Source organism: Burkholderiales bacterium, from assembly GCA_036262035.1.
In the GTDB taxonomy this organism is placed as follows: domain Bacteria; phylum Pseudomonadota; class Gammaproteobacteria; order Burkholderiales; family SG8-41; genus JAQGMV01.
The window spans coordinates 57,261-172,603 of record DATAJS010000005.1; the positions used below are offsets into that span (position 1 = coordinate 57,261).

Here is a 115,343-nt window from a genome sequence, read left to right on the forward strand (position 1 = left end):
AGAAGAAAAAGACGCGCAAGCACCGCACGGCGAAGCGCACCGCCCGCTGATGTCAGCCGCAGCGCACCGCGCGAATCCCTACACCGCGAGCGGCCTCGCCGGCAGCTCGCGTGGCTGCGCGCCTGCGGCCGATCGGGAGCCCGGCGGCCCCGGGCCCGAGGTCATGGCGGCGAGCTCGCTCGAAGGCGAGACGGTCATGAACCTCGCCGGCGACACGCTCGGCGAGATCGAAGAGCTCATGCTCGACGTGAAGACCGGCCGCATCGCCTACGCGATACTCGCGGTCGGCGGCTTCCTCGGCATCGGCGAGAAGTACTTCGCCGTACCGTGGCGCGCTCTCACGCTCGATCCCGAGCGCAAGTGCTTCGTGCTCGACGTCGACAAGGATCGGCTGGAGAACGCGCCCGGCTTCGACCGCGATCACTGGCCCGCGATGGCCGACGAAAGCTGGGCGACGGCGGTGCACGAGTACTACCGGACTCAGCCATACTGGAAGTAACCCGCCAACAAAAAACGGCGCCCTGGGGCGCCGTTTTTATTGGTGACGAAGCATCAAGCCTGCGCGCGCATCGTCTGCGATCTGCCGAGCGTGCGGCGGACCTCGACGCTCGGGACGCGCATCAGCGTGCGGTACTTGGTGATCGTCCTGCGCGCGACGCGCAGACCCTGCTCGGAGAGCAGCGTCGCGAGCTTGGCGTCGGACAGCGGACGCGCGGGGTCTTCGGTCGTGATCAGCTCCTTCAGCAGCGCGCGCACCGCGGTCGCCGAGCAGGCGCCGCCCGCCTCGGTCGCAAGCTGACGCGAGAAGAAGTGCTTGAACTCGTACACGCCGCGCGGGGTGGCCATGTACTTGTTGTTCGTCACGCGGCACACCGTCGACTCGTGCAGATTGAGCTGCGCGGCGATGTGCTTGAGCGCGAGCGGCTTCATCGCCACCTCCCCGTACTCGAGGAAGGCGCGCTGTTTCTGCACGATCGCTTCGGCGACGCGCTGGATGGTGACGAGGCGCTGCTCCATGCTGCGCAGCAGCCAGCGCGCTTCCTGGAGCTGCTTCGACAGGAACGAGTGGCCCGCGCCCGACACCGCGTCGGCGTACGAGCGGTTGATGCGCAGCCGCGGCACGACCGCGGGATTGAGGTTGCACACCCACTTGCCGCGGACCTTGGTGACGATCACGTCCGGGATGACGAAGCGCGCGTCGCCGCGTCCGAAGCGATGGCCCGGCTTCGGATCGAGGGAGCGGATCAGCGCGATCGCCTGGTGCATCGTCTTCTCGTCGCAATTCAACTGCTGCTGGAGCTTGCCCAGCTCGTGGGCGGCGAGCACCGGCAGATGGTTCTGCACGATCCTGCATGCGCATTCCCACGCCGGGCCGCGCTCGTCGCGCGCGTTGAGCTGCAGCGTCAGGCATTCCTGGAGATCGCGCGCCCCGACGCCGGCGGGCTCGAGAGTCTGTACGAGCTTGAGCGAGGCGCGAAGCTCGTCGGGCTCGACGCCGCCGTCCGCGGTGAGCAGCGCCGCCAGCTCTTCCAGGGAGACTTTCAGATAACCATCGTCGTCGAGCGCATCGACGATGAGGTGCGCCAGCGCGCGGTCGCGCTCGCCCATCGGGGAGAGCATCAACTGGTTGCGAAGATGGGCCTGGAGCGAAGGCTCGGGCTCGCTCCAGTCGGTGCGGTCGTTTTCCATGTCGCCCGAGCCGCCGGAGCCGAACGACGGGCTCTCGTAGCTGTAGCGCTCTTCGCCCTCGTTGTCGGGTGCGGCGGACTCAGGCGCGGCCGTCGTCGGGGTGGCCGGCTCCGAGAGCGTCGATGACGAAGCCGATGTGGCGGCATGCTGCGGCTTCTCGGCCTGTTCCTCGAGGAACGGGTTGTTCACCAGCGCTTCACCCATCTCCTGAGCGAATTCGAGCGCTGACAACTGCAGGAGGCGAAGCGCCTGCTGGAGCTGCGGGGTTAACGCGAGGTGCTGTCTGAGCCTGAGATCGAGGGCCGGGGCCATTTGTGTTGCCTCCTACTTGTTGTCTCCACCCCAAACAGGGTGCATTCGTTCACTGCGCACCCCTGTTGCAAGGCCTATGCCAGTTTCGTTAGCCCCTGAATAGGCACGAGAAATGCTGCGGTCTACCCGCTTTTTCGCGGAATTTGGTGCCTCAGGCGGTAATTCTTCCCTGCCTCGAAGGTCGGCCCGCCTTAAAGGAAGGGGGGTCTCGGAGGGAAACCTTGGTTTCCCTCTGAGGCGTTCACCGGGCGCGACCTGGCGCAGCCAGGTCTCGGAGGGAAACCTTGGTTTCCCTCCGAGGCGGACCTGCGCGCAGCGAAGTAGCGCCGCCTGCGGACGCTACTTCGCAGGTGTTGAGTGAGCCTCGGCCGATTGGTTCTTACCGCCGCCCGCGCCGGCGGTGCCCGGCTTTTCGACCGCTTTGTGCGACACGTTGGTCGCCTCGGTCCTGCCCGCGGCCGCGGATGCGCCCGCCCCGCCCTTGGTCTTCTTGTAGTACTCGACCACGCGGTTCTGCGCTTTCTCCAGCGCCGCTTTTTCCTGCTCTACCTTCGCTGCATCCACCTGTTTCTTCTGCGCCGCGGCTTCCTGCTGCTCGGGCGTGGGTGGGGGAAGCTTGGCGAGCGCGACGCCGGCGAGCGCCGACATCGCAAGGGCGGTAATGTGCGTGATGCGCATGGGTTCTTTCCTTTCGTGAGAAATCCGGGTTTGGGTTAGGGACGCTCCTTGAACGCGCCGACGGGATCGTCGGCGAGGCTGTCGCTTTCGTGCGGCCCGGCGCTGCCGCGCTCGATATCGGCCGTGCCTTCGCCGGTGCGCGGCACGCCGCCGCGGCGGGATGGCCGGTTCTCCGTGTCCTGGCCCTGGGAAGAGCCGATGCCGGTCGGGGTGTCCTGATCGCGGGGCTTCGAGCCTTCGGGCTTGCCCGAAAGATTGGTGGTGCTCTGCTGGCTGTTCTGCTGCTGTTTCGCGTCGGACATGTCTGTCTCCGCAATGGGTTATGCGCGCGCCGGTGCAACCGGCATGCCTCAGGCCTCAGGTGTCGGCAGCGGTCTCCGACGCCTTGCCGCTCACGAACTCGCCGACCGCGCGCAGCGAATCGATGTGATCGCAGAAGATCTTGAGCGTCATCAGGATCGGCACCGCCATGAGCGCGCCGACGACGCCCCACAGCCATCCCCACAGCATCATCGACACGAAGACCATGACCGGATTGAGCGTGAGGCTCTTGCCGGTGAGGTACGGCGTGATGAACTGCCCCTCGATCGTCTCCAGCGAGAAATAGAGCAGCGGCACGAGCAGGATGTCGTGCAGGTCGGAGAAGGTCACGAACGCGACGATGGTGAGCACGATGCCGCTCACCGCGGCACCGACGTACGGCACGAAGTTGAACAACGCCACCATCACCCCCCACAACAGCGGGTTCGGCATGCCGAGCAGATGCATCAGGATCGCGGTCGCGCAGCCCAGGCCGATATTGATGCAGGTGATCGTGAAGAGGTACTGCGCCATCGCGGTCTGTATGGTGCGTGCGACGTTCACCGCTTTCTTCTTGTCGGTGAGCGTCGGCAACACGCGCACCAGCTTTCTCATGAAGAGATCGCCCGACGCGAGCAGGAACAACAGCAGCACGAGCGTCGCGCCGGCGGAGATCAGCATCGTCTGGGTGCCGGTCATGATGCGGCTCATGAGATTGGGCTCGCTGGACACCGACACCACCTGGGACTGACGCGGCGCCGGCGCCGCGCCGACGGTGGTGAGCGCCTCGACCTTCTGCGCGGCGCGGCTCACCTCCTCCATCGACTTCCGGACGTTCCAGAGCTTGCGCTCGATCTGCTCGGTGATCCGGGGCATCTTGGCGATCCAGTCGCTCGCCGGCTCGAAGAGCTGGTACAGCGCGGTGCCCAGCACCCCGGCGAGCGATAGCACGACGATCGCCGCGCCGACGGGCTCGGGTATGGCGATGCGCTTCAGCGCGCGAACCGCGGGATAGAGGATGAGCGAGAGCAGGATCGCCAGCACGATCGGCAGCAGGAACGATCGCGCGAAGTAAAACGTATAGAACAGCGCGAGAATGAACAGTCCCTTGACCGCGACCGCGGGCGTGCCGGACAGCGTCGCGTCGACGTGCGCCTCGGCGGGCGGCTCGGGCTGGAGCAGGTGCTCCATGTGAGTGGGATCGTTCATCCTGAAACGCCGTCTGCAAGGCCCATGCCCCGGATGGGAACAGTGCTTGCCTTGCGAGCCGGTGTCAATGATGACCGACGCCTGCGTGCACTAATACGTCGATCGGAGAATCCGTCATGAGAATCCTCTTTGCCGTCGTCCTTACCGCGCTGCTCGCCGCGTGCGAAACCGTCCAGACGACTCAGCCGGGCACCGTCGGCGTCGACCGCAGCCAGCGCTTCATGGTGTCGAGCCAGGAAGTCGACCAGGCCGCCGCGCAGGAATACCAGAAGGTGCTCGCGGACGCGCGCACGAAAGGCGTCCTCGACCGTGACGCGCGCAACGTCCAGCGGGTGCGCAATGTCGCTTCGCGCCTGATCCCGCATACCGCCGCTTTCCGCTCGGATGCTCCGAAGTGGGCGTGGGAGACCCACGTCATCACCGACCCGCAGCTCAACGCGTGGGCGATGCCCGGCGGCAAGATGGTCGTCTATACCGGGCTCATCGATAAGCTCCAGCTCACCGACGACGAGCTCGCGGCGATCATGGGCCACGAGATCTCGCACTCGCTGCGCGAGCACGCGCGCGAGCGCATCTCGCAGGAGCAGGCGAGCGGGCTCCTCGTGGGGATCGGCAGCGCGCTGCTCGGCCTCGGCGAAGTCGGCCAGGGCCTCGCCAACGCCGTGGCGCAGGTCACGTTCACGCTGCCCCACTCGCGCGAGCAGGAGACCGAAGCCGACCGGCTGGGCGTCGAGCTCGCTGCGCGCGCGGGCTACGATCCGCACGCCGCGGTGAGCGTGTGGCAGAAGATGCTGCAGGCGGGCAACAGCGGCGGGCCGCAGTTCCTGTCGACGCACCCCTCGCCCGCGACGCGCCTGCAGGATCTCAAGGTCTACGCCGATCGCGTGATGCCGCTCTACCAGCAGGCCCGGCGCTAGGCGCGCGGTTCGGATACGGAGACGGGGACTCGTGGCGGCGAGCACGGTGACCGTTGCGGCCCCGCCGCACACGCACTCGCTCACCAGGCTGAAGAGCGCGGCCGCCGGGTGCCGCGCATGCCCCTTGTGGCGCACCGGCACGCAGACGGTGTTCGGCGAAGGCGGCTCTCACGCGCCGCTGCTGGTCGTCGGCGAGCAGCCCGGCGATCGCGAGGACATCGAAGGCCATCCGTTCGTCGGTCCCGCCGGCAGGCTCCTCGACCGCGCGCTGGAGGCGACCGGCGTGCCGCGCGAGGACGTGTACATCACCAACGCGGTCAAGCACTTCAAGTGGGAGCCGCGCGGCAAGCGGCGGCTGCACAAGACGCCGGCCCAGCGCGAGATCGAAGCGTGCCTGCCGTGGCTCGAGGCCGAGGTCGCGGCGGTCGAGCCGAAAGTCGTGCTCTGCATGGGCGCGACCGCGGCGCGCGCGGTCATGGGGGGCAAGGTGCGGGTGACCGAGACGCGCGGTCACCCGCTCAAGTCACCGCTCGGCAAGGACGTGGTGATCACCATCCACCCCGCGTACATCCTGAGGCTGCGCACCGGCGCCGAGGAAGCCTTCGCGCTGTTCGTGAACGACGTGCAGCAGGCGGCGAAGCTCGCGGGCTATTAACCCGCGCCCTCTTCAGTCCTTCAGCCCGTGCATGAGGCCGACGAGGTCGTCGGCGTGCTCTTCCTCGGTCGCGAGGATCGATTCCATCAGCCGGCGCGTCGTCGGGTCCTTGTCGCCGATGTACTGCGCGATCTCGCGATAGCTCTCGATCGCGATGCGCTCCGCCACGAGGTTTTCGCGAATCATGTCCTTCAATCCGCTGCCCTCGACGTACTGCGCGTGCGAGCGCTGCGCGAGGCCGTCGGGCGAGAAGTCGGGCGCACCGCCGAGCTGCACGATGCGCTGCGCGATCTGGTCGGCGTGCCCCTGCTCCTGCTGGGCGTGCTCGAGGAATTCGGCGGCGACCGCTTCGGCGTGTATGCCGTCGGCCATGAAGTAATGACGCTTGTAGCGCAGGTAGCAGATGATCTCGGTCGCGAGCGCTTCGTTGAGAAGCCTGATCACCTGCTCGCGGTCGGCGTTGTAGCTCGGCGTCACCGCGCCCGATTCGATGTCCTGGCGCGCGCGTTGACGGATCGTCGCCACGTCGGTGAGCTTGGCGCCCTGGCTCTGCCCCTGCGACGGCGAGCTGCCCTTCAGTGTGTCGGAAGTCTGCTGCATGATGCCTCTTCCCCGGATAGTCGATGGATGCGCGCACCGCGGCGAGCGCGCCGCAGTGCGTCGCCTGGGTGGACGTTACTTGGTGCGTTCCGCGGCGCCCTGGATCTTTTCGCCGCCGCGCTCGATGTCCTTGCCTGCGCCTTGCATCGTATTGCAGGCGGTCGCGAAGAACGCCAACAGGCAAGCCGCTATGAGTGCGCGAAACATGATGATCTCCTTTGAGTTCGGTTAGGGGAGCGGGTCCCACACCGGATTAGCAATGGGTATTCCCACCGCGCGTGCTTGCGGTATGCCCTTTGCAACGGGCTCCGCAACACCGTCCTCACAGGGGAATCACATGACGGTCACCTTGCTCGTCGTTCTCGTCGCGATCGTGCTCGCGCTGGCGCTCGTCGGCGTGCTGCCGGTGTATTCGTCCAGCCGCAGGTGGGGTATTCGCCCGGAGACATCGTCGCGATCGTCGTCGCGACCGCGGCGCTCGCCGCGCTGCTCTGAGCGCCCGCTAGCGGGCGCTTCGCTTCCGCGCCGGTAAACGCCTCGGAGGGAAACCAAGGTTTCCCTCCGAGACCTCCTTTCCTTCAGCTCGCTTCGCTCGCTCCACCACCTAGGCGGGACGGAATGCGATCAATTCGGCTTCGGTGAGGGTTTCTTTCTCGAGCAGCAGCTTGGCGGCCGCTTCGAGACGATCGCGGTTGGCGGTCAGCACGCCGACGGCGCGATCGAAAGCCTGCTCGACGATCTTGCGCACCGCGCAGTCGACCTCGCGTGCGGTCTCTTCGCTGTATTCGCGGTCCTGCCACGGCGCCTGCGGCACCCCGCCGAGGAAGCTCGCGCGGCTCTCCTCGAGCGAGACCGGCCCGAGCTCGGGCGACATACCGTAGCGCGTCACCATGCTGCGCGCGATATCGGTCACTTTCGCGAGGTCGTCGGCCGCACCGGTGGACGTGTGCTCGAACACCAGATGCTCCGCCGCGCGCCCGCCGAGCAGCACCGCCATCTTCGCTTCGAGCTCTACGCGGGTCATGAGGAAGCGTTCCTCGGTCGGCCGCTGAATCGTGTAGCCGAGCGCGCCCACGCCGCGCGGGATGATCGACACCTTGTGCACCGGGTCGCCGTGCAGGCTCATCGCGAGCAGCGCGTGACCCATCTCGTGATAGGCCACGATCTCACGCTCCTTCGGGTTGAGCAGCCGGTTCTTCTTTTCCAGCCCGGCGATCATGCGCTCGATCGCGGCGGTGAAATCGTCGAGCGCCACCGCTTCCGCCGATCGGCGCGTGGCGAGCACCGCCGCTTCGTTGACGAGGTTCGCGAGGTCGGCCCCCGAGAAACCCGGCGTGAGCGCGGCGACCTGCTCGAGATCAGCGTCGTTGGCGAGCTTCACGCGGCGGGCATGCACGCGCAGGATCTGGACGCGGCCCGCCTTGTCGGGCCGGTCGACGAGGACCTGCCGGTCGAAACGCCCCGCGCGCAACAGCGCGGGATCGAGGATTTCCGGGCGGTTGGTCGCGGCGAGCAGCACGAGCCCGGTCGCCGGATCGAAGCCGTCCATCTCGACCAGGAGCTGGTTGAGCGTCTGCTCCTTCTCGTCGTGTCCGCCGGCGGCATACGCACCGCGCGCGCGGCCGAGCGCGTCGAGCTCGTCGATGAAGATGATGGCCGGCGCCTTGGCCCGCGCCTGCTCGAAGAGGTCGCGCACGCGCGCGGCGCCCAGGCCCACGAACATCTCGACGAACTCCGAGCCGTTGATCGACAGAAAAGGCACGCCCGCTTCACCGGCGACCGCGCGCGCGAGCAGCGTCTTGCCGGTGCCCGGCGGCCCGACGAGCAGCACCCCCTTGGGCGCGCGTCCGCCGAGCCGGCTGTAGCGCTTCGGATCCTTGAGGAAGCCGACCACCTCCTCGAGCTCCGCCTTGGCTTCGTCGATGCCGGCGACGTCGGCGAAGCTCACCTTGGTGTCGGTCTCGACGTACACCTTCGCCTTGCTTTTTCCCAGCGACATGAAGCCGCCGCCGAGCCCCTGCCGCTCGGCCATCTTGCGGATGAAGAACATCCACAGTCCGAAGAAGATCAGCGCCGGCACGACCCACGACAGGAGATCGCGAAAGAACGTGTTCTCGACCACGCCGCGGAACTTCACGTCGTACTTCGAGAACTGCTCGGCGAGCCTGGGGTCGACGCGCGTGGTCACGATGCGCTTCTCGCCGTCGCGCAGCGGCTCTTTCAGCGTGCCCTGTATGAGCTGGTCCCGCACCGTGATCTCGGTGACCTGCCCTTTGTCGAGGAGCTGCAGGAACTCGCTGTACGCGACCGGCTCGACGTCGCGCGAGGTCACCCAGATGTCGCGCACCCAGATGACCGCGAGGAGCGCGAGCAGCAGGTACCAGAGGTTGATCTGGTGTTTACGTTCCACGGTCGAAGAATGAAGAAGTGACGGATGAAGCGGTGACGGGTGATGCGGTGACGGGTGGAATCCTAAGTCGTCACCGTTCCATCCGTCACCGCCGTATCCGTCACCGTTCTCTATCCGTCACTTTTTTGCGTCAGGAGGTGTGCTGCACCGGCACCTTCCGCGGCTCCCTGCGCACGCGCGGAATCCGCACTTCGAGCACGCCGTTGCGCAATATCGCGCGAGCGTTGTCCGCGTCGACGCCTTCGGGCAGCGGAATGCGCCGCGTGAACGAGCCGTAGTGCAGCTCGCTGCGCCGATGGCCGGGCTCGCTCGCGCGCTCGTCCTGGCGCTCGCCGCGAACGGTGAGATAACCCTCCTCGAGCTCGACCTGGAGATTCGATTCCTCGACGCCGGGCACGTCGACGCACACGCGCACCTGGTCGCCGTGCTCGCAGATTTCGACGTTGGGGTTCCACATGAAGCCGGGGACGATGTGCGGCAGCTTCGCGAGCGGCGTGCCCCGCCAGAGCTGGCCCCATACGCGATCGGCCTGCTGCGCGGCGCTGCGCATGATGGCGAACGGATACTCGGTGGGATGCGTGAACGCGTGACGCGCGGCGTCGCGCCATTCGGACGCGTAGCGGCGTGCGGTCTCGCCGAGATAGCTGTCGGCGCCGAAGCGCGCCTCGCCCCGATTGATGCGCACTTCGCGCGACTGGAGCACGCGCTTGAAAGCCTGCAGCATCTCGTGGACAACGCTGGGCGCGGGCGACGCGGCATCGCCCTGCGCGCAGTCCGCGTGCACGCCGACCGCGGTGCGCGCGGGCCCGATGGGCTCCGCGGTCACCGCGCCGCTCCACGCAGCGTCGGCGGTGCGCCACTCGACGCGGCGCAGCTCCGGGTGACGCGTGATGTGGATCTCGACCTCGCGCGGCGATGCGGGCGCGCCGGCGATCACGCGAAACGCATCGTCGGCGATGCGCACCACGCCGGTGACGCCGGGCAGCTTCTGCAGCACTTCGCCCGGCTGCGACAGCGCTTCGTACACGCTCAAAGCGGGTTGATCGACTTCGAACCTTTGCTGAACGGTGGGCATTTCAGCTCTTTCTTCAATGGGTTGAAGGTGCAGCGCTCGGAGCAAACCGCGTGCCCTTGGGGCATCCTGCGCCGCGCGCGCCGACGTTACAATCGGCGGCTTCGGACTTGCACGCCACGTCTTCGGCGATCACGACGGATTATTACATGCACATACTCGTTTGCGGCGGCGCGGGCTACATCGGCTCGCACATGGTGAAGCTCCTGCTCGCGCGCGGCCATCGCGTCACCGTCTTCGACAATCTGTCCACCGGACACCGCGACGCGGTGCTGGGCGGCGATTTCGAATTCGGCGATCTCGGCGACGCGGCCGCGATCGATCGCGTGCTCGGCGCCGCGTCGTTCGACGCGGTCATGCATTTCGCGGCGTTCATACGCGTCGACGAGTCGGTCGCGGAACCGGGCAAGTACTTCCGCAACAATTTCTCCAATGCGGTCAATCTGCTCGACGCCATGGCGAAGCACGGCGTGCGGCGCTTCATCTTCTCGTCGACCGCCGCGGTTTACGGCGAGCCGCGCTACGTGCCGATCGACGAGGCCCACCCGCGCGAGCCGATCAACCCGTACGGATTGTCCAAGCGCATGGTCGAGGACGCGTTGCCGTACTACGACGGCGCGTACGGCGTGAAATCGGTGCCGCTGCGTTACTTCAACGCCGCGGGCGCCGATCCCGAAGGCGAGCTCGGCCCGTTCAACGACCGCGTGACCAACCTCATCCCGGTCGTGGTGCGCGTCGCGGCCGGTCTGCAATCCGAGCTCAAGGTCTTCGGGACGGACTACCCGACGCCCGACGGCACCGCGGTGCGCGACTACATCCACGTGACCGACCTGTGCGAGGCGCACCTCGCCGCGCTCGAATATCTGATGGACGGCGGAGACACGCGCGCGTTCAATCTCGGCGTCGGCCGCGGTTTCACGGTGCAGCAGGTGATCGACGCGGCGCGGCGCGTGACGGGTCGCGATCTGGCAGTGGTCACCGAAGGCCGCAGGCCCGGCGACGCCTCGGAAGTCATCGCCAACCCCGCGCTCGCCAATCAGGTGTTCGGCTGGAAGGCGCGCTTCGTCGACATCGACGAGATCGTCGCGCACAACTGGGCGTGGCAGTTGAAGAAGATGGCCGCGCCACCAAACAAAAGCCCCGCCTGAGCGGGGCTCGGTCGCGAGCGGCGGGCGGTTACCAGAGCCTGCGGTACCACGGCGAGCTTTCGCGCTCGCCGCCCAGGAGCAGTCCGGCGACCAGACCGATGACCGCGCCGATGCTCGCGGCGTAGATGACCGCCTGGAACGGACGCTCCTGGATGTAACCTTCGGCGCCCTCGAGCATTTCGTTCGAGCGCTGCTGCACGCTGCTGTAGGCTGCCTGAAGCCGGCCGCGCGAAGCCTCCATAGCGTTCTGTATGGAGCCTCCGGGGTTGCCGATCGCCGTGCCGCCGGTCGTCATGGTGTCTTGGGTTTCGCCTTGCATACGTGCCTCCTTGCGTAGTTGAAAGCTTTGCGAGCTGTTGGGAGCGGGTTTCGCGAAGGGACATAGCATCGCGCGTGCCCGGCTGCGCGCCTTGGCGGGTGCGGCGTTCGACAGGTTACACTAGGCGCCCCCCGCTCTCGCACCGCATCCGATTTCGCAATATGCCGTCTCTTTACACGCCCCATCACAGGGAACCCGCCGAGCGCAGCGGACCCGCGCTGTGGTTCGCGTTCGCGAAAACCGATCTCGTGGTGTGCGAGGATGCCGGCACGGCGTGCCTGCCGTGCTGCGCCGGGCTCGCCGAGCACGGCTTCGAGGGCCAGCGGCCGCAGTATCTCGGCCGGTACGACGGCCGGGACTGCTACGCGGTCGAGATCGACGACGCCGCGCAATTGCCGGAAGGCTGGCGGCGCGTGGGCCTGCGCGAGGCTTTCGCGCTCTTCGAGCCCGAGCTCGCGGCGCTCTCGGGCCGCGCCTACCAGATCCTCGACTGGGACCGCAACCATCAGTATTGCGGCCGCTGCGGCACGCCGACGGTCAAGCGCGAAGACGAGCGCGCGCGCACCTGCCCGACCTGCCGCCGCACGTCGTACCCGCCGATATCGCCGGCGATCATGGTGCTCATCACCGATGGCGCCAGCCGCGTGCTGCTCGCGCGCAAGGCGGGCTGGCCGGCCGGACGCTATTCCGCGCTCGCGGGCTTCGTCGAGCCCGGCGAGATGCTCGAGGACACGATCGCGCGCGAGACGCGCGAGGAGGTCGGCGTCGAGATCACGAACATCCGTTATTTCGGCAGCCAGCCCTGGCCGTTTCCGCACTCGCTGATGATCGCTTTCACCGCCGAGTACGCGGGCGGCGAGGTGAAGCCGGACGGCGTGGAGATCGAGGAAGCCCGCTGGTTCGACGTCGCCGAGCTCCCGACGCTGCCCGCGTCGATCAGCATCTCGCGGCGCCTGATCGACACGATCACCACCGGCATGCGCGCTGCATTCGTCACGAATTCCCGATAAAGCACCATCGTCATGGCAAATTCGCTGCTTGCATTGCACACGCTCGGCCAGCGCGTCTGGCTCGACAATCTTTCCCGCACCCTGCTCGAGGACGGCACGCTCGAGCGCCTGATCAACGAGGACAGCCTGGCGGGCGTCACGTCCAACCCGACCATCTTCTTCAAGGCGATCAGCGAGAGCCCGCATTACCGCGACGAGCTCGCCGCGTTGAAGCGCGACGCCGGCATGACGCCCGAGCGCCGCTACGAGGCCCTGGCGATCCGCGACATCCAGCGCGCGTGCGACCTCTTCCTCCCGCTGTACGTGCGCACCGACGGCGAGGACGGCTACGTGAGCCTGGAAGTCTCACCCGCGCTCGCGCACGACGCCGAAGGGACGATCGCGGCGGGCTTGCGGCTGAAAGGCGAGGTCAACCGGCCGAATCTGCTCATCAAGGTTCCGGCGACGAAAGCCGGCCTGAAAGCGATCGAGCAGCTCATCGGACAGGGCTGCTCGGTCAACGTGACGCTGATGTTCTCGCTCGACCACGTGCGCGACGTGTCGCAGGCCTACATGCGCGGCATCGAGCAGTGGCTGGGACGCAGCGGCGCCGATCCGCGCCCGATCAAGTCGGTGGCGAGCCTGTTCCTGTCGCGCGTCGACACGCTCGTCGACAAGAAGCTCGACGAGATCGGCGGCGATGCGCTGCAGCTCAAAGGCCATGCCGGCGTTGCGCTCGCCAAGCTCGCGTACGAGGAATATCGACAGGTGTTCGGCGGTCCGCTGTTCGCGCCCCTCGCCGCCAAGGCTGCGCGGCGGCAATACATGCTGTGGGCGAGCACGGGCACCAAGAACCCGGCGTACAGCGACGTCATGTACGTCGAGCCGCTCATCGGGCCCGAGACGATCAATACGCTGCCCGACGCGACGCTCAACGCGTTCCGCGATCACGGCCGGGCGGCGGCGACGCTGACCGAAGGACTGGATCACGCGCGACACGTCTTCGCGGAGCTCGCGCGTCACGGCATCCTGATGGGTGAAGTCGGCGAGGCGCTGCAGACGCAGGGCGTCAAGCTCTTTCAGGATTCGTTCGACGAGCTGCTGAAGCTCGTGCGCTAGCTACACGGCAGCCAATAACGTATCGGCTCGTCGAGCACGTCGCCTTTGTGCACCGCGCGCCCGTCGAGCACGTGCTCGAACTTGCCCGCGTCGTCGATGCGCAGGCGTATGGCATCGCCGCGACGGCCGAGCACGGTGCCGCGCACGATGTCGAGCGTCGCGACGCCGACGCGCAGCTCGCGGCACACGCGCGTGCCCGGCACGCCGATGACCGCCGCGCGCTCGGCGAGCGCGCGCGCACGTGCGATCATCCCTTTGGTCGGCGCACCCGTCGGCGCATCGTTGTCCCACGGCCCCGAATAGCGATCGCCGCCCGGCCACTCGTACACGCCGTCGCCGTGGCGGCGGTCGCCGAGGTAATCGCCGCTGTAACGCTCGCCCGCGGAAGGCGACCGGCTGCCCCAGACGTAGGTTCCCTTGCCCTCCTTGCGATCGGCGACGAAGTCGCCTTCGTAGCGGTCGCCGGTCGCCGGCCACGTCTTGACGCCGCGACCGTGCTTCCGGCCGGCGACGAACTCGCCGACATACGTCGCGATGCCGCGGGCCTCGCCTTTGCCCTGCGCAAGACCGCCGATACAGCCGCCGCTGTAGCTGCCCCGGAGCTCGGGATCGAGCACCTTGCACGCGGGACTCTGCGCCAACGCGGAGCTCATCGCCACGATGAACGACACGCCGGCCACTACAAGCTTCACCACGGCCACCACATCGAGATCGACGAGCCGTCGAAGAACACGCGCGGATCGCCTTTGCGCTGGTCGCGCGACGACTGCCAGAAGACGCGGCCGAGGCCGTAGCCGATGAGGCTGCTGGCGACGGTGTCGGACACCCAGTGCTCGCGGCTGCCGATGCGCGCGAGGTTCGTCAGCGCGGGCAAAGCGTACAGCCACGGCATGTCGTATTCGAGCGCAAAAGGCGTGGTGACGCTCCACGCGACCACGCTGTGCCGCGACGGGAAGGACTGGAACGTGTCGTCGCGCGTGCCCCATTCGAACGTCGTATGGTTCAGCCCGGTGTTCGGCCGCGCGCGTCCGAAGACGTATTTCAGACCCGTGGCGAGACCGAAGCCGGCCGCGCCGGCCTCGAACGCCGCATATCCGGTGCGCGAGCGGCGCGGATCGCTGCCGTCGATGGCGGCCAGACCCGCCGCGCCCATCGCCACGAAGGGGATGGCGTTGCCGAAGTCGATGAATCGATCGAAGCCGGTGTTGCCCGTGTGCTTTTCCGAGAAACGCCGGCCGCGGTTGTCGAGGATGCTGCTCGTGAGCACCAGCCCCGCGCCGATCGCGGTCGCGCGCAGCCAGTCGACCTGTGTCGCGGTCTTCGCCGCCGCGAGGTAATCGTTGGCGACGCGGCTCACCGAGAACGTCTCGGGCACGACTGCACCGATGAACTGGGTGCTGGCCTCCGGACTGAGATCGTCGAGCCCGCGCAGCGGATCGCGTACGCGCGCGGCGGGATTCATCCAGTCGATCTTCACGTACGGCATCAGCGTCTCGGCGCCGATCTCGCCGTCGAAGTAGCGCCGCAACACCTCGAGGTTGAAGAACTCGTAGCGCGCCTGAACCGTCGCGCCGCTGGAGATCGTGACCTCGACGCCGCGGGCGGAGAGCGGCGCTTTGAGCAGCGCGGTGCGCGCCGCGCGCCCGACCGCGCGTCCGATCGGCTTCAGGTCAGAATGCGAGGCCGCGATCACGACACGCTCGGACGTGTCGTAATCGACCCTGATGTTGCGATAACCCTGCGCGTACAAGTCCTCGACGAGACGATGCTGGTCGAGCGAGCCGGGCCGCTCCCACTGCTGCGCGGGCGGCTTCGGCGTCACCCGCGTATACGGCTCGACGACGTTGGGCTTGGGCGGCGGCGGGTTCTCGACCTTGCGGTCGACGACGTTGCGTTTCTCGTTGGGCTGGTCCGCAGGCGCATACCACAGCGTCCGGTCGCTGCGCGCGCTCGTCAGGTTGTAGAGCTGCACCGGACGGATGAGCATCGCTCCGCCGTCGCGCGTGAGCGGCCGCCACATCGTGTAGATGTTCGACCGGCTCGTACGCGTGAAGAGCGCGTCGAACGGGATGCTCAGGAAGACGCCCTTGTCGAAGCTGCCTTCGCCGAACTCGGCGGTCGACACGTTGGTGCGCGTGGCGAACGCCCCGAGCGTCACCCCGTTTCTGAAGACCTTCGAGACCTGCACGGTCGCGCCATAGTCCTTGGCGAGGTAGCGCCCGACCGAGACCTGCGCGAGCACATCGTTCCAGCCGGTGTCCCAGTAGATCGTGCCGTGCCCGGTCAACACGTCGTAGTCGCGGAAACCGAAGTGCTGGTCGAAGTCGCGCTGACGTACCGCGTTCGCATCGACGCCGAAGGCGAAGCGGCTGGCGAACGGCCGATACAGCCACTCCCCGCCGACGCCGCCGAACATCTCCTCGAGATAGCCGCCGTACGCGCTGTAGTAATGGCCTTCGGCCGCGCGCCCGACGTGCGCGGCGTAGAGGTTCGTCATCGTGACGTTCGACGTCGTCAGGTACTCGCGCTGGAACGTGCGCACGCGCGGCAGGCTGCTCGGTCCCGTGAACTTGAACTTGTCGTAGTTGTCCGCGAGGCGCAGCCGCACGCTGCTCGAAACCCACGTATCGGGCCGCAGGTTGAGGCGCAGGTCCTCCACCAGGCCGAGTTGCCACAGGATGAACGCGTCGGGTCCGCCGAGCACCTGCCCATACGAGAGGCGCAGGCCGTGCTCGAACAGATCGCGCGGGCGCCCGTCGTGCACCACCTCGCCGACGCCGGAGGCCGGCTGCGGCGTCTGCGCCACGACCGCCTCGCGCTGCTGCGACGGCGGCAGCGGATGCACGCGCTCGGCGACCCATGCCTCGCGGTCGACGACGTGCTCGGCCATGTCCGCGCCGGCGTTGCGGTACGAGAACCGGAACAGATCGACCGACGGCGGCGCGTCGCGGTGGAGCACCGCGGTGCCGCGGTCCAGCCGATAGCGCCAGTACGCCGCGCCCGCGTCGTCGAAGGTCACGTGCACTTCGTTACCGTTGCGCTCGATGCTGCGCACGCGCCAGTCGGTCTGGCTCGCGAGGTCCTGCGCGGTCTTCGACCAGTCCGGCGCCTGTGCGGGGCGGGCTTCGCGCACCGGCACCGGTTTCGGATCGCTCGCCTTGGGTTGGCCGAGCCGCGGGAGATCGGTATACAGGGTCACCCCGAACATCAGCTTGTCGCCGCGCTCGTAAGCGACCGTGAAGTCGAGCCCTTTCGCGGCTTTGTAGACGACGCCCACGTTGATGGGGGTGCGCTGGCGCTGGTTGTTCGCCTGCGGCTCGTGCTGGTAATCGTTGCCGTCGTATTCGACCTTCACCGTGAGCGGATCCCACGGGGTGTGGTACTGCACGCCGCCGAACAGCGCCGCCGGCCCGTGGAAATACGTCGAGAAGGAGAGCTCGCCGCCCTGCCCGGTGAAGCCGCCGCGCGTGTCGAAGCGGCTGCCGAAGATGCGCAGCGGATTGCGTACGTCGCCGCGGCCGCCGAGATAGCCCCAGCCCAGCCCGAGGCTCCAGTCGAAGTCGCCGGTGCGCTTGTTGCCGACGACGTATTCGCCGGCGAAGAAGCCGGTACCGCCGATGTCGCGCAGTCCGACCGCAACTTCGGGCAGGTAAGCCGATTCCTTCCACGCACGCAGCTTGATGTCGAAGCTCTTGTCCTTGTAGTTCTGGTCGCCGGACAGCTCGGGCGCGCCGTAGGGACGATTGTTGACGTTGGTATAGCGAAAGCCGCCTTCCAGCCAGTCGAACGGCTGGAACATGACGTTGCTGCGGCCGTACGGCGCCGTGTAGCTGTAATGGAACGACAGGTGCCCCGCGGTGCGCATGCGCGCCGTCGGTGTCTGCAGCAGCCCGACGTTGCCCCAGTCGCTCGAGCTCACGGTCAGGTCGCGCGATCTCGGCTCGCGCGCTTCGTTGCGCAGCATCACCGGCGCGGGCTCGGGCACCGGCGTGCGCGGCGCATCGCCGGGCGCCGGCGGCGCGTACGCCGCGAGCAGCGCCTCCGACAGGCCGAGCGACATGCCGCCGCCGAGCACCATGCCCTCGCCGGCGCCGGCGGTCGCGCCCTGATCCGTCGGAACGTCTTTCAGCGCCGCCCGATTTTCGATGGTGTCGGCGGGTGCGGGCGCAGTGCCGGGATCAGGCGCCGGCCCCTGGGTCGCGAGAAACCGGATCAGCTTTTCGGAGAAGCCTTCGTCCCAGCCGGCGCCGCGCGCGGGCGCCCAGATCCACGCCCCCGCCGCGGGTTCGTCCTGGCGCTCGCGGTTCCACAACGCGATGCCGACGCGCTGGACGCGGCCGTCGGGCTGCGCGATCCACGCCCAGTCGACGCCCGCGCTCGAGCACGCGTCGATGTACGCCCGCGCTTCGCGTCCCGCCTGATGCACCACTGCGCAGCGCGTCCCGTCGGATGCGACGACCGTCACGGTGCGCGGCCGCCTGGGCATGACGAGGCTGTGGCCGGGGGCGAGCAGCGGGTCGCGCGACGGGTTCACCTGGAGCCAGCGCCCGTCGGCGCTCGCCACGGGGACACGACCGGTCACAGGCAGCCCGGAGACCCAGTCTTTCAGACGCCTGAGCGCGCCCGCATCGCCGCTCACGCCGCGTTGCCCCGCCGCGAGCGCCGTGACGATCTCGAGCTTCAGCAGCGTCTGCCCCGGCACTTCTTCGGGCACGCGCCAGCTCACACCGAGCGGGTAGTCGTCAGGCGAGCGCTTCTGCTGGAGCAACCAGTCGCTGAGCCGGGGCTGGCGCAAAGGCCGCGCGGGCGGCTTGGCGGCGGCCGGCGTGTCCGTGCGCGGCGCGGGCGATTCCGCGGGCGGGTTCTCCGCCGCTCTCAGCGCGCCGGGGACCGCGAGAGCCACCGACGCAGCCGCAGCCGCAATGCGCGCGCCGGCGCGACGCGTGGGTTTCCGCCGCCTGGGTTTCAATCTTCGGAGAGGGAGCTTCGTTGTGGGACGGGCTTGATCGACGCCCGCCTCCGCCCGGAGTTTACATGCAGTCCGGACCCAACGGCGCCTAGCGTGTAGCGGCCTGCTGCAGCGCAGCCGACCAGCGCTGCCAGCTGAAGCACAGGTCGGTCGCGAGGCACTGCTCGGCGTAGACGACGGTGCCGCCCGCGCTGGAGAGATCGACCGCGTAACGAGCGGGCGGCAACACGTTCGAACCCGATCCGGCGCTCTGCGTCACCCGCTCCTCGAACCACGTGAGGCTCTCCGGCGCGACGGCGCGCAGCGCGGTGCTGGAGGGCGCGGCGATCCGCCGCAGCGCGAGCTCTTCCGTGAGGCCCGAGATGTATCCGGGCATGACGTCTCGCGTGCGCACCACGCGCGACGCCTCGGCGGCGCCTGCGGCCGCGGTCCACGACGGCGCGGACACTTCCGCGCCGCGCCACTCGGTGGTGAGGCCGAGCGCCCCGACGATCCTGCCGTTCTGGACGCGGATCACCTCGCCGAGCCCGCTGTAGTAGACGTCGATGCGCCCCGCAGGCGCCTGCTCGACGCTGCCGCGCCACAGCATCGCGACCTGCTTGCCGCGCGTGACGCGGATGTACTCGAGCCTGGGGTCGAGCGCGGCCGAGTCGGTCGAGGCGGATTTCGGCAGGACCTCGCGCATCGATTGAACCACCGCGCTGAAGCCGCCGGTGCACGCGGGCAAGGCGAGCAGTGCGGCGACGGCGAAGGTCAGGCGTGCGGTGCGCATGGCAGGGTCGGATTCCGGCATGAAAAAGGGCCTCGGCTTGCGCCGAGGCCCTTTCTAAACCTCTGTTTCGAGACGACTAGTTCGTGCCGGTCGCGGTCGCAGTCGCGGTCGCGCCACCGCCGTTGTCGTCGCCGCCGCTGGCGATCGCAGCGATCACGCCGATGCCGATCGCGATGCCGGCCGCGCCCGCTACGCCGATACCCGCTTCCGGAGCGCCGCCCGCCGGGGTTGCCGGGGGTTCAGCCGGGTCGACCACGGCCGCATTCGCCGCTGCCAGGGATAAGCCAACCAGTGCTGCCACCAAAGCCGCTTTTAATTTCATGTGTTGCTCCTTGAGGACGGGGTATTCGTACGCCGAGTTCATGTTACCACAGGTTGTATCGGCAAGATCAAGTGGATTCGTAGCCGTTCCACACCGAAAAGCAGTCGGTGTGCCCATTCCGCCGTCATCCCGGGGTGCGCTGCTGAGCGCGACGCTCGGTCACGCCGAGCGCCTCGCCGGGGGGCTCGACGGCGAACGCGCTCAGGCGTGAGTCTTCGGTCGCGGCCTGCGCATCGACGGTGAGCGTCTCGTCCTCGAACGAGACGCGCATGCGCAGCAGGTGCACGCCGCGGCTGCGCAGGCTGCGCAGGCGCTCGGCGGGAATCGAGCCGCTGGACACCAGCACGTCGCGCACGCCGTGGCGCTCGACGAGGCGCGGCGCATCGCCCGGGGCGTAAATGCGGCAGCCGCGGATAATCTTGCCCACTTTCATCGGGTCGTCGTCGAGGAAGCCGACGACGCGGTAGCGGTGCTCGGCGTTGTTCGCGAGCTCGCGCAGCAGCCACTCCCCGCCGTCGCCGGCGCCGTAGATGAGCGCCGGCGTCGCCTCGGGATGGGCTGCGCGCTGCCGGTCGGAGATCAGCGTTCCCAGCATGCGGAACGAGAGGCGGCTCGCGCAGATGAGCGCCAGCAGGATCAGCGCGTCGAGGACGAAGACTCCGTTCGCGCCGCGCACGCCGCCGGTCATCAGGTTGACGACGAACGCGCTCAGCACCGCCGCGGCCACGGTCGAGCGCCCCATCACGATCACGTCGGCGACGCTGAAGTAGCGCCACATGCCGCGATAGACGCCGCCTGCGAGCAGCGCGATCTGCTGTATCACCAGCACCGCGGGCAGCGTGAGCACGAAGATGTTGAAGTGCTCCAGCGAAAGGTCGCCGCCGAAGCGGAAGAGAAAGCTCGCGAAATACGCGAGCGAGATGAGCATGAGGTCGAGGAGCACCTCGAAGATGCGCTTCTTGTACGAGAATTCGACCAGCACGTTGACGAAGCGATTGCTGACGTCCGGACTGTCGGGCTGGTGGATGCGCACCTTCCCGAGATGCAGCCCGAAGAAGAGGATGGTCAGCGCGAACGTGAGCACGAGCAGCAGCGCCACGTGCACGTTGATCACGCGCACGTAAAGGCCGAGCGCCCCCGACGCCGCCGCGATCAGCCACAACATGAGCACCGCGTTGCGCTCGGACATCCCCAGCGCCACCAGCCGGTGCGACGTATGGTCCCTGCCCCCCTGCGACACCGGCCGCCCGTAGAACTTGCGCGTGACGGTGACGAAGCCCATGTCGAAGATCGGGATCAGGAAGATGAGCACCGGCGTGAGCAGGACCGCCGCGAGATTGAAGGTCCGGCTGTAATCGTTGAGCAGCGCGGTCGCGCCCACCGTGAGGCCGAGGAACATCGAGCCGCAATCGCCCATGAAGATCGACGCGGGATGGAAGTTGTAGACGAGGAAGCCCAGCAGCGCGCCGGCGAGCAGGCACACCAGCATCGCCTCCGCAGGCTGGCCGTTCGCGACGAAGCCGATGATCATCGCGACACAGGCGATCAGCGACACGCCGCCGGCCAGGCCGTCCATGTTGTCGAGCAGGTTGATCGCGTTGGTGATCGCGACCAGCCAGAAGATCGTGACGATGTCGTTGAGCGTCTCGTAGCTCGACCACGGCAGCTTCACGCCGAAATGCACGATGCCCGCGGCCGCGATGAGCTGCAGGCTCAGCTTCGTGTAAGGCTTGATCTGGACGAGATCGTCGATGAAGCCGGCGACGAAGATGAAGGTGCCGAAGGCGAGGATCGCATACGCCTTCGGGGCGGGCGGCGCGAACAGCGCGAAAGCGACGGCGAACGCGAGATAGATGCCGACGCCGCCCAGCATGGCGGTCGGCTTCTGGTGCCAGCGGTCCTTGCGGGGCTTGGCGACGACGCCGTAGTGGCGCGCCGCCGCGCGCACGCACGCGGTGAAGAACAGGCTCAGGAGAAACGCAGAAAGCGCCGCAAGCGCGAGTTGCATGTGCCTTCCAGGAGTTTTACGTGACGCCGCGGCGCCCGCGCGCGGTGCGCGCGGCGCCGGCCGGCATCAGACGGCGACCCGCCGGGGTCCCCGCCGCTCGTGCGTGCCCTGCTGGAACTCGATCACGCTCGCCAGGATGTCGTCGAGCGTCTTCTTCGGTGAGTACTGGATGAGACGCTGGATCTTTCCGATGTCGGGCACGCGGCGCTGCATGTCCTCGAAACCGTCCTCGTACGCCTCGGTGTACGGGATCAGCACGATCTTCGATTTCGAGCCGGTGAGCGCCTTGACGCGCTGCGCGAGCTCCATCATCGAGATCTCGCCGCTGTTGCCGATGTTGTACACCTCACCCACCGCGTCGTGGTGATCGGCCAGGCCGATCAGCGCGCCGACCGCGTCGTGCACGTGGGTGAAGCAGCGGGTCTGCTGGCCGTCGCCGAAGACCGTGATGTCCTCTCCGGCGAGCGCCTGCTTGACGAAATTCGGGATGACCATGCCGTAGCGGCCCGTCTGTCGCGGGCCGACGGTGTTGAACAGGCGCGCCACCACGGTGGGCACCTTTTTTTCCTTCCAGTAGGCGATGGCGAGGAACTCGTCGATCGCCTTGGAGCAGGCATAGCTCCAGCGGCCTTTGCTGGTGGGACCCATGATCAGATCGTCGTCCTCGCGGAACGGGACCTTGTCGCGCTTGCCGTACACTTCCGAGGTCGATGTGATCAGCACGCGCTTGCGCTTTTTCGCCGCCAGCTTCAGCACGACGTCGGTGCAGCGGATGTTGGTCTCGATCGTCGCGACCGGGCTCTCGACGATCAGCCGCACCCCGACGGCCGCGGCGAGGTGGTAGATCACGTCGCACAGGTCGACCAGCTCGGCCATGAGGCGGGTGTCGCCGACCGACTCGATGTAATACGTGAAGTTCGGATGACTTTTCAGGTGCTGGATATTCTCGATGGCGCCCGTCGAGAGGTCGTCCACCACGTAGACCTCGTCGCCGCGCTCGAGCAGCCTCTCGGCCATGTGCGAGCCGATGAAGCCCGCCCCTCCTGTGATCAGCACCTTCATCTGGTTTCCTTTCAATGCGGAACGACTATTGTCCCATACTGCGAACACGGCGTCAGGCCGTCTTATGCCGTCAGCAGGCCTACCAAGTCGGGGCTCGACGCAAAAGGTCTGCCACCACGCGCCCGGCGGTCCTGCCGTCCCATAGCTGCGGCGTTCGCCCCTGAGGCCAGCGCCGCTCGTGTATGAGCCGTATCGCGTGCGGCACCTCGCCCGGCCGCATCAGCCGATTCGTTCCTTCGGTGACGGTGATGGGGCGCTCGGTGTTCTCCCTCAGGGTGAGGCACGGGATGCCGAGATACGTCGTCTCCTCCTGGAGCCCGCCCGAATCGGTGATCGCCACCGCGCTCGTCGACAACAGGCTCATGAACTCGATGTAGCCCGCGGGCTCGAGCAGGGTGATGCCCGGCTGCTTCAGCGTCTCCCACAATCCGAATTCGACCAGGCACTTGTGCGTGCGCGGATGCACCGGGAAGACCAGCGGCAGGCTGCGTGCGCTCTCGCGCAGCATATCGGCCAACACCCGCAGCTGCGCGGGATCGTCGACGTTGCTCGGACGGTGCAGCGTGACCACGCCGTATCCGCCCGCCGCGAGTCCGAGCTGCCGCGCGTACTGGCGCGCCTCGAAACGCGCCCGGCTCATCTCGAGCGCATCCATCATGATATTGCCCACGCGGCAGATGCGCTCCGCCGGGACGCCTTCCCGCGCGAGATTTTCGTCGCCATCCGGCGACGGTGTCCACAGCACGTCGGCAATCGAGTCGGTGACGATGCGATTGATCTCTTCGGGCATGCTGCGGTCGCCGCTGCGCAGCCCGGCCTCCAGGTGAGCGACCCGAATGTGCAGCTTGGCCGCCGCGATGGCGCACGCCAGGGTGGAGTTGACGTCGCCGACCACGATCGTGCAGTCGGGACGCTCGCGCATGCAGAGCTTTTCGTACTCGATCATGACCCGCCCCGTCTGCTCGGCGTGCGTGCCGCCGCCGACGCCCAGGTGTGCGTGGGGGTCGGGTAGGCCGAGATCGGAGAAAAATGCATCCGACATGTTGCGGTCGTAGTGCTGGCCGGTATGGACGAGACGCGGACGCAGCGCATCGGGCAGCGCGGCGAGCGCGTTGTAGAGCGGCGCGACCTTCATGAAGTTGGGGCGCGCGGCGGCGATGAGATCTATGGTGTAAGGCATCAGGTCTGGACCGGGTTCAGGTTCTCCAGCACATCGAGCATGCGCCTGGCGAGGACGTCGCGATCGTACTCGGTGCAGACGAAGCGTCGGCCCGCCTGCGCCATCGCCTCGCGCTGCTCGCGTTGCGCCGCGAGCTCGCGGATCGCCTGCACGAGCGCGTCGGTGTCCGCAGGCGGGATCGCACGGCCTGCGCCCGCGCGCTCGAGGATCTCGCGGCTTTCGCCGCGCACGCCCAGGATGATCGCGCGGCCGACCGCCATCGCCTCGAACATCTTGGACGGAATCACCTGCTCGAAGAGCGGCAGGTTGCGCAGCAGCACGAGCGCGACGTCGGCGAGCTTGAGGTACTCGGGGACCTCCTGCTTCGGGACCGAGCCGGTGAATATGACGTTCGTAAGCCCGCGGCGCGCGGCCTCGCGCACGAGGTCGTCCTTTTCGGCGCCCGTGCCGACCACCACGAACCGGATGTCGTCGCGATCGAGCAGGCGCTCGGCCGCCTCGAGTATCGACGACAGGCCGTGCGCCATGCCCACGGTGCCGATGTACGCGGCGACGAACTTGCCTTCGACGCCGAGACGCGACGCGAGCGTCTCCGGCCTCGCGCCGGGCTTGTAGAGCTCGAGATCCGCGCCGTTCGGCACCACGGCGACGCGCGACGCGGGTATGCCGTTGGACGTGAGCACGCGCTTGAACGAGTGCGTGAGGCTCACGATCATCGCGGCGCGCCGGTATAGGAAGTATTCGAGCTTGCGCAGCATGCGGATGACGAGCGACTCGCGCATCGCGCCGACCGCCACGATCGAATCGGGCCAGAGGTCGCGCAGCTCGAACACGAAAGGCCTGCGCTTCACGCGCGAGATGAGGTAGCCGGCGACCGCCTGCAGCAGGTGCGGCGAGGTCGCCACCACTACGTCCGGACGCGGCAGGAAGATCGCTCGCGCGACCGCGGCGAGCGCGAAGCTCGCCTGATCGAGCGTGCGCCGCACGAAGCCCGCGTTGGGCGCCATGTACGTCCACACGCGCTTCACCTCGATACCCGCCATGGTCTCGCTCTGAAAGCGGTTGGACCAGCCTTCGAAGAGCTTGCCTTCCGGGAAGTTAGGGACCGCGCAAACGACCGTCACGCGATGTCCCGCGGCCACCCAGCGCCGAGTGTGCTCGAAGCACCGCGCGGCGCCGGCGCCCATCTCCGGCGGAAAGTTGTCGCACACGAAGAGAATGTTCATCGCGGTGCTGCGGCACGCAGGCTGACGCGCGTCGTCACGGGCAGCGCGCCTGACGCGGCCCACGCGATCACCGGTCGCTCGACGACGCAGCCGAACTCGGGCGCGTAGGTGCCACGCTCGATGGCGACCGAATCGCATGCCGAAACGTCTAGCCTAAGCAGCGTGCCGTCGCTGCAGCCGAGCTCGAAGCTCCTGTCGCCACAATCACGCACGCTCACGTCGGGGTGCAGGGTTATGCGTCCGCAGACGCGGTGGGGGCCGCGCCCCTCGACGCGATCGATCCACACGAGCTCGTTCTCCCTCATCGTTATTTCTCTGCGATGCACCGGACGCCCGGCAAGCCGCGAGTACCCGTCGTGCGAGCACGCGATGGAGATTGCGTCCGCGCCCGCGCTCACCTCGTGGTCGAATGGCCGCGCACGGCGCGCGACCCGGAACCCGTGCCACACCTCGGAAGAGCTCTCTGCGTCGATCTCGACGGTGTTGTGCGCGCGCGTCGAGCGCTCCCAATCGCGCACGCTTCCCGTGCCGTAACGCGAAGTTCCCGAATTGCAGATGATGCGCCGGCCCTGCCAGGACAGCTCGAAGGAGAGCGTGTCGGCGTGGGCGTGGGCGGTCAGGTATTGGGGGCCGACGGGAGCCGCGTCGAAGATCAACGCGGCGGGTCCGAGTCTAGCGCTGACGTAGCCGCTCTCCCGCAGGTATTTTAACCCAGCGGTGAAGCCGCACCGCGCCGCGAAGCCGAGTCGCCGCGCGTAGGCCGCGATGTCCGCGGGCGCGGGCGCGATGCCGAACGCCGCGTCGTTGAAGAAAGCGATCCCCCCGTCCGGGTGGCACATCGCGTCGAGCCAGTCGAGCATCGCCGGCACCGCCGCCATCCACGATGCGAGCCCGGCCGAGAGCGCGCCCGACGGCGTCGCTGCGTAAGCGCGCGCGACGTTGACGAGGTCGAGCACGTCTTCGAGGACGATCGAGTGGTACATGGGACTGAGCTCGAAATGTCCGCCGTCGGCGAGAATCTGCTCGGGCATCTCGCGCGCGAGTATGCGCAGACCGGTCGCCAGCCACCCTTCGGCTTCCGGGCCGTCGAAGTACAGGCCGACGTAGACCAGCGCCTTCGCGTTCTCAAAAAGGTGATTGCCGAGCAGGTGCCATTCGAGGCGACGCGCGAGATGGCGCGCCTGCACCGCGAGGCTCTCGTGCGCGCGCGGTGCGAGCGCGTTGCCGTCGAGCGTCCATTTGATCCAGTTCACGATGCGCAGCGACAGCGGATAAGGCTCCCACCCGGTGCCGTGCGCGGGCGGGTTCTCGCCCAGCCAGTTGTCGATGACCGCGTGCCCGAGCGATGGGTCGCCCGCGACTTCGGCGGCGTGCAGCACGTCGAAGTAGTGCAGGTTGTAGAGCCACAGCTTGGGCCAGTCGGCGCGGTCCCAGTCGCCGGGCCCGACCTCGCGCTCTTCATTAAGGAAACGCATGCGCCGGGGTCCCGGCAGCGCGCAGCCGCGCCCGGGGTGCGCGGCCCACGTCCCGCTCGCCGGACGGCGCGGTGGCGCGGCGCGCAGGTCCGGCGACGGCCGGCGCAGTCGGAACGCGATGCGGCCCGCGACCTGACCCGGCCGCAGGTGACGCAAGGTGTGGAAATAACGCGAGACGCTCAAGCGCCCGTTCGCAGACGCGCGGCCGCCTCGAGCGTGACGCGGCTCACTTCGAGCAGCTCGTCGAACGCGATCGGCGATGCGCCGCCGGTCGCGACGGCCCGCACGAAAGCGCCGGCGCAAGCGGCATTCCCCTTGTCCTGGCTCCACAGGCGCATCGAGCGCAAACCCGGCCAGCCGTAGCCGGTCAGGCGCCGGAAATTGTCGAGCTGCAGGATGCGCCCGGCGCAGAACACTTCGACGCGCTCCTTGGGAAACGACTTGTGCCCGTCGGTGAGGTAATGCACCGTGCCCGACGAGCCATCAGCGAACGTGAGCGTGAGAATCGCCGCATCGTCCGGATCGCTCGCCGCGGGCGTGGCGGTGACCGTGCCGATCGGGGCACCTGCCAAGAAGCGCATGAGGTCGATGAAGTGGCAGGCCTCGCCGACGATGCGGCCGCCGCCGACGCGCGGATCGCGCGTCCAGTGGTCGGCGGGAATGGCGCCCGCGTTTACCGTGATCACGAACGACTTCGGCGAGGCGACCGTCGCGAGCAGCGCCTTCATCCGCTGCACGTGCGGCGCGAAGCGGCGGTTGAAGCCGACCATCACGAGCGGCGTGCGGCCGCGAGCGAGCGCGTCGGCGTGAGCCGCCGCGATCGCGTCGAGGCCTTCGGGCGTGATCGCCAGCGGCTTCTCGACGAAGACGTGCTTGCCCGCGCGCAGCGCCTCGCACGCGAAGCGCGCGTGAGTGTCGTGGCGCGTGCAGACCACGAGCGTGTCGATGTCGTCATCGGCGATCAGCGCGGCGGTGTCGGTGGTCGCCTGCTCGAAGCCGAACTTGCGCCCGGCGTGCACCGCGCTCACGCCGCCGCTCGAAGCGATCGTCTTCAACCGCGCGCCGGCGTCGCGCAGCGCCGGGATCAGCACCGCCGTTCCGTAACCGCCCGCGCCGATCACGCCCATGACTGGCGCGCCGGTGCGCGCCTCGGCGGCGGCCGCGGGCAACGGCGTCGTGCGCACCATGAGCGCAGGCGCGCGCGCGGCGTCGGCAGCGGCGTACTCGAGGACGATGCCGAGGCTCGGCTCGCCGCTCGACAGCAGCGCGTACGCTTTTTCGGCATCGTCGAACGCGATGCGGTGCGTGACGAGTGGCGCGAAGTCGACGCGGCCGTCGCCGAGCATGTCGAGCACTGCCTCGAAGTTGCGCTGCTCGGTCCAGCGCACGTAACCGACGGGATAGTCGTGGCCCTGCTCTTCGTACGCGCGGTCGTAGCGGCCGGGGCCGTAGGAGCACGACACCTGGAATGTGAGCTCTTTTTCGTAGAAGTCGGCGCGGGAGAGCTCGAGGCCGGTGACGCCGACGAGGACGATGCGGCCGCGCTTGCGGCACATCAGCGCCGCCTGATGCATGGGCTCGCTGCTCTTCGTCGACGCGGTGACAATCACCGCGTCGGCACCGATGCCGCGCGAGTACGCCTGCGCCGCGGCGACCGGATCGGCGCCGCGGCCGACGTCGACGACTTCGGCGCCGAAAGTGCGGGCGAGTTCGAGCCTGCCTGCGTCGGGATCGATACCGAGCACTCGGCAGCCCTGTGCGCGCAGAAGCTGTACCGCAATGAGGCCGATGAGACCGAGACCGGTCACGACCACGGTCTCGCCGAGCGTCGGCTGGGCAAGCCGTATTCCCTGCAACGCGATCGCCGCAAGCACGGTGAAAGCGGCGTCCTCGTCGCTCACACCGTCCGCCACTTTCGCGCAGAGATTGACGGGCACCGTCACGACCTCTGCATGCTTGCCGTTCGAAACGATGCGATCGCCGACCTTAAAACGCGTGACGCCCGCGCCGACCTCGAGCACCGTGCCGACGTTGCAGTAACCCATCGCGATCGGCTGGTCGAGCTTGTTGCGCACCGCCCTGAGCGTCGGGGCGAGACCGTCGGTCCTGATCTTGTCGAGGACCATGCGCAGCTTGTCGGGCTGCTGCCGCGCCTTCTCGATCAGCCCCGCCTTGCCGAAATCGACGAGCATGCGCTCGGTGCCCGCCGAAACGAGGCTTCTGCGAGTCGCGACCAACACGTGACCCGGCGGCACGGCGGGACGCGGCACGTCGACGATTACCGTTTCACCGGAGCTGAGGTTTTGCAGGACCTGTTTCATCGCGGCGCGGCTCCCGCGATGAGCGCGTCCTTGTCGGCACGCGCTGGATAGTTGATGAGCACCGCTCTATAGACGCCTTTGAACACGAAAAGGCTGCCTGCCGCGGCGCCGACGATTCCGCACGCCGCTATGAGCTCTTCCAGATGCTTGAGCGAACCTGCGCCTCCCAGCGCCGTCAGCGGCACCGTGACGCCGTCCATGATCGCGCGCACCAGCGTGAGGTCGTAGCCTTTCATGACGCCGTCGTTGTCGATCGAGTTCACGACGATCTCACCCACGCCCAGCGACTGCAGCTCACGCGCGAACTCGGCGGGTTCACGCCCCGTCGCGCGCGTGCCGTTGTGCGTCCAGATCTCCGGTTCGCCGCTGCCGCCTTTTCTCTTCGCGTCGAGCACGGCCACGACGCTCTGGCTGCCGACCACCCCCGCCATGTCGCTGACGAGCGCAGGCCGCTCGACCGCCGCCGAGCTGATCGCCACTTTTTCGACCCCCAGGCTCACGATCTTCTCGACCTGGGCTACGGTCTTCACACCCCCGCCATAGCAGAGCGGCATGCGGCACTCGGCGGCAAGCTTGCCGATGAGGCCGTAATCCGGCTCCCGGCCCTGCGCCGACGCGTCGATGTCGAGCACCATCAGCTCGTCGACTTCCTTCTCGTTGAAGATGCGCACGGCATTGATGGGGTCGCCGACGTACTTGGGACTGCCGAACTTAACGGTCTTGACCAGACCGTTGTTCTTGACCAGCAGGCACGGGATGATCCGTGGCAGCAGCATCGCTCAGACCTCCGCGAAATTCTTCAGCAGCTGCGTGCCCCAGCCGTGGCTTTTCTCGGGATGGAACTGCACGCCGAAGATGCGGCCCGAGCCCACGCTCGACGCGAAAGCGCACGCATAGTCCGTCGTCGCCAGCACGTGCTCGCGCTCGGCGGCGGCGAAATAGTACGAGTGCAGGAAATAGAACCGGGCAGCCGATTCGAGCCCGCGAAACAGCCCCTCGCCCCGCAGCGGCTGTACGTCGTTCCAGCCCATGTGCGGCAGCGGCATGAGCCCGCGTGCCCCGTTGCAGTCGAAGCGCTTCACCTGCCCCGCGATCCAGCCCAGACCGGGAAGCACGCCTTCTTCGCTGCGCTCGGCCATCATCTGCATGCCGACGCACACGCCGAGCACGGGCTTGCCGCCGCGCAGGACCGCGTGGTCGAGCGCCGCTCTCATGCCCGAATCGTTGAGCCGGGTCATTGCGCGGTCGAAAGCCCCGACGCCGGGCAAGATGACGCGCTCGGCGCGCTCGATGTCGGCAGGGCCGGTGGCGAGCGTCGCGGGGATGTTCAGTCGTTTGTAGATCGTCGCGAAAGCGTCGACGTTGCCCAAGCCGTAGTCGACGATCGCGATCATCGCTTGCCGCCGCGTTCGAGGCCCAACCACTTCATCACGCGCGCGCCCATCAGGTAGACGTACTGCTGCGACTTGAAATCCTTGTACGAGCGGTTTGGCCCGTCCATGCAGCCCTGCAACTCGTCGACCGAGATGCCGAGCTTGGTTGCGACGTACTCGAAGTCCTGACCGACGGTCTCGGGATCGTACGCCGGCCGCGACAGGCGCTCCAGCGCCTCTTTCCGCGTCATCTGCTTGGTCAGGATGAGACTCGAATACTGCACTTTGCGCGTATCGTAGCCGAACTTCTTCGGCAGCCAGTAGCTCTCGTAGAACTTGGTGAAGCGCGACTCGAAATGCTTCTGCGGATAGGGCTGCCAGCCGAAACGCTCGGCCAGCAGCCGCATGGCGTCCGCCTTGACGTACGGGACGTAATTGAGCGGCGTCTCGACGCGGATGCGCTTCACGTACGGCAGATAAACCTTGTGCCAGAGGATGGTCGTCGTGGGGAAGTTGACGAGCGGGCGCGTACCGAACTTCGCGTGAATGTCGCGTAGCTGGATCGAGTCCGACTGGTAGTACATCCATTCGATCGGATTGCGAATGCATTCAGTCGAGAGATTGGCTCCGGTGAGGATATAGCGCACGCCGTAGCGGTCGGCGAAGTTGTACATCGTCGCGAAGAACGCGTGATCCTGCGGCGTGTCGATGTGCGGCACGCCGGCCTTGAAGTAAGCGAGCTGGAGGTCGCGCATCTCCTCCCAGTCGATGACCTCGGTGTAGAGATCGAGGCCGAGCTTGTCGACGAGCTTCTCGATGTTGTTCACCGCTTCCTGCGAGTTCCAACCGGCATCCACGTGAAAGACGAGCGGGCGCAGGCCGAGCTTCTCCTTGGCGACGTACGTGAGGTAGGAGCTGTCGATGCCTCCGCTCATGCCGATGATGCAGTCGAAGTCCTTGCCCTCGCCTTCCTTCTTGATGCGCTCGACCAGGCCCGCGAGCTCGCGCTCGCCGCGCTCGTCGGTGTGCCAGTTCGGAAGAATGTTGCGGTAGAAGTTGTTGCAGTGGTCACACACGCCGCGCTCGTCGAAGGTGATTCGACTGTCGGTGGTGTCCATGACGCAGTTCGTGCAGATTTGATGGTTCAGCTCGGTCATATGCATGGCGATTGGCCCGTGAGCGTTCCGCGTGCGGGCTCCTGAGGAGGGAACATAAAGGGGAAATGCGTGGTGGCGGCAAGGCGCCGCCTGCGCGTATTCCTCAGGTAGCGAGTGTCCTCATTAGTTCGGGCATGGTGCGGTGTCCGCTCTCCGCGAGGGCATATCGGATGTCGGCGTCTTGCGGCGGTTTGTCCGCGTCGCCCCCGAGGCTTGTCGCGAGCTCTCGGCGGTAGCCCACCGCGACTTCGTCGGAGAGCCGGCATGCGCGCACTGCGGTTTCGAAACTCAGCCTTGGATCGAGCGCGGCGCCGGCCGCCGCGGCGAGAAACGTCGCGAGCATGCGTGCGAGCGGCCGCTCGGCATCGGACGCCGGCATCGGCTCGGCGCTCGCCCGCTCGCCGTCGCGAATCACGGCAGGCTCGGCGCTGAAATCGAGCTGAAGCACGCGACCGCTGCGAGCGCGGACTTCGACGAGGCGCCGACGCTCGCCGGTGTTGCGCTCCAGGAAGATCGTGCACGGGACGTCATCGGCGCGCAGGTCGAGTCCAACCGCCGCGCCGCCCCTGGCGACCGTGACGCCTCGCAGTCGATCGGGCGCACGGCCCAGCAACGCACCGACCAGGGGCACCACGTGCGGCAGCCAGTCGGCGAACACCGGCACCCGTGCGTCGTAACTTTTCACCTCACCGTAGCGATGTTCCGCCAGCGGATCGGCCCACCGGAGCGTCAGCGCCTCGACCGGGCTGCTGGCCGCCACCCGCTCCGCGAAACGCTGCACGTAGGGCGCGAACAAAAACACGTGCGACGCGGCGAGCGTCACGCGGTGCGCACGCGCCAGATCCAGCAGCCGTTGGGCCGCCGCTGCCGTGGTCGCCACCGGCTTCTCGACGAGCGTCGGGCTGCCCGCGCGCAGCGCCCACTCCGCCGTCGCTTCGTGATCGTGCGCTGCATTCGCCACGATCACGGCGCCGGCAGGCGCATTCGGCAGCGCGGCGGAGATCTCGAGCGGTGCACCGGCGCGCCGCGTACGTGCCCACGCGAGCATGCCCTGCGCATTGCCCGGCGAGCACACGCGCAGGGGGACCCGCGGCGCCAGGATGCCGCAGAGCACGTCGATGAGCACCCTCGCCCAGCGCCCGCCGCCTACGACCAGCACATCGGCAGTCTCGACGGCGCCGCGGGCGCCGGCCGCCGCATTAGCGCTGGCGCTCGAAGTCTGCCGCACTGACGATGTCGATGACAGGGCCGGTATAACCATGCTGTGACAAATAGCTGCGGATCTCCTGCGGGATGTGCCACGCCAGGTTGAGCAGCGGCTGCGACTTGTCCGCAAGTGCGAAGAGCTCGTCGTCGGAGCGGATCGGGACGCGGGTGCCGGGCAGGTAATGCCCGATCTTCATGGAGCCGGGCTTTTCGTAGACGGCGTCGATCGACTCCTCTCCGAGCCCCAGCAGCTTGATCAGGATCGCGGCACGGCCCGGAAACGCCTTGGCCCGCAGCTTGCCATACTGCCGAACATGCTCGGCGACCGACGCCCTGCGGCTCGCGCGCCAGCGTTCGAGATTGGCGCTGAGCCGCTCGAATTGCTCGCGAAAGCGGCCTTCGCGTGCATCGACGGCGGCGCGCGCAGCGGCCTCTTCCGCGCTCGGCGGCTGACTGCTCAGGAACACGCGGATGTTGCCGCCATAGCGCGACGGGAATTCCACGTGTGACAGCTCGAGCTCGAGCGCACGCGCGATATGAACGAACGACGTGTAGCTGTAGGTGCGCGGATGTTCGTGATAGAAGGTATCGAACTGATTGCCGTCGAGGACTGCGCCGAGGTAGTGGTTCTCGATCACCACCGCCGTGCGCGCGGACACCAGGTGCCGCAGGGTGCGCAGCACTGCCTGCAGGTCCTCGATATGCGCGAACACGTTGGTGAACGTGATTATATCGGGCTTGCCGTGCTCTTCGGCGATGCGCGTCGCGAGCTCTTCCGACAGGAACGCGTTGAAGGTGACGTGACCTTTCTCCTCGGCATCGCGACATGCGCCGGTGGGCTCGATGCCCAGCGTGGTCGCACCCTTCTTGCGGAAGAAGTCGAGCAGGCTGCCGTCGTTGCAGCCGATGTCCAGCACGCGCTTGCCGCTCAGCGGTCCGAAACGCGCTTCGCAGGAATCGACGAGGCCGGCCATGCCGTTGAGCACGTCCGCAGTGAAGCGCGAGCGGTAATGGTACGACCGCGGGAAAAGCTCCTGCTTCGGCACCTGGTAGCGCTGATGCGCCGTTCGGCATGTGTCGCAGTACAGGATTTCGATCGGGTATTCCCGGCAGGTGCGCGCGTCGCCGACCGCCACCAGATCATCGCACATCGGGTGTCGGCCGAGGTCGAGCACGGTCGCGAGGTGTTGTTCGCCGCAAACCTCGCAGCCGCTTACTTGGTTCAGTTGATCGTTCATCGCTCCAGGCTTCTGTTCACACACGAGCCCGGTTCGCTCGGTGCGGAATTTGTTGCGGAGAGTTCGGTGAGAGTCGGGACGGCGCGCCACGCGATGCTGCGGCGCGGGCGCGCAGGCGGATTATACATGCGCACAGTGGGGCGAGTGCCGCCCCGGCAGCGATACTACGAGTTTCGCTTCAACGACTTAGCTGTCAACCGGCCTCGTAGTCGGCGATCTGTCGAGCGATGAGCCCGGGCAGTGCGCTGTCGGATATCGTGTAGCCCGCATCGGTCCACTCGACCGTGTCCCCGAACGTGAGCCGCGGCGTCCATCCGAGCTTGTGGCGCGCGCGGTCGATCGAGAGCGACAGCGCCCGGGCTTCGTGAACACCGGGCGCGGGCGTCGACGTCCAGCGTCGTCCCCTGCCGAGGCCGGCCATCGTCTCGACGAGCTCGCGAACCGTGCGGTCACCTGACGTTCCTGGGCCGAAGTTGCATGCGTCGATCGAGCGATCGCCGGAATCGAGACGAGCGGCGAGTGCGAGATAGCCTGCCAGCGGCTCGAGGACGTGCTGCCACGGTCGCGTCGAATCCGGATTGCGCAGCTCGACGGCATCGCCGCGGGACCACGCGCGATAGCAATCGGGCACGATGCGATCCTCGCTGTAATCGCCCGCACCGAGCACGTTACCGGCGCGCGCCGTCGCGACCGCGACGCTGCTCGACGCGCCGAACGACGCCCGCCACGACGCGACGCCGATCTCGCACGCCGCTTTCGATGCGCTGTAAGGATCGTGCCCTCCCAGCTCGTCCGTCTCGCGATACGCGAATTCCCACTCGCGGTTCCGGTACACCTTGTCGGTTGTGACGACGACCACGGTCACGGGCCGTTCGAGCGCGCGTGCCGCCTCGAGCACGTTGAGGGTGCCGACGACGTTCGTCTGCCACGTCGTGATCGGCTCGCGGTAACTGCGTCGCACCAAGGCCTGGGCCGCGAGGTGGAACACGATCTGCGGATCGGCGCGCCGCACGGCTGCCTTGAGCCCGTCCCCGTCGCGAATGTCGCAGATGACGTGGTCCAGGCGCTCGTCCAACCGCAAGCGCGGGAATAGCGAGCCCGGTTCGGGCGGAAGCGCGATGCCGAAGACATCCGCGCCGTTTCCGACCAGCCATTCGCACAGCCAAGCACCTTTGAAACCGGTATGACCGGTCACCAGGATGCGCCGCCCCCGAACGTCCCGGCTCATTGCTCGACGCTCACCAGATTTTCCACGCTGCGCGCCCTTCGTCCCACAGGCGGTTGAGCAGCATGAACTCCTGGTACGTGTCCATCGGCTGCCAGAAACCGTCGTGCGCGTAACAGCCTAGCTGCCCTTCGCGCGAGAGTGCCGTGAGCGGTCCCTGCTCGAAGACCAGCGCGGGATCGTCGTCGAGGTAGTCGAAAAGCCTGCGGTCGGCGACGAAAAATCCGCCGTTGATCCTGCCCGCCGAGGTCTGCGGCTTCTCGAAAAAGGTCGTCACGACGCCGTCCTTGATCTGCAGCTCGCCCCACCGGCCGGGAGGACGCACCGCCGTCAGCGTGAGCACGCGGCCGCTCGCGCGATGATGCGCAATCGATGCGGTGATGTCGACATTGCCTACGCCGTCGCCGTAGGTGAGGAGGAACTCGCGGTCGTCGCCGAGGTATTTCTCGATACGCTTGATACGCCCGCCGGTCATCGTCTCCTGGCCCGTATCCGCCAGCGTCACCGTCCAGCCGCGCTCCTCGATCTGCGTATAGAAGTTGACCCCACCCGGTTCGCCGATGCGCATCGTCACGTCGGACACCATCCATTGCAGGTTGCGAAACCAGTCCTTGATCACGTCGCCTTTATATCCGAGACAAAGAATGAACTCGGTGTGGCCGTGAGCGGCATACGTGCGCATGATGTGCCACAGGATGGGCCGTCCGCCGATGGGAATCATCGGCTTGGGGCGGTACTCGGTCTCCTCGCGCAGCCGCGTGCCCTTGCCGCCGCAAAGAATCACCACTTTCATTTCGATGCAATCTCCGGTCAGTTATCGATAGGGGCAGCGCCCGCGGCGCGCTATTGAGGCAGCGGCTGCCGCCTGCGGCCGAGGATGCGCGCCGCGCGGCTCAACGCGAATTTCAATCCGCGGCGCAGGTCGCCGCCGAGCACGCGCCCGACGCAGGTCGTCAGGCCGCCCCAAACGATCGCGAGCGGCCGCGGCAGCGTTATCGTCGGCGCGAGCCAGAGCCTGAACAGCCAGCGGTCGCGGAAACGTCGCGCGAAGTTGTCGAAGGTGACCCTCAGGTCACCCCGGCGCGAGAGTCGCAGGTCGAGCAGGTAGAACGGATAGTATGACAGCAGCTTGTCCCTCTCGATCGTGCGAATGGTCTCCGGGCGCAGCCCCCATTGCACGTGCGAGTCGAGGATGTTCCACAACTCTCCCACGAACACCTCGCTGTAATCGTAGGAGAACGAGTTTTGGCGCTTGCTCGCCATCAGATACTTGTCCAGATACAGATTCTCGCGACCCGCGAGCGCAGCGCGAAGCATCAAGTGAAACGCCGCAAGATTGCTTGTGGAAAACAGGTGACTGTCGACCTCCCCCAACAGCGCTTTGTTGATGACGCACGCCGAGGTCAGCGTGAAGCAACGGCTGGTTGCGATGAGGAAGGCGTTCGGATCCGAGAAGATGCGCTCGCGTCCCACCCCGCCGGGATTCTCCGCCCTGAAGTCCTCATCGAATCCGAATGGTCGCATGATCACGACACCGTATTCGCGCGCGCAGAGCCGCTCGACGACCAGCCGCAGCGCGCCGTCGACGAACAGATCGTCGTCTCCGAGCAGCAGCACGTACTTGCCTCGCGCCAGATCGAACGCCTGTGCGAAATTCAGCGCCCATCCAAGGTTGCGCTCGTTGCGCACATAGCGGACGGGAAGCCCTCGCGCGGCCGCGTCGCGCACGACCTCGGGAGTCTCGTCGGGGCTGCAGTTGTCGGACACGATCACCTCGACCAGCCCCGGCGCCACGCCGCTCAGTTCGGACTCGATCTGCGCCAGGTTGGCGGCAAGAAAGCCCGCGCGGTTCCACGTCGGGATCGCGAGGGTCAGGAGGGGGCTCGTCACCTGGATTTCCTGCAGACGACGGTCAGCGCGCCCGACCAGAACGCTGGATAGCGGGTGCGCAACGGCTCGATCAGCTTGAACTTGTCCCCATATCCGGTCCAGCGCACCGGTTCCCAACCGCAATCGAGCAGCAGCGCGCGCAGGGATTGTTTCGTGAAGGTGTGCAGGTGCCAGCCGTCCCAGCCCGCAGTGCGCCAGTTCTCGACCGGCTCGCCGCCGCCGGTTATCGGCTGGCGACCCATCGCAAGCTTCACGACGTGCTTGATGTAGCCGTAATTCGGCACGCTGATCACGAACACCGAGTCGCGCGAGCCGATGCGGCTGAGTTCGTCGAGCACGACATACGGATCGAGCACGTGCTCGATGGTGTCCAGCGACAGCAGAACGTCGATCGATCCGCTCGGAATCTGAGGCAGGGTATCGCGCGCGGGCGCGGTAAGTGACACCTTGGCGGACACGCCGAGGTCCCGCGCAGCCGTCTCGATGCGTTCCAACGCGCGTTCGCTGATATCGACGCCCGTCAGCGACTGGAAACGCGCTTCGCGCGCCAGGTGAAGAAGCAGCGAACCGGCCCCGCAGCCGTACTCGAGAACGCTTCCCGACAGCCCGTCGAGCAGCGGATAGATGGTCCTGTCCCTGCCCTGCAGACCCTCGCGCGGATTCCAGAATCTCTCGGCATCCTGCTCGTAAAACTCTTTCAACTCATGCATCGTTGGTTTCGCGCACGGCCGCAGAATGCGTTCGGCGGCGCGCTTCGTAGTCGGGTGCGTCGGGATGAATCGTCCCATCGGCGCGAGCAGGCCCTGCGGGTCTTTCTCGCCTGAGGTCTCGCCCCGCACCGGTGTTTGAACGGAAAGCCCCGATAGTACTAAATCGCAGCGACGCCGGCCAACAGCGCGCCGCCGAGACCGCTTTCGGCTGCCGCGAACCCTAGCGCCGTGCAGGCACAGCCTGCGGCGATGCCCCACCAGCTCACGCGCACGGGCCAGTGGGCGCGCGCGATGACGTAGGCTCCGGCGGTGCGCAGAACCATCTGCACGCCGAATCCCGCGTAAACCCCGATCGGGCCCAGTGCGTAGATGAGCACCAACATGAGCACGAAACCAACGGCGCTCGTGACGAGATGCATCCGCATCACGCTCGGACCGCGATCGTACGCAAGCAGATAGTTCTGACAGTGCCAGTACGGAACGAGGATCACGTACGATACGATCAGTAGAAACAACTCCGGCGCGATCGAGCCGTATTCCGTGAGGTTTCCGCCCACGATCCGCGCGACGAGCGGATAGAGCGCGATCAGCAGCCCTCCTGCCACGCCCAACGCGAAGCCCTGCGCATCGTAGAAGCGGCGGTTGCGTACCTCGACCTCGTCTATCGGCAGGTCGTGGACGATCCGGTAGAAGCGCGGCCCCCACACCTGGTTGGTCGCCGACGCGACGAGCTGCATCAGCGTCGACAGCATGAAGACGAGCGTGAATTTCGCCACCTCGGGGGAATCGAAAAAAAACTTCACGATGTAGTTCGTGCCGTAGCCGCTCAGCCACCCGAGAAACGTGACCGCAATGAACGGACTCACGCGCGACACGATCGGCCGCCACTCCGCCGTAGACGTGGTGAAGGCGTACATGCCGAGCCCTTTCAGCCACGCGGCGGCGAGCCCGAGCATAAGGCCAGCGGTGGATCCCGCAAAGAACGCGAGAACGGTCGATTGAACGGCGAACGCGGCAATGCTGCCGGCCAGGCCCGTCAGCGGTACGAGGAAGTTGAACCACAACGCCGCGGCGTGGCGTTCGTCCAACCTGACGATCTGCGCCTGAAGAGACGCGTACGCGAGCAGCGTCCCGGACAGCACGACGTAGAAGACGGCAAGCGGCGACGCATCCTGTCGCCCCACGAACAGCGCGAAGATTGCCGCGGCCCCGACCGCGGAACATAGCGCGCTTGCAACGAATACGGTGTTCGCGGCCGCGAAGAGGCGCTTCTGCTCGTCGGGCATGCGGTGGCGTTTGAGCAGGCCGATCACCGCCTCCACGATGCCGACGGCGGCGAGCGAAGACACGCCGGTCTGCAGCGCGTAGAGCAGCCCCCACTGCGCGTATTCTTCGACGGGCAAGGTGCGGGCGAGCCAGAGAAAATAGACGAAGCCGGCAAACTTGAGCGCCGCCGCCGATGCTGCATAAAGTCCGGCGTAGAACGCGAGCGGGTTGAGCACGAGGCGCTTAAGCAGCTTCAAGGCTGCACCGTGCGGAATCCTATTGCAGGCACCGATGCGACGCCGAGACGCGTCACGACGGCGGTCTCGGGACGCCATCGGTGCCGGGCGGGAGGCGCCTTCGCGGGGAACCGGCCATCATTCCGAGCAGAAAAGCCAGCATGAAAGTGCCGTGCGTCTCCTTGAACGTCTCGTGCAGCATGCCGTAGATGAGCACGGCGATGAGCCCCCAGAAGAACCCGCGATGAACGCGCCGCAGGTAACGCAGCAGCACGGCGAGCAGCCCGAGATACGCCAGCAGACCCGGGACGCCGGTTCTCAGGAGGACGTCGGCGTACTGATTGTGAGCCGAACCGCTGAAGCTGCCGACGATGCTCCACACTCCGAGATAGCCCGTTCCCGTTAGCGGGTTGTCGGCGACAAAGTCGAGAATGTGCCGCCACAGGAAGATGCGGGTACCCCCTGACGAATGCTCGTTCGACAGGTCCTGGTCGACCACGTCCGAGTTCAGGGCGTACTCGAACAGGCGCGTATCGAAGAAGTCGAACACGACGGGCACCAGCCACCACACGAGCCCCAGCGCAAGCACGGTCGCGGCGAGGATCGCGACGGCGACGAGCACGGCGCGCAGCCGCGGCTTGCGCAGCCAATCGCCGAAGCCGACCAACCAGAACAGGCCCATGCTGCCGAGCAGCGCAATCACCGAGCTTCGTGAGAACGTCAGGAATAGACCGACGAGCAGCACGATGGCGATCCCCTGCTTCGCAACACGACGTGCGATGCCGGACACCGGCTGCAGGTAGACGATCCACAACGCGAAGAGATACAGGAACCCGACACGCTGGCTGCCCACCACGTTCTTCGCCTCGAAGCCCAAGCTCGATCCTCCGGCGACGAAGAAAATGACGACGCTCGACAGCGACAGCAGGATCGACATGATCACTACGGCAGCGGCGAACGAGCGAACCATGACCTCGTCGATGTCGACGAACGCGTAAGCGAACATCGTCATGAACAATATGAAGCTGGCGAGGCGCCTGCCTCCGTCCTGATAGAACTCGTACTGATAGACGGCGGCGATCACGAAGATCGCCGTGTACATCATTATCAGGTAGAGAAAGCCGGACGGCGGACGGCGGACGCTGCCATGCACCATGGCGACCGCGAGGGGCAGCAGCACGAAAGAATAGTTCGCCCCGATGCCCGAGTCGCCGATCACGATCGGATACAGCGAGATCACGAAGAACGCGCAGAGCCGCAGCGCCCTCACGGACAGGAGGGAAGCGCGCGGGTAGATCGCCGCGGGTGCGTAGGCTGTCACCCGGCCCCTCCGCTCATCCGGTCAGACATGCCTCGTCATTCGGCCGGCCCGCGCGCGGCAGCGGCGCGCCGAGCAGCGAAGCGAAGACCCCCGCAACGCGCCGCGGCATGTCCTCCGCCGGCAAGGGACCCGCGTTCTCCCTGATCCACGCCATGGCGGCCTCCCGCTGCGGACGGGCATCGACGTCGTGCACCAGCGCGTCGAGCTTGCGGACGTCGCGCAACTCGCGCGCCCGCGGATAGCTCGTCATCACCGGGCCAAAGCTCTGATCGCGCAGGCTGCCGTACTTCGCCAGCGCGACCGGCATGCCCAGCAGCGCCGGTATCACCGCCACGGTCGAAGGCTCGACGATGCATGCACAGCAGCGCTCGAGCCGAGGCACGAATTCATCGTTGCCGCAGATGTCGACGCCGGCCTCCGCGAGCGTCCCCAGCACGTTGCTCCTCCGATGATCCGGATGGGGCTTGAACACGAGCTTTCGGCCCTGCGCCGCCAACGCGTCGCGGGTGTCGAGCATGTGCCGCACGAATTCCTCGGCCGAGGTGAAAACGCAGCCAGTGAACATGAGACCGGTGTCCGCGTACATGACGTCCGCGGCCTGAGCGTGCGTACGCGCGATGCCAGCGCCGACGCGCTCGGCGGTCAGCCCGAACCGCGCAAGGTCCGGATTGCCCACGGGTATGACATCCTCGGCCACGAAGCCGTATTTACCCAGCGCATAGTCCACGTCCGCGCCGACATACACACAGCAGCGGTCGGTGCGCGCGTCGTCGGCCGAGACCGTAGTCCAACGCCCGAGCGCACCGCGGAAGACATCGCTGCCGAACCGCAGCCAGTCTGTGGCAGCCGCTCCCGTATCGCGCAGCGCGCCCGCGTAAGCGGGCCACACGTGCGTGAGCGCCTTCGACAGCTTGCTCACGGCGTATTTGGCCTGGGCGAGCGCATTGACGCGGTACGGCGTGCCGCCGTCGACCGCCTGCACCTGTACCAGCCCATGAAAAACATGGACCGTCGGTATGCCGCGCAAGCGGCAATAGCGGTTGAACGCGCGGTGCGCGAACGTATCCGTCGACATGAACAGCACGGCATCCGGTCGCTCGACGTCGAGGATCTGCGCATAGCCGGCGCGATCGTAATACGCGATGTCGCGAATACGCAGGCCGCCGAGAGTCTCTTCCGTCGGCCTTCCGGGATCATTGCCCCAGGACCCGAGATGCAGCAACGCCAGATCGAGTCCGGTTTCAGAGAATGCGGGCACGAGGCGTTCGAACAGATGGGCGCCCCCCGTCCAGTTGTCGAACCCGAGCACTTTCAGGGGCGCTTCTCCGCGCCACAGACGCGCCCGCCTCATCGCGTCGGCACCGCTCACGCGAGCAGCGACCAAGACATCGGCGTGCCCTTGCTCACGTCCTTGTTGACGCGGCGGCCGAGCAGATCCTCGTAGAACTTGGGCGGAAGGCCCAGGCCGGGACGGACGCAGCGCAGGTTCTCGCGCGTGAGCACTTCGCCCGCACTCAGATCGGCGGCGATGTAGATCGAGCGCCGGTGCGCCAGCGATTTTTCCTCGGCGCCGGCGGCGCCGTAAGCGACTCGTCCCAACGACTGCCATGCACGCTCCGTCTCCACGACGAGCGCCCGCAATTCGTGCGGCTCGAGGGAAAAAGCGCTGTCGACACCGCCGTCCGCCCGGCTCAGGGTGAAGTGCTTCTCCACGACGGAGGCGCCGTGCGCCACGGCGGCCACGGCGGCTCCGACGCCCATCGTGTGATCGCTCAGGCCGACCTCGCAGTCGAACATCGCGCGCAGATGCGGGACGGTGAGCACGTTGCTTTCGCACGGGTTCGCCGGATATGTACTCGTGCACTTGAGCAGGATCAGATCGCGGCAACCCGCTCCTCGCGCGGCGCGCACGGCTTCGTCGATCTCGGCAAGCGTCGCCATCCCCGTGGAGATGATCATGGGCTTGCCTGTGGCTGCCACCCTGCGTATGAGCGGCAGGTGCACGTTCTCGAAAGAGGCGATCTTGTACGCGGGAACGCGCAACGTCTCGAGGAAGTCGACCGCCGTCTCGTCGAACGGCGTGCTGAACGCGATCATGCCGTGCTTGGCCGCGCGGCCGAGGATCGGCTCGTGCCACTCCCAGGGCGTATAAGCCGCCTGATACAGAGCGTGCAGGTTGTTGCCGTGCCACAGGCTTTGCTTGTCGTCGATGAAGAACTCGCCGCCGGACACGTCCAGCGTGATCGTATCCGCGGTATACGTCTGCAGCTTGAGCGCGTGCGCGCCCGCCGCGGCCGCGGCATCGACGAGCTCGAGCGCGCGATCGAGCGACTGATTGTGGTTGCCCGACATCTCCGCGATGATGAACGGTGGCTCGTCGCAGCCGATCTTGCGTTCGGCGATGCGCAATTCGCGATCGTTAGGCTGTTGCATGTGAATGTTTTTCCAGTAGACGAGGCAGCTCTTCGAGACACGGGATCGTGCGCACGGCATCGAATCCCGCCGACGCCGCCACCGCGCGGTGGTTGCCGGAAAGCACTCTCACCGTCAACACGCCGAGCGGATTCAGTTTCACGAAGTCCTTCGCGGGATTGTCACCCACATACACCATGTCCGACCACGCGCACCGCTCCAGCTGCCGAATACGGTCGAAACAATAAGTCGACGGTTTCGCGTTCTTCAGGCCGTATCGATGGGTGATGAACACCCGCTTGCAGCGCCCTGCGATACCGAGAGCCTCGACCTTTTTCTGCTGCGCGATCTTGTGTCCGTCGGTCACCACATACAGCGGCGATACGAGCGTTCGCAGCAGGGCCGCCGCGGCCGGGAACAGCCGGATGTCCGGCTTGTGATGCCGGTACACTTTCACGCACTCGGCGACGAGGCCCCGCGTACGCACGCCGTGGCGCTCCAGCAATTGGTCGAAGATACGCCCGCGGCCCTCGCGCTCCAACACCTCCGACATGATCGAGACGCTGGCGGTCTCGTCCCAGCCGAAACGCTCGCGAGCCCACGCCGCGACGGCTCCGAAACCGCTGGTCACGTAAGTCAATTCGGGGTAGAGCGTATCGTCGAGATCAAAAATCACGACCATAGGAATAACTGTCCTGCGCGACCCGGATCTGGCGCACCTCGCCGTCTATGCGACGGAAGCGACAGCCGCCGACATCGCCCCCGCGGGCTTCTAGCACCGACCAATATAGCGTATCGAGTCCCGCGGCAATGGCGGTGGTCGAAGCGCCGCCGAAGCGCGGATTGCACTCGATCACGTGCACCGCGCCGGCGGCATCCACGAACGCCTGCATGACCACGGGTCCGCGCAGGCGCAGCGTATCCAGAATGGCCGCAGCACGCGCTTCGACCGCGGCGTCGCGGAATGTCGTCGTCACCTGGGACTCGCCACCCACCACCAGGTCGCGGCGGCGCAGCACCAGCCCCTTGACGCGGTGCGAGCGATCGAGCCAAGCGTCTATGCTGATCTCGCGGCCGGTGACGAAGGGCTGGAATATCGGCGCCTCGAGGGTACGTGCGTGAGCGAGGGCGGCCGCCCGGTCAAGATCCAGGCCGAGCGCGCGAGAACCCGCGCCGTAACGTTCCTTGACGACGTAGCGCACGGCATCGATCTCGTCGATGTCGAGAGCCGCCGGGATGAAAGGCAGGCCGAGGGTCCGCCCATGCTGCGCGAAAGCGAGCTTGTCGAGACATAGCCGCAGCGAGGCCGCGGGCGAAACGACGATCGAGATACCGGCGGCTTCGAAAGCCGTGCTGTTCTCGGCCCAGAACGAAAGCTCGCCGTCGCGGGTCGGCAGGATCACCGAGATGTCGCGGGCGCGGCATCCGTCCAGCACCTCGGCGATGTGCTGCGGGTTCGTCGGCGGCATACACCAGAACTCGTCCGCGACATAGGCGCAAAGCGCTTGGGGATTGGCGTCGCCGGCGATGACTTTGGCGTCGGTACCGATGCGTCTCGCCGCCTCGCGCACCGCGTAAAGCAGTGGCGTCTTGCGCGAGGCGCTGGTCACTAGTACCGCCAGCGGGACCGGCGCGCTGCGGCGTTCGCTCGCGGCCACCCGCTCGTGCTCGATGATCTCGGGGATGGCCGTATCGAGGTCGTATTCCGGCCGCCAGCCGATACCAGCCTGCAGAAGGGACACATCCGCCTGGGAAGCTTCGAAAGCAAGATCGGATTCGTGAAGCTCGGTGCGCATGCCGGGAAAGTGACGCCCCAGCGTATCGAGCACGTCCTGCACCCGCCGCGATCGGCCGGTGCCGAGGTTCACGATGCCCGTGACATCCGCCGCTTCGGCGAGACGCACGAGGCCTTCCGCCGCATCCGCCGCGTAGACGTAGTCGAACATGCCTTCGGGACGATAGACCGTGATCGTCTCATCCTTCAGCAGGCTCCGCACCCAGCGCGAGATCACGTCGCGCGAGTTGCGACCGTAGCCGCGGAAGATGCGCGCGCACACGCTGCTGAAGCGGTCGGCGCAGAAACCGTTCAGGAACCGCAGTTCCATCTCGTGTGCGAACTTCGCCATGCCGGTGAGATTGCGCGGCGACACCGGATCGGTCTCGACGAGGGGTCGCGGCGTCTCGCGCGGCGCGTCGAACTGGTACAGCGACGGGTCGTAGATGAGATAGCTCGAGGCGAAGACGACCCGGCGCAGGCTGGCGATGTCCCGGGCAATGGACATCAGTTGATGGCTCAGCTGAACGTTGTGCCTGAAGTTCTCCGCCCAGAAACCGTACGTTTCGACGGACCTTTCGAACGTCGCGGCAAGGTGGATGAACGCATCAGGCGCGAAATCCTCCAGCTCCCCGGGCGTCATGTGGTTCAGATCGCCCTGACGGTAGACGATCTCGGATCCGAACGCGGCCGGCCGCGGCTTGAGATCGCCGACGAGGACCGCCGCACCGCGCGCGACCAGGCGGGGAACGATTTCGAGCCCGATCACGCCGGCCCCGCCGCTGACGAACACGCGATTAAGCTTCATGGCTCGCGAGGCAACCGTGCAGAAGGGAATCGATGGGCATCCCGTCGATGATCACGTGTTCTCGCATCGCGCCTTCGGGCCTGAAGCCGCACGATTCGAGAATCTCGATGTGGTGAGTGCGAATGGCAAACGTCTCCGTAAAAAGCCGGTTGAGCGCGAGAGCGCGGAAAGCGACCTGCTTCATCAGCTCGAGGAACGCGGCGAAGTCGCGCGCGTAGCCTTCGCGATCGCCGGCGCGCCGCGGATCGAGGAGAAACGAGAGCTCCGCGCGGCGGTGCTCCCAGGCTATATGCACGAGGCCTCCATATCCGATGAGCGTGTCACGCTCGGAATAGGCGAAGAGCACGTTGGAGGGCTGCCGCCTCGCCATGTCCGGCCAGATCTGCGCTTCGTAGTACCGCTGCTGCTGTTGCGGCGTGATCTCGTCGCGCTGCCTCAGCACGTCACGCTGAGCGTTGCGCCATTGGCGGATCGCTTCAACGTGCTCGGCCTGGACCGGGCACACCGAATAATCCGCGCGCTCGTAACACTGGCGTGCGAGACAGACGTACTCTCTCATCAACGATCGGATCGTGGCCGCCGCGCGACGACGAGGAGATCACGTCCGACGCCGACCGCGGAAAGCGCCCTGTAGATCTTTCGGCGCAGCGCCTTCGGCAGGTTGAGCTCGAAGTTGCAGCGCATGCGATGCGCTTCCTTGCCGCGCTCCGCGGCGTCGACGTAATTGACGCCGAACAGCAGGAAAGCCTCCATCGGGAAGTCGGCGGTGATCTCGAGCGGTTCGAGCCCGACCGCGTCGCACGTGGTGCCCACCGACTCCGGGGAGAAGTAATTGATGTGATCCGGCGCCGCGACCCACCAGTACTGCCGTTGCGTGACGCGCTGCGCGGCCTCCTGGATTTCGGAGAAGTCGTTGGGGACCCTGAACACGACAACGCCACCCGGCTGCACGAGCGATCGCGCAAGCGTCAGGAATCGGACGGGATCCGGGACATGCTCGAGCACGTTGAGGAGCGTCACCGCTCGGTAGCGGCCGGCGTTCTCGGGTTTACCGGCCCAACCCTCGAGCGTGGATTGCTCGGCCTTGAGCCCGCGCTCGCGCGCGACCTGGACAGCGTCGGACGAAGGTTCGATGCCTTCGGCGGACGCGCCGTTGGCGGACAGGTACTGCACCAGGTGGCCGACTCCGCAGCCGATGTCCAGCACGGGCGCACCGGGGTCGGTGGTCTCGACGATCGCATCCAGGCAGTCGCTGTACAGCGTAGTTCTCAGCCAGTGCAGCTCGTCTTCAGCCTCCTTGCCGCCGCGCAGCATGCGGCCCAGCTCCTGGGCGCGGCCGCCCTTGCGGATGAGATCGTAATACTCACTTTCATAGAATGCGCTCAGCCTCGCGTCATCGGGGATGGGATCGAGTTGAAGGAAACCGAGGGCGTGGCGGCGAACCGAGGACATGGTGGAAACCTCAATTTAGCCGGCTGAAGCCGGCGTGGCAGACCGGGCCCTTCAGCAGGCTCATGACATCGCGGCCGTTCTCGCATTCGGCGATCAGCGCGAACACGCCGTCGAGGGCGTCGAAATATCCGTCGACCACATCCTTGGTATGCCGGGTGCAGACGTACACGCTGTTGCTGGCGAGGTAGCCCTTCGCGAGCATCTCCTGTGTGATCAGCGTCTTGTAGGCGAGCGCATGGGGGCTCTTCACGGTGAAGCCGGCGAGCGCCGGCAGGCCCCACTGCTCGATCTCGATGCAGTGGCGGTCCGCGAGCGCCTGCCAGCGGCGCTTGATGTCGTTACCGACCGCCGTGATGACCTCCCACGACTTGACCCGCTCCATGACTTCGAGCGTTTTCAACGCGGCCGTCGGCCCGATGCGCTCGGTCCAGAAGGTGCTGCTGATGAACGTGCTCTGCGCGGCCTCCATGACTTCGCGTCGCCCGATGGTCGCAGTGATCGCGTAGCCGTTGCCGAGCGCCTTGCCGAACATCGCAAGGTCGGGCTCGACCCCATAGACCTTGTGCAGGCCGCCAAACGATTGCCTGAAACCCGAGGTGCATTCGTCGAATACGAGCACGATCCCGCGACTCGTCGCCAGGGCGCGCACTTTTTCGAGAAATCCGTCGACAGGGCCATTGTTGCGCGAGACCTCCATGACGATGACGCCGACGTCGTGATCCCGGACGAGCCCTTCGACCGCGGCGTAGTCGTTGTACCTGAAAGGCAGCACGCTGCCGCGTAGCGTCGCGGGAACGCCGTTCGGTTCCAACCCCGGCAGCAGGTGTCCGGCGAGCGTCTGCTCGTCGCCGAGATTCGCCGCGAGGTACCAGTCGTGCCAGCCGTGGTAGCCGCAAAACGCCACTTTCTCGCGGCCCGCCGCCGCGCGCGCGATCCGGATCGCGATCGCGTTCGCCTCGCCGCCCGACCTCGCGAAGCGCGCCATCTGGGCCCAGGGATGCAGCTCGACGAGCCGCTCGGCGAGGTACACTTCTTCCGGGCAGTTGAAAGTCGACATGTTGCCGCTGTCGATCGTCGCGCGGACGGCATCATCGATCTCGGCGTCGCCGTAGCCGAGCGTATTGGTGCCGATTCCCATGATGCACATGTCGGTGTAGGCCCGGCCGTCGAGGTCCCACACCGTGCAGCCCGAGGCCTTGCTGAAGTACGCGGGCCACTGGTCGGGTAGGAACATCTCCGCACGCTTGGAAAGCAGCATGCTGCCCCCGGGGATGAGCCGCTTTGCCCGCTTCCACAACTTCTGGCCCGTGCCCAGCTGCAGGCCTTCGTTACGCGCGAAATTCTGATTGGCCATAAACAATTCCGGTTGTTTGTTGCGCAAAGCGAGCACTTCGAGCCAGCCGAAGTCGCGGCGCGGCTGGAAATGCTCGAACACGTTCTTGACGACCTCGAAATCCTCGGGTTCGTCGACCGTCCAGCGCTCGCGCGACTCGTCCGACGCGTGCTGTACCGCCGCGACGGTGAATCTGCCCGACTCGCGGATGAACGGCGTCACGTGCTCGCGCTCGTAGTCGGCCTTCGCCTCGCGCCAGGCCGTGTGCAGGGCGGTATACGAAAAGACTTCGGTGTCGAGACCGTCGGGGTACGTCGGCGGCAACGAGTTGCTCGCATAGTCCGCACCGGCGTCGCGAAACTTCGTTATCACCGCATCGACGAGTTCGGGATCAATGAGGGGACAATCGCCGGTTATGCGGACCACCACGTCGGCTTCGGCGCTGCCCGCCGCGAAATTGTACCGGTCGAGCACATCCTTCTCGCTACCCCGGTAGACGTTGTAGCCGAGGCCGCGCACATAGTCGGCGAGCGCATCGTTGCGCACGTCCTCGGACGTCGCGAGCACGATCTGATCGATGAGCTTCGATCCGGCCAGACGCTCAAGCAGCAGCCCGATCAGCGGCGTTCCGGCGATCGTGCGCATCACTTTGGACGGAAAGCGCATCGAGCCCATCCGAGCCTGGACGATCGCCACGGTTTTCAATGAACCCTCCAGCGCGACGGATTGATGAGATCGGGATCGTCGCTCGCGATGTCGGGCGGCGGCGCGGGGGCAGTTCCCGACGCGGCGGCGAGCAGATCTTCGAGCTGTGCCGGATTGTCGACGCCGACGACGATACGCGCGACTTCCGGGTGCGCGGCGGCAAATGCAAGACACGCTGCGGGAGCGCTCGCTCCGCCATCCCGCAACCATTCGTCCAGTTTGCGCCATACCGACGACCAGCGGTTGAAATAGCCCGGCCGTGCGGCCGCGCTCATCAACAGCAGCCCCTGCAGGAACACCGAGCGCACGTGCACTTCGACGCCCATCGCGTGCAGCTTGGCGAGCCAGCCGGAAGACGCGAGACGCCGGTCGAGCAGATTCAACGGCGCCTGCACGATATCAAGAGCAAAGCGCGGCCACAAGGCGTCGAGCTCATGCGGGTCGTAGATAGACACGCCGAGCTTGTCGACGATCCCGCGCTGCTTGAGAGCGTCCAGCGCGGTATACAACTCGACGCCGCGCTCGCCCATGAGCTGGGCTGGCCGATGCAACAGCAGCCCCCCCAACCGCCTCAGACGCAGGCGCCGCAGCGACGACTCGACCGACTCGTCGACCCATCGCGCAACATCGGGGCAACTCTCGGGAATCGCCGGCAGCTTCGAGATCACGCGCCATGCCGCGACGCCAATGCTGCCGAGGCGCTGCTCGCTTTCGCCGTAGCCGACCGCCGTGTCTATCGTGTCGAGCCCGGCTTGGCGCGCGCGCGCCAGGATCCTTTGCGAATCCTCGTAAGCCACTTGTCCGCTGCGGTTTGCGACGCCGTAGGTCAGCCCGAACTGCGCCGTGCCGAGCGCGAGACGGCTGCTCATCGACCCAGCGCGCGCCGCAGCGCGGCGACGACCTCGTCCTGCTGATTCTCGGCCAGCGTTGGGTACAGCGGCAAGGTGATCGCAGCCGCCGCGTAGGCTTCCGCGTTCGGCAGCATGCCCGCCGAGAAGCCGAGCTCGCGATAGTACGGATTCAGGTGCACGGGCATATAGTGAACGTTGACACCGACTCCGGCGGCGCGCAGGTCGTCATAGACCTGTCGCCGCGTCCTGCCCGAAGCTTCGACCTCCAAGCGCACCACGTACAGATGGAAGGCAGAGGTGTCGCCCTCGCCCACGTACGGAAGCTGCAGGGGCAGCCCCTGGAGCATCGCATCGTAGCGGCACGCGAGCGCGTTGCGGCGGGCGACGTAGTCGTCGAGGCGCGCCATCTGGCTCGAGCCGAGCGCCGCGTGCAGGTCTGTCATGCGGTAGTTGTAACCGAGCACCTGCTGCTCGTAGTACCAGCCGGGCGCGTCGCCCTCCCCGGTTCCGGAAACGTCCGCCGCGTGCCGCAGAGCGCGAACATCACGAGTGATGCCGTGACTGCGGAAAAGCCGCATGCGCTCGGCAATCTCGTCGTCGTTCGTCAGCGCCATGCCGCCTTCGGCGGTAGTGATGATCTTGACCGGGTGGAAGCTCAGCACGGCGACGTCGGACCAGCGACAGCTGCCTACGGGCTCGCCACGGTGCGCAGCGCCGATGGCGTGAGCTGCGTCCTCGAGGACGCGGAAGCCGAACTCGCGCGAAAGCTCGCGAATCGCCTCCTGCTGCGTTGGCGCACCCGCGAAATGCACCGGCACGACTACCTTTGGCAGCGTCCCGTCGCGCCGCGCGCGCACGAGCTTTTCCTGCAGGTGCGGCACGCTGATGTTCCACGTGCGCGGGTCGATATCCACGAAATCGACATCGGCGCCGCAGTAACGCGCACAGTTGGCGGACGCGACAAAGGTGTTGGGCACCGTCCACAGGCGGTCGCCCGGGCCTACACCGAGCGCGAGACATGCGATGTGCAGCGCGGACGTCGCGCTGTTGACGGCTACGGCATGGCGCGCCTGCACGCGCGCCGCGACCAGCGATTCGAAATGAGGCACCGCCGGACCCTGGGTGAGGAATGGCGAGCGGAGCACGGCCAGCACCGCGTCGACATCCGCAGCGGTGATGTCCTGGCGGCCGTACGGAATCACGCGTATCCAGCCGAGCGGTTGCAGGCAACGATTTCCGGTACCGTCAGAAAGCGCGAGTTACGGCCGGAGTTGAACTCGAAGCCCTGTTCGACCGAGCGCCCCCTTTCTCCGAGCGCGTTGACGCTGTAATCGACCGGCCCCACGAACTGGATGGTCGGGCGTATCACGAAATGATCTTCGAATTCGAGCGTGAGATGGGAGTCGTCGGCCGGGCACATGACCTCGTGCAGCTTCTCGCCCGGTCGTATGCCGATGACCTTGTGCGGCAGATTCGGAGCCATGGCCTTGGCGAGATCGACGAGCCGCACCGAAGGAATCTTGGGCACGAAGATCTCGCCGCCAAACATGCGGCCGAAGTTCTTGAGCACGAAATCTACGCCCTGCTGCAGCGTGATCCAGAAACGCGTCATACGCGGATCGGTGATCGGAAGGTGATCGGCGCCCTCGGCGATGCGTTTGCGGAACAGCGGCACGACCGAGCCCCGCGATCCGACGACGTTGCCGTACCTGACCGCGGCGAAACGGGTGCGGTGCAGGCCGACGATGTTGTTCGCAGCCACGAACAGCTTGTCCGAAGCGAGCTTGGTCGCGCCGTACAGATTGATCGGGTTCGCCGCCTTGTCCGTAGAGAGCGCGATGACTTTCTCGACGCCGTTCGTAAGTGCCGCCCGAATGACGTTCTCTGCGCCATGGATATTGGTCTTGATGCACTCCATGGGGTTGTACTCCGCCGCCGGCACTTGCTTGAGCGCCGCGGCGTGTATGACGTAGTCGACGCCGGACGTGGCTTGCACGAGCCGATCGCTATCTCGCACGTCCCCGAGGAAGTACCGCATGCACTCGTGCGGAAACTCTTCCTGCATTTCCGACTGTTTGAGCTCGTCTCGCGAGAAGATGATGATCTTCCTGGGACGATAGCGCTCGAGCAACGTCCTCACGTACTGACGGCCGAACGATCCGGTGCCTCCGGTGATGAGTATCGACTTGTCGTTGAACACTTTGAGTCCTGGTGCGGTTTTGGGAATGCGGCCGTCTAGAGGCGAAGCCGCGCCTCTTCAGCGTGCCGGTGATCCGTTGATGCCATTCAGCGCAACGACAGGTGTCGCCGGAGCAGACGTAGCCGCTCGGCTTGCTCCGGGTCGGCGCTGGAGCGCAGGATCGATTCGCTGATGGAAACCCAGAGCAGTGCCGCGAAAGTGCCGGCGGCCGCAAAGAGTAACACGATCATGCTGCGTTTCGGCTTGGACTTGCGGTCGGGCTCGATCGCTCTGTCGAGCACCTGTATGACGGCGGAGTCCTTCGCCTCGTCGATTTTGGCGAGCTCGAATTGCTTCGCGAGCAGCTCGTAGAGCGTCTCGTTGTAACGAAGGTCGCGCAGCAGGCCGAGATTGCGCAGGCCTTGTCCGCCGGCAGGGGTGTCGCTTGCGGCCCCGCCGGCGGCCCCCTCGATCTTGGCGAGCTCGCGTTTGATCGACTCCAGCTCCTGCTGGGCAAGCCGCAACTCGGGGTTGCTCTCGCCGGCGAAGGTGCGCATGGCCCCGATCTGCACTTCCTTTAGGGACATCTGCGCGCGCAGCCGCGCGGTAGTCTCGACCATCGCGCGGCCTTGCTCGTCAACCTTGACGAGGCCGCCTGCCTGCAGGCCGCGGCGCGCTGCGACCTCCGCCTTCGTGAGGCTGCTCTTTGCCTGCTGCAGCTGGTGCTCGAAGAAAAGCCTGCGCTGCGACGCTTCCGTCACGGCGAGCATGCGCGTGAGCTTCATCAGTTCGTCGATGTACCCGTTGGCGATCTCGGCCGCGAGCTTCGCGTCCTTCTGGTCGACGTCGACGGTGATGATGCCGTCCTTTCCGGTCGCGATGTTGGTGTCGGCCTCCAGGCGCTTGCGCGCGTCAGACGCGAGCTTCACCTCGTAGATCTGCATCAGGCCGAACCGCTGGATCAAATTGTCCGCGACGGTACGGCTCTTGAGCATGCCGATGTACAGCTCATTCGGGTTCTTGATCCCCGAGGCCGCGCCGAGCAGCGGCGCCGCGCCGCCGATCTGGCTGAGCAGGGCCGCGGCGGCCGACTGGTTCTGCTGCGGCGGCAGGATGCGCGTCGAGGCCGTGTAGATGTTCGGCAGGATCAGGCTGTACACGATGGCGACGAGGATCGCGGCGAGCGGCACCCCCAGCATCACGCGCTTGTGTCTTGCGAGCATGAGCAAGACTTCCAGCATGCTGATCTCGGTGCGGGAATTGGGTGCCGTCGGCGCCAGCGAGCGATCTTCCTCCACCCTTATAGGTCCCTCAGCACTTTCAATCCTGCGACCCCGAGAGCGAACTGGTAGAAAATCTGCGACCAGTCCTTCAGCTCGCGCGTGAGCTGGAACCGGTCGAGATTCTCCGGCACGACGATCGTGTCCCCTGGCATGACTTCGGAGTCGCTGGACAACCGGAACACGGAGCCCTGCGCCTTGCTGGTGACCGAGCCGTCTGCGCGCAGGACGTAGATCCTGTCCGAATCGGCGGTGCGTGTGGCGCCGCCAGCCTGCAGCAGATATTCCGAGACTCTCTTGCTGCCGTCGTAGATGAAGGTGTTCTGGTTGAATACCGCACCGATCACGCCAACCGTTGACGGCTTCGACGGGACAACATAGCGGTCGCCGTCTTCCAGCGCGATGTCCGGAAGATCTTTGAGCTGCGCGGTAGGCGCGACGTCGAGAACGACGCGGCCCGAGGCCTGTATGTTGCGCATGCGCTCGAGCAGCCTGCGGTTGCTGTCTGCCTGCGTCTGCGCCCGCCCCGCATCGAGGGGATCGACGGCACGCTGGGCTTGTAGAGTTGCCGTCCGTTCGATTTCCTGTCCGAATCGGTCGAGCGCTTCCTGCAGTCTCGCCTGCTGCTGAGCCCGCACGCTCTCCCGCGTGAATTGCGAGCCATACACGTAAGCGTTGCGACTGAAGCCCCCAACGCGCGTGACGAGTTGTCGAAGCGTCTCGCCGGGCAGCACCTGATAGACGCCGGGCGTCAGGAACTCGCCTTCGAGCCGCACGAACTTGGTCTGCTTCGCAACGGGGACCTGAATGTCGTCCTTGGAGAAGATGGTAACGACGTCGCCCGGCTGCAGCGCGAGGTTGTTCTGCGCGTCGCGGTCGAGTACCGCTTTGGCGAGATTGAACGGGATGAGTTGCGTCGTGAGATCCTGCCGGTTCAGGCGCTCGATCACCGCGTATTCCCAGTTGACTTCCGGCAACTGCTGGCGAATCTCGTTGCGGACCTGCTGGGTACGGCGCGCCGCCGCCTCGATGCCGGTCTGCGGATCGCGCTCGTGTGGCGCGGCGTCAGCGCGCCTCGCCTCCGCGGAGATGCCCGAGCGCAGATCGGTTGCGAGCTCCGGCCGCAGGCCGTAGCTTTCGCGGCCCGTCACGTCGGGCCGGACGGCGAGGTTACGCTTCACCCAGTAGTCGGGAACGATCAGCGCTTCGCGGTCGGGGACGACATCGCTCACGCGCATGCCGGCGCGGTACGGGTGCCGCGCGGGCACCGCGACGTTGCCCCGCACCGTCACCGTGTTGTCGAAGCGTGGCGAGAGCTGCAGCACGGTCACGAGGTCGCCGTCGCGCAACGGATGCGCGAGGCCGGCGTTGTCGAGCGTGAACTCCTCGACCCGACGCGCGCGGCGCTCGACGATGCGCTCGACGGTGACTTTCTGGCCGTCGGCGGTCGTCGTGAGTCCGCCCGCGACCTGGATGAGCTCCGCGAGCGTCTTCTCGTTCTTGATCTCGTAGATGGCGGGGTTGTTGACGCTGCCCGACACGGCCGCGAGAGGTCCGATCGGCGGAATGTGGATGACGTCGCCGGGCAGCAGCTGGACGTCCTTGGACTTGTCGCCCTTGAGCAGCAGGTCGTACATGTCGAACTGCGTGACCAGCTTGTCGCGGCGCTTCAACTGGATGCTGCGCATCGAGCCCTTAGAAGTCGGGCCGCCGGACGCGAAGATGGCGTTGACGAGCGTACTGAGCGAGCTCACGGTGTACGCGCCGGGCCGCGTAGCATGGCCGACGACGAAGATTTGTATCGAGCGCAGCTGTCCCAGGGAGACGTTGAGGTCGAAGTTGCGGAACACCCGGCCGATCTGCTGCTTGAGGTACGGCTGGATGTCGTGCGCGCGCATGCCGGCGACATTCATCGTGCCCACGCGCGGGATGCTGATCGTGCCGTCGCGCTCGACGGTCGCACGATAGTCGATGTCCACCGCACCCCACCCGCGGATGAGTAGCTCGTCGCCGGGACCGATGACGTAATCGGGCGTAACCGGCACGCCTTCGAGCGGCGCGAACGTCGAAGGCACACCGTCGAACAGGTTGTAGCCGAACATCGGCAGGTCCTTGCCGACCGACTGCAACACGAAATCCTGGAAGTCGTTGCGTTCGCGCGGCGGGCGCGCCACGTCGGTCGGCTCGCGCGAGCCCGTTTGTGCGCCAGGGCGTATCTGCGGCTGTCGCGCGCCTCGCGCGGTGCCGGAAGGCGGTCGATTCGTGATGACAGGTAGCGACGAGCTGTCGACGGCGCCTGCGGACGCCCCGGTGCTCGCGCCGGCTGTCCCCGGTGTTGCGAGCTGCGCGGCGTCGCATGGTTGCCCCATCGCATTCAGCCCGTTGGGGCCGCACAGGAGCTGCGCGTGCGCAACTGAAACGGCACAAAGCGCGAATACGATCGCGAGGCGCAAAAGCTGAATCAGAGACGTCATGTCCGATCGGGTGCGTGCCACAGGGGATGCGAGCTTTGCCGGGTATGCAAGAGGCTACCCGCTGATATACGGCGGATTATATACGGCGCCCCATCAAAAGGCGCGTCGGTCGCTCTCAGGCAGCGGCGCCGACGGGTTGTTGCGCGGCCGCGTACTGCATCCACAGGCACGCGCCGCGGCTCGCCTTGTCGAGATCTCCGAGGTAAGCCAGGTGGCGTTGTTCCTCGTCCTCGTTCGCCTTGAGCACCGTCAGCCCACCCGCGAGCGGCAGCGACGTGACCGCGGTGACCTTGATCTCGACAGTGTCCACGTCGATGACCAGGCTTTCCTGGCCCCGCGTCATCGCGAGATAGACCTCGGCGAGCAGCCGCGCGTCGAGCAACGCGCCGTGCAGCGAGCGCGCGGAGCGGTCGATCTCGTAGCGGTCGCACAGCGCGTCGAGACCGTTGCGCTTGCCCGGGTACATGTCCTTGGCGAGCCTCAGGCTGTCGACGACGCTCGGGCAGCACGAGGCGATGGGCTGGCGGCCGAGCAGCTTCAGCTCGTAATCGAGGAAGGCGACGTCGAATGCCGCGTTGTGGATCACGAGCTCCGCGCCGCCCGCGAACTCGAGAAACTCCTCGACGATCTCGCGGAATTTCGGCTTGTCGCTCAGGAATTCGGTCGTGAGGCCGTGAATCTGCAGCGCCGCGTCGTCGCTCGCGCGCTCGGGATTGACGTAGCGATGGAAATGGTTGCCGGTGAGGCGCCGGTTGTGGATCTCGACGCCGGCGATCTCGATGATGCGGTGGCCCTGCGTGGGATCGAGGCCCGTGGTCTCGGTATCGAGGATGATCTGCCGCATTCTTGTTGGTTCTCCGCTGTTGCCGCCACAGCACGAATTCTGCCACGCGCGGCGCGCTTTGAGCGCTTCGCGGATAGAATGGACGCGATCCGTCGCCAATCCGCCGAAGCATGAGCTTCGATCTGCAGAGCGCCTACCACGCGCTGACCTATCTCGCCTATCACCTCACCAAAGCGGTGACGGCGTTCATCCAGCGCGATTCCTTCCTCTACTGGCCGTTCGCGCTGTCGGCGCTGCTGATCGCGATCGCCGTGGCATACGCCGCGCATCGCGCACGGCCCGCAGGATCGTTCGCGTCGAGGCTACGCGCGAGTCTCAGCCGCGAGCTCTGGTGGAATGCCTCCGCGCGCGCGGACTACCGGCTCTACTTCGCCAACGCGCTGCTGCTGCCGGTCGTGTTCGGGATGGTCCTCTTCAGCGAGAAGCAGGTCGTGCGCTGGCTCGACGCGATCACGGGCGGCGCCACCGACGTCGCGGCGGCGGCGGACGCGAGCATCGCGTCGCGTGTCGCGTTCACGATCGTCTTTTTCCTCGCCTACGACTTCGGGCGCTTCGTCGCGCACACGCTGCTGCACGACGTGCCGCTGCTGTGGGAGTTCCACAAGGTGCACCACTCCGCGGAGACGCTCAATCCGATGACGACCTTCCGCGCGCACCCGGTCGATCTCGCGGTGATGGCGTGGGTGCCGGTGCTGATGACCGGGCTCGCGACGTGGACTTTCAACAAGCTGGCGGCGCCGGTGAGCCTGTACACCTTCCTCGGCCTGCACGTGCTCGTCTTCGCGTTCAACCTCATCGGCATACTGAGGCACTCGCACGTGTGGCTGCATTACGGGCCGTCATGGGGCAAGTGGCTGATCAGCCCCGCTCACCATCAGCTCCACCACAGTCGCGAGCCCGAGCACGCCGGCGGCGTGAACCGCGGCTTCGAGCTGGCGGTGTGGGACCGGCTCTACGGCACGCTGTGCGTGCCGGGCAGGAAGACCGAATTCAGGATGGGACTGGGCGACGGCACCGACGGGCAGTGGCACAACGTGCGCAGGATGTACGTGCTGCCTTTCACCCTCGCCGAACAGCGGATCGGCAATACATGGCGGCGCCTGACCGGCCGCGCGCCCGCCGCTCCCGCTGAGACGTTCAGCGCGGACGCGCCGAAGCAGCCCCGAGGTTAGCGAGCGCGTCGGCGCGCTCGTTGCCGGCATCGCCGGCGTGGCCTTTGACCCACACCCACTCGACCTCGTGCTGTCGTGCGAGCTCGTCGAGCTCGCGCCAGAGCTCGGCGTTCTTGACCGGTTTCTTGTCGGCGGTCTTCCAGCCGTTCTTCTTCCAGCCGTGGATCCACTTGCTGATGCCGAGCTGCACGTACTGCGAGTCGGTGTGCACGCGCGCGCGGCACGGCCGCTTCAGCGCTTCGAGCGCGCGGATGACCGCCGTCAGCTCCATGCGGTTGTTGGTGGTGTTCGCCTCGCCGCCGTGAAGCTCGCGGGTGTGCTCGCCGCTCGTGAGGATCGCGCCCCAGCCGCCGATGCCGGGATTGCCTTTGCACGCGCCGTCGGCGTAGATCTCGACGACGCAGTCGGCGTTATCGACCTCCGTCACGCTTTCACGACGTTGGCCGCCGGCTCCTGGTAGACCCCGCGCGTGTCGACGATGAGCTTCGCGTGCTTCTTGATGAGCGCGTAATCGAACAGATCGTGGTTCGTGCCGACGACGACGCAGTCGTATTGCGCGAGCGATTCCGCCGTGAGCTTGACGCTCGACAGGTCGAAGTAGTGCTCGCGCATGCGCGGGAAGACCGGGATGTGCGGATCGGAGTACGCGATCTTCGCGCCCTTCTCCTGCAGCAGCTCCATGAGCTCGATGCACGGCGACTCGCGGGGGTCGTCGACGTTCTTCTTGTACGCGACGCCGAGCACGAGGATGCGGCTGCCGCGCAGCGCCTTGCCGCGGTCGTTGAGCGCGTCGGCGACCTTGGAGATCACCCACTTCGGCATGGCGCTGTTGATCTCGCCCGCGAGCTCGATGAAACGCGTGTGCATGCCGTACTCGCGCGCTTTCCACGTGAGATAGAACGGATCGATGGGAATGCAGTGGCCGCCCAGCCCGGGACCGGGGTAGTACGGCACGAAGCCGAACGGCTTGGTGGCCGCCGCCCGGATGACCTCGTAGACGTCGATGCCCATCTTCTCGCAGATGATCTTCATCTCGTTGACGAGGCCGATGTTGACCGCGCGGTGGATGTTCTCGAGCAGCTTGGTCATCTCCGCTGCCTGGGTCGAGCTCACCGGCACCACGCGCTCGATCGCCTGCCCGTACAGCGCGAGACCGACCTCGAGGCACGCGGGGGTCGTGCCGCCGCACACCTTCGGGATGGTCTTGGTCTCGTAATCGGGGTTGGAAGGATCTTCGCGCTCGGGCGAGAACACCAGGAAGACGTCGGATCCGACCTTGAGCCCGCGCGCCTCGATGCGGGGACGCAGCTCCTCCTCGGTCGTTCCCGGATACGTCGTGCTCTCCAGCGACACCACCTGGCCGGCGCGCAGATGGGGGACGATCGCTTCGGTCGTGTCGACGACGAACGACAGATCGGGCTCGCGAAACTTGTTGAGCGGCGTGGGCACGCAGATGATCAGCGCGTCGACCTCGGAGCAGCGCGAGAAATCGGTCGTCGCCTCGAAGCCCTGCTCGAGCGCACGCCCGATCACGTCCCCGGTGATGCGCTCGATATAGCTTTCCCCCTTGCTCAGGCGGACGACCTTGCGCTCGTCGATGTCGAAACCGGTGACGCGGTAACCGAGCTCGGCGAAGCGCAAGGTGAGCGGCAGGCCGACGTAGCCGAGGCCGATGATGCCGATGCGCGCGGTACGGTCGTTGAGCTTCGCGACGAGCGCGTCCTTGCCGGATGCGGCAGCGCGCATCGAGGCTGATTCAGGTGCCATCTAAATCCTTGGAGAGTTTGAAGAGTGATCGGTCGGACGAGGAATATCACGGATCGCGTGTTTTGACGGTAAGCACTTCTTCCTCATCTCCCACGCGTTGCGGGGAGGCGGCGAGCGCTTTGGCCGGCGCAAGACGATCGCTCCATTTTGGCATAATGAGGCGCACCCCGCGCACCTTCTTGATTGCTTGGAGGAAATAGACCCCTCCCGCGAACGGTAACCAGCGGTCACCGGCGGCCTCCACGAAGCGGAAGCGCTCCAGCCATTTCTGCTGCCGCGCGGGCGGCGCGTAACACGACATCTGCCCGCCCACGATCTCGAAGCCCAGCAGCGCGAGCCAGTCCTTCACGCGCATGAGCGGGATGAAGCGCCCGCGCCACGGATACTGTCCGCCGCGGTGGAAAGCGCGGCGCCAGCCCCACAGGCTCCACGGATTGAAACCCGACAGCACGACCTGCCCTTCCGGCATCAATACTCGCTCGACTTCGCGCAGGATCTGGTGCGGGTGCTCCGCGAACTCGAGCACGTGCGGCACGATCACGAGGTCGGCGCTGCCGCTCGCGATCGGAAGGTCGCGAAAATCGGTGAAGAGATCCGCGCGTCCGCTCGCCGCCACCCGGCAGCGCAGCGGTATGCGGCTGCCGCGCAACAGATCGAGCTCGGGCATGCCGAGCTGGAAAGCGTTGTAGCCGAAGATATCGGCGACGGCCTCGTCGAAATACTTCTGCTCGCGCTCGAACAGATGCTGCCCCAGAGGGGTCGCGATCCACTCGGCGACGCCGTTCGGTGCGCCCACGTCTGACATGGCGCAAGTTTAGAATGGCCGGGGAAAAAGAACGAGGACGACGATGAGCCGATACGACGTGATACCGGTGCGGGCCTTCAACGACAACTACGTGTGGACGGTGCGCGATGCGACCCACGCCATCGTCGTCGATCCGGGCGACGCGGCGCCGGTCATCGAATACCTCGACCGCGAGGGGCTCACCCTCGCCGCCATCCTCAACACCCACCATCACGCCGACCACGTCGGCGGCAACGCGAAGCTGCTGGCGCGCTGGAAAGTGCCGGTCTTCGGACCGCGCGACGAGCGCATCGCCGAGGTCACGAACCGCGTCGGCGACGGCGACCGTGTACGCCTGCCGCATTTCGGCATCGAGCTCGACGTGCTCGAGATACCCGGCCACACCCGGAGTCACATCGCGTTCACGGGCGACGGGCTGCTGTTCTGCGGCGATACCCTGTTCGCCGCCGGCTGCGGGCGTCTCTTCGAAGGCACGCCGGCACAGATGCACACGTCGCTTTCGCGCCTCGCCGCGCTCCCCGACTCGACGCGCGTCTATTGCGGTCACGAGTACACGCTCGCCAACATCCGCTTCGCCAGGGCGGTCGAGCCGGGCAATGCGGCCCTCGCCGACTTCGAAGCGCGGGCGACGCGCCAGCGCGAGCGCGGCGAGCCGACCCTCCCGACCGAGATCGGACAGGAAAAGGCGACCAATCCGTTCATCCGTGTGACCGAATCCGCAGTGGCCGAGGCGGCGAGCCGCTATAAAGGCGCGCCGGTGCGCGATCCGGTGGAGGTCCTCGCCGCGATCCGCGAGTGGAAAAACAAGTTCTAGCGGACGGCCCACGGCCCGCGCAGCGCTGAAAACATTGAAAAAAGGCGGGAAACCGCGGCTGCTCCGCGCCTGCCTCAGCCTGCGCCTACCGCACAATTAGCCTTTTGAAGTCGGGCGCTACTGCCTGATTTTTAAGCAATTTCAACATTTGACTCGAGTCCCGGGCGAAAGTTACCATGCGCTCGTTTGTACGGGAGGGGGCAAGATGCAGGCAAAAACACTACTTCCGGCGGTCGTACTGCTCACCTCCGCCTGTGCTCAGGTGCCGGTCGGCGGTGATACCGCAGCCGGGGAGGCCGCCGCCATGCGCGCCGCCGCGTCGCCGCTCTCGCCTCAGCTGCCTGTCGAGGCCATAACCGAAGCGTCCGTTGCCGCCCCCGCGGCGAAGCGCGTACCGTCGCAGACCGCAGCGGCGGATGCTGCGGCGGCCGAAGCCGCTGCCGCCGAAGCCGCCGCCCGCGAGCTCGCGGCGAAGAGCCTGTGGACGCGCGTGCGCAACGGCTTCGCGATGCCGCCTTTCGAGACCGACCTCGTGCGCGACTGGGAGAACTGGTACGCGAGCCGCCCCGACTACGTCGCGCGCATGATCGATCGCAGCAGCCGCATCCTCTTTCACGTCGTCGAGCAGGTGGAAAAGCGCGGCATGCCGATGGAAGTCGCCCTCCTGCCGATGATCGAGAGCGCCTACAACCCGGTGGCGTATTCGAGGTCGCACGCTTCGGGCATCTGGCAGTTCATCCCGTCGACCGGCAGGGACTACGGCCTGCGCCAGAACTGGTGGTACGACGGCCGCCGCGACATCCTCAAAGCGACCGACGCCGCGCTCGACTACCTGCAGAAGCTCTACGGCATGTTCGGCGACTGGCAGCTCGCGCTCGCCGCCTACAACTGGGGCGAAGGCGCGGTGGGCCGCGCGATGGAGAAGAACCGCGCCAAAGGCCTGCCGACCGATTACGAAAATCTGACGATGCCGCCCGAGACGCGGGGCTACATTCCCAAGCTGATGGCGGTGAAGAACATCATCAGCAACCCGGCGCGCTTCGGGCTCACGATCGCCGACGTGCCGAACGAGCCGTATTTCGAGACGGTCACGGTGAAGCAACACATCGATCTGAAGGTCGCTGCCAAGCTCGCCGAGCTGTCCATCGAGGAATTCAAGTTCCTCAATCCCGGCCACAACAAACCGGTGATCAAGGCGGGCGAAGCGGAGCGCATCGTGCTGCCCAAGCACAAGGTCGTCACCTTCCTCGCCAATTTCGAGAAGCACGACAAGCCGCTGGTGTCGTGGCAGGCGGTCACCTTCCGCAAAGGCGACAAGGCCGAGAAGGTCGCCGCCGAGCACGGCATGACGCTGGCGGAGCTGAAGCAGGTCAACGGGCTCGCCAACCAGAAAAGGCTGGTCATCGGCCAGCCGCTGCTCGTGCCGGTCAAGGGCGGGGTCGAGAACCCGTCGCTGCCCGATCTCCCGGTCAACCCGGTCCCGCTGCAGAAGGCGTTCATCGCGGCCAAGACCAGCGCGCACTCGCGCAAGCTGCAGCCCGGACACGGCCGCAAGGTGGTCGTCGAGCGCGCCTCGACGCGCGTCGCGCACCGCACGCCGACGCGGCATGCCGGCAAGCCCGCGCCGCATCTGCGCGCCGAAGCGGGCAAGCGCGTGAAAGTGGTCGCAGCGGCCAAGAAACCCGCCGCCAAGCCCGCGGGCAAAGTGAAAGTCGCCGCGCGTTAAACTCTTTGGCGTGACCAGCAGAAAAGGCATCATCCTCGCGGGAGGCTCGGGCACGCGGCTGTATCCCGTCACGGTCGCGGTCTCCAAGCAGCTGCTCCCGGTGCACGACAAGCCGATGGTGTACTACCCGCTGTGCACGCTCATGCTGGCGGGCATACGCGACATCCTCGTCATCTCCACGCCCGACGACACGCCGCGCTTCAGGCAGCTCCTGGGCGACGGCAGCCAGTGGGGGCTCGATCTTTCCTATGCGGTCCAGCCCCGGCCGGAAGGCATCGCGCAGGCATTCGTCCTCGGTCGCGATTTCGTCGGCGCCGGCAGTTGCGCGCTCATCCTCGGCGACAACGTGCACTACGGCCACGACCTGCCGCGCGACCTGCGCGCGGCGGTCGGACGCGAGCGCGGCGCGACGATCTTCGCCTACCCGGTGCAGAACCCCGAGGTCTACGGCGTGGTCGAGTTCGATGCCGCGGGCAAGGTGAAGAGCCTCGAAGAGAAACCTGCCCATCCGAAGTCGCGCTACGCGGTGACGGGGCTTTATTTCTACGATAACCGCGTGCTCGACATCGCGGCAGAACTGACGCCGTCCGCGCGCGGAGAGCTCGAGATCACCGACGTCAACCGGCGCTATCTCGAAGACGGCGCGCTCGACGTGATCGTGATGGGCCGCGGCCACGCGTGGCTGGACACCGGCAGCTTCGATTCGCTCATCGAAGCCTCGACCTTCATCGCCACGATCGAGAAGCGCCAAGGGCTCAAAGTGTCGTGCCCCGAGGAGATCGCGTGGCGCATGGGCTGGATCGCCGACAGCGATCTCGAACGGCTCGCGCAGCCGCTCGCGCAGAACGCCTACGGCCAGTACCTGCTGTCCATTCTCCGAGACAAGCTCTTTTAGATCACCCGCTCGTTACCGCCGTCGATGGGGATGCCCGCGCCGGTGGTCTTCGCGAAAACAGGACCGCACAGCTCGGCGGCGAGCTCCGCGACATCCGCACTCTTCACCTCGGTCCTGAGCACGTTGTTCGTCTTGTAGTCCGCGACGCTCATGCCGTAATGCGCGGCGCGCGAGGCGAGGACTTCTTCGGTCCAGATCCCGGTGTCGAACACCGCGTTCGGATGCACCACGTTGACGCGGATGCCGTCGACGCCCCATTCGAGCGCGGCGACGCGCGCGAGCTGCGTCAGCGCCGCCTTCGACGCCGAATACGCCGCCGCACCCGGTCCGGGCGCGGGTACGTTCTTCGAGCCGACGACGACCACGCGGCCGCCGCCGGGCGCGAGCTTGAGCAGCGGATGGCACTCGCGCAGGAGGCCCAGGTTCGCGTCGAGGTTAACGCTCATCACGCGGCGCCACTCGTCGTCGGCGAGCGCCTCGATCTTGCGCCCGCCGGGAAATACGCCGGCGTTGAGCACGATCATGTCGATACCGCCGAAGCGCCGCACCGCGCGGTCGATCGCGTCGCGCACGGCTTCGGGCGACGTCACGTCGCACGTGATGCCGAGGTAATCGGGTCGCGATAGCGCGGTTTGCACGTCGGCGCTCAAATCGAGCGCGACCACCGCCGCGCCCCGCGCGAGAAACGACTGCACGCACGCCTTGCCGATGCCCGAAGCCGCGCCGGTCACCAGCGCCACCTCCCCGGCGAACGCCGGCGGCTTGCCGGCTTTTTTGAGCTTCGCCTGCTCGAGGTCCCAGTATTCGACGTCGAAGATGTCTTTCTCGGGCAGCGCGCGGTAGCCGCCGAGCGCGGTGGAGGCGAGGATGACGTCGATCGTGTGCGAGTAGAGGTCCCCGACGATCTTCGCGTCCTTCGCCGTACGCCCCAGCGTCGCGATGCCGAACGCGGGATCGATCGCCACGCGCGGCGCGGCGTCCAGCATCGTTTTCGCCTGCTTCGCGGTCGGAGCGATGCGCTCGAAGTACTCGCGGTATGCGCGCGCATAGGCGGCCGCGTCGGTGCCGATCATCGGCACGCGCTTGGTGCGGATGACGTGATCCGGCGTGGCCGGGCCCTGCTGCGAGAGCGCCGCGAGGTCCGGGCGCTGCGCGAACGCGAGCGACTTCCCGTCCGAATGCGTCGTCATCACCAACGGCGTGCCTGCGAGATCGGACAGCTCCCGGCGCAGCCGCGCGAGGTCGAGCCGCTGCGCGGTGGCCGGCGAGGCGCTCGACTGAACCGCCCGCCTGCCGGCGCGCTGCTCGACGAAGCGCTCGGCGCGCGAGACGAGCGCGATCATGCGCTCGTACGATTCCTTCGCGGTGCCGCCGAACGAGAACATGCCGTGGTTCATGAGCACCATGCCGATGGTGCCGGCGTGCGAGTGCTTCGAATACAGCCTGGCGCAGAGCCCCGCGAGATCGAAGCCGGGCATGATGTAGGGGATCACGACGACGTCGTCGCCGTAGATCTCGCGGATGTGCCGCTCGCCGTCGGCGGTGTTCGTCACCGCCAGCACCGCGTCGGCGTGCGTGTGGTCGACGAACTTGTGCGGCAGGATCGCGTGCAGGATGGTCTCGACCGAAGGCGCGGGCGCGCCGGCGCGTATCGACTGCGTCGAGAGCTCGTTCATCATCTGCGGGTCGGAGAGCGCCTCGAGCTTCGCGAGCTCCAGCAGCGGCGGCAGCCGCACCGGCGTAAAGCCTTCCTCCTTGATCGTCTCGAGGTCCCAGCCGCTGCCTTTGACGTAGAGCAGGTCTTCCTCGCGGCCGGTGACGCCGCGCTCGCGCACCTTGACCGAAGTATTGCCTCCGCCGTGCAGCACCAGCGTGTGATCGCGGCCGAGCAGGCGCGACGTGTAAACCCTTAAACCGAGGTCCCCGCTGTACTGTGCGGCCTCGGCGTCGTTCCATAATGATTTCATTGCTCGATTATACTTTCCGCGATGAACAAAGCCCGCGGGTTCACGGCTGTCGCGCTCACGCTGCTCCTGCTGGCTCCGGTCTGCATCCACGCCGCCGTTCCCCCGAAGACCCTGCGGGCCACGTTCCAGGTCGCCGAGACCGGCTTCGACCCGGTGAAGATCTCGGACTACTACTCCGGGACGATCATCGAGGCGATCTTCGAGCCGCTCCTCACCTACGATTACCTCGCTCGCCCCGCGACGCTGGTGCCGAACACCGCGGAGGCGATGCCCGAGGTCACCGACGAGGGGCGCACCTATACCTTTCGCGTGAAGCGCGGCATCCGCTTCGCCGACGACCCCGCCTTCAAAGGACGGCCGCGCGAGCTCACGGCGCACGACTACGCGTACTCGATCAAGCGCTTCCTCGACCCGAAGAACCGCTCGCCGTACGCCTTCATCTTCGAAGGCAAGATCGTCGGCCTCGACGAGCTCGCGGCACGGGCGAAGAAGACCCACCGCTTCGACTACGATGCGAAGGTCGAGGGCCTCGAGACGCCCGACCGCTACACGCTGCGCATCCGGCTCAAGACCACCGATTACAACTTCGCCCACCTGCTCGCGTTTTCGCTGTCGGGGGCGGTCGCGCGCGAGGCGATCGAGGCCTACGGCGACGAGACCGCCGCGCATCCGGTCGGCACCGGTCCGTTTCTGCTCAAGAGCTACACGCGCTCGTCCAAGATCGTCCTCGAAGCCAATCCGCTCTACCGCGGCAAGATCTGGGATTTCACGCCTCACGACGACGTGGGCCGGCGCATCGCCGAGCGCATGAAAGGCAAGCGCCTGCCGCAGATCGAGCGCGTCGAAGTATCGATCATCGAAGAGACGCAGAGCCGCTGGCTCGCGTTCATCTCGGGCGCGACCGACATGGAATATCAGCTCGCCGAGGTCGCGCCGCTGTTCCTCACGGGCGACGGCAAGCTCAAGCCCGAGCTCGTAAAGCGCGGCATCCAGCTCGACCGCAGCATCGACCCGGAGATCATCTACACCTACTTCAACATGTCGCCGATGCTCGGCGACGTGCCCAACCCGGTCGCCGGTTTCTCCAAGGACAAGATCGCGCTGCGGCGCGCGATCGCGATGGCGTACAACGTCGACGACCAGATCCGCATCATCCGCAAGGGCCAGGCGGTGCGCGCGCATTACCCGATCCCGCCCGGCGTCGCCGGACACGACCCCGATCACAGGAATCCGATACCGTACTCGCCCCAGCTCGCGAACGCGCTCCTCGACCGCTACGGCTACAAGCGGGGCGCCGACGGTTATCGCACCCTGCCCGACGGCAAGCCGCTGACGATCCGCTACTCGTCGACGCCGAGCGAGCGCGACCGCCAGTTCGACGAGCTCATGAAGCGCTCGCTGGATTCGATCGGCATCCGGCTGCAGATCCACAAGGACCGCTTTGCCGAGCTCATCAAGCTCGAGAACGAATGCCGGCTGATGATGCGCGGCGCGGCGTGGATCGCCGACTATCCGGACGGCGACAACTTCATGCAGCTCCTCTACGGTCCCAACTCGAAGCAGAGCAACAACGCATGCTACCGGTCGCCGGAGTTCGACGAGCGCTACGAGAAATCGCGCCTGCTGCCGAACGGTCCGGAGCGCGACAAGCTGTACCACGAGATGACGCGGCTGATGGAGGTGCACACGGTGTGGATCATGGGCGACAGCCGCTATCGCAACATGCTGCTCCAGCCCTACGTCGTCGGCTACCGCAAGCACCCGGTGTTCCACACCGAGTGGCTGTACCTCGACCTCGAGCGCACGCCCGGGAAGTAAGCGTTGCTCGCCTACATCCTGCGCCGCGTCTGGCAGTTCGTTCCCACGCTCCTCGGCGTGGTGCTGCTCGTCTTCATCCTGTTCAACTGGGTCGGCGGCGATCCCGCCTACATCCTCGCCGGCAAGATCTCCAACCCCGAGCACATCGAGAACATCCGCCGCCAGCTCGGCGTCGACCGGCCGTATTACGTGCAGCTCTGGATCTTCGTGCAGCAGATCGCGACGGGCGATTTCGGCGCGAGCTGGGCGACCAACGAGAACGTGTCGAGCATTTTCGCCACGCGCATCGGCCCGTCGCTCATGGTGCTCGTGCCGATGCTGCTGATCGGCACGCTGCTCGCGATGGCCGCGGCGATGATCGTCGCCTACGTGCGCGGCAGCGTCACCGACCGCGCGATCATGATCGCGTGCACCGTCGGCCAGTCGATCAGCATCCTGGTGTACATCATCGTGCTCCAGTACGTGCTCGGCTATCAGCTCGGCTGGTTCCCGGTGCAGGGCTGGAGCCGCGACTTCCGGGACAACCTGCTCCTCTACAGCGCGCTCCCGGTCATCGTCGGCGTCATCGTCTCGCTCGCGCCGGACATCCGCCTCTACCGCAGCTTCTTCCTCGAGGAGATCAACCAGGATTACGTGCGCACCGCGCGCGCCAAGGGCATGAGCGAGCCGCGCGTGATGAGCGTACACGTGCTGCGCAACGCCGCGATCCCCATCGTGACTCACGTGCTGATCCAGCTTCCCGGCCTGCTCGCGGGCGCATTCCTCATCGAGCGTTTCTTCTCCATCCCCGGTATCGGCCGCGAGGTGATCCTCGCGGTGGAGCGCAGCGATTTTCCGGTCATCAAGGCGGTGACGGTGTACATCGCGATCGCGACGATGGTCATCAACCTCCTGGCGGACCTCCTCTACAAAGCGGTCGATCCGCGGGTGCAGCTCAAATGACCGCAGACACCGCCGCCCTGCCCGCCGCCGACCCGACTTCGCCGGGGTTGTGGCAGCTAGCCACGCGCCGTCTGCGCCGCGACCGCGTCGGCTCGATCTCGCTCGTGGTCGTGCTGCTCTTCGTGCTCGTCAGCGTCGCCGCGGCGCTGGGCGTCGTCGCCGAGGACTGGCAGGACGAGGTCGGGGTGAGCTACGCGCCGCCTTCGTTTCTCGGCCGCGGCGCCGCCGCGCCGGACGCAGTCACCGCCGCGCAGACGGCGATCGACCGATCCTCGCCCGAAGCGATCGCGATTCCGGACCCGCTCGCCGAGGACCTCGCGGAGATCGCAAAGTCGCTCACCGGAACCGGCGCGGGCGCACAACGCGCGGCGACGCTGCCTTTCGGCGCGGACAAGTGGGGCCGCGACGTGCTCGCCAAGACGATCAAGGGCACGCAGACCTCGCTCCTCGTCGGTCTCGCGTCGGCGCTGGTCGCGACACTGCTCGGCACGCTGTTCGGCGCGGCGGCGGGCTTCATGGGCGGGCGCACCGACGCGATCTTCAACTGGCTGTACAGCGTGCTCACCTCGATTCCCTACCTGCTCCTCATCCTCGCCATCGCCGCGGTGCTCGGCCAGAAAGGCACCGCGACGGTGGTGCTCATCCTCGGGCTCACCGGCTGGACCGGCATCTTCAGGCTGGTCCGCGCCGAATACCTCAAGCACAAGGTGCGCGAGTACGTCGTCGCCGCCGACGCCATCGGCGCCTCGCGCGCGCGCCGCATGTTCGTGCACATCCTGCCCAACGTGGGCCACGTCGTGCTGGTGCAGCTCTCGCTGCACGTCGTGCTGTTCATCAAGTCCGAGGTGATCCTCTCCTTCCTCGGTTTCGGCGTCGGGGTGGACACGGTGTCGTGGGGCAGCATGCTCAGCGAAGCGCAGAACGAATTGCTCATCGGCAAATGGTGGCAGCTCGCCGCGGCCACGGCGGCCATGGCGGCGCTGGTCACGACGTTCAGCCTGTTCACCGACGCGCTGCGCGATGCGCTCGATCCGAGGCTGACATGAGCGCTCCGCTGCTCGCCGTCCACGCTCTCGGCGTCGCCTTCAGCACCGACGACGGCGGTGCGGTCGCGGCGGTGCGCGGCGTCTCGTTCGACGTCCCTCGCGGCGGCACCGTCGCGCTCGTCGGCGAATCGGGCAGCGGCAAGTCGGTCAGCGCACTCGCGGTGATGGGGTTGCTGCCGCCGAACGCGCGCGTCGATCCGGCGAGCCGCATCGAGTTCGACGGGCGCGGGCTGCTCGCCCTGGGCGCAGCCGAGCGGCAGGCGATCCGCGGCCGTGACGTCGGCATGATCTTCCAGGAGCCGATGAGCTCGCTGAACCCGGTCTTCACGGTCGGATTCCAGCTCGTCGAAGTCCTGCGCAAGCACCTGAAGCTCGGCCGGCGGTCGGCGAGGAAGCGCGCCATCGAGCTCCTGGACGAAGTCGGCATACCGGAGCCGCACGCGCGCATCGACGCCTATCCGTTCCAGCTCTCCGGAGGGCAGCAGCAGCGCGTGATGATCGCGATGGCGATCGCGTGCGAGCCCAAGCTCCTCATCGCGGACGAGCCGACCACGGCGCTCGACGTGACGGTGCAGAAGCAGATCGTCGAGCTCATCGCCAGCCTCCAGCAACGCCGCGGCATGTCGGTGCTCTTCATCACCCACGACCTCGCGCTCGTCGCGGAGATCGCGGATCGGGTGGTCGTGATGCGCGACGGCGTGGTGCGCGAGGAAGGCGCAGTCGCGGACGTCTTCAGCGCGCCGAAAGACGCGTACACCGCGGCGCTGCTCGCGTGCCGGCCGCCGGCCGATTCGAGGCCCGCGCGGCTGCCGGTCATCGACGATTTTCTCGACGGGAGCGCCGCGGCGAACGCGCGCACCGAAGTCGAGCGGACCCGCGGCATTACGGACCGTGATGCCGTCGTGCTCGAAGCGCGCAACCTCGCGAAGAGCTATTACCGGCGGGTGGGCCTCACGCGCAAGGCCGAATCGCACGTGGTCAGGGACGCCTCGTTCACCCTGAAGCGCGGAAGGACGCTCGGGATCGTCGGCGAATCGGGCTCGGGCAAGACGACGCTCGCGATGATGCTGATGCGCCTCACCGAGCCGACCGCGGGCGAAGTGCTGTTCGAAGGGCGCGATCTCGTGACGCTTGCGCGCGAGCGCACGCTGGAGATGAAGCGCAAGATCCAGATCGTTTTCCAGAACCCTTACGCGTCGCTCAATCCGCGCTTCACCGCGGGCGAGATCCTCACCGAGCCCATGAAGATCCACGGCATCGGCGCGGGCGCGCGCGATCGGCGGAACCTGGCGTACGAGTTGCTCGGCAAGGTCGGCCTGCCTCGGAGCGCCTTCTTCAAGTATCCTCACGAGTTCTCGGGCGGGCAGCGCCAGCGCATCGCCATCGCGCGCTGCCTCACGATGAGGCCCGACGTCCTCATCTGCGACGAGTCGGTATCGGCGCTCGACGTCTCGGTGCAGGCACAGCTGCTGAATCTGCTGCAGGACCTACAGGACGAGTACGCCATGAGCTACATCTTCATCTCCCACGACCTCGCGGTCGTCCGTTACATGGCGGACGAGGTCATGGTGATGAGCGAAGGCGAGATCGTCGAGATCGCGGGCTCGGACGAGATCTACCGCGCTCCGAGGCACCCGTACACGCAGAAGCTGCTCGCGTCACAGCCGCGCGTCCCGGCAGGCGTCGCCGCATCGACCCGCGCATGACGTTCGGCAGCACCGCAAGGACATTGCGCGCCGCCGCCGCGGCGCTCGCGCTGGCCGCGACCGGCGACGCATGGGCGGCACACGCCTATGCCCAGTTCGGCGACGTGAAATATCCGCCGGGCTTCGATCACTTCGATTACGTGAACCCGAAGGCGCCCAAGGGCGGAGCCATCGACCTGGTGCCGCCGCTGCGCATTACCAACTTCGACAAGTACAACCCGTTCACTCTGAAGGGGACTGCTGCGCCGGGCCTCGGCGATCTCGTCTTCGAAACGCTGCTGACCGGTAACTTCGACGAGCCGACGACCGCCTACGGCCTGCTCGCCGAGGATGTGCAGGTTCCGCCCGACAAGATGTCGGTGACGTTCCGGCTCAACCCGGCGGCCCGCTTCCACAACGGCAAACCGGTGCTCGCGGCGGACGTGAAGCACAGCTTCGACACCCTGATGAGCAAGCAGGCTCACCCCCAGTATCGCGTGGTGTTCGGGGACGTCGCCGGCTGCACCGTGACCGGTCCCCTGACCGTGCGCTTCGATTTCAGGAAAGCGAGCGCGGAGCTGCCGCTGCTCGTCGGCGGGATACCGGTCTTCAGCCGCGACTGGGGCGCGGGCAAGCCGTTCGACCAGGTCATCACCGACATTCCCATCGGGAGCGGCCCGTATCGCATCGGGCGCGTGAACTTCGGGCGCGACATCAGCTACAACCGCGATCCGAACTACTGGGGACGCGACCTGAACGTGCGCCGCGGAACGTACAACTTCGACCGCATCACGCAGAAGATCTACAAGGACAACACGGCGCAGACCGAAGGCTTCAAGGCCGGCGAGTTCGATTACATCCAGGTGTTCTCGGCCAAGGACTGGGTGCGGTCTTACGTCGGCAAGAAATTCACCTCGGGCGAGATCATCAAGGAGTCGCTCAAGCCGAAGAACGCCGGCGACTTCCAGGGGTTCCTGATCAACACTCGGCGCGAGAAGTTCAAGGACGTGCGGGTGCGCGAGGCGATCGGGCTCGCGTTCGACTTCGAGTGGATCAACCACATGATCAACTACGATGCGCACACGCGCGTTCGCGGATTCTTCAACGACAGCGATTTCGAGGCGAAAGGCCTGCCGGGACCCGACGAGCTCGCGGTAATGGAGCCGCTTCGGAAGCTCATTCCCGAGAAGATCTTCACCCAGCCGGTACCGATGCCGCCGACGACCAAGCCGCCCGACAGCCTGCGCGGCAATCTGCGCAAGGCGCGCGAATTATTGGCGCAGGCGGGCTGGACCTACCGCGACGGCGCATTGCGTAACGCGAAAGGCGAGCCGTTCACGATCGAGTATCTGTCCGACGGCGCGCGCGGCGAAGTCATCGTCACGCCCTATTTCCAGCAGCTCGCCAAGCTCGGCATCCAGGGCACCATCCGCAGGGCCGATTTCGCGCTCATTCAGAAGCGCCTCGACGTCTTCGACTACGATCTGTTCATCGTGCGCATCCCGGGACGCGAAGCGCCGGGCACCGATCTCATCGATCAGTTCAGCTCGAAGTCGGCGGACACCGAGGGATCGAGCAACTGGATGGGCATACGCGATCCGGCGGTCGACGCGCTGGTCGAGCTCGTCGCGACCGCGACGACGCGCCCGGAGCTCGTGGCGCGCCTGCGCACCCTGGACCGTGTACTACGGTTCGGCTTCTACGTCGTGCCGCAGTACTACAGCCGCGCCTATCGCATCGCGTACAAGAGCGGGAAGTTCGAGCGCCCCGCGGTCGCGCCGTCGTACTACCGCGCGGAAGACTGGGTCGTTTCCACCTGGTGGCGGAAGCAATAGGCGATGTGGTCATACATACTTAAACGAGTCCTGCTCATGGTGCCGACGCTCCTCGGCATCCTGCTCATCACGTTCACCATCACGCAGTTCGTGCCCGGCGGCCCCGTGGAGCAGATGGTGGCGCAGCTCAAGGGCCGGGAGGGCGGCGGTGAAGGGCCGGCGAGCACCGGCGGCTATCGCGGCCGCCAGGGCGTGGACGCCAAACGCGTCGAAGAGATCAGGAAGCTCTACGGCTTCGACAAGCCGGCGCACGAGCGCTTCCTGCTCATGCTCTCGCGCTACGCCCGGTTCGACCTGGGCAAGAGCTTCTTCCACAACAAGGACGTGTGGCAGCTCATCCTGGAGAAGCTGCCGGTGTCGATCAGCCTGGGGATGTGGACGTTCCTCCTCGTCTATCTCATCTCGATCCCGCTCGGCATCGCCAAGGCGGTGCGGGCCGGCACCAAGTTCGACACCGCGACGACGTTCATCGTGCTCCTCGGCTATTCCATCCCGGCGTTCGTGATGGGGGTCGTGCTGCTCGTGCTGTTCGCCGGGGGGACCTTCGTACAGTGGTTCCCGCTGCGTGGCCTGACCTCGTTCAGCTGGCCCGACATGGATCTGTGGCACAAGATCGTCGATTACCTCTGGCACATCACCCTGCCGGTCACGGCCATGGTGCTCGGCGGCTTCGCGGTCATCACCATCCTCACCAAGAACTCGGTGCTCGAAGAGATCCGCAAACAGTACGTGCTCACCGCGCGCGCCAAAGGCGTGGACGAGAAGAAAGTGCTGTGGAAGCACGTCTTTCGCAACGCGATGATCCCCATCCTGACCGGTTTCCCCGCCGCGTTCGTCGGCGCGTTCTTCACCGGCTCGATCCTGATCGAGACGCTGTTCTCCCTCGACGGGCTGGGCCTGCTCTCGTACGAGTCGGTGATCCGCCGCGACTATCCGGTGGTCATGGGCAGCCTCTTCTTCTTCACCATCATAGGGCTCGTCGCGACGCTCTTACGCGACCTGTCGTATCTGTGGGTGGACCCGCGTGTCAAATACTTCGGCTGACGTCGTCGTTCCGGCGCCTGCGACGGGCGTCATGCCGTCGGCGCCCGCGGGGCCGCGCCGGCTGCGCAGCCCCGGCGGGCGCGCGTGGCGGCGGTTCCGCGCGAACCGCCTGGGCTTCATCAGCCTCGTCATCTTCGGCGTGCTGTTCGCAGTGAGCCTGTTCGCCGAGGTGCTGTCGAACGACCAGCCGCTGGTGGTGCGCTACAACGGCGAGTGGTATTTCCCGCTCTTCCAGACGCTGCCGGAGACGACCTTCGGCGGGGACTTCCCGACGCCCACCGATTTCCTCGATCCGTTCATCCGCGAGAACCTGAGGAAAGGCGACAACTTCGCGGTGTTCCCGCCGAACCCGTATCACCACCAGACGATCAACTACTTCGCAAAGGATCCTTACCCGGCCGCACCGAACGCCGACAACGTGCTAGGCACCGACGACCGCGGGCGCGACATCCTCGCGCGCCTCATCTACGGCTTTCGCGTGTCGATCGTGTTCGCGCTGCTCGTCGCCGGGCTGTGCACTATTTTCGGCGTGCTTTACGGCGCGATCCAGGGTTACTTCGCGGGCTGGACCGACATCGGCATGGAGCGCTTCAACGAGATCTGGGGCTCGATGCCGCAGCTCTACATGCTCATCATCCTGTCCTCGATGTTCGCGCCGAGCTTCTGGCTGCTCGTGCTGCTCCTGTCGCTCTTCGGCTGGCTCGGCATCGCGGCGTACGTGCGCGCCGAGTTCCTGAAGAACCGCACGCTCGATTACGTGCGCGCGGCGCGAGCGCTCGGGCAGAGCAATCGCGCGATCATGCGCCGGCACATCCTGCCGAACAGCCTCACGCCGGTCGTCACCCTGATCCCGTTCGAGCTCGCCGCCGCGATCGGCGCGCTGACGAGCCTCGACTTCCTGGGCCTGGGCGTGCCGCCGGGCACCCCGAGCCTCGGCGAGCTCCTGCTCCAGGCCAAGGACAACCTCTACGCGTGGTGGATCTCGTTCACCACGTTCGGCGTCCTGCTCGTGATGCTGCTGCTCCTCGTGCTGATCGGGGATGCGCTGCGCGATGCGCTCGATCCGCGCAAGGTGCTGGAAGGCGTCGACGCATGAAGCGCGTCGAGGTCCGCGAGCTCTCGGTGAGCTTCGGCTCGCGACGCGTCGTCGACCGCGTCTCGTTCGACATCGAAGCCGGCGAGCGTATAGCGCTCGTGGGCGAATCGGGCTCTGGCAAGACGGTCACCGCGCTGTCGCTGCTGCGGCTGATCGAGAGCGCGAAGCTCTCCGGCGAGATCCTGTACGAGGGCCGCAGCGTGCTCGCCATGAGCGAGGACGAGCTCCGGCAGCTGCGCGGCCGCGACATCGCGGTGGTGTTCCAGGAGCCGATGACCGCGCTCAATCCGCTGATGCGGATCGGCGACCAGATCGCCGAGTCGCTCGAGATCCACGAACGCGTGACGCGCGAGCAGGCGTTCAGGGGCGCGGTGGAGGCGATGCAGCGTGTCGGGATAGATGATGCGGAGCGGCGCGCGCGCAGCTTTCCCCACCAGCTCTCGGGCGGCCAGCGCCAGCGCGCGATGATCGCGATGGCGCTCGCCTGCAATCCCAGGCTGCTGATCGCCGACGAGCCGACCACCGCGCTCGACGCGACCATACGCCTGCAGATTCTCGAGCTCCTCGATCGGCTGCGGCAGGAATCGGGCATGAGCCTGCTGCTCATCACCCACGATCTGAACATCGTGAAGCGCTTCGCCGACCGCGTGGCGGTGATGGAGCGCGGCGTCATCGTCGAGCAGGGCGCGACGCGCGAGGTGATGGAGAACCCGCAGCATCCTTATACGCGCAAGCTCATCAACAGCCGCCCCGAGCGCGCCGTCGGCGCTCCCGGTGAAGGCCGCGTCGTCGAAGCGCGCAATCTGCGCGTCGACTACCCGACGCAGCGACCGGGCATCGTGGGCTGGTTCAAGAGCGGTCATTTCACCGCGGTGAAGAAGGCCGATTTCGATCTCGCGCCGGGCGAGACCCTGGGCGTCATCGGCGAATCGGGATCGGGCAAGACCACGCTCGCGCTCGCCCTGCTGAACCTGATCCGCGCCGAAGGCGACATCCGCATCGACGGGCGCACCTGGAACGGCGACCGCGCCGAGCGCCGCGCGCTGCGGCGCGAGATCCAGGTCGTATTCCAGGACCCGCTGTCGTCGCTCTCGCCGCGTCAGACGATCGAAGGCATCGTCGGCGAAGGCCTCGAGATCCACGAGCCGGAGCTGAGCAGGGAGCAGCGGCGGGCGCGCATCGTCGCCGCCTTGCTCGACGTCGGCCTGACCGAGGACGGCGCCGCCGAGCCGCTCCTCGACCGCTATCCGCACGAGTTCTCGGGCGGACAGCGCCAGCGCATCGCGATCGCGCGCGCGCTCATCGTGCGGCCGAAGATCGTCGTGCTCGACGAGCCGACGAGCGCGCTCGACGTGACGATACAGAAGCAGGTGCTGGAGCTCCTCGGCGAGCTCCAGCGCAAGTACGGGCTTTCGTACGTGCTGGTCACGCACGACATCGACGTGGTGCGCGCGATGGCGCACCGCGTGATCGTGATGAAGGACAGCGAGGTCCTCGAGACCGGCGCGGTCGAGGACGTGCTCACCCGCGCGAAGTCCGAATACACGCGCAGGCTGATCAAGGCCGGCTACGCGTAGCGCGGGCGCTATAATCGGCCCGCACGCTACCGACAAGGACGCTACATGGGTTTCCTGCAGGACAAGAAAATACTCGTCACCGGCCTGCTCTCGAATCGGTCGATCGCGTACGGCATCGCGGCCGCGTGCCACCGCGAAGGCGCGACCCTCGCCTTCACCTACCAGCACGACGACCTGAAGGACCGCGTCACGCAGCTTGCAGGGGATTTCGGCTCGACGCCGGTGCTGCCCTGCGACGTCTCCGACGACGGGCAGATCGAGCGGTTGTTCGAGTCGCTGAAGGGCGAATGGGACGGCATCGACGGCGTCGTCCATTCCATCGCGTTCGCCCCGCGCGAAGCGCTCAAAGGCGGCTTCCTCGACGGGCTCACGCGCGACGCATTCCGCATCGCCCAGGACGTCAGCGCCTACAGCTTCGCCGCGCTCGCCAAGGCGGCGCTGCCGCTCATGCAGGGCCGCAAAGGCGCGCTGCTGACGCTGTCCTACCTCGGCGCGATCCGTGCGGTGCCGAACTACAACGTGATGGGCGTGGCGAAAGCGAGCCTGGAAGCGACGGTGCGCTATCTCGCCGCGGATCTCGGGCCCAAAGGCATCCGCGTGAACGGCATCTCGGCGGGCCCGATCAAGACGCTCGCGGCCGCCGGCATCAGCGGCTTCGGCAAGATCCTCAAAGCGGTGGAAGACCACGCCCCGCTCCGGCGCAACGTGACGATCGACGACGTCGGGAATACCGCGGCGTTCCTGCTCTCCGACCTGGCGGCCGGCATCACCGCCGAAGTCACCTACGTCGACGGCGGGTTCAACGCAGTCGTAGGCGGAACCGCCTGACGGCGGCTCCGCCAGTGTTGAGTGTTAAATGTTGAGTGTTGAGTTGTAAGTGGTCGTTTCGAGCGCAACGCGCTTTCACTAAACACTCAACACTAAACACTCATCACTGCTTTTTCTCGAACTGCTCCTTGTCGATCTTCACCTTCGCCTTGGCCTTGAGGCTCGCGAGGTAGGCGTTGAACTGCTCTTCGCCCAGGACCTGGGCGAGCCCTTCGTTCAGCGACTTCGCCTGCGCGCGGTCGGTCTTGTCCGAATCGACGACGCGCGTCACCTTGAGGAGCACGAAGCCGCCTCCGGGCGCCTCGACGCCGGTATACGACGGCAGCTTGTGGGTGTCCGCCTTGAACACCTGGCGCACGACCGGCTCCGGCAGGCTCTTGGTGTCCTTGCGGCTGACCAGCTGCGGCGCGTCCCACGACACATCGGCCGACTCGCCCTTCTTCAACTGCTCGAGGAGCTTGCGCCCTTCCTGTGCGGCGAGCTGGTTGGCGCGGGTCTGCACGACCTTCTTCTCGATCGCCGCCTTCACGTCCGCGAACGCCTGCAGGGCGGACGGCTTGTGCTCGGCCACGCGCGCGCCGATGATCGTCCCCGGCGCGAGCTCGATCGCCTCGGTGTTGCGCTTGTTCACGCGCACGTCCTCGCTGAAGACCGCCTGGATGAGCTTCGGATTGTTGAGGACGGGGTCGTCCGTGCCCTGGCGACTGATCCAGCCGCTCGTCTTGGGCTGGACCTTCGCGACGTCGGCCGCTCCCTTCAGGCTCTCGGACTGCTCGAAGAGCTTGTTGTTGAACTCGTCGGCGGCCTTGGCGTAGAGCTGCAGCGCCTGCTGCTTCCTGAGCTCCTTCTCGATCGCGGGCCTGACCTCGTCGAAGCTCTTCATCTGCGCCGGGTTCACCGCAGTCACTCGGATGATGTGATAGCCGTACTCGGTCTCGACCGGCTGCGAGATCTCGCCCGGCTTCATGCCGAACACCGCGTCGTCGAACGCTTTCACCATCGTGCCGCGGCCGAACGTGCCGAGGTCGCCGCCCTTCGCGGCAGAGCCCGGGTCCTGCGAATATTTCTTGGCGAGCTCGCCGAACGCGGCCGGGTTCTTCTTGAGCTCGTTGTAGATCCGTTCCGCTTCGGCCTGCGCCTTCTTCTTCGCGTCCTCGCCGGCGCTCTTGTCCGCGGCGATCAGGATGTGGCTCGCCTGGCGCGTCTCGCCCACGCCGAACTGACGCTGGTTCTCATCGTAGAACTTCTTGACGTTAGCCGGATCGAGCTTGACCTCGGGCGCGAACCCGTCGATCGACAGCGTCACGTACTCGATGCGGACCTGCTCCGGCGTGCGGAACTCGTCCTGGTGCGAGTCGTAGTACTTCTTCGCGGCGTCGTCCTCGAGCTTCACCTGGGAGACGAACTTGTCCGGCGACACGACCGCCCGGCTCACCTCGCGGCTCTGCTCGGTGATGTGCAGCAGCCGCTCGGCGACGGTGCGCGGCACGATGCTGGTCGCGGTATACGACTCGGCGAGCTGACCGAGCAGCAGCTCCTGCTGGACGCGGTTCTGGAAGCTCGTGACGTTCTCGCCGCGCGCCTTCAGGAACTGCTCGTACTTGGCCATCACGAACTTGCCGTCGTCCTGGAACGCCGGCACCTGGGCGATGTAGCCGCGAAGCTGGTCTTCGGGCACGGTCATGCCGACGCGCAGCGCGTGGTCGATCAGCACGCGCTGGCGCACCAGCGCGTCGATCACCGACATCCTGAGCTCGGGGCTGTCGAGCAGCGCGGGATCGATGCGGCCGCCGGAGAGGTTGCGAAGCTGGTCCTGCCGCTCGCGCAGCGCGTTCGCGATCTCCTGCTCGTGGATCTCGTAATCGCCGACCTTGACGACCGAGCGTCCGCTGCCGCTGTCGTGGAAGTACGAATCCACGCCGAAGAACGCGAACGGCAGGAAGATGATCGCGAGGACGACCTGGAGGATGCGTTTGTGGCGGTGGACGAAATCGAACATGGACGAACTCACAGATACGAAAAAAGGCGAACCGCGGTTCGCCTTTTTCTAAAACGTTGGCGGAGTGGACGGGACTCGAACCCGCGACCCCCGGCGTGACAGGCCGGTATTCTAACCAACTGAACTACCACTCCAGAATGTACCCGGTCGAAAGTGAAAGCCTACTTTCGACCGCAACTTCTATTCAGAACTGAATCGCTGGCGGAGCCAGACGATTCAGCTTGCAACTGCCACGAAGAACCAACCGCTGACCTGCCACCGTTTCTTCGTTGCCTTTACTTCGCCAAAACCGCCCGGCCGCCCGAAGGTTTTGGCGCTAACTTGCCTTTGCGATCAAAAGTAGGTTTTTACTTTTGATCGGTTCCACTGTGGTGGGTGCTGAGAGGCTCGAACTCCCGACATTCGCCTTGTAAGGGCGACGCTCTACCAACTGAGCTAAGCACCCCCGATGCGCGCGAGACCTCTGCTGCAATCCGGAGCGGGATTCTACCGCACAGGTCCGCGCTTTTCTAGCTCTGCTTAATGCTTCATGGGCGCCGGAGCCGGCGTTTCGGATGAAGCGGGCAGCGCCGCGGCATCCGCCTGCTCGGGCAGCGGCTCGGGCTTGCGCTCTAGCGCGAGCTCGAGCACCTGGTCGATCCACTTGACCGGATGGATCTCGAGGCGATTCTTCACGTTGTCGGGGATCTCCGCGAGGTCCTTCACGTTCTCCTCGGGGATGAGCACGTTCTTGATCCCGCCGCGGTGCGCCGCGAGGAGCTTCTCCTTCAGGCCTCCGATCATCAGCACTTCGCCGCGCAGGGTGATCTCGCCGGTCATCGCGAAGTCCGCGCGCACCGGGATGCCGGTGAGGGCGGAAACCATCGCGGTGACGATGCCGATGCCCGCGCTCGGGCCGTCCTTGGGCGTCGCGCCCTCGGGCAGGTGAATGTGGATGTCGTTCTTCTGATAGAAGTCGTCGAGGATGCCGAGACGCCGCGAGCGCGCACGCACCACCGAAAGCGCGGCCTCCACCGATTCCTTCATGACGTCGCCGAGCTTGCCCGTCGTCGTCATCTTGCCTTTGCCCGGCATCGTCGCGGCTTCGATCGTCAGAAGCTCGCCGCCGACCTCGGTCCAGGCGAGGCCGTTGACCTGGCCGACCTGGTTGTTCTTCTCCGCCATCCCGAAGGTGTAGCGGCGCACGCCGAGGTACTTGTCGAGGTTGCGCGAGGTGACCGTGATCTTCTTGGTCTCGCCTGCGCGCACCAGCTCTTTCACCACCTTGCGGCAGATCTTGGAGATCTCGCGCTCGAGCGATCGCACGCCAGCTTCGCGCGTGTAGAAGCGGATCATGTCGCGGATCGCGCTCTCCGATACCGTCAGCTCCTCCGGCTTGAGCCCGTGGTTCTTCATGAGCTTGGGCAGCAGGTGCCGCTGGCAGATGTTGACCTTCTCGTCCTCGGTGTAACCCGACAGGCGGATCACTTCCATCCGGTCGAGCAGCGCCGGCGGGATGTTGAGCGTGTTCGCGGTCGCGACGAACATCACGTCGGAGAGGTCGTACTCCACTTCGACGTAGTGGTCGACGAACGTGTGGTTCTGCTCCGGGTCGAGGACTTCCAGCAAGGCACTGGCGGGATCGCCGCGGAAATCCATGCCCATCTTGTCGACTTCGTCGAGCAGGAAGAGCGGGTTCCTCACGCCGACCTTGGTCATGTTCTGCAGGATCTTGCCGGGCATCGAGCCGATGTACGTGCGGCGATGGCCGCGGATCTCGGCTTCGTCACGCACGCCGCCGAGCGACATGCGCACGAACTTGCGGTTCGTCGCGCGCGCGATCGACTGGCCCAGCGACGTTTTTCCGACGCCGGGGGCGCCGACGAGGCAGAGGATCGGCGCCTTGAGCTTGTCGACGCGCTGCTGCACGGCGAGGTACTCGACGATGCGCTCTTTCACCTTCTCGAGGCCGTAGTGGTCCTCGTCGAGCACTTTCTCGGCATTCGTCAGATCCGGGTTGACCTTGCTCTTCTTGCGCCACGGCAGCGAGACGATCGAGTCGATGTAGTTGCGCACGACGGTCGCTTCGGCCGACATCGGCGACATCAGCCGCAGCTTCTTCAGCTCCGCTTCCGCCTTCTTGCGCGCGTCCTTCGGCATGCGCGCGAGCTTGATCTTCTTCTCGATCTCGTCGAGGTCGGCGCCTTCTTCGAGCTCGCCGAGCTCCTTCTGGATCGCCTTCACCTGCTCGTTGAGGTAGTACTCGCGCTGGCTCTTCTCCATCTGGCGCTTCACGCGCCCGCGGATGCGCTTCTCGACCTGGAGGATGTCGAGCTCGCCTTCGACGAGCTTCAGGAGGTGTTCGAGGCGCTGCTTCACGTCGAACATCTCGAGCACCTCCTGCTTCTGCTCGAGCTTGAGCGGAAGGTGCGCGGCGATCGTGTCGGCGAGACGGCCGGCCTCGTCGATGCCCGCCAGCGAGGTCAGGATCTCGGGCGGGATCTTCTTGTTGAGCTTCACGTACTGATCGAACTGCTGGATCATCGTACGGCGCATCGCTTCGGTCTCGTGGTCGGTGTCGCTGTCCGCGGGCAGCGGCTCGATACCGACGGCGAAGTGCGTTTTGACGTCGACGACTTCCTTGATGCGCGCGCGCTGGCTGCCTTCGACGAGCACTTTCACCGTGCCGTCGGGAAGCTTCAGCATCTGCAGGATGTTGGCGATGCTGCCGATCTCGTAGAGGTCCTCCGGCGCCGGATCGTCCTTGGCGGCGGATTTCTGCGCGACCAGCACGATGCTCTTCCCGGACTCCATCGCGGCCTCGAGGGCCTTGATCGACTTCGGGCGACCCACGAACAGCGGGATCACCATGTGGGGGAACACAACCACGTCCCGCAGCGGAAGCAGCGGCAGTTGCGACGGGTTGGTTACGGATTCTTCAGGAAGGGACATCGAGGTTCCTTATGTGACGTCTTGCAACGTACTGATATGAGGGAGCACCCGGCTTATTGCAAGCGGGGATGGAAGAAATGGGGTCAGGTCCGATTTTCCGGGCTGTGACGAAAAATCGGACCTGACCCCGGATTCCTTCCGGAACTAAACCGTCGACCCGGCCACTTTGGGCTGGTCGGAGTAGATCAGCAGCGGCGGCGCGTCGCTTACGATGGTGCCTTCGTCGACGACGACTTTCACCACGTTCTCCAGCGACGGCAGGTCGAACATGGTGTTGAGCAGCGTGTTCTCGAGGATAGAGCGTAGACCGCGCGCGCCGGTCTTTCGTTCGAGCGCCTTGTGCGCGACCGCTTTCAGGCCCGCCTCGCGCACTTCCAGCTCGACGCCCTCCATCGAGAACATCTTCTGGTACTGCTTGAGCAGCGCGTTCTTCGGCTGGGTGAGGATCTGGATGAGCGCGGCCTCGTCGAGCTCTTCGAGCGTGGCCACGACCGGGAGACGGCCGACGAACTCGGGGATGAGGCCGTACTTGATCAAATCTTCGGGTTGCACATCGCGCAATGCCTTGCCGATGTCTTTGCGGTTGTCCTTCGAGCGCACTTCGGCGCCGAAGCCGATTCCGCCTTTTTCCGAACGGGCGCGGATGATCTTGTCCAGACCGTCGAAAGCGCCGCCGCAGATGAAGAGGATGTTCGTCGTGTCGACCTGCACGAACTCCTGATTCGGGTGCTTGCGGCCGCCCTGCGGCGGGACCGAGGCGATCGTGCCCTCGATCAGCTTGAGCAGCGCCTGCTGCACGCCTTCGCCCGACACGTCGCGGGTGATCGACGGGTTGTCCGATTTGCGCGAGATCTTGTCGATCTCGTCGATGTAGACGATGCCGCGCTGCGCCTTCTCGACGTCGTAGTCGCACTTCTGGAGCAGCTTCTGGATGATGTTCTCGACGTCCTCGCCGACGTAACCGGCCTCGGTCAGCGTCGTCGCGTCGGCCATCACGAAAGGCACGTTCAGCAGCCGCGCAAGTGTCTGCGCCAACAGCGTTTTACCCGAGCCCGTCGGGCCGACGAGCAGGATGTTCGACTTGGCCAGCTCGACGTCGTCGGTCTTGGTGATCGTCTTCAGCCGCTTGTAGTGGTTGTAGACCGCGACCGACAGGATTTTCTTGGCCGTGTCCTGCCCGATGACGTACTGGTCGAGGATCTTGCGGATTTCGTGGGGGACCGGCAGGTCGGACTTGGTGCCCTTGGCGCCCTGCTCGCCCTGGGTTTCCTCGCGGATGATGTCGTTGCAGAGCTCGATGCACTCGTCGCAGATGAAGACCGACGGGCCGGCGATGAGCTTGCGCACCTCGTGCTGGCTTTTTCCGCAGAAAGAGCAGTACAGGAGTTTCTCGCCGCCAACTTTGTCAGACATACCTGCTTTCCCCACGGTTTTTCCAGTCCTTCCTCAGTGCATTTGCTGCGATTTCGGGGCCCGTAGCGCAAAAGCGAGCAAAAGCGGTGAAAAGCGACCGCCGAAATCGGGCAAAAAGGCTACGTTCGACCGTTAAACGACCGCTTCGGTTCGACTCGAAAGCACTTTATCGACCAGACCATAGCTCACCGACTGGGTCGCAGACAGGAAGTTATCACGATCCGTGTCTTTTTCAATCGTTTCGATCTTCTGTCCCGTGTGTTTGGCGAGGATTTCGTTCAGCCGCGCCTTGAGGAACAGGATCTCCTTGGCGTGGATCTCGATGTCCGATGCCTGGCCCTGGAATCCGCCCATCGGCTGGTGGATCATCACGCGCGAATTGGGCAGCGCGAAGCGCTTGCCGTGGGCGCCGGCCGCGAGGAGCAACGCGCCCATGCTGGCCGCCTGGCCCACGCACAATGTGGACACGTCGGGCTTGATGAACTGCATCGTGTCGTAGATCGCGAGCCCGGCCGACACCGACCCGCCCGGCGAGTTGATGTAGAACGAGATGTCCTTGTCGGGATTCTCGGACTCCAGGAAAAGGAGCTGGGCGACGATCAGGTTCGCCGTCGTCTCGGTCACCGGACCGACGAGGAACACGACGCGCTCCTTGAGCAGGCGCGAGTAGATGTCGTAGGCGCGCTCGCCTCGGCCGCTCTGCTCGATGACCATCGGCACCAGCCCGAGGCTTTGCGGCTCCATCATTCCGCCGATCGCTTGCGGTTGCATGTAGTGTCTCATTGCTTGTTCCCCATCAGTTCGTCGAATGCGACGGGCGTGTCCTCGACCTGCGCCGTCCGGAGCGCCCACTCGACCACGTTGTCCTCGAGCACCATCGACTCGATCTCGCGCAGGCGCTCGGGCGACTGGTAGTACCAGCGCACGACTTCCTGCGGGTTCTCGTACGACTGCGCCTGTTCCTCCACGATCGCCCGCACCTGCTCGGGCTTGGCCTGGAGCTGGTTGGCCCTGACGACCTCGGCAAGAATGAGGCCGAGATTCACCCTGCGCTGCGCCTGGTTTTCGAACATTTCGGCCGGCAGCACCATATCGTCTTTCATCGGCAGCCCGCGCGCAGCGAAATCCTGCCTCGTCAGCTCACGCAGGCGATCGACTTCGCTGGCGACCAGCGACTTCGGCACTTCGACCTTGGTCGCGTCGAGCAGCGCCTGCATCACCTGGTCCTTCACCCGCGACTTCAGCCGGCTCGCGACTTCGCGCTCGAGGTTCGCCTTGATCTCCCCTCGCATCTTCCCGATGTCGCCGTCGGCGACGCCGAGGCTTTTCGCGAATTCGGCATCGACCTCGGGCAGCTTCGGCGCGCCGACTTCCGACACGCTCACCTCGAAGGTCGCGGTCTTACCCGCGACGTCCTTGCCGTGGTAGTCGTCGGGAAACTTCAGCTCGAACGACTTGGAATCGCCGGCTTTCATGCCGGCAAGCGCGCTCTCGAAGTCGGCGAGCAGCCGGCCTTCGCCGAGCACCACCTGCTGGTTCTCCGCCTTGCCGCCCTGGAACTCGACACCGTCGATCGTGCCGCGGTACGACATCGTGACGCGATCACCGTTCTCGGCCGCGCGATCCGCCTTGTCGAAGGTGACGCGCTGCTTCTTCATGATCTCGATCGTGCGATCGACTTCGGCATCCGCGACGGCGAGCTGCGGCCGCGTGATCTTGGTGCCCGAGATGTCGCCGAGCTGCACTTCGGGGTAGACCTCGAACGTCGCGCTGTACTCGAAATCGCTCGCACCTTCGCCGACCGGTTTCGGCTCGAATTTCGGATAGCCCGCGACCTTGAGGTTCTGCTCGCGCACCGCTTCGCCGAACGTGCGCTGGAGCGTATCGCCCAGCACTTCCTGCCGGACCTGGGGCCCGTAGGTCTGGGCGACGACCTTCATCGGCACTTTACCCGGCCGGAAGCCGTGCATCTTGACCGTTCGCGACAGGCGCTTCAAGCGCGTGTCGACTTCCTGATCGATCTCCGCCATCGGGACCGCGATTGAAAGACGGCGTTCGAGCGTGCTCAGGTTTTCGAGGTTTGATTGCATTTGAGAAAAGGAAATTGAGGGGGAAGAAGCCTTACTACGTCGATGATCTGGTGCGAAAGGAGGGACTCGAACCCACACGCCTTTCGGCGCCAGAACCTAAATCTGGTGCGTCTACCAATTCCGCCACTTTCGCACGGGCGTGTAGCCCTCGGGCTCGGGACCAGCGGGTAGGCCGGAGCTCCGGAGCGCAACCCATTGATTGTAATATACTCGCCCGTCTATTTCGAGTGCCCTACCGCGCCCGAACCCGTCCACGTCCGGCCTGTTTAAGCGCCTGAAAAGCCAAGCCTTCCTTAGCGTTGGACCCGCATCAATACTGCCGGCAGAGGTGTGCTCCGCCCGGCTCCGCGTTCTATTACAGCGTTCGCGTGCTGCCGCCGGACCTGCAGCGGGCGGCGGTCGCGCTCGAAGCGTTTCGGCGCGAGGTCACCGGCATCGCCAACGAAGTGCGCGACCCGGGCGTCGCGCGCACCAAGCTCGCGTGGTGGCACGGCGAGATCGAGAGCCTCTACGCGGGGGAACCGCACCATCCGGTGACGCGCGCATTGGCCGCCGCGCTCGCGCCTCACGGTATCGAGCGCGGCGCGCTCGAGGACGTGTTGCAGGCCGCCGCGATGGATCTCGAATACAACGCGTATCCCGATGTCGACGCGCTCGAGGTCTACTGCCGGCGCGTGCGCGGCGTGCCGCAGCGGCTCCTGTCCCGCGTCTTCGGGTTCGACGACGCGAAGACACTCGAGCATGCGCAAGAGCTGGGCATCGCGCTGGAGCTCACGCGCATCGTGCGCGATGCCGGCGAAGACGCGCGGCACGGGCGCGTCTACCTGCCGCTGCACGACATGGCCGAGCACGGCGTCACCTCCGACGATCTCGCGCACGCACGCGAGACCGACGCTTTCCGGCGCCTCATCGCAGCCGGGATCGCGCGCGCCGATGCGCGTTACGATCGCGCGATGGCGCTCCTGCCGCCCGGCGATCGCAAATCGCAGCGTCCGGGGCTCGTGATGGCGGCGATCGAGCGCGCGCTGCTGCGAGAGATCGAGGCCGACGGCTGCCGGGTCCTGACGCAGCGCACATCGCTCACGCCGCTGCGCATGTTATGGATTTCGATGCGTACCCGCTGACGGGGTCAGACCCCGGCCTTTTTGGGGTCTGACCCCGGTTTGCTCTAGGGAGAATCAATCATGGACTTACAACTGAAGGATAAAACTGCGCTCGTCACCGGCTCGAGCATGGGCATCGGCCGCGCGATCGCGAAAGCGCTCGCGGCCGAAGGCGTAAAGACCGCGATCGTCGCGCGCCGCCGCAACCTGCTCGAAGGCGTGGCGGACGAGATCGTCTCGGCCGGCGGCATCGAGCCCGCGATCTTCGAAGTCGACGTGATGCACCAAGGCGCGGTGAAGAAGCTGGCGAACGATGCGCGCGAGGCGCTCGGCGGCATCGACATCCTGATCAATTCGGCGGGCGGCAGCCAGCCGCCGATCGGCATCGACGCGCCCGACGACGCGTGGGAGTACGCGATGACGCTCAACTTCGTGCGGGTGCGCCAGCTCACGCACGCGGTGCTGCCCGGCATGGTCGAGAAGAAGTGGGGCCGCATCGTCAGCATCACCGGCAAGTCCGAGCCCGAGAAGCTGATCGCCGCGACGCCGTCCAAGGCCGCGGTGCACGCGTGGTCCAAAGGACTCTCGCGCGAGGTCGGCAAGCACGGCGTCACCGTCAACTGCATCCCGCCGGGTCGCATCATGAGCGAGCAGATCCGGCGCAAGTACTCGGAGGACTTCCGCGCGAAGCAGTCGGCCGAGGAGATTCCGGTCGGACGCTACGGCGAGCCCGAAGAGCTGGCCGCACTGGCGGTATTCCTCTGCTCCCCCCTCGCCCGTTACATCACCGGCACGGTCATGCCCGTCGACGGCGGACTAAAAAAGTACGCGTTTTGACGGCGCTGTCATCGCGAGGCGCCAGCAAGGGCGCCGTGGCGCTCTCGCGACGCGCGGAGCGGACGCTCCGAGATTGCTTCGTCGCTTGCGCTCCTCGCAATGACAGCCCCGGTCGTATAATTCGGCACCGCTCCAGCGAAGGATTCCCACCATGCAAACCAAGATCCCCTGCGTCATCATGCGCGGCGGCACGTCGCGCGGTCCGTTCTTCCTCCAGACCGACCTGCCTTCCGACATTCCCACGCGCGATGCGGTCCTGCTCGCCGCGATGGGCTCGCCGCACGACTATCAGGTCGACGGCATCGGCGGCGCGCGCTCGCTCACCAGCAAGGTCGCGATGATCTCGCGCTCCAAGCAGGCGGGCGCCGACGTGGACTATCTCTTCGCGCAGGTCCTGATCGACCAGCCGCTCGTCGACACCAAGCCCAACTGCGGCAACATGCTCGTCGCGGTCGGGCCGTTCGCGATCGAAGCGGGCCTCGTTCCCGCGAAAGACGGCGAGACCACGGTGCGCATCTACAACGTCAACACCAGGACGCTGGTGGAGGCGATCGTGCAGACGCCCGGCGGCAAGGTGACCTACGAAGGCGGCGCGTCGATCGACGGCGTGCCCGGCACCGCCGCCCCCGTCGGCATCAACTTCAAGGGCGGCATCGGTGCAGTGACCGGCAAGCTCCTGCCGACCGGCAAGCCCCTCGACGTGATCGACGGCATCGAAGTCTCGTGCGTCGACGTCGCGATGCCGACCATGTTCGTGCGCGCCGAAGCTTTGGCCAAGACCGGTTACGAGACCGCCGCCGAGCTCGACGCGGACAAGGAGTTCACGGCGCGCATGGAAGCGATACGGCTGAAGGCCGGCGTGCTGATGGGCATGGGCGACGTCTCGAAGAGCGTCACGCCGAAAGTCGCGCTGCTCGCCAGGCCGAAAGACGGCGGTGCGATCGCGACGCGTTACTTCGTGCCCGACGCCTGTCACAAGGCGCTCGCGGTCACCGGCACGGTGTGCCTCGCGTCGGCGTGCGCCATCCCCGGCACGATCGCGTCGCAGATCGCGCAGGTGAAACCCGCGCCGCAGGGCATCATCGAGATCGAGCACCCGTCGGGCAAGATCGCCATCGACCTCGACGCCGATTTCACCGGCGGCAAACAGGAGCTCCGCCGCGCGGCGCTGGTGCGCACCGCGCGCCGCGTGTTCGAAGGCAACATTCTCGTGCCGTCGCACGTGTGGGCGGGCAAGGTGGACGAAACCCGGAAGGCGGCAGCGTAATGGCCGAGGTCGATCAAATCGAACGCGAGTCGATGCAGTATGACGTGGTGATCGTCGGCGCAGGTCCGGCCGGCCTCGCCGCGGCGATCCGTCTCAAGCAGCTCGCCGCCGAGCGCAACACCGAGATCGGCGTCTGCGTGCTCGAAAAAGGATCGGAAGTCGGTGCGCACATCCTGTCGGGCGCGGTGATGGATCCGCGCTCGATCGACGAGCTCATCCCCGACTGGCAGGCGAAAGAAGCGCCGCTCAATGCGCCGGTCACCGAGGACCGCTTCCTGTTCCTCACCAAGGATTCTTCGTACAAGGTGCCGGACTTCATGCTGCCGGCGTGCTTCAAGAATCACGGCAACTACGTGATCAGCCTCGGCAACGTCTGCCGCTGGCTGGGTCAGCAGGCCGAAGCGCTGGGCGTGGAGATCTTCCCCGGCTTCCCGGCGGCCGACGTGCTGTATCACGACAACGGCGCGGTCAAAGGCGTCGTCACCGGCGACATGGGCGTGGACCGCGAAGGCAAGCCGACCGACGCCTACCAGCCCGGCATGGAGCTGCACGGCAAGTACACGCTGTTCGCCGAAGGCTGCCGCGGCCATCTCGGCCGCCGGCTGCAGGCGAAATACAACCTGCGTGACGGCGTCGACCCGCAGGTCTACGGCATCGGCCTGAAAGAGCTGTGGGAGATCAAGCCCGAGAAACACCAGAAAGGCCTGGTGATGCACACCGCGGGCTGGCCGCTCGAGAGCGATACCTACGGCGGGTCGTTCTTCTATCACATGGAAGACAACCTGGTCGCGATCGGCTTCGTGGTCGGTCTCGGCTACACCAATCCCTATCTCTCGCCGTATGAAGAGTTCCAGCGCTACAAGACGCACCCCGCCATCCGCAGCTTCCTCGAAGGCGGCAAAAGGATCGCGTACGGCGCGCGCGCGATCACCGCGGGCGGCCTCCAGTCGCTGCCGAAGCTCGTGTTCCCGGGCGGCGCGCTGATCGGCGACGACGCCGGCTTCCTCAACGCGTCTCGCATCAAGGGCAGCCACGCGGCGATGAAATCGGGCGCGCTCGCCGCCGAAGCGATCGCCGATGCGCTACAGGCCAATCGCGAAAGCGACGAGCTGACCGCGTACCCCGAAGCGTTCCGTCAGAGCTGGCTGCACGAAGAGCTGTACAAGGCGCGCAACTTCAAGCCGTTCATGAGCAAGGGCCTGTACACCGGCACGGTCATGGTCGGCATCGACCAGGTGCTCTTCGGCGGCAAGGCGCCGTGGACGCTGCGCCACCATCATTCGGACCACGAGACGCTCAAGCCCAAGAAGGACGTGCAGCCGATCGCCTATCCGAAACCCGACGGCGTGCTGACGTTCGATCGCCTGTCGTCGGTCTTCATCTCGAACACCAACCACAACGAAGACCAGCCGGTGCACCTCACGCTGAAGGACCCGAGCGTGCCGATCAAGGTGAACCTCGCGCTGTACGACGCGCCCGAGCAGCGCTACTGCCCGGCCGGCGTGTACGAGATCGTGACCGAAGGCGAAGCGCCGCGGCTGCAGATCAACGCGCAGAACTGCGTGCACTGCAAGACCTGCGACATCAAGGATCCCACGCAGAACATCGTGTGGGTCACGCCCGAAGGCGGCGGCGGGCCGAACTACCCGAACATGTAACGGCGGCGGCTGACCGATGCTCCTCGGCCGGCTGCTCAAACGGCGAAGCTCGAAACGCGTGCGGGACGTCCCCGCGCGCGACTACGTCGAGCGTCGCGGCACGCCGGGCGCCCTGCGCTCGCTCCGCATCGCCGCGACCAGGACGCAGGCCCAGCTTCTCGATCTCGAATCGGGCTGGCTGTACACGCCGCTCTGCGTGCCGATCGGCGCGGAGCGCTGCACGACCCTCGACCTGCACAGGGTGTACTCGCGCGACAAGTACGACGTCGTCTACACCGACGCCTTCGCCGAGGCTCTGGACGCATGCGCCGTGCCCTCGGTCGAGAATATCTTCGTCCTCTCCGCGCCCCGCAACTACTGGCACTTCATCATGGATTGCGTGCCGCGCCTGTGCTTCGCGGCCGTGATGCCGGATCTGCGCGAACGGGCGCTGCTCGTCGACGCCGGCGCGACCGCGACCGAGCGCGAGGTCATCGCTCGCGCCGCGGCGCAGGTCGGCATGGAGGCGCTCCGGCTCGTGCCCGCCGCACATCCCCTGCAGCCGATCGCGCAGGCCGCCTGCCCGGGTTACATCGACCGCTACTCGGCGACGGCGCTGTGGGACGAGATGCTCTATCCGGCGGCGGCGCGGCCGCGCCGCGGCATCGAGCGCCTGTTCGTGAGGCGCGCCGCGCGCATGCGGCGCCTCGTCAACGAGGATGCGCTGGTCGAGGCGCTGGCGCGCATCGGTTTCACGGCGGTCGATCCGGGCGCGCTCGGTTTCGAGGAGCAGGTCGCGACGTTCGCCGATGCGCGCGTGATCGTCGGCGTGCACGGTGCGGCCCTCACGAACGTGCTGTTCGCCCCGCGCGGTGCGACGTTCGTCGAGCTCTACACGACCGTGCACCAGCCGTTCTACGCGGAGCTGGCCGCAGCCAAGGGGATGCGTTACGTACCGCTCGCGGGCGAATCGCACGAGGCGGCCGTCGATCAGCACGACGACTTCGGCGTCGACGTGCCGCGCGTGCTGGAGGTGCTGAAAGAGCTCGGGGTGTCCTGAGCTCAGAAGGCTTCGAAGATGCCCGCGGCGCCCATGCCGGTGCCGATGCACATCGTCACCATGCCGTACTTCTTGTTGCGGCGCCTGAGGCCGTGCATGACGGTCGCGGTGCGGATCGCCCCGGTCGCCCCCAGCGGGTGCCCGAGCGCGATCGCGCCGCCGAGCGGATTGACGATCTCGCGGTCGAGACCGAGCTCCTGGATCACCGCGAGGGTCTGCGCGGCGAACGCTTCGTTGAGCTCGATCCAGCCGATGTCCTCCTGCCTGAGCCCGGCGAGCGCCAGCGCTTTCGGGATCGCTTTCACCGGGCCGATGCCCATGATCTCGGGCGGCACACCGGCAACGGCATACGAGACGAAGCGGCCCAGCGGCGTGACGCCGTAGCGCTTCACCGCACCTTCGCTCATCAGCACCACCGCCCCTGCCCCGTCCGACATCTGCGAGCTGTTGCCGGCGGTGACGCTGCCTTTCGCCGCGAACGCGGGCCTGAGCTTCGCAAGCGCTTCGGGTGAGGTGTCGCGGCGCGGACCTTCGTCGTTCAGCGCTTCGCGTGAGACGACTTTGACCTGCGCGCTCTCGAGATCGGGCACGCGCTCCACCACGTTGTACGGCGTCACCTCGTCGCGGAACTCGCCGCTGTCGATCGCGTGCACCGCGCGCCGGTGGCTGTCGGCGGCGTAGAGATCCTGGGCTTCGCGGGTCACCTTCCACTGCGCGGCGACTTTCTCCGCGGTGATGCCCATGCCGTACGCGATCGCGACGTTCTCGTCGCGCTCGAAGATCGCGGGGTTGAACGCGGGCTTGTTGCCGCCCATCGGCACCATGCTCATGCTCTCGGTGCCGGCGGCGATCATCACGTCGGCTTCGCCGAGCCGTATGCGGTCGGCCGCGAGCGCGACCGCCTGCACGCCCGACGAGCAGAAACGGTTGATCGTCATCGCCGAGACGTTCGCGGGAAAGCCCGCGAGCAGCGCGGCGATGCGCGCGACGTTCATGCCCTGCTCCGCCTCGGGCATCGCGCAGCCGACGATCACGTCCTCGACGTCGCCCGCGGGCAGTCCGGGGCATTGCGCGACCGCGGCCTTGAGCACGTGCGCGAGCATGTCGTCGGGGCGCACGTTGCGAAGCATGCCGCGCGGCGCTTTGCCGACCGGCGTGCGGGTCGCTGCGACGATGTAGGCGTCTTTCATGGCTAGTTCCTCAGCGGCTTGCCGTTCTTGAGCATGTGCTCGATACGGGCTTGGGTCTTTTCCGTAGCGAGGAGTTCCATGAAGTGCCGCCGCTCGAGCTCGAGGAACCAGTTCTCGTCGACGAGGCTGCCGCCTTCGACCTCGCCGCCGCACAGCACTTCGGCGACTTTGGAGCCGATCAGGTAGTCGTGCTCGGAGATCTGGCCGCCTTCGCGCATGTTCACCATGAACGCCTTGATCGTGCCGATCGCGTTGCGGCCGGCGACGGGGATCGCTTTCGGCCTGAGCGGCGGACGGTAGCCCGCTTCCGCGAGCGCGCGCACCTGCGCTTTCGCCACGTGCAGGAGCTCGTAGCGGTTCATCACGATCGTGTCGGTCGGGCGCAGGTAACCGAGCTCGCGCGCGTGCTCGGCGCTGCGCCCGACCTCGGCCATCGCCACCGCCTTGAAGTAACGCTGGATGGGCGCCCCGATGTCGCCGCCCTTCGCTTCCGCCGCGGCGCGCAGCGCGAACTCCTTGCAGCCGCCGCCGGCGGGCAGCAGCCCGACGCCGACCTCGACGAGGCCGATGTAGCTCTCGAGCGCCGCGACCGCGCGGTCGCAATGCATGATGAACTCGCAGCCCCCGCCGAACGCGAAGCCTTCGACCGCCGCGACCGTCGGGACCGCCGAATATTTCAGCGCCTGCGTCGTCTCCTGGAACTGCTCGACCAGCGTTTCGACTTCGGCAAGCCGCCCCGCCATGAGCTGGTCGGCGACGCCGAGCTGGCGCGCGGCCTTGAGCGCCAGCGACTCCGCTTCCTTCTTCACGTTGCGGATGAAGCGCGACAGACCCGAGGGCTTGCGCCGCTCTCCCCCGGTCTGGGTCTTCTTCAGGTTCGCGCCGACCGAGAACGGCGGCTCGGTCTGCCAGATGACGAGCCCGAGATAGTTGCGCTCGGCTTCATCGATCGCGCGCGTAACGCCTTCGAGCACGTCGCCGCCGATCGCGTGCATCTTCGACTTGAACGACACGATGGCGATGTCGTCGCCGGTGTGCCAGCAGCGCACCGCGTCGGTCTCGAAGATCGTCTCGCCGTAGCGCACCGGCTCGCCGAGCAGCGCGGCGGGGAACGGCTGGCGGCGATACACCGGCAGCGTCGAGCGCGGCTCGTAGGTGCCGCTCGCCGCCGACCACGAGCCCTGCGCGGTGTGCACGCCGGTGCGGCCGCCCATCGCCCACTCGGGCAGCGGCAGCGCGGCCATCGCCTTGCCGGCTGCGATGTCCTCGGCGATCCATCCCGCGACGCGCTGCCAGCCCGCGGCCTGCCAGATCTCGAAAGGCCCGCGATCCCAGCCGAAACCCCAGCGGATGGCGAGGTCGAGGTCGCGCGCGTTGTGCGCGATCTCGGCCAGGAGCGCCGCGCAGTAATGGAAGACGTCGCGATACACCGACCACAGGAACTGCGCCTGCGGGTGATCGGACGCGTGCAGCGCTTCGAAGCGCTTCGCGACGTCCGTCTCCTTCAGGACGTCGACGATCTTTTCATCCGCCGTGCCTTCGGACAAGCGGTACTGTCCGGTCGCCGCGTCGAGCACGTGGATGTCGCGCCCCACCTTCTGGTACACGCCTTTGCGCGTCTTCTGTCCCAGCGCGCCCTGCTCGATCAGCGTCTTGAGCCACGCCGGCACGTCGTAGTAGCGATGCCACGGATCGGACGGCAGCGTGTCCTTCATCGTGTCGACCACGTGCCTGAACGTGTCGAGCCCGACGACGTCGGCGGTGCGGAACGTCGCGCTCTTCGGTCGGCCGATCAGCGAGCCGGTGAGCGCGTCGACCGTATCGAACGGGATACCTAACGCTTGCGCGTGATGGATGGTCGCGAGCAGCGAGAACACCCCGACGCGGTTGGCGATGAAGTTCGGCGTGTCCTTCGCGCGCACCACGCCCTTGCCGAGCGTCGTGACGAGGAAAGTCTCGAGCTGATCCAGCAAGGCAGGATCGGTGCTCGCCGCGGGGATGAGCTCGACGAGCTGCATGTAGCGCGGCGGGTTGAAGAAGTGCACGCCGCAGAAGCGCCGCCGCACGTCCGCGGGCAGCGCGTCCGCGAGCGTGTTGATCGAAAGACCCGAGGTGTTCGTCACGAACACGGTGGCCGCCCCGAGGTGAGGCGCGACCTTGCCGTAGAGATCGGCCTTCCAGTCGATGCGCTCGGAGATCGCCTCGATGACGAGGTCGCACTCGCCGAGCGCCGCGAGATGCTGGTCGTAATTGGCGGGCTCGATGTGCACCGCGCGCGACGGCACCGCGAGCGGGCTGGGCTCGAGGCGCTTCAGGTTGTCGATCGCGCGCCGCGAGTTGGCGCTGGGGTCGCCTTCCTTCGCCGCGAGCTCGAACAGCATCACCGGCACGTCGGCATTCGCGAGGTGCGCCGCGATCTGCGCGCCCATCACGCCGGCGCCGAGCACGGCGGCCTTGCGAACGATGAATCTCTGGCCCTGCATGGTTCACCCGCTGAGACGAAGAAGACGGCCGGGCGCGGAGCGGCGCCCGCAGGCGCCGCCGTCGCGCGTCAGAAAGGATGAGAGTACTGCACCGAGAGGATGTCCGCCTTGTTTTCGAAGCGCCCGATGAGAGCGCCGGGCGCCGGCGGCACGCTCACGTTCACGCTGGCGTCCCTGATGAACTCGTGGGCGTACCCGATCTCGAACACGCCCTTCCACGGCGCACGATACTGGACGCCGAACGCGACCCACTTGCGGTCCTGGTCGGGCAGCCGCGGCGTGCGCGTGGTGTCGTTGGTCGGCGTCTCGTCGAACGCGAAGCCGAACCGCAGCTTGAAGGCGTCGTTGACGCGGTAGCTCGCGCCGACGCTGTAGCGCCACGTGTCCTTCCAGTTGAACGGCAGCGTCGTGAACGTCGAGCCCGCCGCGCCGCCTGCCGAGGTGGTCGTGCGCGTGACGACCAGCTGCTGCAGGTGGTCCCAGCCCGTCCACGTGATGTCTCCCATCAGCTCCCACTTCGGATTGAGCGCGTACAGCACGCTGAACGACGCCGAATCGGGCACTTTCAGGTCCGCCCTCACGTTGCCGCCGAACGGTCCGCCCGCCACGCCGGTGAACCTGACGTCGCCGTCGAGGCTGTAGTCGATCGCCGAGCGGTAGGTCGCGCCGAAGCGCAGTTGCTGCAGCGGCTGGAAAGTGAGTCCGACGTTCCAGCCCCACGCGGTGTCGTCGGCCGCGAGGTTCGCGTTGCCGAGCGCGGCCACGCCCGAGAACGACGAGAGCTCCGCCTTGAGGCGCTGCACGCTCACGCCGGCGCCGACCGAGAACATGTCGTTGATCTTGAACGCGACTGCCGGGTTGATGTTGATCGTCTCGATCTTGGACTTGAGCGCGGTGAGCTGACCGCGCCATCCCTGGTCGTACGAGGTGACCAGGCCGAACGGCACGTTCAGCGCGAGGCCGACGCGCAGCCGCGGATTGATCTCGTAGGTGCCGAAAGCGTTCGGCACGTACGCCCAGTCGCCGCCGTCGCCGCCCTCGCCGGTGCCCGGCAGGGCAAAGAGGCCGGTCGAGCCGGTGTTCTCGAACTTGAACGACGGCTTGAACACGTTCAAGCCGACGGTGACCTGGCGCGGCGAGGCAAGGTGCATCATGCCGGCGGGATTCGACCAGACGACGCTCGCGTCCTCCGCGACCGCGGCGCCGCCCGCGACGGCGTTGCCCGTCGCGCTGCCGCTCTGGATGCCGATCGCGAAACCGCCGGCCATCGCGTTCGCAGCAAAACCCGCCGTCGCGGCCGCGACGGACAACGTGATCAGCTTGAGTGTTCTCATCTCTCCCCTCTTGTTTTCGAGTGCATAACGCGTCGCATCTTACGCTGTGTCCGCCGGTCGGTCCCCGGACTGTTGCGCGGATACAACACGCGGCCGGCGATTCGCGTCGACCGCGACGTACGTGAGCACCGCCTCGGTGACCTTGACCGCGTCCGGCGAGCCGCGGTGCTGCGCGTAGACTTCGACGCTCACGGTGATCGAAGTGCGCCCGATGCGCACGACGTCGGCGTACAGGCTCACGAGGTCGCCGACGAACACCGGCTGCCTGAACACGAACGAGTTCACTGCGACCGTCGCGACGCGGCCTTGCGCGACGCGCATCGCGGGTACCGCGCCGGCCAAGTCGACCTGCGCCATGATCCAGCCGCCGAAGATGTCCCCGGTATGGTTGGCGTCGGCCGGCATCGGAATGACGCGCAGCGTCGCCTCGCGATTCGGCAGGGTCGTGACGGGACGAGGATCGGGCATGAAAACAGTGTTGAGTGTTGAGTGTTGAGTTGAGCGTCGCGATGCCTGGGGTTTCGCTTTGTAACTAAACACTTAACACTAAACACTGGGCACGTCAGTGCCCCGCGTACATCGAGTCGATCTCCGCGTTGAAGCGCTCCATCACCCGCGCGCGCTTCAGCTTCAGCGTCGGCGTCATCAGACCATTGTCCACGGTCCACGGGTCGAGCGTGGCGCACACCCGCCGGACCTGCGCGTACCCGGGAAAGGATTTGAGCTGCTCGGCGATGCGCGCGAGGATCAGCGTCTGGCCCTCCTCGCTCGCCGCGCCGGTCGTGTCGGGCGATAGCCCGGCGGTTTCCGCAGCCTTCTTCCACTGCTCGGCGCTGAGCACCGCGATGACCGAGAGATAGGGCTTGCCTTCACCGAGCAGCATCACCTGCTCGAACAGCGGGTCCTGGCAGATCGCGGCTTCGACGTCCACCGGCGAGATCTTCTCGCCGTTCGACATGACGATGATCTCCTTCAGTCGACCGGTGATGTAGACGTGCCCGCTCGGGTCGATGCGTGCGCGATCGCCGGAGTTGAGCCAGCCGTCGTCCGAGATCACCTGGCGGGTCGCCTCGGGATTGTTCCAGTAGCCCAGCATCACGTTCGGGCCCTTGATGAGCAGCGCGTCGTTCGCCCCGAGCTTCACCTCGACCCCCGGAATCGGCTTGCCGACGCTCGCGGGAATGTTGTCGTACGGCGGATTGGCGCAGACGACCGGGGACGATTCGGTCATGCCGTAGCCCTGGATGATGGGCAGCCCCAGGCCGATGAAGACACGCGAGACGTCCGGCGGCAGCGCGGCGCCGCCGGAGAGTGCGGCCCGCAGCCGCCCGCCGAGGCGGTCGAGCACTTTCTTCGCGACGAGCGCGTTCAGCACCGGCCACAGCAGGAACGACGCCTTCCACGGCCCGCGGCCCTGTTTGTGCTCGAATCGCGCGTACCCGACGTCGACGGCGCGCTCGAAGAGGCGCTTGCGCGCCGGCGGCGCCTCGTCGAGCTTGGCGCGGATCGCGCTCCAGACGCGCTCGTAGATGCGCGGCACCGAAACCAGCACCGTCGGCCTGATCGCCTGCAGGTCCTCGGAGAGCTGCGGTATCGATCGCGCGTAGGCGACCGTCGAGCCCGACATCATCGTCAGGTAATAGCCGGCAGTGCGCTCGAACGTGTGCGACAGCGGCAGGAACGACAGGAACACGTCGTCGTGCCGAGTCGCCATCACGCCGATCAGCGACGCGTGCGCGTTCGACAGGATGTTGTGGTGCGAGAGCATCACGCCCTTGGGCCGGCCCGTCGTTCCCGACGTGTACACGATCGTCGCCAGCGCGTGAGGATCGCGCGCTTCGCGACGCGTCTCGCCTGCACTTTGCGGCAGCCACTCCGCGATCGACTGCACGCGCGCGTCGCCCGCGTCGGGCACCGGTTTGACCGAGATCACCCTCACGAGCGACGCGAGCTGCCCGTCGCCCTCGCGCAGCGCGCTCCACTGCGGCGCGCCTTCGAGCAACAGCGCCTTGCAGCCCGCGTCGCCGATGATGTAGGCGACGTTGTCGGCGCGGTCCTGGGTATACAGCGGCACGACGACCAGGCCGAGCCCGAAGGCCGCGATGTCGCACATCACCCACTCGGGCGAGTTGCGCAGCATGATCGCGACGCGGTCGCCGGCCTGCAGGCCGTCGCGCTCCAAAGCGGCCTGCCAGCGCGCGACGTGAGCGTCCATCTCGCGCCAGGTATAGCCGCGCCACTCGTTCGAGCCTTCGTCGAAGTATCTGTAGGCGACGAGATCGGGCGTGCGCCTGACGCGCTCGCGAAACAGCCCGTCGAGCGTAACCGCGGCCTCGACCGGTATGACGTCTCCAGCACCCTCCCCTGCGGCGGCGTTCAAGGCGCTCCTCCTTTTTGTAGTTCGCTCGCGAAGACCGGCTCGGTGGTCTGATAGATCTCGGTCTTGCCGAGGTCCTTCGGAAAATCGTCGACCATGATCGCCCTGCGGCGCAGCGCACGCGCACGCTCGATGACGGCGGCTTCGCCCTTGGTGATGGCGCCGCGCGTGACCGCGAGCTGCACTTCGTGGCCGAGGGCGGCAGCGTCGACAGCGCCGTCCTGGTTCACGCCGCGCAATTTCTGCTCGAGCGGCTCGGCTGCGATCGTCGCCGCGAACGCGGCTTCGAGGCCCGCCACCGGGTTGCGGCCGTCATCCTCGCCGATGAACATGCCGGTCGTCAGCCGATCGCGCACGCCCCCCGGCACCTGCACCGACGCGCTCACGCGGTGGCCGAGGTCGTCCGCGGGCGGCTCGAACTCGCGGCCGAACGGGAACACGAGAAAGCGCAGCATGCCGCCCACGAATCCCGGCATGTTCGCGAACAGGCCGTAGAACGCTTCCTGCGCGCGATGCAGGGCGTCCTGCACCGACCACGCGAGCAGCGGCGCGTCGTCGGCGGGTCTGCCGTCGTCCTCATAACGCTTGAGCGCGCACGAGGCGAGATAGAGCTGCGACAGGATGTCGCCGAGCCGCGCCGACAGGCGCTCGCGGCGCTTCAGCGATCCGCCGAGCACGAACATCGCCGCGTCCGATGCGAGCGCGAACGCGCTCGACAGCCGCGTGAGCCGGCGATAGTACCGGCGAGTCGCGGCATCGCCCGGCGCGCCGACGAACACGGCGCGCGTCAGGCCCATCCAGAACGCGCGCGCCTTGTTCGAGACGACGAATCCGGCGTGCCCGAAGAACGCGGCGTCGAACGCTTTCAACGCGACGGCGTCGTCTTTCTCCCCCACGGCTTCGATCTCGCGCAGCAGATACGGATGGCCGCGGATCGCCCCCTGGCCGTAGATGATCATCGAGCGCGTGAGGATGTTCGCGCCTTCGACCGTGATCGCGATCGGGATGTTCTGATACGCGAAGGCGAGATAGTTCGACGGCCCCATGCACACGGCCTTGCCGCCGTGCACGTCCATCGCGTCGTTCACCACCTGCCGGCCGCGCTCGGTCAGGTGATACTTCACGATCGCCGAGATCACCGAAGGCTTCTCGCCGAGGTCGATCGCGCCGGCGGTCATGGTGCGCGCAGCGTCCATGATGTAGAGATTGCCGGCGATGCGGGCGACCGCCTCCTCGACGCCTTCGAAACGCCCGATGGAGAGTCCGAACTGCCGGCGCACGCGCCCGTACGCGCCGGTGACGCGCGTCGCGAGCTTCGCCGAGCCCACCGAGTTCGCCGGCAGCGAGATCGAGCGGCCCGCCGCAAGGCAGTTCATCAGCATCTTCCAGCCCTGACCGACGTAATCGACGCCGCCGATCACCGCGTCCATGGGCACGAAGACGTCGCGGCCCCAGTTCGGCCCGTTCATGAAGACCGCGGCGAGCGGCACGTGGCGCCGCCCGATGTGCACGCCGGGCGTGCTGGTGGGGATCAGCGCGAGCGTAATGCCGAGGTCTTCGCGCTCGCCGAGCAGGTGGTCGGGATCGTAGAGCCTGAACGCCAGGCCGAGGAGCGTCGCGATCGGGCCGAGCGTGATGTAGCGCTTTTCCCACGTGAGCCGGATGCCGAGCACTTCCTTGCCGTGCCATTCGCCGCGGCAGACCACGCCGAAATCGGGGATGTTGCCCGCGTCCGAGCCGGCTTCGGGACTCGTCAGCGCGAAGCACGGCATCTCCAGGCCCTTGGCGAGGCGCGGCAGGTAATACTCTTTCTGCTCGGGCGTGCCGTAGTGCAGCAGCAGTTCGGCGGGGCCGAGCGAGTTGGGCACCATCACCGACACCGCGCCGGTGCCGCTGCGCGTGGTGAGCTTCACGATGACGGCGGAATGCGCGAGCGCCGAGAATCCCAGGCCGCCGTATTGCTTGGGGATGATCATCCCCAGGAAACCGTTGTCCTTGATGAACTGCCAGGCTTCAGGCGTAAGGTCGTACCGCTCGCGGGTGATCTCCCACTCGTCGAGCATCCCGCACAGGGTCTCGACGGGGCCGTCGAGGAAGGCCTGCTCCTCTTTGGACAGGGTCGGTTTCGGATACGAATGGAGTTTTTTCCAGTCGGGCGCGCCGCTGAAGAGCTCCGCGTCCCACCACACCGTTCCCGCTTCGATCGCTTCGCGCTCGGTGCGCGAGAGCGCGGGCAGCACCCGGCGGAACACCCCGAGCAGGGGACGCGAGACGAGACCGCGGCGGATGGGGCTGCGGTTGAGCAGGAGCGCCGCGACCGCGAACGCGCACCACAGCGCGATCAGCGCGGGCTGCGGCCATCGCGCGAGCAGCGTCGCGCCGCCGAGGATCGCGGCAAGCACGAGCGTCGAGACGAGCGCCGGCGCGCGCAGATACGCGAGGGCCCAGACCGCGACGAAGATGCCGGCAACGAACAAAGCGACGCTCAAACCTACCCTCCTTAGCCGTGAAGCGCGGTCTGCGCTACGCTCGCTGCGAATTGTACGCGCTTTGCGCGTGGCGCCCCATCGTGACGACAGGACGCTGCTGCGCGCAGCGCCCTGGTGCGACGAGCGCCGCGCGGCTAGCGCGCGGCGCTGTGGCGAAGGATAGTCGAGCATGACGCAGCCATGGCTGGGACTCACGCTGGTGTTCGCGACGTTCGGCGTGCTGCTCGCGATCTTCACCGTGATCGGCCACCTGCTGCACCCGGAGGTGCTGCGCAAGGGACTGCACGTCAGTCTCGGCCTGACCGCGCTGTCCTTTCCGTGGCTGTTCGACGATGTGTGGCCGGTGATGCTGCTCGGCGCCGGGAGCATCGGCGGCTTCGTGGGCGTGCGCGTGGGACTGCCGGTGCTGCGGCGGCTCGCGCACTCGCTGGCGGGTATCACGCGGGTGTCGCTGGGAGAGTTCTGCTTCATCACCGCGACCTGCATCGTATTCCTGATCGCGAAGAATGACCCGGTGCTCTATTCGATACCGATGCTCGTGCTCGCGCTCGCCGATGCGGCGGCGGCGCTCGTCGGGACCGCATACGGACGCCACCGCTACCAGACGTGGGACGATTACAAGACGCTGGAAGGCAGCGCCGCGTTCTTCGTCGTCGCGACCGCCTGCATCTACTTCCCGCTCGCGTTCTTCACCGAGGCGTCGCCCGCCCAGAGCGCCGCCGTCGCGGTGCTCGTCGCGCTGGCGACCACCGTGCTGGAAGCGTCGATGGGACGCGGCTTCGACAACCTGCTGGTGCCGCTCGGTGCGCTCGCCGCCATCAAGGCGACCGGGCTCACCGAGAACCGGCCGGGCGCGCTGGAGACCGGATCGCCGGTCGTGGCCGCGGCGCTTTCGCTGCTGATCGCGCTGCTCGTGCTGCTGCTCGCGGGCCTCGCGTCGTGGACGCGCGCCAATCCGAGCCGGCAGGGGCCGCCGATCCCGGACGAGGTGACTAGAGCTGCTCTTCGCTCAGCGCAAGCACGCTCGCGGAGCCGTTCATGACGGTGCCGGCGTGCGCCTGCGCCTGCGGCAGGATGTGCTCGGCGTAGAAGCGCGCGGACGCGAGCTTGGCGGTGAGGAATTCGGCGTCGCTCTCGACGTTGCCCCGCATGGCGTGCGCGCGGGTCGCCGCTTTCATCATCATCCACCCGCCGGCGACCGCGCCGAAGAGCTTCAGATACGGCACCGCGACCGCGGCCACGGCATTGGGATCGCCGCCGTAGGTGTCCGCGACCCACTTCGTCGCGGCTTCGAGGCTGGCGACCGCCTGGGCGAAGTTCGCGCGCGAAGCGCGGAAATCGTCGCCGAGATCGCCCAGCGAACGGTCGAGCGCGCGCATCTCGGCGATCACCGCCATCGCCGTCGCACCGCGCTCGAACGCGATCTTGCGGCCGACGAGATCGTTGGCCTGGATGCCGGTCGTGCCTTCGTAGATCGTGGTGATGCGCGCATCGCGCAGGTACTGCGCCGCGCCGGTGTCTTCGACGAAACCCATGCCGCCGTGGACCTGCACCCCGATCGACGCGACCTCCACGCCCTGCTCGGTGCACCAGCCCTTGACGATCGGCGTCAGGAGATCGACCAGCGCCTGGTTGCGGCGGCGCTCCTGCTCGTCCGGATGCCTGCGCGCGCGGTCGAACGCGGCGCACGCGGTGAACGCGAGCGCGCGCATCGCCTCCACCTGCGACTTCATCGCGAGGATCATGCGCTTCACGTCCGGGTGATGGATGATCGTCACGCGGTCGCCGCTGCGTTGACCGATCGCCCGGCCCTGCACCCGCGTCTTCGCGTGCTCGCGCGCGTGCTGGAATGCGCGCTCCGCGAGGCCCACGCCTTCGACGCCCACGCCGAGGCGGGCGTGGTTCATCATCGTGAACATGTACTCCAGCCCGCGGTTCTCCTCGCCGACGAGCCAGCCGATCGCACCCTTGTCCTCGCCGTACGAGAGCACGCACGTCGGGCTCCCGTGTATGCCCATCTTGCGCTCGATCGACACGCATTTGACGTCGTTGCGCTCGCCCGGCGTGCCGTCGGCGTTCGGCAAGAACTTCGGAACGATGAAGAGCGAGATGCCTTTCACGCCTTCGGGCGCGTCAGGCGTGCGCGCGAGCACGAGGTGCACGATGTTCTTCGACATGTCGTGCTCGCCCCACGTGATGAAGATCTTGGTGCCGCGGATGCGGTAGTGATCGCCTTCGGGCACCGCCTGCGTGCGCACCGCCGACAGGTCCGAGCCCGCCTGCGGCTCGGTCAGGTTCATCGTGCCGCTCCATTCGCCGGCGGCGAGCTTCGGCATGTAGAGCGCGTGCTGCTCGGGCGAGCCGTGGTGCGACAGCGCTTCGAGCACGCCCGAGGTCAGCATGGGCGCCAGGCAGAACGCCATGTTCGCGCTGTTCCACATCTCCTGCACCGCGACCTGCACGACGTGCGGCAGTCCCTGCCCGCCGTACTCGGGATCGGCAGCGACGCCGTTCCAGCCGGCCTCGATGAACTTCGCGTACGCCTCGCGGAAACCCTGCGGCGGCGTGACCACGCCTTTCGAGTGCTGCGCGCCGATCTCGTCTCCGACGCGGTTCAGCGGATCGAGCACTTCCTGCGCGAACCTGCCCGCTTGTGCAAGCACCTCGTCCACGAGCTCAGGGGTGACTTCCTCCCAGCCGGGTAACGCGAGGACTTCGTCGAGCCCTGCGATCTCGTGCAGGGCGAAGCGCATGTCTTTGAGGGGAGCGGTGTAGGTGGACATAGTGCGAATCGAAACCGTAGGGTGCGTTAGCGATAGCGTAACGCACCGCGTACCACCCCGCACAAAAGAAAACTCCCCGCGCGGTCGCCCGGGCAGGGAGTCTTGAACGGCGCGGTGCGTTATCACGCACCCTACGCGAAACGTCCGTAGGGTGCGCGCAAGCGCACCGCGAAGAGCCTCAGGAGCTCGAGAGCTCTTTCGTCAGCTCCGGCACCGCCTTGAAGAGGTCGTCCACCAGCCAGTAGCTCGCGACCGAGAAGATCGGCGCTTCGGCGTCCTTGTTGATGGCGACGATCACCTTGCTGTCCTTCATGCCCGCGAGGTGCTGGATCGCGCCCGAGATGCCGACCGCGATGTAGAGCTCGGGGGCGACGATCTTGCCGGTCTGCCCCACCTGGTACTCGTTGGGCATGAAGCCCGAATCGACCGCAGCGCGCGAAGCGCCGACTGCCGCGCCGAGCTTGTCCGCCAGCTCTTCGAGGATCTTGAAGTTCTCGGCGCTGCCCATGCCGCGGCCGCCGGAGACGATGATCTTCGCGGCGGTGAGCTCGGGACGCTCGGACTTCGAGAGCTCCGCGCCCTTGTACTGCGAGAGCCCGGTGTCCGGACCGGCCGCGAGGTTCTCGACCGGCGCCGCGGCCTGCTCGCCCGCGGGATCGAACGCGGTGGCGCGCACCGTGATCACCTTGATCTTGTCGCTCGACTGCACCGTCGCCATCGCGTTGCCGGCGTAGGTCGGACGCACGAAGGTGTCGGCGCTCTCGACCGCGCTGATGTCCGAGATCTGCTGGACATCCAGCAAGGCAGCGACGCGCGGCGCGATGTTCTTGCCGAACGCCGTCGCGGTCGCGACGATGTGCGTGTAGTCGTTCGCGATACCCACCACCAGCGCCGAGATGTTCTCCGCCGCCGAGCCTTCGTACTGCGCCCCTTCGGCGAGCAGCACTTTCTTGACGCCCGCGACTTTCGCCGCGGCTTCCGCGGCCGCTTTCGCTTCCTTGCCCGCGACGAGCACCGTCACTTCGCCCAGCTTGGCAGCGGCCGTAAGGGCGTTCGTCACGCCCGACTTCAGTTGTTTGCCGTCGTGTTCGGCTATGACCAGGACTGCCATTAGATGATCCTCGCTTCGTTGCGGAGTTTCTCGACGAGCTCTTTCACGTCGGCGACCTTGACGCCCGCCTTGCGCGACGGCGGCTCCTGCACTTTCAGGGTCTTCAGACGCGGGGTCACGTCGACGCCGAGCGCGTCGGGCTTGATCGTCTCGAGCGGCTTCTTCTTCGCCTTCATGATGTTGGGCAGCGTGACGTAACGCGGCTCGTTGAGGCGCAGATCGGTCGTCACCACCGCGGGCAGCTTGATGTTGAGCTTCTCCAGGCCGCCGTCGATCTCGCGCGTCACGTCGGCATTGTCGCCGTTGACCGTGATGTTCGAGATGAACGTCGCCTGCGGCCAACCGGCGAGCGCGGCGATCATCTGGCCGGTCTGGTTGGAATCGTCGTCGATCGCCTGCTTGCCGGTGATGACGAGCTGCGGCTGCTCCTTGTCGATGACCGCCTTGATCAGCTTGGCCACCGCGAGCGGCTCGACGTCGGCGCGGCCGGCGTCGACCAGGATGCCGCGGTCGGCGCCCATCGCCATCGCGGTGCGCAGGGTCTCCTGCGACTGCGCCGTGCCGACCGACACGACGACGATCTCCGACACCGTGCCGGCTTCCTTCATGCGCACCGCCTGCTCGACCGCGATCTCGCAGAAGGGGTTCATCGTCATCTTGATGTTCGCGGTCTCGACGCCCGTGTTGTCCGATTTCACGCGGACCTTCACGTACGGGTCGATCACGCGCTTGACCGTGACCAGGACTTTCATCGGTTTACCTCGTGAATTGCTGGGGGAGAAATGCGGGAAAGCTGCCGATTTTACCCGATCGAGCGCCTCCGTGAACGGAGCCGCCCGATCGCCTTTCAGAGCGGCTTGTTCAGCCAGCGCGCGAGCTCGCCCACGATGCCGCGGCGGAACGCGAGCACGCAGACGATGAAGATCAGGCCCTGGGCGATGCTCACCCACTGGCCGAGCTGCGCGAGATAGTTCTCCATGGCGAGCACCGCGAGCGCACCGACGACCGGCCCGAATACCGTGCCCAGTCCCCCGACGAGCGTCATCAGCACCACCTCGCCCGACATCGTCCAGTGCACCGCGTTGAGCGCGGCGAGCTGGAACACGAGCGCGTTGGTCGCGCCCGCGAGCCCCGCGAGCGCGGCCGACAGCACGAACGCGAGCAGCTTGTAGCGGTCGGCGTCGTAACCGAGCGAGATCGCCCGCGACTCGTTCTCGCGTATCGCTTTCAGCACCTGCCCGAACGGCGAATGGACGATGCGGTAGATGAGCAGGAAACCGCCGACGAAGATCGCGAACACCGTCGGATACATGCCGGCCGGCGTCGACAGATCGACGAGGCCGAACAGCTTGCCGCGCGGCACCGCCTGGATCCCGTCCTCGCCGCCGGTGAACGGCGCCTGCACGCAGAAGAAATAGACCATCTGCGCCAGCGCGAGCGTGATCATCGCGAAATAAATGCCCTGGCGGCGGATCGCGAGCAGGCCCACGACCAGGCCCAGCACGCCCGCCGCGACCGCCCCGGACAGGATGGCGAGCTCGGGCGTGAACGGCGGCAGCGCGAGCCCCAGCGCGGGGATCGCCAGGCCCTCCTTGGCGAGGTACGCCGAGACGTAGCCGGCGCCGCCGAGGAACATCGCATGACCGAACGAGAGCAGCCCGCCGTAGCCGATGAGCAGGTTGAACGCGCACGCGAACAGCGCGAAGCACATCACCTTCATCAGGAACACCGGGTAGATCCACATCGGCGCGATCGCGAAGAACGCGATCATCGCGACGAACGCGATGCGAAGGGTCTTTCGTTCGGCGCTTGCCGCGCGCACGATTCCCTCCCCCTCAGGGGGAGGGTTAGGGTGAGGGTGGGTTTTGGCGGGCGCCGTGACCTCGTTCATCGCTGCGCTCCGAACAATCCCGCCGGCCTGAACATCAGCACGATCGCCATGACGATGAAGATCACGGTGTTCGACGCCTCGGGATAGAACACCTTGGTCAGCCCTTCGAGCAGGCCGAGCATGAAGCCGGTGACGATCGATCCCATGATCGAGCCCATGCCGCCGATCACCACGACCGCGAACACGACGATGATGAGATCGGCGCCCATCAGCGGGCTCACGCTGTAGATCGGCGCCGCCATCACGCCCGCGAACGCCGCGAGCGCGACGCCGAAACCGTAGGTCAGCGTCACCATGCGCGGCACGTTGACGCCGAACGCCTGCACGAGCTCGCGGTTCTCGGTCGCGGCGCGCAGGTAGGAGCCGAGCTTGGTCTTCTCGATCATGAACCACGTGCCGATACAGACCGTCAGCGACACCGCGATCACCCACGCGCGGTAGTTCGGCAGGAACATGAAGCCGAGGTTCTGCCCGCCTTCGAGCGCCTTGGGAATCGCGTACGGCAGGCCGGTCGAGCCGAACTCGTGACGGAACAGCCCCTGGATCACGACCGCGACGCCGAACGTCAGCAGGAAGCCGTACAGGTGATCGAGCTTGTAGAGCCGCGACAGCATGAGCCGCTCGATCACCACGCCCGTCGCGCCGACGACGATCGGCGTGATCGCGAGCGCCCACCAGTACGACAGCCCGAGCTTGTTCAGCAGGAACCACGCGCAGAACGCGCCCATCATGTACTGCGCGCCGTGCGCGAAGTTGATGATGTTGAGCAGCCCGAAGATCACCGCGAGCCCGAGCGAGAGCAGCGCGTAGAAGGAGCCGTTGATCAGGCCGATCAAAAGCTGACCGAATAACGCCTGCGTCGGAATTCCGAAGATCTCGCTCATGGTTGGGAAAAGGTGACGGGCTATCGCAAAAGGTGACGACGCGCTGCCGCGCTGGTGACGACGCTATCGCTGGTGACGAACTGCCGCGTCACCGCTTCATCCGTCACCGTCTGATCCGTCACCGTTTTACCCGCCACCTTTTTTGCGTCAACCCTTAACCAGCGGGCAGCCACCCTCCTTCACCGGCCTGAACGCCTGGTCCGCCGGGATCGTCGCGCGCAGCTTGTAGTAGTCCCATGCGCCTTTGGACTCGGAGGGTTTCTTCACTTCGAAGAGGTACATCGGGTGGATCTTGCGGCCGTCGGCGCGGATCGAGCCCTTGCCGAAGATCGGGTCGTCGGTCGGCAGCTCTTTCATCTTCGCCACGACTTTCGCGCCGTCGGCGTCGCTCTTCAGCGCTTCGACCGCCTTGAGGTAATGCAGCACCGAGGAGTAGACCCCCGCCTGCGCCATCGTCGGCATCGCGCCCTTGTGCAGCTTGGCGAAGCGTTGCGAGAAGCTGCGCGTCTGCGCGTTGAGGTCCCAGTAGAACGACTCGGTGAGCAGCAGGCCCTGCGCCTTGTCGAGGCCGAGCGCGTGCACATCGGTGATGAAGACGAGCAGACCCGCGAACTGCTGGCCGCCTTTGACGATGCCGAACTCGGCGCCCTGCTTGATCGCGCTGATCGTGTCGGCGCCGGCGTTCGCCAGGCCGATGATCTTCGCTTTCGACGACTGCGCCTGCAGCAGGAAGGACGAGAAGTCGGAGGTCGGGAACGGGTGCCGCACCTTGCCGACCACCTTGCCGCCGTTCTTGAGAACGACCGCCTCGGTGTCCTTCTCCAGCGCGTGTCCGAAGGCGTAGTCCGCGGTGAGGAAGAACCACGTGTTGCCGCCGGTCTTGACCACCGCCGAACCGGTGCCGTTCGCGAGCGCCCACGTGTCGTAGGTCCAGTGGATGCTGTTGGGGGTGCAGGCCTTGCCCGTGAGATCCGACGAGCCGCCGGTCGAGTCCAGCAGGACCTTGTTCTTCTCCTTCGCGATCTGGTTGACCGCGAGCATCACCGACGAGGTGGGCACGTCGACGATCACGTCGACCTTGTCGACGTCGAACCACTGGCGCGCGATGCTCGAGCCGACCTCGGGCTTGTTCTGGTGGTCGGCGACGAGGATCTCGACCTTCATGCCTTTCTTCGCCGCGCCGAAGTCCTCGACGGCCATGCGCGCCGCGACGACCGACCCGGGACCGGCGAGGTCGGCGTACGTGCCCGACTGGTCGTTGAGCACGCCGATCTTGATGGCGTTGTCGCTGTATTGAGCGTGCGCCGATACGGCGCCGCATGCGAGGGCTACGGCCACGGCCAGCTGTTTCAGAACTCTCATCGCTTGCTCCTCCAGTAAATGCGTGAACGGGTGAACGAGTGTACGGGCAGGTCGCTGTCACACCCCCAGGTATTCGTGTATGCGATCCATGTGGGTTTCCAACTCCGCGTTCGGGATCATGTCGATCACGCGGCCGTTCTCCATGACGTAGTGGCGGTCCGCGACCGACTGCGCGAAGCGGAAGTTCTGCTCGACGAGCAATATCGTGAGGCCGCTTTCCTTGAGCTTGGCGATGGTCGCGCCGATCTGCTGCACGATCACCGGCGCCAATCCTTCGGTCGGCTCGTCGAGGAGGAGCAGCGTCGCGCCGGTGCGCAGGATCCGCCCGATCGCGAGCATCTGCTGCTCGCCGCCCGAAAGCATGGTGCCCTGGCTCGTCTCGCGCTCCTTCAGGTTCGGGAACAGGGTGTAGATGCGCTCGACGTCGAAGCCGCCGTCCTTCACCCTGGGCGGCAGCAGCAGGTTCTCGCGCACCGTGAGGCTCGCGAAGATGCCGCGCTCCTCGGGGCAGATCGCGATGCCCCGCTTGGCGATGCGGTTCGACGGCAGCGAGATCGTCTCCGCGCCTTCGAAGCGCACCGAGCCCGTGCGCTTGCCGACCATCCCCATGATCGACTTGAGCGTCGTGGTCTTGCCGACGCCGTTGCGGCCGAGCAGCGTGACGACCTCGCCGCGCCGCACCTCGAAATCGACGCCGTGCAGGATGTGCGATTCGCCGTACCAGGCCTGCAGCCCGTGCACGGCAAGCAGCGGAGCGCCGGGCGCAGTATCAGGCATGCCCCCGCCCCCGGCATGCGTGAATGGCACCGCTTTCACGCATGACCTTGCCCCAGGTAGGCCTGCACCACCTCGGGATTCTTCGAGACGGTCTCGTAATCGCCCTGGGCGAGGATCTCGCCGCGCGCGAGGACGGTGATGTAGTGGCAGAGGTTCGCGACCACGGCGAGGTTGTGCTCGACCATGAGCACCGTGCGGTTCTGCGCCGCGGTGCGTATCAGCGCCGCGATGCGCTCGACGTCCTCGTGCGTCATGCCCGCGGTCGGCTCGTCGAGCAGCATCACCTCGGGATCGAGCGCGAGCGTGGTCGCGATCTCGAGCGCGCGCTTGCGGCCGTAAGGAAGCTCCACCGCGACGGTGCTCTCGTAAGCGCTGAGCCCGACCGCTTCGATGAGCTGGCGCGCGCGCCCGTTGTACGACGTAAGCCGGCGTTCGGCGCGCCAGAAGTCGAACGATTCGCCGCGTTTCCTCTGCAGGGCGACGCGCACGTTCTCGAGCACCGTGAGGTGCGGGAAGACCGCGGAGATCTGGAAGGAGCGCACCAGTCCCATGCGCGCGACCGCCGCGGGGCGCGCGCCGGTGATGTCCTTCGAGTTGTAGAAGATGCGCCCGCGCGTCGCGGGCAGGAAGCGCGTGAGCAGGTTGAAGCACGTGGTCTTGCCCGCGCCGTTCGGGCCGATGAGCGCATGGATCGTGCCGCGCCTCACCTTGAGATCGACGTTCCTGACGGCGACGAAGCCTTTGAACTCCTTGGTGAGCTCGCGCGTCTCGAGGACGTAATCGTTTTCCATGTGCCGCCGGTCCCCCTAAGGGACGCGCCCCTCCTCCTGGCGTCAGCGGCCGCCTCTTCACGGACATGACCGCTGCATTGCTACGGCATCATACCGAACTATCAGCGCACGTGGGCAAACGCTTCTTCGACGCGCTCCACTGCGCTCACCTCCATGCCGGGAATCGCCTGCCGCGGCTTGTTCGCCTTCGGCACGAGGGCGTGGGTGAAGCCGAGCTTCGCCGCTTCGCGCAGCCGCTCCTGGCCGCGCTGCACCGGCCGCACTTCGCCGGCGAGGCCGACCTCGCCGAACACGACCAGCTTCGGCGGCAGCGGTTTGTTCTTGAGCGACGAGACGATCGCCATCAGCACCGCGAGGTCGGCCGCGGGCTCGGTGATGCGCACGCCGCCCACCGCATTGACGAAGACGTCCTGGTCGAAGCACGCGATACCCGCGTGCCGGTGCAGCACCGCGAGCAGCAGCGCGAGGCGGTTCTGCTCGAGGCCCACCGACAGCCTGCGCGGATTCGGCGCGTGCGCGTCGTCGACCAGCGCCTGGATCTCGACCAGCATCGGCCGCGTGCCTTCCTGCGTCACCATGACGCACGAGCCCGCGACTTCGACGCCGTGCTGCGAGAGGAAGAGCGCCGACGGATTCGACACGCCTTTGAGGCCCTTGTCGGTCATCGCGAACACGCCCAGTTCGTTGACCGCCCCGAAACGGTTCTTGAACGCGCGCACCAGCCTGAAGCTCGAGTGCGTGTCGCCTTCGAAATAGAGCACGGTGTCGACCATGTGCTCGAGCACGCGCGGTCCCGCGAGCGCGCCTTCCTTGGTGACGTGGCCGACGAAGACGACCGACGTCGCACCCGCTTTGGCGACGCGCGTGAGCTGCGCCGCGCACTCGCGCACCTGTGCGACCGAGCCGGGCGCCGACGTGAGCTGGCCCGAATAGAGCGTCTGTATCGAATCGACGACCGCGACGTCGGCTTTCTCGGACTGGATCGCCGCCTGGATCTTCTCGAGGTTGATCTCGGCGAGCACGTGGACCTGGCGCACGTCGAGGCCGAGGCGTTTGGCGCGCAAGGCGACCTGCTGCGCCGATTCCTCGCCGGTGACGTAGAGGAGCTTGCGCTTCGGCGCGGCCATGCCCATCTCGGCGAGCGACTGGAGCAGCAGCGTCGACTTGCCGATGCCGGGATCGCCGCCGATCAGCACCACGCCGCCCGGCACCAGGCCGCCGCCGAGCACGCGGTCGAACTCGGACACGCCGGTGGGAATGCGCTCTTCCTCGCGCGCTTCGACGTCCGACAGGCGCTGGAGCTTGCCGCCGTCGGCGATCAGGGCGAAGCGGTTGGACGTAGCCGACGCCGCTTCGGGCACCGTTTCCTCGAGCGTGTTCCAGACCTGACAGTGGGGGCACTGGCCTTGCCACTTCACGGATTGGCCGCCGCACTCGGTGCAGGTGTAGATGGTCTTAGCTTTCGCCATATCGACTTGCCGTCGTAGGGTGCGCGCGAGCGCACCGCGCCTTTAGCGGTGCGTTGGCACGCACCCCACGGTTCATTGGTTCACGTTTTCTCAATAACGCGCACGCGGGGCGCGAGTGCACACAGCAGCTCGTATCCCACGGTCCCGGCCGCAGTCGCGACGTGCTCGACCGGGTTGCCCTCGCCCCACAGCACCACGCGCGTGCCTGCGCGGGCATCGGGCGCGTTCGACAGGTCGACCACGAGCATGTCCATCGACACGCGGCCGACGGTGCCGCAGATCGCATCGCCGACCCGCACCGGCGTCCCGGTCGGCGCGTGGCGCGGGTAGCCGTCGGCGTAGCCGCACGCGACCACGCCGATGCGCTGTTTCGCCTCCGCCGTATAGACGCCGCCGTAGCCGACGATCTCGCCTGCACCAAGCTCGCGCACCGCGATGAGCTCGCTCGCGAGCGTCATCGCGGGTTTGAGGCCGATGTCGGCGCCCACGCTTTCGGCGAACGGCGAGCAGCCGTACAGCATGATGCCGGGGCGGACCACGTCGAAATGAGTTTGCGGGTAGCGCAGCACCGCGGCGGAGTTGGCGACGCTCCTCGGCAGCGTCGAGCCGGCGGTGACGCGCTCGAACGTCTCCATCTGCCACGCCACGCCGCGCTCGTCGTCCGCGGTCGCGAAATGGGTCATCAGCGTGATCGAGCCGACGGCAGGATTCGCCTCGAGCCGCGCGAGTGCGCCCGGGAAATCGTCCGGCTGGAAGCCGAGGCGATTCATGCCGGTATTGATCTTGAGGAGCACGTCGAGCGCGGCTCCCGCCGGCGCGGCTTCGAGCATGCGGATCTGCTCGACGCTGTGCACCGTGGCGGCGATGCGCCGCTCGGCGAGCACCGGGAGCTCGGCCGGCTCGAAGAATCCTTCGAGCAGCACGATGCGCTGCGTGTAGCCCGCGTCGCGCAGGCGGACCGCCATGTCGAGCTCGACGACCGCGAAGCCGTCGGCGTGCGCCAGCGCCCGCGCCGCGCGGTTCAGACCGTGGCCGTACGCGTTCGCCTTGACCACCGCGAGGGCCTGCGCGCCGTGTGCGTGACGCCGGGCCACAGCGTAGTTATGGGAGAGCGCGCCGAGGTCTATCGTCGCGGAGATCGGCCTCATCGGGACGACGACGCGCCCGCTTCCGCGAGCTCGCGCATGCGCGCGATCGCGAACTCGACGAACGTCGTCAGCAGGCGCGACCGGAACTTTTCCTTCGGATGCACCGCCGACAGCGTGCGTATCAGCGGCGGCGCCAGCGGTATCGCGACGAGCGAGCCGAGCTTCACCTCCTTGCCGATGGTCGCGCGCGAGACGATCGCCACGGCGATGCCGGTCTCGACGACGCCTTTCATCGCCTCGGGGCTGCCGAGCTCCATCACGACGTCGAGGTCCTCGGGCGGAACACCGCGCTCGCGCAGGTAGTTGTCGGTGAACTCGCGCGTGCCGGAGCCCGCTTCCCGCCGCACCACCGGGAGCGTCGCGATATCGTGCGCCTTCACGCTTTTCCTGCCGGCGAGCGCGTGTCCCGGCGCGCAGATGAGCACCAGCTCGTCGTCGCAGCAGACCTCGTTCTGCAGGCTCGGGAGGTAGGACGGCGATTCGATGAGGCCGACGTCGATCGTGTGGTCGGCGACGCGGTTCACGATCGTCTCGGAGTTCGCGACCGTGAGGTGCGCCTGCACCTCGGGATGCAGCGCTTTGAACTCGCCCAGCACCTGCGGCAGGATGAACTCGGCGATCGTCGTGCTCGCACCGAGGAGGAGCGGCCCCGCCACCGCGCCGGTGAGCTCGCCGATGCGCGTGTCCATCTCTTCCGACAGGGCGAGTATGCGCTCGGCGTAGTCCATGACCAGCCGTCCCGCCGGCGTGAGCGCAATCTTGCCGTGACTGCGCTCGAAAAGCCGAGTATTGAAATGCTCCTCGAGCTGCTTCACCTGGAACGTCACCGCCGGCTGCGTCATGAAAAGCTGCTCCGCCGCCTTGGTGAAGGAGAGCTGTTTCGCGACGGTGTAGAAGACCTGAAGGCGGCGGTCGGCCATCTTGGGGCGGAGCGGAGAGTAGAGAGAGGAGACAGGGGAGTTTAATTCACGCGTTCTCCTCCCTCCTATCTCCTTTCGCCTCTCCGGATACGATAGTATCCGCGGGATTCTAACTAACCGCCGAGGCCAAGGAGGGAATGATCGATCGTTTGCTGCTCGAGCACATCCTGCCGCTGAGGCCGTCCCGATCGCGGCGCGCGCGGCCGTTATGGTATAAACGCGCGGTCGTTCGCAAGCCGTAGCGCCTCCCCGTGTAAGTCCCCGGCACGATGCCCCTCGGTTTCTACCTGATCATGGCGGCGCAGTTCTTCTCGTCGCTCGCCGACAATGCGCTGCTCGTCGCCGCCATCGCGCTGCTCATGCAGATGCATACGCCGGAATGGATGACGCCGCTGCTGAAGTTCTTCTTCACCGTGTCGTACGTGCTGTTCGCGGCTTTCGTCGGCGCCTTCGCCGACTCGATGCCGAAAGGGCGCGTGATGTTCGTCACCAAC

96 protein-coding genes and 3 tRNA genes (2 of these 99 cut by a window edge) are annotated in these 115,343 nt (G+C 66.6%); 27 read left to right on the forward strand and 72 right to left on the reverse strand.

Going from position 1 to position 115,343, the window contains the following annotated elements; translation table 11 throughout:
• Both VHP37_03250 and VHP37_03255 read left to right on the forward strand, forming a co-directional pair.
• A protein-coding gene (locus VHP37_03250; protein ID HEX2825337.1) for a hypothetical protein crosses the window boundary here: on the forward strand, nt 1–50 show its end. It extends 286 nt beyond the left edge of the window; 50 of the gene's 336 nt are visible here — the last part of the coding sequence; the start codon falls outside the window, past its left edge; its stop codon occupies nt 48–50.
• Nucleotides 50–499: a PRC-barrel domain-containing protein gene (locus VHP37_03255; GenBank protein HEX2825338.1), complete on the forward strand. Its 450-nt coding sequence runs from the start codon at nt 50–52 to the stop codon at nt 497–499. Before VHP37_03250 ends, VHP37_03255 begins: the two co-directional genes overlap by 1 nt.
• 53 nt (nt 500–552) lie before the next feature.
• Here VHP37_03255 and VHP37_03260 read toward each other — a convergent pair whose 3' ends face one another.
• The 4 genes from VHP37_03260 to VHP37_03275 all read right to left on the reverse strand — a co-directional run bounded on the left by VHP37_03260 (nt 553) and on the right by VHP37_03275 (nt 4,188).
• Nucleotides 553–2,001 (reverse strand): RNA polymerase factor sigma-54, encoded by a 1,449-nt coding sequence (locus VHP37_03260; protein HEX2825339.1) that lies wholly within the window; start codon nt 1,999–2,001, stop codon nt 553–555.
• A gap of 339 nt (nt 2,002–2,340) precedes the next feature.
• A complete protein-coding gene (locus VHP37_03265) occupies nt 2,341–2,679 on the reverse strand; it encodes a hypothetical protein (protein HEX2825340.1) in 339 nt (112 codons plus the stop codon).
• A gap of 35 nt (nt 2,680–2,714) precedes the next feature.
• Complete coding sequence (locus VHP37_03270) at nt 2,715–2,981, reverse strand: hypothetical protein (protein ID HEX2825341.1); 267 nt, start codon at nt 2,979–2,981, stop codon at nt 2,715–2,717.
• Between the two features lie 55 nt (nt 2,982–3,036).
• The gene (locus VHP37_03275) at nt 3,037–4,188 is read right to left on the reverse strand and encodes an AI-2E family transporter (GenBank protein ID HEX2825342.1); all 1,152 of its coding nucleotides are present in this window, start codon (nt 4,186–4,188) and stop codon (nt 3,037–3,039) included.
• 116 nt (nt 4,189–4,304) lie between these two features.
• On the opposite strand from VHP37_03275, the gene VHP37_03280 reads away from it, so the two are divergent.
• Both VHP37_03280 and VHP37_03285 read left to right on the forward strand, forming a co-directional pair.
• On the forward strand, nt 4,305–5,105 hold the full coding sequence (locus VHP37_03280; GenBank protein HEX2825343.1) for a M48 family metallopeptidase: 801 nt from the start codon (nt 4,305–4,307) through the stop codon (nt 5,103–5,105).
• A 31-nt stretch (nt 5,106–5,136) separates the two neighbouring features.
• Nucleotides 5,137–5,760 carry a UdgX family uracil-DNA binding protein gene (locus tag VHP37_03285; protein ID HEX2825344.1) on the forward strand — a complete coding sequence of 208 codons (624 nt, stop codon included), beginning with the start codon at nt 5,137–5,139 and terminating at the stop codon, nt 5,758–5,760.
• Nucleotides 5,761–5,772: 12 nt separating this feature from the next.
• Here the strand turns inward: VHP37_03285 and VHP37_03290 are convergent, their stop codons facing one another.
• From VHP37_03290 to VHP37_03305, 4 genes are all read right to left on the reverse strand, one after another.
• On the reverse strand, nt 5,773–6,360 hold the full coding sequence (locus VHP37_03290; GenBank protein HEX2825345.1) for a ferritin-like domain-containing protein: 588 nt from the start codon (nt 6,358–6,360) through the stop codon (nt 5,773–5,775).
• Between the two features lie 75 nt (nt 6,361–6,435).
• Nucleotides 6,436–6,570 (reverse strand): entericidin A/B family lipoprotein, encoded by a 135-nt coding sequence (locus VHP37_03295; GenBank protein ID HEX2825346.1) that lies wholly within the window; start codon nt 6,568–6,570, stop codon nt 6,436–6,438.
• A gap of 394 nt (nt 6,571–6,964) precedes the next feature.
• A complete protein-coding gene (gene ftsH, locus VHP37_03300; GenBank protein ID HEX2825347.1) occupies nt 6,965–8,770 on the reverse strand; it encodes an ATP-dependent zinc metalloprotease FtsH in 1,806 nt (601 codons plus the stop codon).
• Nucleotides 8,771–8,900: 130 nt separating this feature from the next.
• Nucleotides 8,901–9,845 (reverse strand): Hsp20 family protein, encoded by a 945-nt coding sequence (locus VHP37_03305; GenBank protein ID HEX2825348.1) that lies wholly within the window; start codon nt 9,843–9,845, stop codon nt 8,901–8,903.
• Nucleotides 9,846–9,991: 146 nt separating this feature from the next.
• Between VHP37_03305 and galE the strand changes: the two genes are divergently transcribed.
• Nucleotides 9,992–10,990, forward strand: coding sequence for a UDP-glucose 4-epimerase GalE (gene galE, locus VHP37_03310; protein ID HEX2825349.1), 999 nt, complete (start codon nt 9,992–9,994; stop codon nt 10,988–10,990).
• A gap of 28 nt (nt 10,991–11,018) precedes the next feature.
• On the opposite strand, the gene VHP37_03315 is transcribed toward galE, so the two are convergent.
• A complete protein-coding gene (locus VHP37_03315) occupies nt 11,019–11,309 on the reverse strand; it encodes a hypothetical protein (protein ID HEX2825350.1) in 291 nt (96 codons plus the stop codon).
• A 161-nt stretch (nt 11,310–11,470) separates the two neighbouring features.
• On the opposite strand from VHP37_03315, the gene nudC reads away from it, so the two are divergent.
• Complete coding sequence (gene nudC, locus VHP37_03320; GenBank protein ID HEX2825351.1) at nt 11,471–12,319, forward strand: NAD(+) diphosphatase; 849 nt, start codon at nt 11,471–11,473, stop codon at nt 12,317–12,319.
• 12 nt (nt 12,320–12,331) lie between these two features.
• Entirely contained in the window at nt 12,332–13,417 is a 1,086-nt protein-coding gene (gene tal / locus VHP37_03325) for a transaldolase (protein HEX2825352.1), read from the forward strand.
• Here tal and VHP37_03330 read toward each other — a convergent pair.
• The 34 genes from VHP37_03330 to dnaQ all read right to left on the reverse strand — a co-directional run bounded on the left by VHP37_03330 (nt 13,414) and on the right by dnaQ (nt 56,486).
• Nucleotides 13,414–14,109: a hypothetical protein gene (locus tag VHP37_03330; protein HEX2825353.1), complete on the reverse strand. Its 696-nt coding sequence runs from the start codon at nt 14,107–14,109 to the stop codon at nt 13,414–13,416. The genes tal and VHP37_03330 overlap by 4 nt on opposite strands.
• Entirely contained in the window at nt 14,106–18,320 is a 4,215-nt protein-coding gene (locus tag VHP37_03335; protein HEX2825354.1) for a YjbH domain-containing protein, read from the reverse strand. Before VHP37_03335 ends, VHP37_03330 begins: the two co-directional genes overlap by 4 nt.
• Nucleotides 18,321–18,474: 154 nt before the next feature.
• Nucleotides 18,475–19,158, reverse strand: a complete 684-nt coding sequence (locus tag VHP37_03340; protein HEX2825355.1) for a hypothetical protein — start codon at nt 19,156–19,158, stop codon at nt 18,475–18,477.
• A gap of 76 nt (nt 19,159–19,234) precedes the next feature.
• A complete protein-coding gene (locus VHP37_03345) occupies nt 19,235–19,522 on the reverse strand; it encodes a hypothetical protein (protein HEX2825356.1) in 288 nt (95 codons plus the stop codon).
• 82 nt (nt 19,523–19,604) lie between these two features.
• Nucleotides 19,605–21,488 carry a hypothetical protein gene (locus VHP37_03350; protein ID HEX2825357.1) on the reverse strand — a complete coding sequence of 628 codons (1,884 nt, stop codon included), beginning with the start codon at nt 21,486–21,488 and terminating at the stop codon, nt 19,605–19,607.
• Between the two features lie 66 nt (nt 21,489–21,554).
• A complete protein-coding gene (locus VHP37_03355; protein HEX2825358.1) occupies nt 21,555–22,550 on the reverse strand; it encodes a GDP-mannose 4,6-dehydratase in 996 nt (331 codons plus the stop codon).
• A gap of 79 nt (nt 22,551–22,629) precedes the next feature.
• Nucleotides 22,630–23,730 (reverse strand): UDP-N-acetylglucosamine 2-epimerase (non-hydrolyzing), encoded by a 1,101-nt coding sequence (gene wecB / locus VHP37_03360; protein HEX2825359.1) that lies wholly within the window; start codon nt 23,728–23,730, stop codon nt 22,630–22,632.
• On the reverse strand, nt 23,730–24,956 hold the full coding sequence (locus VHP37_03365; GenBank protein ID HEX2825360.1) for a glycosyltransferase family 4 protein: 1,227 nt from the start codon (nt 24,954–24,956) through the stop codon (nt 23,730–23,732). Before VHP37_03365 ends, wecB begins: the two co-directional genes overlap by 1 nt.
• Nucleotides 24,953–26,614 carry an alginate lyase family protein gene (locus tag VHP37_03370; protein ID HEX2825361.1) on the reverse strand — a complete coding sequence of 554 codons (1,662 nt, stop codon included), beginning with the start codon at nt 26,612–26,614 and terminating at the stop codon, nt 24,953–24,955. Before VHP37_03370 ends, VHP37_03365 begins: the two co-directional genes overlap by 4 nt.
• Nucleotides 26,611–28,752, reverse strand: a complete 2,142-nt coding sequence (locus VHP37_03375) for a bi-domain-containing oxidoreductase (protein ID HEX2825362.1) — start codon at nt 28,750–28,752, stop codon at nt 26,611–26,613. Before VHP37_03375 ends, VHP37_03370 begins: the two co-directional genes overlap by 4 nt.
• A complete protein-coding gene (locus tag VHP37_03380) occupies nt 28,749–29,528 on the reverse strand; it encodes an AglZ/HisF2 family acetamidino modification protein (GenBank protein ID HEX2825363.1) in 780 nt (259 codons plus the stop codon). Before VHP37_03380 ends, VHP37_03375 begins: the two co-directional genes overlap by 4 nt.
• A gap of 3 nt (nt 29,529–29,531) precedes the next feature.
• A complete protein-coding gene (gene hisH / locus VHP37_03385) occupies nt 29,532–30,146 on the reverse strand; it encodes an imidazole glycerol phosphate synthase subunit HisH (protein ID HEX2825364.1) in 615 nt (204 codons plus the stop codon).
• Nucleotides 30,143–31,288: an N-acetyl sugar amidotransferase gene (locus tag VHP37_03390; GenBank protein HEX2825365.1), complete on the reverse strand. Its 1,146-nt coding sequence runs from the start codon at nt 31,286–31,288 to the stop codon at nt 30,143–30,145. Before VHP37_03390 ends, hisH begins: the two co-directional genes overlap by 4 nt.
• A 97-nt stretch (nt 31,289–31,385) precedes the next feature.
• The gene (locus VHP37_03395) at nt 31,386–32,543 is read right to left on the reverse strand and encodes a Gfo/Idh/MocA family oxidoreductase (GenBank protein ID HEX2825366.1); all 1,158 of its coding nucleotides are present in this window, start codon (nt 32,541–32,543) and stop codon (nt 31,386–31,388) included.
• Nucleotides 32,482–33,726 carry a class I SAM-dependent methyltransferase gene (locus VHP37_03400; GenBank protein HEX2825367.1) on the reverse strand — a complete coding sequence of 415 codons (1,245 nt, stop codon included), beginning with the start codon at nt 33,724–33,726 and terminating at the stop codon, nt 32,482–32,484. Before VHP37_03400 ends, VHP37_03395 begins: the two co-directional genes overlap by 62 nt.
• A 193-nt stretch (nt 33,727–33,919) precedes the next feature.
• Complete coding sequence (gene rfbG, locus VHP37_03405; GenBank protein HEX2825368.1) at nt 33,920–34,954, reverse strand: CDP-glucose 4,6-dehydratase; 1,035 nt, start codon at nt 34,952–34,954, stop codon at nt 33,920–33,922.
• 10 nt (nt 34,955–34,964) lie between these two features.
• Nucleotides 34,965–35,744: a glucose-1-phosphate cytidylyltransferase gene (gene rfbF / locus VHP37_03410; GenBank protein ID HEX2825369.1), complete on the reverse strand. Its 780-nt coding sequence runs from the start codon at nt 35,742–35,744 to the stop codon at nt 34,965–34,967.
• 50 nt (nt 35,745–35,794) lie between these two features.
• Nucleotides 35,795–36,841: a glycosyltransferase family 2 protein gene (locus tag VHP37_03415; GenBank protein ID HEX2825370.1), complete on the reverse strand. Its 1,047-nt coding sequence runs from the start codon at nt 36,839–36,841 to the stop codon at nt 35,795–35,797.
• Entirely contained in the window at nt 36,838–37,680 is an 843-nt protein-coding gene (locus VHP37_03420) for a class I SAM-dependent methyltransferase (protein ID HEX2825371.1), read from the reverse strand. The genes VHP37_03415 and VHP37_03420 overlap by 4 nt, the downstream gene beginning before the upstream one ends.
• Nucleotides 37,681–37,709: 29 nt before the next feature.
• Nucleotides 37,710–39,053, reverse strand: a complete 1,344-nt coding sequence (locus tag VHP37_03425; protein HEX2825372.1) for a lipopolysaccharide biosynthesis protein — start codon at nt 39,051–39,053, stop codon at nt 37,710–37,712.
• Between the two features lie 73 nt (nt 39,054–39,126).
• Complete coding sequence (locus VHP37_03430; protein ID HEX2825373.1) at nt 39,127–40,374, reverse strand: O-antigen ligase family protein; 1,248 nt, start codon at nt 40,372–40,374, stop codon at nt 39,127–39,129.
• A 13-nt stretch (nt 40,375–40,387) separates the two neighbouring features.
• Complete coding sequence (locus VHP37_03435; GenBank protein ID HEX2825374.1) at nt 40,388–41,743, reverse strand: hypothetical protein; 1,356 nt, start codon at nt 41,741–41,743, stop codon at nt 40,388–40,390.
• A complete protein-coding gene (gene pseI, locus VHP37_03440; protein ID HEX2825375.1) occupies nt 41,740–42,807 on the reverse strand; it encodes a pseudaminic acid synthase in 1,068 nt (355 codons plus the stop codon). Before pseI ends, VHP37_03435 begins: the two co-directional genes overlap by 4 nt.
• Nucleotides 42,794–43,468 carry an HAD family hydrolase gene (locus VHP37_03445; protein HEX2825376.1) on the reverse strand — a complete coding sequence of 225 codons (675 nt, stop codon included), beginning with the start codon at nt 43,466–43,468 and terminating at the stop codon, nt 42,794–42,796. The genes pseI and VHP37_03445 overlap by 14 nt, the downstream gene beginning before the upstream one ends.
• Entirely contained in the window at nt 43,452–45,368 is a 1,917-nt protein-coding gene (locus VHP37_03450; protein HEX2825377.1) for an NAD-dependent epimerase/dehydratase family protein, read from the reverse strand. Before VHP37_03450 ends, VHP37_03445 begins: the two co-directional genes overlap by 17 nt.
• Nucleotides 45,358–45,927 carry a GNAT family N-acetyltransferase gene (locus VHP37_03455; GenBank protein ID HEX2825378.1) on the reverse strand — a complete coding sequence of 190 codons (570 nt, stop codon included), beginning with the start codon at nt 45,925–45,927 and terminating at the stop codon, nt 45,358–45,360. Before VHP37_03455 ends, VHP37_03450 begins: the two co-directional genes overlap by 11 nt.
• Nucleotides 45,927–46,682: a class I SAM-dependent methyltransferase gene (locus VHP37_03460; GenBank protein ID HEX2825379.1), complete on the reverse strand. Its 756-nt coding sequence runs from the start codon at nt 46,680–46,682 to the stop codon at nt 45,927–45,929. Before VHP37_03460 ends, VHP37_03455 begins: the two co-directional genes overlap by 1 nt.
• Nucleotides 46,683–46,830: 148 nt before the next feature.
• On the reverse strand, nt 46,831–48,849 hold the full coding sequence (locus tag VHP37_03465; GenBank protein HEX2825380.1) for an aminotransferase class III-fold pyridoxal phosphate-dependent enzyme: 2,019 nt from the start codon (nt 48,847–48,849) through the stop codon (nt 46,831–46,833).
• A 5-nt stretch (nt 48,850–48,854) separates the two neighbouring features.
• Nucleotides 48,855–49,727 carry an aldo/keto reductase gene (locus tag VHP37_03470; protein HEX2825381.1) on the reverse strand — a complete coding sequence of 291 codons (873 nt, stop codon included), beginning with the start codon at nt 49,725–49,727 and terminating at the stop codon, nt 48,855–48,857.
• Complete coding sequence (gene pseC / locus VHP37_03475; GenBank protein HEX2825382.1) at nt 49,724–50,911, reverse strand: UDP-4-amino-4,6-dideoxy-N-acetyl-beta-L-altrosamine transaminase; 1,188 nt, start codon at nt 50,909–50,911, stop codon at nt 49,724–49,726. The genes VHP37_03470 and pseC overlap by 4 nt, the downstream gene beginning before the upstream one ends.
• Nucleotides 50,908–51,909: a UDP-N-acetylglucosamine 4,6-dehydratase (inverting) gene (pseB, locus tag VHP37_03480; GenBank protein HEX2825383.1), complete on the reverse strand. Its 1,002-nt coding sequence runs from the start codon at nt 51,907–51,909 to the stop codon at nt 50,908–50,910. The genes pseC and pseB overlap by 4 nt, the downstream gene beginning before the upstream one ends.
• 86 nt (nt 51,910–51,995) lie before the next feature.
• The gene (locus VHP37_03485) at nt 51,996–53,186 is read right to left on the reverse strand and encodes a Wzz/FepE/Etk N-terminal domain-containing protein (protein HEX2825384.1); all 1,191 of its coding nucleotides are present in this window, start codon (nt 53,184–53,186) and stop codon (nt 51,996–51,998) included.
• A 2-nt stretch (nt 53,187–53,188) separates the two neighbouring features.
• Nucleotides 53,189–55,342 carry a polysaccharide biosynthesis/export family protein gene (locus VHP37_03490; GenBank protein HEX2825385.1) on the reverse strand — a complete coding sequence of 718 codons (2,154 nt, stop codon included), beginning with the start codon at nt 55,340–55,342 and terminating at the stop codon, nt 53,189–53,191.
• A gap of 415 nt (nt 55,343–55,757) precedes the next feature.
• On the reverse strand, nt 55,758–56,486 hold the full coding sequence (dnaQ, locus tag VHP37_03495; protein HEX2825386.1) for a DNA polymerase III subunit epsilon: 729 nt from the start codon (nt 56,484–56,486) through the stop codon (nt 55,758–55,760).
• Between the two features lie 110 nt (nt 56,487–56,596).
• Here dnaQ and VHP37_03500 point away from each other — a divergent pair, with 110 nt between their 5' ends.
• Nucleotides 56,597–57,658, forward strand: a complete 1,062-nt coding sequence (locus tag VHP37_03500) for a sterol desaturase family protein (protein HEX2825387.1) — start codon at nt 56,597–56,599, stop codon at nt 57,656–57,658.
• On the opposite strand, the gene rnhA is transcribed toward VHP37_03500, so the two are convergent.
• The 3 genes from rnhA to VHP37_03515 are packed head-to-tail and all read right to left on the reverse strand — an operon-like array spanning nt 57,624 to nt 60,230.
• Nucleotides 57,624–58,085 (reverse strand): ribonuclease HI, encoded by a 462-nt coding sequence (gene rnhA, locus VHP37_03505; GenBank protein HEX2825388.1) that lies wholly within the window; start codon nt 58,083–58,085, stop codon nt 57,624–57,626. The two genes, VHP37_03500 and rnhA, sit on opposite strands and share 35 nt — an antisense overlap.
• A complete protein-coding gene (locus tag VHP37_03510; GenBank protein ID HEX2825389.1) occupies nt 58,082–59,425 on the reverse strand; it encodes a nucleotide sugar dehydrogenase in 1,344 nt (447 codons plus the stop codon). The genes rnhA and VHP37_03510 overlap by 4 nt, the downstream gene beginning before the upstream one ends.
• Before the next feature lie 46 nt (nt 59,426–59,471).
• The gene (locus tag VHP37_03515; protein HEX2825390.1) at nt 59,472–60,230 is read right to left on the reverse strand and encodes a methyltransferase domain-containing protein; all 759 of its coding nucleotides are present in this window, start codon (nt 60,228–60,230) and stop codon (nt 59,472–59,474) included.
• Between the two features lie 43 nt (nt 60,231–60,273).
• Here VHP37_03515 and gloB point away from each other — a divergent pair, with 43 nt between their 5' ends.
• The 3 genes from gloB (at nt 60,274) to rfbA (ending at nt 63,665) form a co-directional block, all read left to right on the forward strand.
• On the forward strand, nt 60,274–61,044 hold the full coding sequence (gene gloB / locus VHP37_03520) for a hydroxyacylglutathione hydrolase (protein HEX2825391.1): 771 nt from the start codon (nt 60,274–60,276) through the stop codon (nt 61,042–61,044).
• Between the two features lie 304 nt (nt 61,045–61,348).
• Nucleotides 61,349–62,770 (forward strand): transglycosylase SLT domain-containing protein, encoded by a 1,422-nt coding sequence (locus tag VHP37_03525; GenBank protein ID HEX2825392.1) that lies wholly within the window; start codon nt 61,349–61,351, stop codon nt 62,768–62,770.
• A 10-nt stretch (nt 62,771–62,780) separates the two neighbouring features.
• Complete coding sequence (gene rfbA / locus VHP37_03530; protein HEX2825393.1) at nt 62,781–63,665, forward strand: glucose-1-phosphate thymidylyltransferase RfbA; 885 nt, start codon at nt 62,781–62,783, stop codon at nt 63,663–63,665.
• Here rfbA and VHP37_03535 read toward each other — a convergent pair.
• Nucleotides 63,662–65,632 carry a bifunctional aldolase/short-chain dehydrogenase gene (locus VHP37_03535; GenBank protein ID HEX2825394.1) on the reverse strand — a complete coding sequence of 657 codons (1,971 nt, stop codon included), beginning with the start codon at nt 65,630–65,632 and terminating at the stop codon, nt 63,662–63,664. The genes rfbA and VHP37_03535 overlap by 4 nt on opposite strands.
• A 21-nt stretch (nt 65,633–65,653) precedes the next feature.
• On the opposite strand from VHP37_03535, the gene VHP37_03540 reads away from it, so the two are divergent.
• The 9 genes from VHP37_03540 to fabI are packed head-to-tail and all read left to right on the forward strand — an operon-like array spanning nt 65,654 to nt 77,503.
• On the forward strand, nt 65,654–67,450 hold the full coding sequence (locus VHP37_03540; GenBank protein ID HEX2825395.1) for an ABC transporter substrate-binding protein: 1,797 nt from the start codon (nt 65,654–65,656) through the stop codon (nt 67,448–67,450).
• 3 nt (nt 67,451–67,453) lie between these two features.
• Nucleotides 67,454–68,392, forward strand: a complete 939-nt coding sequence (locus VHP37_03545; protein HEX2825396.1) for an ABC transporter permease — start codon at nt 67,454–67,456, stop codon at nt 68,390–68,392.
• A complete protein-coding gene (locus VHP37_03550) occupies nt 68,389–69,438 on the forward strand; it encodes an ABC transporter permease (protein ID HEX2825397.1) in 1,050 nt (349 codons plus the stop codon). The genes VHP37_03545 and VHP37_03550 overlap by 4 nt, the downstream gene beginning before the upstream one ends.
• Entirely contained in the window at nt 69,435–71,144 is a 1,710-nt protein-coding gene (locus tag VHP37_03555) for an ABC transporter ATP-binding protein (protein HEX2825398.1), read from the forward strand. Before VHP37_03550 ends, VHP37_03555 begins: the two co-directional genes overlap by 4 nt.
• On the forward strand, nt 71,141–72,958 hold the full coding sequence (locus tag VHP37_03560) for an extracellular solute-binding protein (protein ID HEX2825399.1): 1,818 nt from the start codon (nt 71,141–71,143) through the stop codon (nt 72,956–72,958). Before VHP37_03555 ends, VHP37_03560 begins: the two co-directional genes overlap by 4 nt.
• 3 nt (nt 72,959–72,961) lie before the next feature.
• Nucleotides 72,962–74,002 (forward strand): ABC transporter permease subunit, encoded by a 1,041-nt coding sequence (locus tag VHP37_03565; protein HEX2825400.1) that lies wholly within the window; start codon nt 72,962–72,964, stop codon nt 74,000–74,002.
• Between the two features lie 31 nt (nt 74,003–74,033).
• Entirely contained in the window at nt 74,034–75,098 is a 1,065-nt protein-coding gene (locus VHP37_03570; protein HEX2825401.1) for an ABC transporter permease, read from the forward strand.
• Complete coding sequence (locus tag VHP37_03575) at nt 75,095–76,675, forward strand: dipeptide ABC transporter ATP-binding protein (GenBank protein ID HEX2825402.1); 1,581 nt, start codon at nt 75,095–75,097, stop codon at nt 76,673–76,675. Before VHP37_03570 ends, VHP37_03575 begins: the two co-directional genes overlap by 4 nt.
• A gap of 45 nt (nt 76,676–76,720) precedes the next feature.
• Nucleotides 76,721–77,503, forward strand: coding sequence for an enoyl-ACP reductase FabI (gene fabI, locus VHP37_03580; protein HEX2825403.1), 783 nt, complete (start codon nt 76,721–76,723; stop codon nt 77,501–77,503).
• 103 nt (nt 77,504–77,606) lie between these two features.
• Here the strand turns inward: fabI and VHP37_03585 are convergent, their stop codons facing one another.
• From VHP37_03585 to VHP37_03620, 8 genes are all read right to left on the reverse strand, one after another.
• Nucleotides 77,607–79,502, reverse strand: coding sequence for a SurA N-terminal domain-containing protein (locus tag VHP37_03585; GenBank protein HEX2825404.1), 1,896 nt, complete (start codon nt 79,500–79,502; stop codon nt 77,607–77,609).
• Between the two features lie 57 nt (nt 79,503–79,559).
• A tRNA-Asp gene (locus VHP37_03590) sits at nt 79,560–79,636 on the reverse strand.
• A gap of 235 nt (nt 79,637–79,871) precedes the next feature.
• Nucleotides 79,872–79,947: transfer RNA gene (locus tag VHP37_03595), tRNA-Val, on the reverse strand.
• A gap of 74 nt (nt 79,948–80,021) precedes the next feature.
• A complete protein-coding gene (gene lon, locus VHP37_03600) occupies nt 80,022–82,433 on the reverse strand; it encodes an endopeptidase La (protein HEX2825405.1) in 2,412 nt (803 codons plus the stop codon).
• 144 nt (nt 82,434–82,577) lie between these two features.
• Entirely contained in the window at nt 82,578–83,846 is a 1,269-nt protein-coding gene (clpX, locus tag VHP37_03605; GenBank protein HEX2825406.1) for an ATP-dependent Clp protease ATP-binding subunit ClpX, read from the reverse strand.
• A gap of 132 nt (nt 83,847–83,978) precedes the next feature.
• Nucleotides 83,979–84,617, reverse strand: coding sequence for an ATP-dependent Clp endopeptidase proteolytic subunit ClpP (gene clpP / locus VHP37_03610; GenBank protein ID HEX2825407.1), 639 nt, complete (start codon nt 84,615–84,617; stop codon nt 83,979–83,981).
• Between the two features lie 8 nt (nt 84,618–84,625).
• The gene (tig, locus tag VHP37_03615; protein HEX2825408.1) at nt 84,626–85,936 is read right to left on the reverse strand and encodes a trigger factor; all 1,311 of its coding nucleotides are present in this window, start codon (nt 85,934–85,936) and stop codon (nt 84,626–84,628) included.
• Nucleotides 85,937–85,984: 48 nt separating this feature from the next.
• A tRNA-Leu gene (locus tag VHP37_03620) sits at nt 85,985–86,069 on the reverse strand.
• Nucleotides 86,070–86,235: 166 nt separating this feature from the next.
• Between VHP37_03620 and hpnD the strand changes: the two genes are divergently transcribed.
• The 5 genes from hpnD to VHP37_03645 all read left to right on the forward strand — a co-directional run bounded on the left by hpnD (nt 86,236) and on the right by VHP37_03645 (nt 91,840).
• Entirely contained in the window at nt 86,236–87,060 is an 825-nt protein-coding gene (gene hpnD / locus VHP37_03625) for a presqualene diphosphate synthase HpnD (GenBank protein HEX2825409.1), read from the forward strand.
• 60 nt (nt 87,061–87,120) lie between these two features.
• Complete coding sequence (locus VHP37_03630) at nt 87,121–87,876, forward strand: SDR family oxidoreductase (GenBank protein HEX2825410.1); 756 nt, start codon at nt 87,121–87,123, stop codon at nt 87,874–87,876.
• Between the two features lie 151 nt (nt 87,877–88,027).
• Complete coding sequence (locus VHP37_03635; protein HEX2825411.1) at nt 88,028–89,143, forward strand: 4-oxalomesaconate tautomerase; 1,116 nt, start codon at nt 88,028–88,030, stop codon at nt 89,141–89,143.
• Nucleotides 89,143–90,801, forward strand: a complete 1,659-nt coding sequence (locus VHP37_03640; protein ID HEX2825412.1) for an electron transfer flavoprotein-ubiquinone oxidoreductase — start codon at nt 89,143–89,145, stop codon at nt 90,799–90,801. Before VHP37_03635 ends, VHP37_03640 begins: the two co-directional genes overlap by 1 nt.
• A 16-nt stretch (nt 90,802–90,817) precedes the next feature.
• Entirely contained in the window at nt 90,818–91,840 is a 1,023-nt protein-coding gene (locus VHP37_03645; GenBank protein ID HEX2825413.1) for a glycosyltransferase family 61 protein, read from the forward strand.
• Nucleotides 91,841–91,842: 2 nt separating this feature from the next.
• On the opposite strand, the gene VHP37_03650 is transcribed toward VHP37_03645, so the two are convergent.
• The 6 genes from VHP37_03650 to VHP37_03675 form a co-directional block, all read right to left on the reverse strand.
• Nucleotides 91,843–93,030: an acetyl-CoA C-acyltransferase gene (locus VHP37_03650; protein ID HEX2825414.1), complete on the reverse strand. Its 1,188-nt coding sequence runs from the start codon at nt 93,028–93,030 to the stop codon at nt 91,843–91,845.
• 2 nt (nt 93,031–93,032) lie between these two features.
• Entirely contained in the window at nt 93,033–95,513 is a 2,481-nt protein-coding gene (locus tag VHP37_03655) for a 3-hydroxyacyl-CoA dehydrogenase/enoyl-CoA hydratase family protein (protein ID HEX2825415.1), read from the reverse strand.
• Nucleotides 95,514–95,581: 68 nt separating this feature from the next.
• Nucleotides 95,582–96,847 carry an outer membrane protein transport protein gene (locus tag VHP37_03660; GenBank protein HEX2825416.1) on the reverse strand — a complete coding sequence of 422 codons (1,266 nt, stop codon included), beginning with the start codon at nt 96,845–96,847 and terminating at the stop codon, nt 95,582–95,584.
• A gap of 39 nt (nt 96,848–96,886) precedes the next feature.
• Nucleotides 96,887–97,315 carry an acyl-CoA thioesterase gene (locus tag VHP37_03665; GenBank protein ID HEX2825417.1) on the reverse strand — a complete coding sequence of 143 codons (429 nt, stop codon included), beginning with the start codon at nt 97,313–97,315 and terminating at the stop codon, nt 96,887–96,889.
• 94 nt (nt 97,316–97,409) lie between these two features.
• Nucleotides 97,410–99,227 carry a long-chain fatty acid--CoA ligase gene (locus tag VHP37_03670; protein ID HEX2825418.1) on the reverse strand — a complete coding sequence of 606 codons (1,818 nt, stop codon included), beginning with the start codon at nt 99,225–99,227 and terminating at the stop codon, nt 97,410–97,412.
• The gene (locus VHP37_03675) at nt 99,224–101,569 is read right to left on the reverse strand and encodes an acyl-CoA dehydrogenase (GenBank protein HEX2825419.1); all 2,346 of its coding nucleotides are present in this window, start codon (nt 101,567–101,569) and stop codon (nt 99,224–99,226) included. Before VHP37_03675 ends, VHP37_03670 begins: the two co-directional genes overlap by 4 nt.
• A gap of 313 nt (nt 101,570–101,882) precedes the next feature.
• On the opposite strand from VHP37_03675, the gene VHP37_03680 reads away from it, so the two are divergent.
• Nucleotides 101,883–102,755 (forward strand): hypothetical protein, encoded by an 873-nt coding sequence (locus tag VHP37_03680; GenBank protein HEX2825420.1) that lies wholly within the window; start codon nt 101,883–101,885, stop codon nt 102,753–102,755.
• On the opposite strand, the gene VHP37_03685 is transcribed toward VHP37_03680, so the two are convergent.
• From VHP37_03685 to VHP37_03735, 11 genes are all read right to left on the reverse strand, one after another.
• Nucleotides 102,706–104,496 (reverse strand): acyl-CoA dehydrogenase, encoded by a 1,791-nt coding sequence (locus tag VHP37_03685; GenBank protein ID HEX2825421.1) that lies wholly within the window; start codon nt 104,494–104,496, stop codon nt 102,706–102,708. The genes VHP37_03680 and VHP37_03685 overlap by 50 nt on opposite strands.
• Nucleotides 104,497–104,674: 178 nt before the next feature.
• Nucleotides 104,675–105,607, reverse strand: coding sequence for an FAD-binding protein (locus VHP37_03690; protein HEX2825422.1), 933 nt, complete (start codon nt 105,605–105,607; stop codon nt 104,675–104,677).
• A complete protein-coding gene (locus VHP37_03695; protein ID HEX2825423.1) occupies nt 105,607–106,359 on the reverse strand; it encodes an electron transfer flavoprotein subunit beta/FixA family protein in 753 nt (250 codons plus the stop codon). The genes VHP37_03690 and VHP37_03695 overlap by 1 nt, the downstream gene beginning before the upstream one ends.
• A gap of 95 nt (nt 106,360–106,454) precedes the next feature.
• The gene (locus tag VHP37_03700; protein ID HEX2825424.1) at nt 106,455–107,378 is read right to left on the reverse strand and encodes a branched-chain amino acid ABC transporter permease; all 924 of its coding nucleotides are present in this window, start codon (nt 107,376–107,378) and stop codon (nt 106,455–106,457) included.
• A 116-nt stretch (nt 107,379–107,494) separates the two neighbouring features.
• Complete coding sequence (locus VHP37_03705) at nt 107,495–108,382, reverse strand: branched-chain amino acid ABC transporter permease (GenBank protein ID HEX2825425.1); 888 nt, start codon at nt 108,380–108,382, stop codon at nt 107,495–107,497.
• A gap of 147 nt (nt 108,383–108,529) precedes the next feature.
• A complete protein-coding gene (locus VHP37_03710) occupies nt 108,530–109,744 on the reverse strand; it encodes an ABC transporter substrate-binding protein (protein HEX2825426.1) in 1,215 nt (404 codons plus the stop codon).
• Between the two features lie 57 nt (nt 109,745–109,801).
• On the reverse strand, nt 109,802–110,521 hold the full coding sequence (locus VHP37_03715; GenBank protein ID HEX2825427.1) for an ABC transporter ATP-binding protein: 720 nt from the start codon (nt 110,519–110,521) through the stop codon (nt 109,802–109,804).
• 35 nt (nt 110,522–110,556) lie between these two features.
• Nucleotides 110,557–111,312 (reverse strand): ABC transporter ATP-binding protein, encoded by a 756-nt coding sequence (locus tag VHP37_03720; GenBank protein HEX2825428.1) that lies wholly within the window; start codon nt 111,310–111,312, stop codon nt 110,557–110,559.
• A 101-nt stretch (nt 111,313–111,413) separates the two neighbouring features.
• The gene (gene radA, locus VHP37_03725; protein ID HEX2825429.1) at nt 111,414–112,781 is read right to left on the reverse strand and encodes a DNA repair protein RadA; all 1,368 of its coding nucleotides are present in this window, start codon (nt 112,779–112,781) and stop codon (nt 111,414–111,416) included.
• An 80-nt stretch (nt 112,782–112,861) separates the two neighbouring features.
• Nucleotides 112,862–113,929 (reverse strand): alanine racemase, encoded by a 1,068-nt coding sequence (gene alr, locus VHP37_03730; protein HEX2825430.1) that lies wholly within the window; start codon nt 113,927–113,929, stop codon nt 112,862–112,864.
• On the reverse strand, nt 113,926–114,849 hold the full coding sequence (locus tag VHP37_03735) for a LysR family transcriptional regulator (GenBank protein ID HEX2825431.1): 924 nt from the start codon (nt 114,847–114,849) through the stop codon (nt 113,926–113,928). The genes alr and VHP37_03735 overlap by 4 nt, the downstream gene beginning before the upstream one ends.
• A gap of 269 nt (nt 114,850–115,118) precedes the next feature.
• On the opposite strand from VHP37_03735, the gene lplT reads away from it, so the two are divergent.
• Nucleotides 115,119–115,343, forward strand: the 5' end (the start) of a protein-coding gene (gene lplT, locus VHP37_03740) for a lysophospholipid transporter LplT (GenBank protein HEX2825432.1). It continues 1,071 nt past the right edge of the window; only the first 225 of its 1,296 coding nucleotides appear in the window; it begins with the start codon at nt 115,119–115,121; its stop codon lies beyond the right edge, outside the window.

Coding starts and splice junctions, on each gene's coding strand:
- VHP37_03275 (HEX2825342.1), bottom strand. CDS start 4,188: ATGAACGATCCCACTCACATGGAGCACCTGCTCCAGCCCGAGCCGCCC.
- VHP37_03290 (HEX2825345.1), bottom strand. CDS start 6,360: ATGCAGCAGACTTCCGACACACTGAAGGGCAGCTCGCCGTCGCAGGGG.
- radA (HEX2825429.1), bottom strand. CDS start 112,781: ATGGCGAAAGCTAAGACCATCTACACCTGCACCGAGTGCGGCGGCCAA.
- VHP37_03460 (HEX2825379.1), bottom strand. CDS start 46,682: ATGCTGCGCGGCGGCAAGGAGGCTGAAGACGAGCTGCACTGGCTGAGA.
- pseI (HEX2825375.1), bottom strand. CDS start 42,807: ATGCAACAGCCTAACGATCGCGAATTGCGCATCGCCGAACGCAAGATC.
- VHP37_03550 (HEX2825397.1), top strand. CDS start 68,389: ATGACCGCAGACACCGCCGCCCTGCCCGCCGCCGACCCGACTTCGCCG.
- VHP37_03690 (HEX2825422.1), bottom strand. CDS start 105,607: ATGGCAGTCCTGGTCATAGCCGAACACGACGGCAAACAACTGAAGTCG.
- VHP37_03355 (HEX2825358.1), bottom strand. CDS start 22,550: ATGAAGGTGCTGATCACAGGAGGGGCGGGCTTCATCGGCTCGCACATG.
- VHP37_03340 (HEX2825355.1), bottom strand. CDS start 19,158: ATGCGCACCGCACGCCTGACCTTCGCCGTCGCCGCACTGCTCGCCTTG.
- VHP37_03455 (HEX2825378.1), bottom strand. CDS start 45,927: ATGAGAGAGTACGTCTGTCTCGCACGCCAGTGTTACGAGCGCGCGGAT.
- tig (HEX2825408.1), bottom strand. CDS start 85,936: ATGCAATCAAACCTCGAAAACCTGAGCACGCTCGAACGCCGTCTTTCA.
- VHP37_03575 (HEX2825402.1), top strand. CDS start 75,095: ATGAAGCGCGTCGAGGTCCGCGAGCTCTCGGTGAGCTTCGGCTCGCGA.
- rfbG (HEX2825368.1), bottom strand. CDS start 34,954: ATGAGCCGGGACGTTCGGGGGCGGCGCATCCTGGTGACCGGTCATACC.
- VHP37_03525 (HEX2825392.1), top strand. CDS start 61,349: ATGCGCGCCGCCGCGTCGCCGCTCTCGCCTCAGCTGCCTGTCGAGGCC.
- rfbF (HEX2825369.1), bottom strand. CDS start 35,744: ATGAAAGTGGTGATTCTTTGCGGCGGCAAGGGCACGCGGCTGCGCGAG.
- VHP37_03265 (HEX2825340.1), bottom strand. CDS start 2,679: ATGCGCATCACGCACATTACCGCCCTTGCGATGTCGGCGCTCGCCGGC.
- VHP37_03710 (HEX2825426.1), bottom strand. CDS start 109,744: ATGAGAGTTCTGAAACAGCTGGCCGTGGCCGTAGCCCTCGCATGCGGC.
- dnaQ (HEX2825386.1), bottom strand. CDS start 56,486: ATGCGGCAGATCATCCTCGATACCGAGACCACGGGCCTCGATCCCACG.
- VHP37_03280 (HEX2825343.1), top strand. CDS start 4,305: ATGAGAATCCTCTTTGCCGTCGTCCTTACCGCGCTGCTCGCCGCGTGC.
- VHP37_03685 (HEX2825421.1), bottom strand. CDS start 104,496: ATGTCCACCTACACCGCTCCCCTCAAAGACATGCGCTTCGCCCTGCAC.
- clpP (HEX2825407.1), bottom strand. CDS start 84,617: ATGCAACCGCAAGCGATCGGCGGAATGATGGAGCCGCAAAGCCTCGGG.
- VHP37_03500 (HEX2825387.1), top strand. CDS start 56,597: ATGAGCTTCGATCTGCAGAGCGCCTACCACGCGCTGACCTATCTCGCC.
- VHP37_03735 (HEX2825431.1), bottom strand. CDS start 114,849: ATGGCCGACCGCCGCCTTCAGGTCTTCTACACCGTCGCGAAACAGCTC.
- VHP37_03565 (HEX2825400.1), top strand. CDS start 72,962: ATGTGGTCATACATACTTAAACGAGTCCTGCTCATGGTGCCGACGCTC.
- VHP37_03255 (HEX2825338.1), top strand. CDS start 50: ATGTCAGCCGCAGCGCACCGCGCGAATCCCTACACCGCGAGCGGCCTC.
- VHP37_03640 (HEX2825412.1), top strand. CDS start 89,143: ATGGCCGAGGTCGATCAAATCGAACGCGAGTCGATGCAGTATGACGTG.
- VHP37_03660 (HEX2825416.1), bottom strand. CDS start 96,847: ATGAGAACACTCAAGCTGATCACGTTGTCCGTCGCGGCCGCGACGGCG.
- gloB (HEX2825391.1), top strand. CDS start 60,274: ATGAGCCGATACGACGTGATACCGGTGCGGGCCTTCAACGACAACTAC.
- hisH (HEX2825364.1), bottom strand. CDS start 30,146: ATGATCGCGATCGTCGACTACGGCTTGGGCAACGTCGACGCTTTCGCG.
- VHP37_03650 (HEX2825414.1), bottom strand. CDS start 93,030: ATGAAAGACGCCTACATCGTCGCAGCGACCCGCACGCCGGTCGGCAAA.
- VHP37_03645 (HEX2825413.1), top strand. CDS start 90,818: ATGCTCCTCGGCCGGCTGCTCAAACGGCGAAGCTCGAAACGCGTGCGG.
- VHP37_03510 (HEX2825389.1), bottom strand. CDS start 59,425: ATGGCACCTGAATCAGCCTCGATGCGCGCTGCCGCATCCGGCAAGGAC.
- VHP37_03380 (HEX2825363.1), bottom strand. CDS start 29,528: ATGCTGCTGCCACGGATCATCCCGTGCCTGCTGGTCAAGAACAACGGT.
- VHP37_03720 (HEX2825428.1), bottom strand. CDS start 111,312: ATGGAAAACGATTACGTCCTCGAGACGCGCGAGCTCACCAAGGAGTTC.
- lon (HEX2825405.1), bottom strand. CDS start 82,433: ATGTCCCTTCCTGAAGAATCCGTAACCAACCCGTCGCAACTGCCGCTG.
- VHP37_03400 (HEX2825367.1), bottom strand. CDS start 33,726: ATGAACGATCAACTGAACCAAGTAAGCGGCTGCGAGGTTTGCGGCGAA.
- VHP37_03705 (HEX2825425.1), bottom strand. CDS start 108,382: ATGAGCGAGATCTTCGGAATTCCGACGCAGGCGTTATTCGGTCAGCTT.
- VHP37_03695 (HEX2825423.1), bottom strand. CDS start 106,359: ATGAAAGTCCTGGTCACGGTCAAGCGCGTGATCGACCCGTACGTGAAG.
- fabI (HEX2825403.1), top strand. CDS start 76,721: ATGGGTTTCCTGCAGGACAAGAAAATACTCGTCACCGGCCTGCTCTCG.
- VHP37_03585 (HEX2825404.1), bottom strand. CDS start 79,502: ATGTTCGATTTCGTCCACCGCCACAAACGCATCCTCCAGGTCGTCCTC.
- nudC (HEX2825351.1), top strand. CDS start 11,471: ATGCCGTCTCTTTACACGCCCCATCACAGGGAACCCGCCGAGCGCAGC.
- VHP37_03260 (HEX2825339.1), bottom strand. CDS start 2,001: ATGGCCCCGGCCCTCGATCTCAGGCTCAGACAGCACCTCGCGTTAACC.
- VHP37_03365 (HEX2825360.1), bottom strand. CDS start 24,956: ATGAACATTCTCTTCGTGTGCGACAACTTTCCGCCGGAGATGGGCGCC.
- VHP37_03390 (HEX2825365.1), bottom strand. CDS start 31,288: ATGCATATGACCGAGCTGAACCATCAAATCTGCACGAACTGCGTCATG.
- VHP37_03470 (HEX2825381.1), bottom strand. CDS start 49,727: ATGAGCAGCCGTCTCGCGCTCGGCACGGCGCAGTTCGGGCTGACCTAC.
- VHP37_03665 (HEX2825417.1), bottom strand. CDS start 97,315: ATGCCCGATCCTCGTCCCGTCACGACCCTGCCGAATCGCGAGGCGACG.
- VHP37_03635 (HEX2825411.1), top strand. CDS start 88,028: ATGCAAACCAAGATCCCCTGCGTCATCATGCGCGGCGGCACGTCGCGC.
- alr (HEX2825430.1), bottom strand. CDS start 113,929: ATGAGGCCGATCTCCGCGACGATAGACCTCGGCGCGCTCTCCCATAAC.
- VHP37_03315 (HEX2825350.1), bottom strand. CDS start 11,309: ATGCAAGGCGAAACCCAAGACACCATGACGACCGGCGGCACGGCGATC.
- VHP37_03445 (HEX2825376.1), bottom strand. CDS start 43,468: ATGGTCGTGATTTTTGATCTCGACGATACGCTCTACCCCGAATTGACT.
- VHP37_03395 (HEX2825366.1), bottom strand. CDS start 32,543: ATGGTTATACCGGCCCTGTCATCGACATCGTCAGTGCGGCAGACTTCG.
- VHP37_03700 (HEX2825424.1), bottom strand. CDS start 107,378: ATGATCGCGTTCTTCGCGATCGCGCCGATGTGGATCTACCCGGTGTTC.
- VHP37_03450 (HEX2825377.1), bottom strand. CDS start 45,368: ATGAAGCTTAATCGCGTGTTCGTCAGCGGCGGGGCCGGCGTGATCGGG.
- VHP37_03630 (HEX2825410.1), top strand. CDS start 87,121: ATGGACTTACAACTGAAGGATAAAACTGCGCTCGTCACCGGCTCGAGC.
- VHP37_03345 (HEX2825356.1), bottom strand. CDS start 19,522: ATGAACTCGGCGTACGAATACCCCGTCCTCAAGGAGCAACACATGAAA.
- VHP37_03560 (HEX2825399.1), top strand. CDS start 71,141: ATGACGTTCGGCAGCACCGCAAGGACATTGCGCGCCGCCGCCGCGGCG.
- VHP37_03570 (HEX2825401.1), top strand. CDS start 74,034: ATGCCGTCGGCGCCCGCGGGGCCGCGCCGGCTGCGCAGCCCCGGCGGG.
- VHP37_03680 (HEX2825420.1), top strand. CDS start 101,883: ATGACGCAGCCATGGCTGGGACTCACGCTGGTGTTCGCGACGTTCGGC.
- wecB (HEX2825359.1), bottom strand. CDS start 23,730: ATGCCTTACACCATAGATCTCATCGCCGCCGCGCGCCCCAACTTCATG.
- VHP37_03655 (HEX2825415.1), bottom strand. CDS start 95,513: ATGCAGGGCCAGAGATTCATCGTTCGCAAGGCCGCCGTGCTCGGCGCC.
- VHP37_03305 (HEX2825348.1), bottom strand. CDS start 9,845: ATGCCCACCGTTCAGCAAAGGTTCGAAGTCGATCAACCCGCTTTGAGC.
- clpX (HEX2825406.1), bottom strand. CDS start 83,846: ATGTCTGACAAAGTTGGCGGCGAGAAACTCCTGTACTGCTCTTTCTGC.
- VHP37_03535 (HEX2825394.1), bottom strand. CDS start 65,632: ATGAAATCATTATGGAACGACGCCGAGGCCGCACAGTACAGCGGGGAC.
- galE (HEX2825349.1), top strand. CDS start 9,992: ATGCACATACTCGTTTGCGGCGGCGCGGGCTACATCGGCTCGCACATG.
- tal (HEX2825352.1), top strand. CDS start 12,332: ATGGCAAATTCGCTGCTTGCATTGCACACGCTCGGCCAGCGCGTCTGG.
- VHP37_03715 (HEX2825427.1), bottom strand. CDS start 110,521: ATGCCTGATACTGCGCCCGGCGCTCCGCTGCTTGCCGTGCACGGGCTG.
- VHP37_03515 (HEX2825390.1), bottom strand. CDS start 60,230: ATGTCAGACGTGGGCGCACCGAACGGCGTCGCCGAGTGGATCGCGACC.
- VHP37_03540 (HEX2825395.1), top strand. CDS start 65,654: ATGAACAAAGCCCGCGGGTTCACGGCTGTCGCGCTCACGCTGCTCCTG.
- VHP37_03555 (HEX2825398.1), top strand. CDS start 69,435: ATGAGCGCTCCGCTGCTCGCCGTCCACGCTCTCGGCGTCGCCTTCAGC.
- VHP37_03350 (HEX2825357.1), bottom strand. CDS start 21,488: ATGCAACTCGCGCTTGCGGCGCTTTCTGCGTTTCTCCTGAGCCTGTTC.
- VHP37_03375 (HEX2825362.1), bottom strand. CDS start 28,752: ATGAAACAGGTCCTGCAAAACCTCAGCTCCGGTGAAACGGTAATCGTC.
- VHP37_03270 (HEX2825341.1), bottom strand. CDS start 2,981: ATGTCCGACGCGAAACAGCAGCAGAACAGCCAGCAGAGCACCACCAAT.